This is a genomic window from Frigoribacterium sp. VKM Ac-2859 (genome assembly GCF_013204925.1).
Taxonomy (GTDB): Bacteria; Actinomycetota; Actinomycetes; order Actinomycetales; family Microbacteriaceae; genus Frigoribacterium.
In genome coordinates this window covers 1,509,323-1,617,815 of sequence record NZ_JABMLC010000002.1, presented here as the reverse complement: position 1 = coordinate 1,617,815, position 108,493 = coordinate 1,509,323, and the positions used below count along the sequence as shown (strand labels likewise).

The window sequence follows — 108,493 nt, the reverse complement described above, 5'->3', positions numbered from 1 at the left end:
AAGCCACAAGCAATGCCAGGGTATAATTTGGCATTTGACAATGTGCACGCTGTTGAGTTCTCAAGGACCAAACGCACCAGGGACCCAGCCTTGAAAGACCTTTGCCCTGAGCGGTTCTGTAACCTTATGCACTGACCGACTATGCCGAGACCGTGCCGACGCCCCTTGCGGAACGAGCCGTAACTCTACATCATCTTGATCAGTGTTCGCAACTCACTTGGTCCGAGGCTGTGAAGCAACTCGAGGACTTGGAAGTTGGTCCCACTTGAGGGCCGGGGAAGCTTCGCTCCGCCCGCACCTTTGGGGTGACAAGTGATTACTTTACGCAGCCCGCGACGGGTATGGCCAAACTGCGTGCATCCCGGGCGTGTCGCCCGCCACGTCCCGAGGGGACGCCGCCGCTACCCGAGGGGCAGCACGAGCACGGCGCCCAGGGACACCGAGGCGATGACGATCCACGAGGCCAGGCCCACGAGGAAGGCGCGGCCCCCGGTGCGGACGAGGCGCTCGAGGCGGATGCCCGACCCGAGGCCGACGAGTGCGAGCCCGAGCAGGACCGACTGGACCGTCCCCGCGGTCGCGAGCAGCGCCTCCGGAACCGGGATCACCGTCCGGACGACGACCGCGACGGCGAAGCCGACGACGAACAACGGCACGATCGGCGGCCGGGCGCCGGCGTCGGCACCCCGTCGGCGGACCACGGTCGACGTGATCGCCACGATCGGGGCGAGCATCAGGACCCGCGTGAGCTTGACGATGACCGCGATCGCGAGTGCGGCCACTCCGGCGGTCTGCGCCGTGGCGACGACCTGACCGACGTCGTGCACGCTCGCCCCCACCCAGGCGCCGAACTCGAGGTCGGTCAGACCGACCCACCCTCCGATCAGGGGCAGGACGGCGATCGCGACCGTGCCGAACAACGTGACCAGAGCGACGGGAGTCGCGGCGTCCTTGCCGCGATCGCGGGTCACGGCACTCATCGCGCCGATCGCCGACGCCCCGCAGATCGAGAAGCCGGCCGCGAGCAGGAGGGCTTGGTCACCGGGGAGCCGGGCCCATCGGCCGAGCAGGTAGGTGACCGCGAACGTGAGCCCGAGGATCGCGATCACGACGACGACCGTCGCCCACCCGAGTCCGGCGACGTCGACGAGGCTGAGCTGGAGCCCGAGCAACACGACGCCGATGCGCAACAGTCGCTTCGAGGCGAAGGTCAGTCCGGGCTTGCCGCTGCCGTCGATCACCGGGCGGAGGGGCCGGACCTGGGCGGCCGCGATGCCGAGCAGGACGCACCAGGTCAGGACGGGGACCGCCGGCAACACGAGGTGCAGGCCCCACGCCACCCCGTAGGCGACCCCGGCCAGCAGGAGCCCCGGCACCGGATTCGCGCGCGGCGGCGCGTCGACGGCGGCGGGGCTCACCGGGCGGGCCTAGACCCGGTTCTTGGCGGGGTTGATCAACGAGCCGAGGCCCGAGATCGCGACCTCGACGGTCTGGCCCGACGTGAACGGACCGATGCCGGCGGGCGTGCCGGTCAGGATGACGTCCCCCGGCAGGAGGGTGAAGACGTCGGTGACGTACTCGATCAGCTCGGGGATCTTGTGGATCATCTGCATCGTCGACTCGCGCTGCATGACCTCGCCGTCCACCCGGGTCTCGATGGTGGCGTCCGTCCAGTCGAATTCGTTCTCGATGTAGGGGCCGAGGGGCAGGAAGGTGTCGTAGCCCTTCGCGCGGGTCCACTGGCCGTCGGCGTTCTGCACGTCGCGGGCCGTGACGTCGTTGGCGACGGTGTAGCCGAACACCACGTCCTGGTAGTCCTCGGCCTTCACGCGCTTGGCGATCGACCCGATGACGATGGCGAGTTCGCCTTCGAAGTCGACCCGGCCGACGTCGGGCGGGAGCTGGATCGAGTCGCCGAAACCGATGACCGTCGTGTTGGGCTTGAGGAACAGGATGGGCGCCTCGGGCGCGGACTGGCCGAGCTCGTCGGCGTGGTCCTGGTAGTTCAGGCCGACTCCGACGACCTTGGACCGCGGGATCACCGGCGCGAGCAACTTGGCCTGACGCAGGGAGACCCGCTCGCCCGTCGTCTCGTACCCGCTGTACATGGGATCACCGGCGAGGACGATGAGCTCGCGCTCGTCGACGATGCCGTAGCGGGGGTCTTCTCCGGGCGTGGCGAAACGGGCGATCTTCACGCGTCGAGCCTAGTCATCCAGCCGTGGACATCGGGACGGCGGCCGTACTGGATGTCGGTCAGCTCTTCGCGCAGGGACATGGTCAGTTCTCCACCGGACGCGGCGGGCGACCCGATGTGGATGCCCTCGCCCTTGAGTTCGGCGATGGGGACGACGACGGCGGCCGTGCCGCACGCGAAGACCTCGACGATGTCACCGGACTCGACGCCGTCACGCCACTCGTCGATCGTCACGCGACGACGCTCGACGCGGTGGCCCCGGGCCTCGGCCAACTCGAGGATCGAGTCGCGCGTGATGCCCTCGAGGATCGAGGCGCTGTCGGGGGTGACGAGGGTGCCGTCCTTCTTGACGAGCACCACGTTCATCCCACCGAGCTCTTCGATGTAGTTGCTCTCGGACGAGTCGAGGAACAGCACCTGCTGGCAGCCGTTCTCGTAGGCCTCCTGCTGCGGCAGCAGGGACGACGCGTAGTTGCCGCCGGTCTTGGCCGCACCCGTGCCACCTTTGCCTGCTCGGGCGTAGTTCGTGGTCAGCCAGATCGAGACCGGAGAGACGCCGCCGCTGAAGTAGGCCCCGGCCGGACTCGCGATCACGTGGTACGACACCTCGTGGGCGGCCCGGACCCCCAGGAACGCCTCGGTGGCGATCATGAACGGCCGGAGGTACAGGCTCGTCTCGGGGGCCGACGGCACCCAGTCGAGATCGGCCCGCACGAGTTGGCGGACCGACTCGACGAAGTCGTCGGTGCTGAGCTCGGGCAGCGCGAGTCGGCGGGCCGAGCGCTGCAGGCGGCGACCGTTGGCGTCCGGCCGGAACGACCAGACCGAACCGTCGGCGTGCCGGTAGGCCTTCATGCCCTCGAAGATCTCTTGCGCGTAGTGCAGCACCGACGCCGAGGGGTCGAGTTGCAGCGGGCCGTACGGGTGGACGGACGCCGCGTGCCACCCGTCGGCGAGGGTCCACTCGATGGTCACCATGTGGTCGGTGAAGTGCTTGCCGAAGCCGGGGTCGCTGAGGATCGTCTCGCGTTCGGCGTCGTCGCGTGCCGTCTCGGACGGCGTCAGCTCGAACTGCAGCGGGAAGTCGGCCGAGTCGTCGGTCGGGGCGGAGACGTTGTCGGTGGTGGTCATGATGCCCTTCAGGCGGAGGCAGACGGGGACAGGGTGCGCACGCGGTCGGCGATCGCCGTGCCGATCTCGTCCGTGCGGCGGGCGGGGACGGACGCGTCACGCGAGGCGCGGTCGGCGATGTCGGCGTCGACGGCCCGGGTGACGCGGGCGGCCGCGTCGGGCAGGCCGAGGTGGTCGAGCAGGAGGGCGACGGAGAGGATCGCCGCCGTCGGGTCGGCCTTCTGCTGACCGGCGATGTCGGGGGCGGAGCCGTGCACGGGTTCGAACATGCTCGGGAAAGCGCCGTCGGGGTTGAGGTTGCCCGATGCCGCGAGCCCGATGCCGCCGCTGATGGCGCCGGCCAGGTCGGTGAGGATGTCGCCGAAGAGGTTGTCGGTGACGATGACGTCGAACCGGGAGGGGTCGACCACGAGGTGGATGGTGGCCGCGTCGACGTGCTGGTAGTCGACGGCGACGTCGGGGTACTCGGCGGCCACGGCGTCGACGGTGCGCTGCCAGAGGCTGCCCGAGAACACGAGCACGTTGGTCTTGTGCACGAGGGTCAGGTGCCCACGACGACCGCGGGCCTTCTCGAAGGCGAAACGCACGACGCGCTCGACGCCGTGCGCCGTGTTGACGCTGACCTCGTTCGCGATCTCGTGTGGCGTGCCCTGCCGCAGCGCGCCTCCGTTGCCGACGTAGGGACCCTCGGTGCCCTCGCGGACGACGACGAAGTCGACCTCGCCGGGCGCCGAGAGCGGCGACGGGACGCCGGGATGGACCTTGGTGGGCCGCAGGTTGACGTAGTGGTCGAGGGCGAAGCGCAGCTTCAGCAACAGGCCACGCTCGATGATGCCGCCCGCCAGCCGCGGGTCGCGGGGGTCGCCGCCCACCGCTCCGAGCAGGATCGCGTCATGCGACGCGACGGCCGTCAGGTCGTCGTCGGTCAGGATGTCGCCCGTCTCGAGGTAGCGCGCCGCACCCAGCGAGAAGGTCGTGACCTCGAACGTCGCGTCGTCGCCGGCCGCGACCTCGAGCACCTTGAGGGCCTCCGCGACCACCTCGGGGCCGATGCCGTCTCCGGGGATGGCGGCGAGTCTGACGGTGCGGGGCATGGTTCTCCTGGCGTCTCGGGGGGCTCGCCACACTTTACTAGTGGGCAGGTGGGCCGCGCGGGCCCCGCGGCCGGCTCGGGCCACCCGTGCCGGGGTGGCCCGGACGACCCGGGGCCTCAGTCGGCCGAGGAGGCGCGGCGGAGGGTCGTGAGGGCGACCACCACCGCGGCGACCATCACCAGTGCCCCGACCCCGGCCGTGGCGACGAGACCGTGGTCGAAGGCGGCGGTGGCGGCGTGCAGCAGGGGGCCCGCGAGCGACTCGGGAAGCCCGTCGGAGACCGCCACCGCGCCTCCCAGGGTCTCGCGGGCCGCCTCGCCCGCCTCGGTGGGCACGCCGGCGGGCACGACCAGGGCACCCCGGTAGATGGCGGTCAACATGCTGCCGAGCACGGCGGTTCCGAGGACGGCACCGACCTCGTAGGCGGTCTCGGACACCGCCGAGGCGGCCCCGGCCCGGTTCGCGGGCACGGCCGCGATGATCAGGTCGTTCGAGATCGTCTCGGCCGCGCCGACGCCCAGGCCGACGAAGGCGAAGGCCACGACGAACACGACCACGGGGGCCCCGGCGCCGGTGGCGAAGACCGCCGCGTAGGCGAGGGCGGCCGAGGCGAGGCCGATCGCGACGATGGTGCGCGGGCGGAGCCACCGGACGACCCGCACGACGCCGAGGCCCGCCAGGATCATCACCGCGAGACCGGGCACCAGCGTCAGCGCGGCCTGCAACGGCCGCAGCCCCACGACGAGTTGCAGGTGCTGGGTCGTGAAGAACAGGAAGGCCACGAGCGCCACGACGGCGAGCAGGTTGACCAGGACCGATCCGGCGAACACCGGGTTCGTGAAGAGCCGCACGTCGAGCAGCGGACGCGGGCGGGCGAGCTGACGCCGGACGAACAGCCAGCCCGAGCCCACGCCGACCACCGCCAGGGCGGCGACGGGCCAGACGAAGCCGTCGGTCGCGAGCAGCTTGATCGCCGCGACGACCGGCGCCATGGCCGCGAGCGACAGCAGCACCGAGAACGGGTCGGCGGGCCCCGGCGCTGGATCGCGGCTCTCGGTGAGCAGCAGCGGGCCGGCGATCAGCAGGGGGACGAGCACGGGCACCGCGACGAGGAACACCGAGCCCCAGGCGAAGTGCTCGAGGAGCACGCCGCCGACGATCGGGCCCAGGGCCGATCCGGCGGCGAAGCCCGAGGCCCAGACGGCGATGGCGAGCCGGCGCTGCTCACGGTCGAGGAAGGTGCTGCGCAGCAGCGAGAGGGTCGCCGGCATGATCATCGCGCCGAAGAAGCCCAGCACGGCTCGTGCCGTGATGAGCTGCTCGGCGCTCGTGGAGAACGCGGCGAGCACCGAGACCACGGCGAATCCGCTCGCACCGGTCAGCAGCAGCTTGCGGCGGCCGAACCGGTCGCCCATCGACCCCATGGCCACGAGCAGGCCGGCGAGGACGAGCGAGTAGACGTCGACGATCCAGAGCTGGCCCGCGGCGCTCGGCTGCAGTGCGGTCGAGATCTCGGGCAGGGCGAAGCTCAGCACCGTGTTGTCGACCGAGACGAGCAGCACCGGCAGCATGAGCACGACCAACGCGGCCCACTGTCGTCGGCCGGCACGCGGCGGGACGCCGGTCGGGGTCGTGGCGGTGACGGTGGCGGGGCGGGGCATGGCGTTCTCTCGCGGTCGGTGGAGTGGTGGGTCGATCGGTGCGCGCACCGCCTGGCGTCGGCGGCCCGACGAGGGCAGGAGGCGCGGGTGCCGACCGTCCGGACGGTACAGTTACACCGTCCAGACGGTACAGTAACAGAATGAGCCCTCGACCGTCAGCCCGGGAATCGATGCTCGACACGTTCGAGACGCTCGTCGTCGACGACGGCGAACGCGCCGCGACCTTCGATGCCGTGGCCGCCGCGGCCGGGGTCTCGAAAGGCGGCCTGCTCTACCACTTCCCCACGCGCGAGGCGCTGGTCGACGCCCTCGTCGACCGCCTCACCGCGCTGCTCGACGACGACGTCGCGGCGATGACCAGCGCGCCGGAGGGCGTCGTGGACTACTTCGTCCGCACCTCGTCACCCGCGGCCATCCCGGCCGACGACCCGCTCGACCGCTGCATCACCGCCGTCTCGAACCTCGCGGCGAGCGGACGCCACCCCCGGGCACTCGAGGCCCTCACCGCCATGCAGTCCCGCTGGCACCAGGTCGTCCTCGACGCCGTCGGCGACCCCGCGGTCGCCCGGGTGGTGTCGCTCGTCTCCGACGGGCTCTACTTCACGCCGCGGCCCTTCTCACCGGTGGACTCGGGCGGCGACCCGCGCCACGACACGTCGATCGACGACGTCATCGCCGTGCTGCAGCGGCTCGTGCCGCGACGCTGACCCGCGCCTCCTGCGGTCCGGTCAGACGGCGACGATGCAGGCGGGGCTGCCGAGGGTGAACAGGTCGACGGGGGCCCCGGGCAGACCGGTGGCCTCGTCGACGGGCAGCACCGAGACGGTGTCGGAACCCTGGTTGGCGCAGTAGAGCAGGCCGTCGGCGATGGTGAAATGCCGCGGCCACTCGCCGCCGCACGGCACCTGACCGACCAGGCGGAGCCGCGAGGGCTCGCCGCCGTCGGACCCGCCCTCGGCGTCGACCGAGGTCTCGAGCACGCTGATCGTGTCGCGGCCGCGCGTGGCGACGTAGACCCGCGAGCCGTGGACGGCCAGGTGCGACGGGAGGTCTCCCCGCTCGTTGGGCTCGCCCTCGACGACCGCCACCGAGTACGGGATGACGAGATCGTCTCCCTGCCTCCGGACGACGTACAGACGGGCGTCGAGCTCGCCCACGACGAGCAGGTCGTCGCCGAGGAAGGCGAGGTGCCGCGGGCCCGAGCCCGCGGGCATCGGGTGCACGCCGACGATCGACGGTTCGAGCGTGACGACGTCGACGGCGACCTCGATCAGCCGGTCGGTGCCGAGGTCGCTGACCAGGTGGGTGCCCCACGGGGTCGCGACGATCTGGTGGGCGTGCGGCCCGCCCTGGCGGTCGGCGACCGGGCCGGAACCCGACGGGAGCGCGACGGTCGCCGTCACGCGTGCCGGGTCGGTGGCCTCGGAGCTGAGCACGCCGAAGGTGCCGCCGACGTAGTTCGCGACGAGCAGGGCGTTCGAGGCCGGGTCGTGGGCGATGTGGCAGGGCGAGGCACCGCCGGACGCCGCGACGCCGGCCTCGACCAGGCGGCCCGCGGCGATCGTGTACGACAGCACGCGGCCCTCGTTCGTCTCGGCGACCGCGTGCAGGGCTCCTTCGGTGACGACGAGGAACGACGGGTCGTCGGCCTCGACGACCTGCCCGGCCTGCCAGCGACCGTCGGCCCTCGACCGCTCGAGGACGGTGATGCCGAGGCCGTGGCCACCGCTGACCGCGGTGTACGAACCGACGTAGAGACGCTGGGGACCGGACGGGCCGAGGTCGCTCATGCGCGGCCGGCGGTGGGGTCGTCGCCGGCGGCGATGCGCTCGTGGTGGTGGATCACCTCGGCGACGATGAAGTTCAGGAAGGACTCGGCGAAGGCCGGGTCGAGCCGGGCCTCTTCTGCCAGGCGACGCAGGCGCTGGATCTGCACGCGCTCACGTTCGGGATCGCTCGCCGGCATGCCCGCCGCCGCCTTGAGCAGGCCGACCGACTGCGTGTACTTGAACCGCTCGGCGAGCATGTGGACGAGGGCGGCGTCGATGTTGTCGATGCTCTGGCGGATGCCCGAGAGTTCGTCGATCGCGCCCTGGTCGGCCGAGCTGAGGGGGCTGTCCGCCCCGAGAGGACTGTCGAGTGCCATGCACCGACCCTATCGGCGCGCCCGACGACGGGGCCGCCGACGGACCGCCACGGACGAAGGAGGCGCGTCCCGCTCTCGCAGGACGCGCCTCCTTCACGGCCGGGTCGCCCCGCGCGGGGCGGGCCGGGATCAGTCGACCAGCGTGAGCGTGACCTCGACGTTGCCACGCGTGGCGTTCGAGTACGGGCACACGTGGTGGGCCGCGTCGGCCAGCTCTTGACGACGCTCGGGCTCGACGTTCGGCGTGTAGATGTCGAGCTCGACCGCGAGGCCGAATCCGCCCTCGCCGTTGCCGCCGATGCCGACGCTCGCCGAGACCTCGGCGTCCTTCGTGTCGACGCCGAGCTTCTTGCCGGCGCCGTGCATGGCGCTGAGGAAGCAGGCCGCGAAGCCCGCCGCGAACAGCTGCTCGGGGTTGGTGCCCTCACCGGAACCACCGAGTTCTTTGGGGGGCCGCGTGTCGAAGTCGAGTCGGTCGTCTTCGCTGCGGACGTGGCCGTCACGACCCCCACCGGTGGCGTGGGCGATGGCGGTGTAGGCGATGTCGAGTGTCATGAGGAGAAGACCATACCTAGATTCTGGGAGTTGGCTCGGTGGCGGGTGAGTGTGGTAGCGCGGCTCAGCCGAGCAGGTCGTGCCGCTGCACGATGGCGTCACGGCCCGGGCCCACGCCGATCGCCGAGATGCGGGCGCCACTCATCGCCTCGACGGCGAGCACGTAGTCCTGCGCGGCCTTCGGCAGGTCGTCGAAGTCGCGCGCCCCCGTGATGTCTTCGCTCCACCCCGGGAACTCTTCGTAGATCGGCGTCGCGTGGTGGAAGTCGCTCTGCGAGACGGGGACCTCGTCGTGCCGGACGCCGTCGACGTCGTAGGCCACGCAGACCGGGATCGTCTCGAGGCCGGTGAGCACGTCGAGCTTGGTCAGCACGAAGTCGGTCACGCCGTTGATCCGCGCCGTGTAGCGCGCGATCGGGGCGTCGTACCAGCCGCAGCGGCGAGGACGGCCGGTGGTCGTGCCGAACTCGAAGCCGTTGGCCCGGAGGAACTCGCCCGAGGCGTCGAAGAGCTCGGTCGGGAACGGCCCGGCGCCGACGCGGGTCGTGTACGCCTTGACGATGCCGATGACGCGCTCGATGCGGCCCGGCCCGATGCCCGAGCCGGTCGAGGCGCCTCCTGCGGTGGCGGACGACGAGGTGACGAACGGGTAGGTGCCGTGGTCGACGTCGAGCATGGTCGCCTGGCCCGCCTCGAAGAGGACGGTCTTGTCGGCCTCGAGCGCCTGGTGGATCTCGAGCGCCGTGTCGGCGACCATCGGCTTGAGCCGCTCGGCGTACGACAGCAGCGACTCGACGACCTCGTCGACCTCGATCGCGCGACGGTTGTAGATCTTGACGAGCAGGTGGTTCTTCTGGTCGAGGGCCGCCTCGACCTTCTGGCGCAGGATGCCCTCGTCGAAGATGTCCTGCACGCGGATGCCGACGCGGTTGATCTTGTCGGCGTAGGTCGGGCCGATGCCTCGACCGGTGGTGCCGATCTGGCGCTTGCCGAGGAAGCGCTCCGTCACCTTGTCGAGGGTGCGGTGGTAGTGCGTGATGACGTGCGCGTTGGCGCTGACCCGCAACCGGGAGACGTCGATGCCACGCGCGATCAGCGCGTCGAGCTCGTCGAAGAGCACCTCGATGTCGACGACGACGCCGTTGCCGATGACGGGCGTCACGCCGGGCGAGAGGATGCCGGAGGGCAGCAGGTGCAACGCGTACTTCTGGTCGCCGATCACCACGGTGTGGCCGGCGTTGTTGCCGCCGTTGAACTTGACGACGTAGTCGATGCGGCTCGACAACAGGTCGGTGGCCTTGCCCTTGCCCTCGTCGCCCCACTGGGCTCCGATGATCACCACTGCTGGCATGGGTTTCTCCTCACGTCGGGGGAACGCACCGGGTGAGGTGCACTTGAGTCTACCGACAGGCTCGTCCGGGCCGCCCGGACGGCCCGGGACACGTCGCGGAGGCGCGGCGCGCGACCCGCGGGACACCGCCGGTGGCCATTTGTGGTCACGTACGACAAACTGTGCCCATGAGTCTCGTCGCCGGGGTCGACTCATCGACCCAGAGTTGCAAAGTCGTCGTCCGTGATCTCTCGACGGGCGAACTCGTCCGGCAGGGGTCGGCCGGGCATCCCCAGGGCACCGAGGTGCCCCCGGCGGCCTGGTGGGAGGCGCTGCTCGCGGCGATCGCGGACGCCGGCGGCCTCGACGACGTCGCCGCGCTCTCGGTCGCCGGTCAGCAGCACGGCCTCGTCGCCCTCGACGCCGAGGGACGCGTCGTCCGCGACGCCCTGCTCTGGAACGACACCCGCAGCGCCCCGGCCGCCCGCGATCTGATCGACGAGCTCGGGGCCGAGCAGTGGGCCCGACGCACGGGCTCCGTCCCCGTCGCGTCGTTCACCGCGACCAAGCTGCGCTGGCTGCGCGACGCCGAGCCCGAGAACGCCGCGCGGGTCGCCGCGGTGGCCCTGCCGCACGACTGGCTCACCTGGCGCCTCCTCGGTTTCGGTCCCGCCGACGAGAGCCCACTCGGGCCCGACCTCGACGCCCTCGTCACCGACCGCTCGGACGCCAGCGGCACCTCGTACTGGAGCCCCACCGGGGAGGCGTACGACCTCGAGCTCTTCGAGCACGCCTTCGGTCGCGGGGCACGCGAGGCCACCGGCTCCCCCGCGGGCGATGCCGGGCGCGTCGTGCTGCCGCGGGTGCTGCAGGCCGACCAGGCGGCCGGGACGACGGTCGCGGACGGCCCGATCCCGGCCGGCATCGTGGTCGGCGCCGGCGCGGGCGACAACGCCGGGGCGGCCCTCGGCCTCGACGCCACGGTCGGCGACCTCGTCATCAGCATCGGCACGAGCGGGACGGCCTTCGCCGTCACCGACCGGCCCGTGACCGACCCCGGCGGCACGGTGGCCGGCTTCGCGGACGCCGCGGGTGGCTACCTCCCCCTGGTCGCCACGCTGAACGCGGCCCGGGTGCTGTCGTCGGTCGGCGGACTGCTCGGCGTCGACCACGACGAACTGGCCCGTCTGGCACTCGCGGCCGAGCCCGGCGCCGGCGGGGTCACGCTGGTGCCCTACTTCGAGGGCGAACGCACCCCCGACCTGCCCGACGCCACCGCGACGCTCTCGGGCCTGACCCTGGCGAACTCCACCCGCGAGAACCTGGCCCGTGCCGCCGTCGAGGGCATGCTGTCGGCACTGTCCGACGGTGCCGCCGCCGTCCGCCGACAGGGCGTCCAGGCCACCCGCGTCCTCCTCATCGGCGGGGCCGCGCTGAACCCGGCCGTCCAGGCCGTCGCCCGCCAGGTGTTCGACCTGCCCGTCGTCGTGCCCGAGCCGGGCGAGTACGTCGCCGACGGCGCGGCACGACAGGCGGGCTGGGCCCTCTCGGGGACGCGACCGACCTGGACCCCGGCGACCAGCGCCTCCTTCGAGGCCGACCTGCGACCCGCCGTCGGCGAGCGCTACCGGGCCGCGCAGGGGCTGGGGTCGTTGCCCCGCCCGTGACCCCGGTGCGCCGGGCGCGGACGACCGCAGGAGGCGCGGGTGACGCCGCCTAGGATCGGACCATGCCCAGCGACCCGGCCAGCACGCGCACCACCATGGCCGAGGACTACCTCAAGGTCATCTGGAAGGCCGAGGAGTGGGCCGAGGCAGGAGTCGGCGCCGGCATCTCGACCAACGAGATCGCGGCGACGCTCGGCGTGAGCGCGTCGACCGTGTCGGGCAACCTCCGCAAGCTCGACCGCGACGGCTACCTCGACTACGAGCCCTACCGGCGCATCGCCCTGAGCGACGCGGGCCGTGCGATCGCCGTGTCGATGGTCCGGCGACACCGGCTGATCGAGACGTACCTGGTCGAACGCCTGGGTTACGGCTGGGACGAGGTGCACGACGAGGCCGAGGTGCTCGAGCACGCCGTCAGCGATCGGTTGCTCGACCGGTTCGACGTCGAGCTCGGACACCCCACGGCCGACCCGCACGGCGACCCGATCCCCGCGGCCGACGGCACGGTCGTGCGGCCTGCCGCCCATCCGCTGGGCGACTTCGTCGAGGGCGAGTGCGGCTTCGTCGTGCGCGTCTCGGACGACGAACCCGAGCTGCTGCGCTACCTCAGCTCGCTCGACCTGCGGGTCGGCGCCCACGTGCGCGTCGGCGAGCGTCGCGACTACGCCGGCTCGCTACAGGTCGTGCTGACCGACGCGCACGACCGGGCGGTCGGCAGCGTCGAACTGGCCGGCGTCGCCGCGGCGTCGGTGTGGGCGAACTCCGAGCCGCACACGCACGCCTGACGCGGGGGCGGGCAGCGCCGCGTGCCCGCCTGCCCGCCTGCCCGCCCGCTTGCCCGCTTGCCCGCTTGCCCGCCACGAGGTAAGCAACCCGCCACCCGATTGCGTGGCGGGTTGTTCACTTCGTGGCGGGTCGAACGCCACGAGGACGACGTCAGGAGGCGCGGGTCACGGACGCAGGGTCGGCCAAGACGGCGGCGAAGGCCAGTTCGGCCGCTCCGATCGTCAGCCGGTCCACGCCGAGGGCGGCGCGGGTGATCCGCACGTCGTCGCGGGCGCCGGGCAGGGACTGACCGCGGACCCGCTCGGCCAGACGGCCGGGGTCGGCCGCGTGCAGCGATCCGAGGAAGCCGCCGAGCACGATCAGCGCCGGGTTGAACGAGTTCACGACGCCTCGCAGGGCCACGGCCAGGAAGTCGATCTGACGCCGCACCTCGACGGCCACGGGCGACCCGGGCTCGGCGCCGGCGAGCGCCGCGTCCAGCTGGTCGGCCTGACCACGGTCGAGTCCGGTGACGGTGAGCAACCGGGCCTGACCGACCTCGGTCTCGAGGCACCCCACGGCGCCGCAGTGGCAGAGCTCGCCGACGGAGTTGACGAGGGTGTGCCCGATCTCGCCGGCAAAACCCCCCACGCCGGTCACCGGACTGCCACCGATGAGGACTCCCCCGCCGACACCACTCGCACCGCCGTTCAGGAACACGAGGTCGTCGACGCCCCGCCCGGCCCCGAAGCGGCCCTCGGCGATCGCACCGAGCGACGCGTCGTTGGCCGCGCGGGTCGGCAGGCCGGTCGCGGACGCCACGACGGCCGCGAACGGCTCGTCGATCCACCCGAGGTGCGGGGCGAGCCGCACGACTCCCCCGTCGGACCCGACCAGCCCGGGGACCGCGAGACCCACCCCGAGCACCCGCACGTCGGGAGACAGTGCGCCGGAGCGCAGCCCGGCGATCACCTCGGCGGCGAGCGCCGCGGCCCGGGGCGCGCTGGGCACCCCGTCGGTCTCGCGACGGACTCGATGCTGCACGACGCCGTCGAGCCCGACCACGCCGACCGTGACGGCGTCGATCTCGGGGTTGACCGCGATCGCGACGACACGGGGGTCCGGCGCCACGACCGGGCTGGGCCGCCCGACCCGGTTGGTGCCGACCGGGTCGGTCTCGACGACGAGTCCCCGGTCGACGAGTTCACCCACGAGCGCCGCGATCGTCGACCGGTTGAGCCCGGTCGCCTGGGTGAGGGCCGACCGCGACGCGGCCCCGTCGGTGTGGACGATGCCGAGCACCGTCGCGAGGTTGTCCCGCCGGACCCGGTCGAACCGCGCACCGAGGTCGGGAGCCGCTGCGCCCTCACCGTCGCCCTGCTGAGTCGTCACGCCCGCGCCCCTTCGTCGGTCGAGGCTACCTCGACCTCGCCGGGCGGCGCGTCGAGGACGCCACGCCGCCCGGTGCCTGAGTCGCCCGCCGGCCCCGGCCCCGGCGTCAGACCTCGTCGACCCGCCAGCCGGTGGCGGCGGTGTCGACCGACACCGCGCCTCCTGACCGCGTGACGACGAAGTCGGCGGACTCGCCGGTGGGCGTGGTCACCGTGATCGAGCGGGTGCCGTCACCTCCGGGGAACACCCTCAGCACGAGACCGTCGAGGTAGTCGTGGTCGGGCCGGTCGTCCCGCGCTCCGATCGGGATCACCGCCCCCTCGCGCACGTAGAGCGGCAGGCTCATGACGTCGTGTCGCTCGGTGCGCCACGTCCCGGACCCCGCGTCGACGACCTCGCCGGTGAACCAGTTCGTCCAGCGCCCCGCCGGCAGGTAGACCTCGACGGTGCCGTCGGCCGAGAAGACCGGTGCGACCAGCAGGTCGTCTCCGAGCAGGTACTGCGTATCGACGTGGGCGGCGCCGCGGTCGCCGGGGAAGGCCAGGGCCATCGGACGCATGACCGGCAGTCCCGAGCGCGACGACGCGAGCCCGGCGGCGTAGAGGTAGGGCATGAGGGACAGCTTCAGCTTCGTGAAGCGGCGGGTAACCTCGACGGCCTCGTCGTCGAAGGCCCACGGCACCCGGTACGACGAGCTGCCGTGGAACCGGCTGTGGCTCGACAGCAGGCCGAAGGCCGTCCACCGCTTGTAGACCTCGGCGTCGGGAGTCCCCTCGAAGCCGCCGATGTCGTGGCTCCAGAACGAGAAGCCGCTCATGGCCAGGGACAGTCCGCCGCGGAGGGTCTCGGCCATCGACTCGAAGGTAGACGTCGAGTCGCCACCCCAGTGCACGGGAAGCGCCTGACCGCCCGTCGTCGCCGAGCGGGCGAAGACGACGGCGTCGCCCTCGCCGCGCACCTCCTCGAGCACCTCGAAGACCGCCTGGTTGTAGAGCTGCGTGTACCAGTTGTGCATGCGCTCGGGGTCGGAGCCGTCGTGCCAGACGACGTCGGTGGGGATGCGCTCGCCGAAGTCGGTCTTGAACGCGTCGACGCCCTGGGCCTGCAGACGACGCAGGTGCCCCTGGAACCAGGCCGTCGCCTCGGGGTTCGTGAAGTCGACCAGGCCCATGCCGGCCTGCCAGAGGTCCCACTGCCAGACGCTGCCGTCGGGGTTCCGCACGAGGTAACCGGCCTCGGCCGCCTCCCGGAACAGTGCCGAGCGCTGACCGATGTAGGGGTTGATCCAGACGCAGACGCGCAGGTCGCGCTCGTGCAGCCGGGCGAGCATGCCCTCGGGGTCGGGGAACACGCGGGGGTCCCACTCGAAGTCGCACCACTGGAACTCGCGCATCCAGAAGCAGTCGAAGTGGAACACGCTGATCGGCATGTCGCGGCGGGCCATCTCGTCGACGAAGCCCGTGACCGTCGCCTCGTCGTAGTCGGTCGTGAACGACGTCGACAACCAGAGACCGTACGACCAGGCCGGCACGTGGGCCGGCCGACCGGTCAGGCGCGTGTACCGGTCGAGCACGTCGGCGGGCGTCGGGCCGGCGATCACCAGGTAGCGCAGGGTCTCTCCCGCCACCGAGAACTGCACCCGCTCGACCGACTCGGAGCCGATCTCGTACGAGACGTGACCCGGGTGGTCGACCAGGACGCCGTACCCGCGGTTCGTGACGTAGAACGGGACGTTCTTGTAGGCCTGCTCGCTCGACGTGCCCCCGTCGGCGTTCCACACGTCGACCGTCTGGCCGTTCTTGACCAGCGGGCCGAACCGCTCGCCGAGGCCGTAGACGAGCTCGCCGACGCCCAGCGAGAGTTGCTGCGAGACGTAGCTCGGCGCGAGGACGCGTCCGGTGCCGGCCCGGGCGTTGCCGAGCATCGCCCCGTCGACCTGGGCGTCCGCGGCGACCCGGTGGTAGCCGACCGACTTGTGGCCCGACCGGGTGAGCACGATGTCGCCGTCGCGGAACGTCAGCTCGAACGGCGCTCCGCGACCGACCGTGGCCGTGAGGCGTCCCGAGGTCAGGGTCGCGCCTCCTTCGCTCGTCTCGACGACCCCGACCCCGGCGGGGCCGCCCTCGGAGCCCACCAGGTCGAACCCGATCTCGTCACGACCACCGGCGAAGTGCGTGACGTCGACGGCGATCACGCCCTCCATCGGCGAACTCAGCGCGATCGTGAGCGTCGGGCGGTTGAGGGTGTCGCCCCGCGAGCCGATCACCTTGGTGGGTGCGGTGACCTCGATCGAGCGTCCGTCCGCCCGGGGCTCGACGTCGTGGGCCTCCTGGGCGAAGAGGGACTCGACCCCCGGGCGGATCTGCCAGAAACCGTCGGTGAACTTCATGTGGAGCCTTTCGGGGTGGAACGCGTCACTTGACCGCGCCGGCCGTGATGCCGCGGGTCAGGGTGCGCTGGAAGATCAGGAAGAAGACGAGCGTGGGGATCAACCCGAGCAGGGCCGACGCGCTCGTCGTGGTGACGTCCATCAGCCGGTCGCCCTGCAGGGCGGTGATGGCGACGGGGACCGTCTGGTTGCCGTTGGACACCAGGAAGGTGAGCGGGATGAGGAACTCGTTCCACGTCCAGATGAAGAAGAAGATCGCGAGCACCGACAGGGTCGGCCGACTGATCGGCACGATGACCCGCCAGAGGATCTGCCACCGGCTCGCCCCGTCGAGCGACGCCGCCTCGAGGACCTCTTTCGGGAACGTGCCGTACACGCTCGAGAGCAGGTAGGTGCCGAAGGCGCTCTGGATCACCGTGAAGATGATGATGACCGCCCAGATGTTGTCGTAGAGGCCCACCTGCTTGAACATGAAGTACAGCGGGTAGAGAAGGGCCTCCTGCGGCAGCATGTTCGCGAGCAGGAACAGCACGATGATCCAGGTGCGACCGCGCACCCGGCCGATGCCGAGCGCGTAGGCGTTGAAGACCGAGATGACCACGGCGAACAGGGCCACCAGCCCGGCGATCACGAAGCTGTTCCAGAGCTTGGCCGGGAACTCGACGCGGTTCCAGAAGTCGACGAGACCGTCGACGTACAGCGACGTCGGCAGGCTGAGCGGCCCTCCGGTCGTGTAGTCGGCGGGCGACTTGAACGAGTTGACCAAGATCAACAGGAACGGCAGGGCGATCAGCACGCCGAAGGCGATCGCCGCGGCGAGGATCAGCCAGTCGGTGGCCGTCTTCTTGCGCCCCCGTTGCCTGGCCTTCGGGAGGCGCGGGCTGGGCACCGCGGGACGGATGCGGTCGTCTTTCACCGGCGGCACGACGGTCGTGGCCATCAGCGTTCCCTCTCTGCTCGTTCGACCCGGTTCTGTGCCCGGATGAAGAAGATGGTGATGACGACGATGACGAGCGTCAGCGCCGTCGCGATGGTCGCGCCGTAGCCGACCTGCTGGCTCTGGAAGAACTCGCTGTACGCGTAGTAGCTCGGCACGATCGTCGAGTCGCCGGGGCCGCCGCGGGTCAGGGCGTAGATCGGTCCGAACACCTTCAACGCGGCGATCGTGCAGGTCAGCACGACGACGAAGATCTCGGGGCGGATGATGCTCACCGTGATCGCCCGGAACCGCTGGAACCAGCCGGCGCCGTCGAGTTCGGCGGCCTCGTACAGCTCGGGGTCGACCCGTTGCAGTGCGGCCATGAAGATGACGACGGGATAGCCGAGCTGCACCCAGACCATCACCACCATGATGCTGAGCAGCGCGGTGTCGGGGCTGCCGAGCCAGTTGTGCTGCAGGGCGCCCAGCCCCACCGCGTCGAGGACGGTGTTGAGCGCGCCGTTCTCGGGTCGGAGTATCCAACCGATGACGATCGCGGCGATCGCCACGGGCAGGATCTGCGGCAGGTAGTAGGTCGCCCGCAGGAACGACGCCAGACGGCCGCCGAACTTCCGGCCGATCAGGTCGAACAGCATCGCGGCGAGCAGGAGGCCCAGCACGGTGGGGACCACCACCATGGCGATGATGAGGAAGACGCTGTTGAGGAAGGACGTCCAGAAGCGGTCGTCGCTCATCAGCTCGCGCCAGTTGTCGAGCCCCGCCCAGGTCGGCGGGCGGATGCCCCGGTAGTCGGTGAAGCTGAGGTAGACGTTCCAGATCAGCGGGACCAGGATCACGACCGCGAACAGGACGAAGCCGGGGATCAGGTACAGCCAGAAGCCCGCGCGGCGGGCTCCGGGCAGGAGGCTCTCCTCCGGCGGGAGGGCCGACGACGTGCGTCGGCCCTCGCGACGGGGGCGCGCCTCCCTGGCACCGGGGCGGGTGTCGAGGGAGGTCACGGCTACTTCCCGGTGATGTCGTCGACGCCGCTCTGGTACTGGTCGCCCAGGGTGGTGAGCATCTCGTCCGGCGTGGCGGTGCCGTTGACGAGCTCCTGGGTGCCGGCGACCAGCTGGTCGTAGAAGGTCGGCGTGGGCCAGTCCGGGTAGTACGCCAGGCCGTCGCGGTCGAGCAAGGTGTTGAAGTTCGCAATCAACTCCTGGCTCTTCGGGTCGGTGATGTCGGCCGGGTCGGCCTTCACCGGCACGCCGCCGTTGTTGCCGATGAGGTTCTGGATCTCGGGGCGCATCGTGATGTCGATGAACTCGTACGCGAGGTCCTTGTTGGCCGCGTTCTCGGGGACGACCCAGAGGTTGCCGCCCGACCCGGGTGCCATGTCGCTGCCGGGGAACAGGAACGTGCCCCAGTCGAAGGTCGCCTCGTCGGCGACCCGTCCGGCCCACCAGCTGCCGGAGACCATGATCGGCGCCCCGCCGCTCATGAAGGTCGTGCCCATGTCCTCGGCCTTGATGCCGGTGACGTCCTTCGAGATCCAGCCGTTGTCGACGTACTCCTTCAGCTTGTCGGCGGCGTAGGTCAGCTCGGGGCCCTGCCAGTCGACGTCGCCCTCGTAGAGCTGGTAGTCGTCGACGAACGAACGGTCGGCCTTCGAGAGGGCCAGCTGGTAGAACAACTGCCCGAGCGGGTACTCGCCACCGGCCTCGGCGAGCGGCGTGATGCCGGCGTCGGCGAAGGTCTGCAGGGCCGTCTCGAACTCGTCGTACGTCGTGGGCACCGCGATGCCCTGCTCGGCGAAGGCGTCCTTGTTGTAGAACACCTCGACGTACTCGCCGTAGTTCGGGATGCCGTACCAGCTGCCCGAGCCCATGACGCCCTTCTCGTCGTACTTCGAGGTCGTGGCGATCGACGGGGCGAGGTCGTCGTCCCAGCCGTACTCGTCGACGGCGTCGTCGAGGTTCGCGAGCAGCCCCTGGCTCGCGAGCAGGCCCGCCGTGGCGTTGCCCTTGTTGTACTCGAGGATGTCGGGTGCCTCGTTCGAGTTGAGCACCTGGCTCGCGGTCGAGCGGATCTGCTCGAAGCTCTTCTCCTCGAACTCGACCTTCGCACCGGTCTCTTCCTCGAAGGTGGCGATCGCCTGGTCCCAGGCGATGCCCATGGCGCTGGTCTCGCTCTCGAAGTGCCAGAGCTTCAGCACGTCGGGGTCGGACGACCCCGAGCTGCCTGCCGAGCATCCGGTCAGCAGCGCCGCGGTGGCCGCGAGGGCCGTCCCGACGGCGACGATGCGTCGTTTCTTCATGTGTCTACCTCCTCGTAGAGGCCCCGTGCCGATCGTCGAAGCGTTTCGACGATCGGCGTGGAGCGATGTGATCTGGCCGTCGGATGACGGTGGTGCGATGGTGCGGTGGTGCGGTCGGTGGGGGTTCAGGAGGCGCGGGCCGGCCCGGAGACCGAGCCCTTCGCCAGGTAGGTGGGCGCGATCAACTCGACGCCCGTGTCGAGATGACCGTCGATCCGCTCGAAGGCGGCCCCGACCGCCCGCGAGCACATCTCGTCGATCGGCAGCGGGATGGTGTCGAGGGCCGGCTCGAACTCGTCGGCGGGGTAGCTGGCACAGGCCGCCAGCACCGAGAGGTCGCGGGGGATCTCGAGCCCGAGGCGGCGGACGCGCTGGAGGACGGCCTCGGCGGTGGGCTCGCTGCAGTGCAGTACGAGCGCGGTCATGCCGGGCAGCCTCTCCCGGAGGTCGTCGAACGCCCGGACGGCCGACGCCCGCCCGAGGTCCGCCGCCACGGTCAGCGTCTCGACGCCGCGGCTGTCGGCCCGGCCCGCGAAGGCGTCGTCGAAACGTCGGATGAAGCCGGTGTCGCGCTCGCCGTAGGAGGCCGGGTGACCGATGACGCCGATGGTCCGGTGCCCGGCGTCGGCAAGACGGTCGACGCTCTCGGCGGCTGCGGCCGCGAAGTCGAGGTCGATGCAGGCGAGGTCGTCGACGCCCTGCGGGATGCCGATGAACCCGGCCGGCAGGTCGAGTTCGCGCACGAGGTCGACGCGCTCGTCGACGGTCGCGACGCCGATCGCGACGACGCCGTCGACGAGCGAGCTCGAGGCCACGCGCCGGATGCCGGACACCTCGTCGTCGGTGGCGAGGAGCAACACGTCGTAGTCCCGACGACGGGCCGCCTCGACGACGGCGGTGACGAACCGCATCTGGGTGGGCTGGTGGTTGTCGGGCCGGATCGGCGCGCTGAGCGCCAGGATGTTGGTCCGGGCACCGGCGAGCATGCGGGCTCCGGCATGCGGCCGGTAGCCGAGCCGCTCGACGGCGTCGGTGACCCGCTGCCGGGTCGACGCCGCGATCGACCGCTTGCCGGACAGGGCGTACGAGACCGTCGAGATCGACACACCGGCGGCCTGGGCCACGTCGTGGATCGTCGTCATGATGACCTCGCTGTCGATTGCCGAACGGGTGCGGAAGCGCTTCGACTGCCGCGGGTCGAGACACTACGTCAGCCGCGACGGGGCGCGCAAGTCTTTTGTGGGAGCCCGCGACAAATGGCCCCGACCTCTTCCGTGCCGACGAAAGACGGGATATGTTGAGGCTCACAACATTCGCGTCGGGGCGGGATCGCCCCACGCGACCGACCGCTCGACCCTGGAAGGGACACCGATGTCCACCACCCCCACCCGCGAAGACAAGTTCTCGTTCGGCCTCTGGACGATCGGCTACAACGGCTCGGACCCCTTCGGCGGCCCGACCCGCCCGCAGCTCGACGTCGTCGAGGCCGTCGAGAACCTCGACCGCCTCGGCGCGTACGGCCTGACCTTCCACGACGACGACCTGTTCGCCTTCGGCTCGACCGACGCCGAACGCCAGAAGCAGATCGACCGCCTGAAGGGCGCCCTCGACGCGACCGGGATCGTCGTGCCGATGGTCACCACGAACCTCTTCAGCGCCCCCGTCTTCAAGGACGGCGGCTTCACCTCGAACGACCGCGGCGTGCGACGTTTCGCCCTGCGCAAGGTGCTCCGCAACATCGACCTCGCCGCCGAGCTCGGCGCGAAGACCTTCGTCATGTGGGGTGGTCGCGAGGGCGCCGAGTACGACAGCGCGAAGGACGTGCAGGCCGCCCTCTCGCGCTACAAGGAGGGCGTCGACATGCTCTCGCAGTACGTGCTCGACAAGGGCTACGACCTGCGCTTCGCGATCGAGCCCAAGCCCAACGAGCCCCGCGGCGACATCCTGCTGCCGACCCTCGGTCACGCCATCGCGTTCATCGAGACGCTCGAGCACCCCGAGATGGCCGGCGTGAACCCCGAGGTCGGTCACGAGCAGATGGCCGGACTGAACTTCACGGCCGGCATCGCCCAGGCGCTCTACCAGGGCAAGCTCTTCCACATCGACCTCAACGGTCAGCGCGGCATCAAGTACGACCAGGACCTCGTGTTCGGCCACGGCGACCTCCAGAACGCCTTCTCGCTCGTCGACCTGCTCGAGCACGGCTCGCCCCAGGGCGGACCGACCTACGACGGCCCGCGTCACTTCGACTACAAGCCCTCGCGCACCGAGACGATCGACGGCGTGTGGGAGTCCGCGGCCGCCAACATGCGGATGTACCTGCTCCTCAAGGAGCGCGCGCAGGCCTTCCGCGCCGACCCCGAGGTGCAGGAGGCCCTGGCCGCCAGCCAGGTCGCCGAGCTCTCGGTGAACACCCTCGCCGACGGTGAAGGCTACGAGCAGCTGCTCGCCGACCGCGCCTCCTACGAGGACTTCGACGCCGACGCCCACTTCGGCGGACACGGGTACGGCTTCGTGCGGTTGCAGCAGCTCGCCCTCGAGCACCTGATGGGCGCTCGGGGCTAGAGCCCGGCGCGTCGGCGTTCGCATCGCGAGCGCCGACGCGCCCCGTCCGGTCGGGCGGCCGACCCGGCGGCACCAGCAGGGGGCAGGAATCCGGTATATTACGAGCATTGCTCTGAAGACCGGCCGAACGGATCGACCTCGATGACTGCCCGCCCCTTGCGCCCCCGCCGCTCGGCGACCGATCGACCGTCGGTCGCCGTCATCGGCACCCGCGGCTACCCCAGCTACTACGGCGGGTTCGAGACCGCGGTGCGCCGGATCGCCCCCGCCCTGGTCGACGCCGGCTGGGACGTCACGGTCTACGGTCGCGACGGGTCGACCCGCGACGACGACCCCGCCCGCGACCGTCGGGTCACCTCCCGCCTGACGAAGGGCGTCGAGAGCAAATCGCTCAGCACCCTGAGCTACGGCCTCACCGCCGTGCTGGACGCCCTCGTGCGCCGGCCCGACGCGGCCCTCGTCATGAACGTGGCCAACGGCTTCTGGCTGCCCTTGCTCAGGCTGCGCGGCATCCCCGTGCTGGTCAACGTCGACGGCATCGAGTGGGAGCGTGCCAAGTGGGGACGCGCGGCGAAGACGGTGTTCCGTCTCGGAGCAAAGGCCAGCGCGCGCTTCGCGAACGGGCTGATCTGCGACGCCCGCGAGATCGTCCGGCGCTGGCAGGCCGACTTCGGCGTGGACGGCCTGTTCATCCCCTACGGCGGCGACCCGGTCCGCGACCTGCCGGTCGAGCCGGGCCAGCGACACCGCGGGTACGCCCTGGTCGTCGCGCGCTTCGTGCCCGAGAACACCGTCGTCGAGTTCGTCGAGGCGGCTCGCTCGATCGCCGAGCGGCACGACGTGGTCATCGTCGGCTCGACCGGCTACGGCGGCGAACTCGACGAGCTCGTGCGCGGACTGGCCGAGGCGAACGACCGCGTGACCTGGCTCGGCCACGTCAGCGACGACGACCGTCTGCACGCCCTCTGGCAGCACGCCGGGGCCTACTTCCACGGCCACAGCGTCGGCGGCACGAACCCGGCGCTGGTGCAGGCGATGTTCGCGGGCGCGCCCGTCATCGCGCGCGACACCGTCTACAACCGCGAGGTGCTCGACGGAGCCGGCACCCTCGTGGCGCCCGAGCCCGCCGCCATCGCCGCCGCCGTCACCGCGCTGCTCGACGATCCGGCCGAGCAGGAACGCCTCAGCGCGGCGGCCCTCGCTCGTGCCGCGGACGCCTACACCTGGCAGTCCGTCTGCGACGCCTACGAGGAGGCGCTGCGAGCGACCCTGCCCCGCTCGCGCTGACCGACGATCCCCCCGCACAATAACTTGCACAAAGGTGTGCAAGATCGTACGATCGGGTCATGCCTGCCGCCGATGACCCCGTCCGCGCCACCCGTGCGCCACGCCGCGACGCCACCGCGAACCGCGACGCGCTGATCTCTGCCGCGGCACTGCTGCTCAACCGCGATCCGTCCGTGTCGCTCGAGGCCATCGCGGCCGAGGCGGGCCTGTCCCGACGCTCCGTCTACGGCCACTTCGCCACGCGGGACGACCTCGTCCGCGAGGTCAGCCTGCGCGGTGCCGCCCGCATCGGCGTCGCCGCGCGACCGGCACCGATCGCGGACCCCGTCGTGCAACTCGCCTCCCTGGCCGCCCGACTCTGGGCCGAGGTCGAGCACGTGCGCGTCATGGCGCAGCTGACCGTGCGCGGCCCGATGGCCCACGAGGTCGGCGAGGCGCTCGCCCCGTTGCGGAAGACCGTCCGCGACGTCGTCCGTCGTGGCGTGGAATCCGGACGCATGCGCGACGACATCGCTCCCCACACGCTGGCCCACCTGGTGGAGGGCGCCGCCCTGTCCGTGCTCGACGAGGCCACGACGCAGCGGCTCAGCCGCTCCGAGGGCCACCGACTGGTCATGCTCGCGGTACTCGGCGTCGTCGGCCTCGACTGGCGCACCGCCGGCGACCTCGTCGCGACCGCCCCCGAACTCGCGCTCCCTCCCGAACCGGCGACCGGCGCCTCCTCGATGCCCCCGACCGGAGAACCCGCATGAGACTCGAACTGCACGACGTCGCGATCGGCGACGGTCCCGGCGCGGCACTCCCCCGGCTGAGCGCGGTCGCCGACCGCTGGGTCCCGGGCTTCGTCGCGGTCGAGACCGAGAACGCGCCCACCCTGGCGTCACTCGTCGCGGGGGGCCGCATGCGCCCCGAGACCGGACGGGTGACGATCGACGGTCGGGCGGACGACGCGGCGATCCGCGCCTCCTTCGCCCTCGTCGACACCCCCACCGTCGCCGAACCGTTCGCGGCCCTCACGGTCGTCCAGGTCGCCCGCGAAGAGCTCGCCCTCGCCGGGCTCCGCGCCGACAAGGCCTCGGCTCGTCTGCTGCTCGAGGAGATCGGGCTGGACGAGCACGAGCGGACCCGCCTGAGCGCCCTGCCCACCGAGCTGCGCGTCCGCCTGCTCTGCGAGTCGGCGGTGCTGCGCCCCGAGGTGCGCGGGCTGGTCGTGACCACCCCCGAACGGCACGGAGGCGACGTCGCCGCCTGGCTCTCGGTCGTCCACGACCTCGTCGGCCGCGACTACACCGTGTTGACCATCACCGGGTTCGCGGCCCTCGCGACGATCGAGTCGCTGCCCACGCCCGAGTTCGCCGCGGCCGGGACCGACGCCGTACCCGAGACCGACACCGCGCCTCCTTCCTCCCCCGACGACACCGCGGTCGCCACCACCCCCGACACCTCCGTCGAAAGCGACCAGCCGTGAAGATCTACGCCCTCGTCCGTTCCGAGCTGCAGCGCCTCACCGCCACCCCGCTCGCCCGCCTGGCACTCGTCGCGCTGATGACCGTGCCGCTGCTCTACGGCGGCCTGTACCTCTGGGCCAACCAGGACCCCTACGCCAAGCTCGACCAGATCCCGGCCGCCCTCGTGAACACCGACGCAGGGACCACGGTCGACGGCGAGACGGTGAACTACGGCGACGAGGTCACCGACCAGATCACCGACGGCGGCGACTTCGACTGGCACGTCGTCTCGGCCGCCCAGGCCGCGGCGGGCCTGCGCGACCAGACCTACGACTTCACCTTCACGATCCCGAAGGGCTTCAGCGACGACCTCACCTCGGCGAGCGGCGACGACCCGAAGCGGGCCCAGATCACCCTCGCGACGAGCGACGTCAACAGCTACCTCTCGTCCACGATCGCCGAGCAGGCGGCGAAGACCATCCGGGCCTCGGTCACCGAGAAGGTCGGCAAGGAGGCGGCGGGCCGCCTGTTGGTCGGCCTGGCCGACGTGCGCACGAACCTGGGCAGCGCGGTCGACGGGGCGAACCAGCTCGTCGCCGGCACCGGTTCGGCCGTCGCCGGCGCGAACCAGCTGGCCGACGGTGCGGCCGACGCGGCGACCGGGGCCCACACCCTCGCCGACGGGACGAGCCAGCTCAGCTCGGGGGCGTCCGCGCTAGACACGGGACTGCAGACGCTGAAGACCCAGACGACGGCCCTGCCCGCGCAGACCCAGACCCTGGCGGACGGTGCCGCCCAGGTGGCGGCCGGCAACGATGCCCTGGCCACCGGCGTGGCCGACGCGGCAACGACGAGCGCGACGGCCGCGGCCGGCCTGCCCGCCGCCCAGCAGCAGGCGCAGCAGCAGATCGCCGAAGCCCTGCGCCAGCAGGGTTACACCGACGAGCAGATCCAGCAGATCGCCGCGACCTTCGCCCCCGCGACCGAGTCGCTGACCACCGCCCTCCAGGACGCGAACACCCAGATCCAGGGGCTGAACACCCAGGTGGGGCAGCTCGCCACGGGTGCCGACCAGGTCTCGACCGGTGCCGCGACCCTGGCCGCCGCCACACCGGCCCTGACCCAGGGCATCTCGTCGGCCGCGACCGGCTCGTCGCAACTGGCCACGGGCGCGGCGAGCGCCGCCACGGGCGCCTCGACCCTCGCGACCGGTCTCGACACCCTGAGCAGCGGGTCCACCTCGCTGCGCGACGGCGTCGTCAGCCTCGACACCGGCACCACCCAGCTCCGCGACGGGCTGCAGAGCGGACTCGGCGAGATCCCCGCGAGCACCGACCGGACGCGCGACGACCAGGCGAGCGCCATCAGCGACCCGGTCTCGGTCAAGGACGCCGCCCTCACGAGTGCCGGCACCTACGGCGCGGGACTGGCACCGTTCTTCATCAGCCTCGCGGCCTGGATCGGCATGTACGCGCTGTTCCTGATCGTGAAGCCGATCTCGAAGCGGGCCATCACCGCCGTCAAGGCCCCCGTGCGCATCTCGCTGGCCGGCTGGCTGGCCCCGGTGGTGCTCGGCGTCGTGCAGATGGTCGCGCTCTACGTCATCGTCACCCAGGCGCTCGGCTTCGAGGTCGCCCACCCGCTCGGCATGATCGGACTGATGGCCCTCGCCTCGGCGGCGTTCGCGGCGATCATCATGACGCTCAACGTCTGGCTCGGCAGCGTCGGGCAGTTCCTCGGCCTGGTGCTCATGGTCGTGCAGCTCGTCACGGCCGGCGGGACGTTCCCGTGGCAGACCCTGCCCGCCCCGCTCGCAGCCCTCCACTTCGTGCTGCCGATGAGCTACGCCACCGACGGCCTGCGCCAGGTGATGTACGGCGGCAGCTCGGCCGCGGCCTGGGGCGACGCCGGCGTGCTGGCGGCCTGGCTGCTCGGCGCGCTCGTGCTGACCTGGGTCGCGACCTCCCGCATGACGCGGGCGCGCACGATGCGCGACCTGCGGCCCTCGCTGATCGGCTGAGACCGCCGCTTCCGCCGAGGACGCAGGAGGCGCGGGTCGCGTGACCCGCGCCTCCTGCGTCCTCGCGCGGTCGCGCCGCTAGTCGGTGCGGGTCTCGAGGGTGGGGAGCACGGCGGGGTCGGCGTCGTGCAGGAACGTCGTGAGGCGCTCGACCTCGTCGACCTCGCCGATGGCGGCCGCACCTCGCCGGAGGGCGAAGAGGGACCGCAGCACGCCCCGGTTGGGTTCGTGCGACCACGGCACGGGGCCCTGTCCGCGCCACCCCGCCTTGCGCAGCGCGTCGAGCCCGCGATGGTAGCCGACGCGGGCATAGGCGTAGGCCTCGAGCTCGGCGCCTCGGGCGTCGGCCTCGTCGCTGAGCAGCGCCCAGGCGAGCGACGACGTGGGGTGGGCGACGACGACCTCGGCCGTCGTCAGCGTCTCGAGGTCGGCGACGACGTCGGGTTCGGCGGGCAGGCGGGTCTCGGGCACGCCGAGCAGGTTCGTTGAGGTCATCCCCCCATCATCCCCGACGTCCGTCCCGGGGACCGTCGCGACCCTGGTATAACTCGTTTTGTCGTGCAATACTGAGATATCACACACGGTCATCGGCCGTGTCGGGCGCCACGGTGCCCGCGAGCTCTCGACGAAAGACCACCGTGCCCACGACCCGACCGCGCCGCGCCGCCCTCGACTCCCCCGCCCTCCTGGCGTACCCGATGCACGGCCAGCGCAAGCTGCTCGACGAGGGCTACCGCACCCGGGACGGTCACCTGATCGAATGGCTCGGTCACGACCTCGCGGGCCGTGGCGGGGTCACCGTCGTCTCGAGGCCGGAGCCCCTCGTGACCTCGATCGCCCGCCGCCGCCCGATCGGGGCACCGGCCGCCGGCACCCGGTCGGTCGACCCGATCACGCTCCGGGCTCCCGACCCGCGCGACCGACGGCGCTGGTGGGTCGCGTCCGCTCGCGCCTACCCCGCGTTGCCCCCGTCGGCGGCATCCGTGCCGGCCCTCGTCTGGAACCCCTTCGCCGCCGTCGCCCCGGTCGCGGCCAATCCCTTCGCCGGTCCCCGGCGGGTCGTCCTCGACCTGCTCGACGACTGGAGCCGGCACTACGCCTTCGAGAGCATCCGCGCCGAGGTCGACGAGGCCTACGCGGCCGCCTTCGCCCTCGCTGACGTCGTGACGGCCAACGGCGCGGGCACCGCCGACCTCGCCCGCCGACACGGACGCACCGACGTCGTCCTGCTGCCCAACGGCTGCGACCCCCACCGCTTCGACGGCACGAGCCGGGCGACCGGCCCGACCACCGTCGGGTACGTGGGCAAGATCGGGCGGAGGCTCGACCTCGCCGGCATCCTGGCGACCGTCGCCGCCCTGCCCCACGTGTCGTTCGTGTTCGCCGGCCCGGTGCTGGACGCCGAGTACGGGGTTCTGGCCGACTCGCCCAACGTCACCCTGCTGGGCGACGTGCACTACGACCGCGTGCCGGCCCTGCTGCAGACCTTCGACGTCGGCTGGGTGCCCCACCACGTCGGCGAGCGCGAGGTCGGCGGCGACGTCATCAAGACCTACGAGTACCGCGCGGCGGGTCTCCCCGGCCTCAGCACGGCCGTCTGCGGCATCGAGGCGCGCGGCCTGGACGGCGTGACGGTCGCCGACACCGCCGAGCACGCCTCGGTGCTCGCCGCACTCGCCGCAGGCTCCGACGGGCGGGTGCCCCGGCTCCCGGGTGCCATCCCTCCCGACGCCACGTGGCGGCAGAAGGCCGACGTCGTCCGCGACGCGCTCCGCCTGCCGGCCCGCCGACCGTCCTAGACCCGATCAGCCCCCGATCCGACACCACGCCGTTCAGCAGGGAAGAACTCCATGGAACTCAAGACCTTCATCACCGTCGTCCGGACGCGGTGGGTCCTCATCGTCGTCGTGACCCTGAGCGCCGTGCTGCTCGGGGCGACCGCGTCGCTCGCGACGGCGAAGTCGTACTCGTCGTCGACGCAGCTCTTCGTCTCGGTCTCGTCGATCGGCTCGTCGGACGCCGGCGACCTCGTCCAGGGCAGCAGCGCCGCGCAGGCCAAGGTGCGCTCGTACGTCTCCGTCGTCACGTCGGGTCGGGTGCTCGAACCCGTCATCGCCGATCTCGGGCTCGACACCACCCCCGCCGGGCTCGCCTCGAAGATCTCGGCCTCCAGTCCGGTGAACACGTCGCTGATCGACATCTCGGTCACCGACGGCGACCCCGCGCAGGCCGCACGACTCGCCGACGCCGTGGCCACGAGCTTCGAGAAGGTGGTCGAGGAGCAGCTCGAACAACCCGTGGGCGGCGGCAGCGGGCTGGTCACCGTCGAGTCCATCGACGCTCCCGTCGTGCCGACGAGCCCGGCCAACCCCAAGCCCGTCCTCTGGATCAGCCTGGCCCTCGGCCTGGGCATCCTGTCGGGCACGGCCCTGGCCCTCCTCCGCAACACCCTCGACACGCGCATCCGCAGCAAGGCCGACGTCGAGGGGGTGACGAACGCGCCGCTGCTCGGTGGCATCGGCTTCCACACAGAAGCCTCCTCGGCCCCCCTTGTCGTCAACAACGATCCGCGCAGCCCACTCGCCGAGTCCTACCGCGCCCTCCGCACCAATCTCCAGTTCGTCTCGTTCGAGGGACGCAGCCGGACCTTCATCGTCACGTCGGCCATGCCCGGCGAGGGCAAGTCGACGACGGCGGCGAACCTGGCCGTCTGCCTGGCCGAGACCGGTGCCTCGGTGCTGCTCGTCGACGCCGACCTGCGCCGGCCCCGCGTCGCCGAGGTCATGGGCCTCGAGGGCGCCGTCGGACTGACCGACCTGCTCGTCGGGCGGGCAGAACTCGTCGACGTCGTGCAGCCGTGGGGACGCCTGGGCCTCCACGTGCTGCCCTCGGGCACCGTTCCGCCGAACCCGAGCGAACTGCTCGGCTCGCTCGCCATGGCGAGCCTCGTCTCGACGGTCGAGGTCGACTACGACTTCGTCATCATCGACACCCCGCCCCTGCTGCCGGTGACCGACGCCGCCGTCCTCAGCCGCTGCGTGAGCGGCGTGATCGTCGCGACCGCCGCCCAGCGATCGTCGCGCCACCAGCTGAAGCAGGCCCTCGCCGCCGTCTCCGAGATCGGCAGCCGCACCCTGGGGGTCGTCCTCACGATGGCCCCGACGAAGGGCCTGGGTGCCTACGGGTACGGCGCCTACGGGGGTTACTACGGTTCGGTGACCGAGAACTCGGTCCCTGCCTCGACGGCGGCGGCCCGATGACCATCCCACCCCTCGCGATGGTGTGCACCGGGAACATCTGCCGCTCGCCGCTGGCCGCCGAACTCGTGCGCAGTGCCACGTCGGCAGCCGTCGAGAGCTTCGGGACGTCGGCGGTGGTGGGCGAACCGCCGCCCCGTCCCACCCTGAAGGCCGCCGAGTCCCTCGGGCTCGACCTGTCGACCCATCGTGCCCGTCAGCTGACGGCCGACGTGGTGTGTCGCGCTCCCCTCGTCCTGGCGCTCGCCCGGGAACACCGCCGGGCCGTCGTCTCGCTGGTGCCGAGGGCGAACCGCACGACCTTCACCCTGCGGGAGTTCGCACGCCTGAGTCGTCTCGTCGATCCCCACGAGACGGCACGCGCGATCGCATCGACCCCGGACCCCGCCGAGCGTCTGGACCGGGTCGTCGCCCTCGCGGCGGCGCACCGCGGCTCCGGCGCCCTCGTCACGCCCGACGAGGACGACGTCGTCGACCCCTTCGGGCTCGGAGCCGACGTGTACGCGAAGTCGACCGCCCAGATCGTCGACGCGACGAACGACGTCCTCGCCTACCTCGGGCGAGCCCTGAGAGCCTGACCCCGCCCCAACCGCCTCCGACGGAGCGCCCCGACGACCAGGTCGTCGGGGCGCTTCGTCGTCACCGGGGACGACCGTGCGGCGGGACGGTCCCGCGACGAGGACGGTCCCGCGACGGGGACGGTCCCGCTCGCTCAGCGGGCTGCCGTGAGGGTGCCGCCGACGACGCCGGGCCGGTCCGACGCGTCGCCGAGGACGCGGTCGTCGCGACCCCGGTCGTCGCGACCCCGGTGCGACCCTGACGGGTGCGCCCCGGACGGGTCCAGCGCGGCTCGGTCGTCGCCGGGACGGTCCTGCAAGGCGCAGAAGGCCCACAAGATCGCGGACGTCGAGAACCAGACGAAGTAGTCGAACGAGAAGAGGGTGACGATCATGACGACGAGGACTGCCCGCCCCGTCCGGGAGGCGTGGACGAACCCGACGACGAGCGCCGCCACCAGCGAGACGATCCCGGCGATACCGAACGTGGCGAGCGTGGTCACGAGCTGGTTGTCCACGACCGTGAAGCCCTCCTGGGGCAGGAGGCCACGGGCGTACAACTCGGCCTCGCTTCCGAAGCCGCTGCCGGCCAGTGCCTCGAGCGCGGGCCGCGCGAGGAGTCCGGGGACCGATCGGACCGCCCCCATCCGGTTCTCGTACGAGCCGGATGCCACGAGCGTCCCGACCGCGTCGACGATCTCGGACGCCAGGGCGGCGGCACCCGCGACCGCCCCGAGCACCGTCAGCACGATCTTCGCGGCCCGGGACCGCGCCTCGGAGGTCATCAGGACGTAGGTCACGGCGAGGAGGACGGCGGCGACGACGCTTCGGCTTCCCGACAGCAGGATGCCCGCCGACAGCACGAGGACGGCGAACGGCGGGAACCAGACGGGGAAGGTCCGCCGCGCGACGAGGACGAGGACCAGGCAGACCGCGAGGAACACGGCGTACGGGATGGGGTGGCCGAGGGTGCCCTCGACCCGGACGAGACCACCGGGCAGGATCTTGTTGTCGCTGACGAACGAGCGGCCCGTCGCGAGGACCTTGTACCCGAAGGGGATCGGACGATGGGTGACCGTGAGCTCCACGACTCCGACCACGACCTGCGCGAGGCCGAGGACGACGAGACCGCGGACGAACACGCGGAGGTCGCGGGGCGACGACGTCGACACGAGCCACGAGACCGCGACCCCGATCGCCGCGAGCTCGGCCATGAGGACGATCGTCGACGGGGCGAGCGCCAGCACGCAGACGATCGAGAAGGCGAAGAACGCGGTCGTCGCCAGTGTGGCCCGCGGGCGGCCGACGGACCACGAGCGGGGCGAGACGAGTGCCGCCACCGAGACTCCGGCCACGGCGGCCACGGCGGCGTGGCGGACGATGTCGGGCGCGGAACCCGACGTCGTCGAGATCAGGACGGCGAAGGCGACGACGAGCGCCGCGCCTCGTCGCCGGTCGGCCGGCAGGAGGAGCCCGCCGACGAATGCGACCAGGGCCGCCGCGGCGGCACCGGCGAGGACGACGATCATCGGGCGGCCTCCCCTCGAGCGTGCGGATTCGACGGACCGACCGGCGCGGGCTCGGCGGCGGGCTCGACGGCTGGCACGCACGAGGCGCGGCGCGACCGCGCGAGGACGACGAGCTGGACGACGAGCCCCACGGCCTCGGCCGACACGAGTGCCGACACGGCGCCCAGCGCGCCGTGGTGGGCGCCGAGCACGAGGACTCCCGGAACGCCGACGACCGCCGACGCGACGGACGCCGTCGTCGTCTGGGCGTGGCGCCCTGCACTGACCAGGGCGAGGCCGGCGCCACGAGACGCGCAGATGACGGTGATCAGCACGCCGCCCGCCAGGGCGAGGTCGGGCGACACCGGGACGGTGCCCGTGAAGAGGACGACGGCGACGGCCGGCATGGACAGCGCGAAACCGACGCCGACGACGAGGCCGAGCCCGGCGTTCAGCCCGAGGGAGACCAGGCTGCGACGGTGCGCGAGTTCGGCGGAGGGCACGCCCACCCAGGTCTGCAGGCGGTCGGGAATGGCGGACACGACCTGCAGCCCCATGCGCAACGGTCGGTCCACCGCGGCGAATCCGGCCACGGAACCGGGCGAGACGGTGCCCAGCAGGGCCGCGGGCAGGGATTTGTAAGTCGTCGCCACGCCTCGTCCGACCACGAGGACGAGTTGGGAGCGCACGACGGCCGGGACGGCGCGGAAGTCGCCCGCCCCGGGCAGACGGGCACCGCCGAGACGAGGCGCCACGCCGAAGGTGACGGCGGCCGCGAGGACCATGCCCGCGCCGTAGACCTCGAGCGGCGCACCGGCGGCGATCGCGACGGCCGAGACCAGCGAGGCCAGCACGCGCGGCGACGTCTCGGCGACGAGGACCAACAGCGGGCGCCCGAGGCCGATGAAGTACCAGGTCGGGCTGAGTGCGCCGAGCGCGACCCCTACGGAGACGAGCGCGGCCGCCGGGCGGTGTTCGTCCACGACGGCGAGCGTCACGGCCGCCGCGACCGGCAGCAGGACGGCGGTGGCGACGAGCTTGCTGGCCGATGCGGTGGCGAAGAGGTCACCGGGTGGCCGGGTCGCCCGGGCGACGCGTTGCGGGCCCACGATGCTCCAGCCGAGTTCGGCGACGACCGCCGTGGCGATGCCGACGGACAGGCCGACGGCCACCGCCGCCCAGCCCGACGCCCCGTGGGTCGAGGTGATCGCAGGGATCACGGCCAGCGGGGCGGCCGCACCGAGGGCCGGCACGAGCAGGTGGAGGGCGAGACGGCCGACCTGCCGCCCGAATCCCCTCACGAGTGGACCCGCCGAGGGCCGAGGGTCGACAGATGGTCCGTGAACCGGTCGTACGATCTCTGCACCACCGACTCGAGGCGCTCGGCGACGTCGCGCGGCGACTCCGCCTGGTGGGCGAGCGGGGCCCCCACCAACGCGTCGGCGATCGAGGAGGCGCTGGCCGGCTCGGTCTGGACGAGCAGGCCCCCTGCCGCGCACCGGACGTCGTCGAGGGCGCTCGATCGCTGGGTGACGACGGTCCGACCGCACGCCAGCCCCTGCCAGACCTTGTTCGCCACGACGCCGCGGGCCTTGGCCGAGGAGCCGAAGACCCCCAGGACGACGTCGGCCCGCGCGATGTGGGCGAGGAGTTCGTCTTCGGGCACCGCGTCGACGAAGGTGCACCGGTCACCGAGGCCTGCTCGACGGACCCGGGCCTCGACGGCCCGGCGGGCGGGACCGTCGCCGACGAGGACGACCTCGACCCGGCGACGGGCCCCGATCAGCGTGAGGGCGTCGACGACGAGATCCACGCCGTGGAGGGGGATGTACCCCCCGTAGTACAACACCCGGAGCGCGTCGTGAGGCCGAGCGGGCAGCTGCCGGGTGGCCCAGGTCGGGGCACCGACCGCGAGGGGGACGACCGCCGCCGAGGGGCCGTGGCGCCGGACGATCTCGGCGGCCCGGGGCTCGGTGTCGATCAGGTAGAGATCCGCGCACCTGACGGCCGCGGCGTCGAGCACACGGAACCGGAGGGCAGCGGCCGATGCCGGGGAGACCCGCCGCCAGTCGTCGACCGCCGTCTCGTATTGACCGACGAACCCGTCGACGACGAGAGCGGCACCCTGCAGACGGGCGACGAGCCACGCGAGCGGCGCGTGGCTGAGCCGGAACTCGGAGAGCAGGACGACGTCGGCGCGCCGGGCTCCCCGGACGAGCGAGCGGACGTCCTCGATCGCGCGACGCAGCCGACCCGCGGCACGCGACCGCGGGGCGACGACGACCGACGCGCCGAGCCGTCCTTCGAGGTGGGCCCGCACGCGGACGTTGCGGGGGTAGCCCGTGTCGTGCACCCCGTACTGGAGGACCCGGAGGGGACCCGCCCCAGGGCAAGGCGCTCGGGTCGGGCGACCGGACGGGCCGCTCATCGGGCGGCCGCCGTGATGCCGAGCCGGCACAGCCGGTCGACCACGGCGTCGACCGACGCACCGACGGACAGGAGCGAGGCGTTCGCGGCGACGTGGTCCGAGACCGTCCGGCGCAGCGCGCGGTCGGCGGTCAGGTCGCGGACGGCGGACAGCCACCGGTCGGGTTCGCCCACGGGCAGAACGAGTCGTCGTCGCAGGTCGGGGTCGGTCACGAGGAGGGGTGCGGCACCGTAGCTGTCACCCAGCAGGACGGGCACGCCCGCGGCGGCGGCCTCGACGGCGCTGCGACCGAAGGCCTCTCGTGAGGCCGTCCCGACGAAGAGTCCGGCGTCGTCCCACAGCCTCGCCGGGTCGACCCACCCGGGCATGGTCACGCCGTCGGGCAAGGAGGCGCGGAGCCGGTCCTCGAGCGGACCCTGCCCGTGCAGGCGGCCGGGGACGCCCGCCCGTGCCGCGAGCTCGACGAACGCCGCAGGCCGCTTGTCGACGTCGAACCGGGCCGCCCAGACGAGAGGCGCGGCCGCCTCGCCCCACGAGCTGCGGGCCGAGAGACGGATGCCGGCCGGGACGAGGTGGGGACGGCGCGCCCGTGCCACCTCGTCGGCGAGGACCGGCGTCGTCGCCCAGACGTCGTCGGCCCCGCGCAGGGCGCGACCCTCGACGAGGCGGAGGGCGACCCGACGGAGGCGCGCCTGCTCGCCGGGAGCGGGCCACGGCAGTCCGCGGACCCACGCCACCCAGGGCGTGGACCCGTGACGGCGCAGCCGGGCGAGGGCGACGTCGCTCTGCGTGACGAGCGTGACGACCACGTCGGCGGCATCGGCCTCGGGGGCGCTCGTCACGAGACCGGCGACCTCTTCGACGACCGCGCGACCGTGCGCACGGACCGTCACCTCGCGGACGCCGGGGGTGGTCGCGACCGTGCCGCGAGCCGACGGGCGCAGCCCCACGACGGCTCGCCAGTCGAGCCCCCGGCCCCGCGCTTCGGCGACCAGGTCGTGGGTCGAGCGGTAGACCCCGCTGCGGGCCATCAACGGCGCCGCGACGAGCAGGACCCGGGGCGCCGAGCGGGAGCCGCCAGCGGCGGGGGACGGGGCGGACGACGGCACGGAGCACTCTCGCTTCTGTTCGGGAGACAGGAGGTGATCGACCCTCAGGCCGATCATCAAGAGTATAGGTGTAAAATATGAGTTAGGTCAACGATCACCCGACTCGATGGGTCAGAAGCGGTGACGCACGACCCACGAGTGCATCACCACGGCGGCGGCCGCCGCCGCGTTGATGCTGCGCGTCGAGCCGAACTGCGAGATCTCGAGCACGGCCTCGGCCGCCGCGAGCGCCTCGGGCGACAGGCCCGGCCCCTCCTGCCCGAAGACGAGGACGCAGCGCTCGGGCAGGTCGAACGTCTCGATCGGCACCGACCCCTCGACGTTGTCGACGGCGAGGACGGGGAGGCGCTGCTCACGGGCCCACGCCAGGAACGTCTCGACGTCGGGGTGGTGCAGCACGTGCTGGTACCGGTCGGTGACCATCGCCCCCCGCTTGTTCCACCGGCGGCGACCGATGATGTGCACGGTGTCCGCGGCGAAGGCGTTGGCGCTGCGCACGATCGACCCGATGTTCATGTCGTGCTGCCAGTTCTCGACGGCGACGTGGAAGCCGTGCCGGTGCGCGTCGATGTCGGCCACCACGGCCTCCATCGTCCAGTACCGGTAGCGGTCGACCACGTTGCGTCGGTCACCCTCGCGCAGCAGCTCGGGGTCGAAGTGGTCCCCCTCGGGCCAGGCCTCCTCGCCGCCGGGCCAGGGGCCCACCCCGTGCGTGAGTTCGTCGCTCGGCGGGGTCGGGGACTCGTCCTGGGGCATCCGACCAGGGTAGGCGGTGGGCGGAGGCGACCCGCGCCTCCTCGTCGTCAGGGCACCTCGCTAAGGTGAGCGCCATGGGTGCACGCGAAGACGTCGAATGCTGGCTGACCGACATGGACGGCGTGCTCGTCCACGAGAACCACGCCCTGCCCGGCGCGGCCGAACTGATCCAGCAGTGGCAGGACGAGGGCACGCCCTACCTGGTGCTGACGAACAACTCGATCTTCACCCCGCGCGACCTGGCAGCCCGTCTGCGCGCCTCGGGGCTGCACGTGCCCGAGGAGCGCATCTGGACGAGCGCGCTCGCCACCGCCGACTTCTGCCGGTCGCAGATGCCCGGCGGCTCGGCCTTCGTCATCGGCGAGGCCGGCATGACCACGGCCCTGCACGAGGCGGGGTTCATCATGACCGAGACGAACCCGGACTACGTCGTCGTGGGCGAGACGCGCAACTACTCGTTCGACTCGATCACCAAGGCCGTGCGGCTCATCCTGGGCGGTGCACGCTTCATCGTCACGAACCCCGACGCCACGGGCCCGAGCGCCGACGGCGTGCTGCCCGCGACGGGCGCGATCGCCGCGATGATCTCGAAGGCCACCAACAAGGAGCCCTACGTGGTCGGCAAGCCCAACCCGATGATGTTCCGTTCGGCGATGAACCGCATCGGAGCGCACAGCGAGAACACGGCGATGATCGGCGACCGGATGGACACCGACATCATGGCCGGCATCGAGGCCGGGCTGCACACCATCCTCGTGATGACGGGCATCAGCGACCAGGCCGAGATCGACCGCTACCCGTTCCGGCCGAACGAGATCCTGGCCGGTGTTCACGAACTGGTGCGCAGCGAGCCGATCGAGTCCGACGTGGTGCCGTCCGAGGCCTGAGGCCCCGGGAGGCGCGGGCCGCCTCGACGCGTCAGCCCGCGACGGCGACGAGGCTGGTCGTCAGGGGTTCGCCGCCGCTGCGGTTGACGAAGCACGAGTACGTGCGGTCGCCGGCGGCCCATGCGTCGGCGTCGGCCGGGAAGCTCGCGAGCAACTGCACGTCGGGGTAGGCCGCGGCGGCCTGCCGGTCGAGCGCGTCCGCGCCCGTGCAGAGCAGGTTCATCTGGCTCTGCAGCACGTCGGCACCCGGGTAGGCCGCGGCCGCGTCACCGTCGAGGGTGCCCAGTCGGGTGAGCTGGGCGACGTGCGGCTGCGCACAGTCGGCGACCTCGTAGTCCTGCTGCCAGGCCGATTCGAACGCCGAGAAGCACTCGCCGCCCTGCAGGTCGGCGTACGAGTGCGTGCCTGCCGCGAGCGGCCCGGCCGGGGCGACCTCGGCGGCGGGCTCGACCGGCGCAGCCGTCACGGTCCGGGCCGCGGTCGGTGCCGCGGCGGCGGCCGACGCGTCGCTCGTCAGGTCGTCGGTGGAGGCGAAGAGCGATCGCGAGAGGAAGAAGAGCGCGACCAGCAGCAACAGGATCATGAGCCCGGCGCCCACGGCGGCCAGGCCCTTGTGCGACAGGACCCACTCGGCCAGACCCGCCGTGCGGGGTGTCGTGGCGGGCCTCTCGTCCACCGGACGGGTCTGCGGCACGAACACGCCGGCTCCGCCGACCTCACGGCGGGGCCGCTCACCCGTCAGGGCCGAGGTGGCGCTCATCGAGACGCCGGGCAGCACCTGCGTGGCATCGACCCCGGGGTCGTCGACGTCGGCGCGCTCGTCGAGGGCGGAACGAGGAGGCGCGAACAGCGCGGTCGCGGTCGTCACCTCGGCCCCGTCGTCCAGGCCCTCGTCGTCGGCGTCGGCGTCGGCGTCTGGGTCTCGGTCGGCGCGGGACGGCTGCTCGACGTCGGGCACGGGCCCGACCTCGGACGGCGGCACGTCGCCGGAGCCGGACAGCGACCAGGCGCCGATGGCGTCGTCCGCGTTCGTCGCGTGCTCGGGCTCGTGCTCGCTCTCGGGACGTGCACCCCGCGGCTCGACGGACGCGGTGCCGGCACCTGACGGGACGACGCCGAGGATCTCGGTGAAGGTGGGCTCGCGGTCCCCCCTCGAGCCGGAGTCGGCCCTGGGCTCCGGGGCGGACGACGCCTGGGTCGTGGGGGGCGGCGTCGGCGTCGGCGCCGAGGGGACCGCCGCGGCGCCGGGGACGCCGGGCTCGACCCCGCCACGGGAGGCCGCCGCGGCGGCAGCGGCGGCAGCGGCGGCAGCAGCTGCGGCCGCCTCGGCCAGACGACGTTCGCGCCGCGTCATCTCGTGGTGCTCTTCGACCCACCACGGCGCCTCGACACCGCCCTCGTGGGAATCGACGGCCGGCTCGGGCTTGGGCTCGACATCGGACGCCGGCTCGGGCTCGGGGTCTGCCTGGAACTCCGGCTCGGGCTCGGGCATCGGCTCTGGCTCGGGCGTCTGCTCCGGCTCTGCTTGGAACTCCGGCTCAACGAGGCGCTCGGGCTCGATTTCGGCGTCGGGCGTCGGCTCGGGCTCTGCCGCCGCTCGGAACGTCGGCTCCGCTCGGTGCTCGGGCTCGGGCTCGGGCTCGGGCTCGGGCTCGGGCTCGGGCTCGGGCTCGGGCAGAGCATCCCAGTCGAAGGTCGCTGGTTCGGCGGATTCGGCCCGGGGTGCCGAGATGAGGGCGGTGAAGGGCCCTGGCTCATCGCTCACGCCGGCACGCTCCTCGACGTCGGCGAGATCTGACGCCTGAGCGGCATCACCGGCGTCATCGGCGTCCTCGGCGACCTCGGGGTCGGACGGCGGCGACTCGGGTCGCCTCGACTCGGGCTGAGCGGGAAGGTCGGGAACGGGCACGGACGACGGAGGCGGCGGCGGCACGGACCCCGTCAGCGCTCCGAGGTCGAGTGCCTGGGGGTGGCCGGAGGTCTTCGGCGGAGGCGTCCCGGCCGGGGACTCGGGCACGACGAACGGCAAGGGGGTCGGAGGCGACACCTCGGCCGAGCCCGTGGGCACGGACGCACCACCCGGGTCAGCCGGTCGCTCGGGGTCGTCGTCGTCGTGGGGGACGCCGACCGCGCGCGTGGCCGGCGGCAGGTCGAGCGCCTGCGTGGGGACGTCCTCGGGAAGACGACCCGCGCCTCCTGACGGGGTGTCGGTCGCGTCGTCGTCGTCGGCACCGTCGAACTGGGCGGCGAGCCAGTCGCTGGCGTCGTCGCGCCCGGCGTCGTCGCCGTCGTCGCCCCTGGGCCGGTCGTCGGTCACGGTGTCAACCCGAGGTCTTCCAGCCCGATCGCGGCGAAGTAGGGGTAGCCGGCCGCCTCGATCACCTCGCGGGCCCCGGTGCTGCGGTCGACGACGACGGCGACGGCGGCGATCTCGGCTCCGACGGCCTCGAGGGCCTTGGCGGCGGCGAGGGGCGAACCGCCGGTCGTCGAGGTGTCCTCGAGCACGATGACCCGCTTGCCCTCGAGGTCCGGGCCCTCGACCTGCTTGCCGCGGCCGTGGTCCTTGGGCTCCTTGCGGACGACGAAGGCGTCGTAGTCCTTGCCGAGCGCCACGCCTTGGTGCAGCACGGCGGCGGCGATCGGGTCGGCGCCCATCGTCAGGCCACCGACCGCGAACACGTCGGGCACCTCGTCGATCAGGTCGACCATGACCCGGCCGATCAGGGGCGCGACGCGGTGGTCGAGGCTGACCTTGCGGAGGTCGATGTAGTACGTCGCCTTCTTGCCGCTGGTCAGCGTGAAGTCGCCGTGGAAGACGGCCTCGGAGCCGATGTAGTCGATGAGCTGCGTGCGTGCGTCGGTCACGGTGACCCATGGTAGAGCAGGCGGGCTCCGAACGTCGGGGCGGGCGGCGACGGCTCGACGCCCCGTCGGGCGACGGCGGCCGCCTCGGACCCCGCCGGTGCCGGGCCGGTACCGTGGTCGGCATGCGCGTCGCGACCTACAACGTCAACTCCGTCCGGGCTCGAGTGGGCAGGGTCGTCGACTGGCTCGTCCGAGAGGACGTCGACGTCGCGGGCCTGCAAGAGATCAAGTGCAAGCCCGAGCAGTTCCCCTACGAGGCCTTCCGCGAGGCCGGCTACGAGGTCGAACTGCACGGGCTCAGCCAGTGGAACGGCGTCGCGTTCGTCAGCCGCCTTCCGATGGAGGACGTCGAGATCACCTTCCCGTCGCAGCCGGGCTTCGCCAAGGGCCAGGAAGGCCCCGACCAGCCCAAGGAGGCGCGGGCGATCGGCGTCACGGTCGAGGGCGTCCGCCTGTGGAGCCTCTACGTGCCCAACGGCCGCGAACTGGGCGACCCGCACTACGACTACAAGCTCGACTGGCTCTCGAAGCTCGCCACCGAGACCGAGGCCTGGCTCGCCGAGCGCCCCGACCAGCCGTTGGCCCTGATGGGCGACTGGAACGTCGCACCGCTCGACACCGACGTGTGGGACATGTCGGTCTTCGAGGGCCACACCCACGTCAGCCAGCCCGAGCGCGACGCCTTCTTCCGCTTCGAGGAGGTCGGCCTGACCGACGTCGTCCGCTCGCGCCTGCCCGAGGGCTACACCTACTGGGACTACAAGCAGCTGCGCTTCCCCAAGAACGAGGGCATGCGCATCGACTTCATCCTGGGCTCGAAGGCCTTCGACGGCCTCGTGACGTCCGCGGCCATCCACCGCGACGAACGCAAGGGCGACGCCCCGAGCGACCACGTCCCCGTGGTCGTCGACCTCGACCTCGAGACCGAGCTCGACGACGACCGCCCGATGATCTTCTGACGCCTGCGCGGCCGCACGCGACCCCTCGACGCCAGGAGGCGCGGGTCAGGCGAGCAACGCCGCCACCAGCACCAGCACGGGAACCGAGAGGATGGTCGTCGCCAAGACCGTGTCGCGGGCGACGACGACCCCGGTCTGGTAGCGCTGGGCGTAGTTGAAGACGTTCTGGGCCGACGGCAGACCGGCCAGGACGACCGCCACGAAGAGTTCGTCGCGGTCGAAGTCGAAGACGAACGCCCCGAGCAGCCAGGCCGCGACCGGCATGACGACGAGCTTGAGGACGACGGCCACGACGATGTCGGCGCGCCCTTGCCCGGCCTGGAACGGCTTCGAGCCGTACAACGACATGCCGAACGACAGCAGGACGACCGGCACCGCGGCACCGCCCACCAATTCGAACGGCTCGCGGACGGCCTGGGGGATCTCGAGGCCGGTGACCGCCACGAGCACACCGAGGGCGGACCCGATCAGCAGGGGGTTCGTGAACGGTCGGGCGATGGTGCGCCCGAGGCTGCTGCCGCGGTTCGTCACGGTGTCCATGACGGCGAGCACGATCGGCGTGAGCACGAGCAGCTGGTAGAGCAGGACGGGAGCGACGAAGGTGGCGCTGCCCAGCACGTAGGTGGCCACGGGCAGGCCGATGTTGTTCGCGTTGACGTAGGCGCCACCCATCGTGCCGATGGCCGTCTGCGCGGCACTGCGTCGGAGGACGAACTTCAGGACGACGACCGAGAGGACTGCGGCCAGGAGCGAGGCGAGCGCCGAGACCACCAACAGCCGCGAGAACAGCACGTGGACGTCGGCCTGCGAGATGGTGGAGAACAGCAGGCAGGGCGTGAGGACGAAGAAGACGAGGCGCGAGAGCACCCGGTGGCCGGATTCTCCGAGCAGGTCGATGCGACCGACGACGTAGCCGGTCACGATGATCACGCCGATGATCGCGAACCCGATCAGCACTCCACCCATGGGTCCATCCTGTCGCACGCCCCGGGGGCCGACGGGACGTCCGGGTCAGGCCGCGGGCACGCCGTCCCCCACCGGGGCGCCGATGCGTTCGAGCAGATGCGACGCCTCGTCCTCGGCCTGGGCGTCGACGGCCCAGGTGACGACACCCGCCTCGCACGCGGCGACGGCGAACGCCTCGCCGGTCGGGAGCCCGCTGGTGCGGGCGAGGTCGTCGGCGAAACGCCTCGCCGCCTGAGCGACCGGGCGATCCGACGCGACGACGACCAGGGCACCGCGACGCAGGCCGTCCGCGAGGCTTTCGACCGCACGGTCGAGCTGTACCGCGGTGGGGGTGGCGGCGTCGACGGCCACCACGGCCCAGTCGAAGCCGACGACGTCGTCGATCGGGGTCGCCATCTCGCACGAGAGCACGACGACCTCGGCGTCGAGTGCCGCCGCCCGATCGGCGACGGGACGGATCACCGGGTACGGACCGGCCAGGACGAGCTTCGGGGCATGGGCGAACAGCATGACGGGGCCTCTCGGGGCGGAAGGAGCACCCGGCGGGTTCGACCGGGCGGACATCGAGTCGACGATGCGTCACGTACAACTCTACGTGTGACATTTACATTGCACAAGGCGCCGCGGCCGTTGCCGTTCGGGACGGGCCTCCGACGCCCTCGCTCCCCCGCGCCTCCTGACGCCCCGGAGCCCGGCCGTCGGGCAGAATCGACGGGTGACGCGCCTCCACGATCCCTCGGTCCACACGTTCGCCAGCGACAACTATGCCGGAGCCCACCCCGAGGTGCTGCAGGCGATCGTCGACGCCGCCGGCGGCCACGTGGGCTCGTACGGTGCCGATCCGTACACGCAGCGGCTGGCCGAGGTCGTCGTCGAGACGTTCGGCGAGGGGGCGACCATCGACCCCGTGCTGACCGGCACCGGTGCGAACGTCGCCGCCCTGCAGGCCCTGACCCCGCGCTGGGCCGCCGTGATCTGCGCGACGACCGCCCACGTCTACACCGACGAGGGCGGGGCGCCCGAACGCCTGGGCGGCATCAAGCTGTTGACGGTGCCGACCCCCGACGGCAAGCTCACGCCCGAGCTGATCGACCGGCAGGCCTACGGCTGGGGCGACCAGCAGCGCCCGCAGCCCCTCGCGGTCACGATCACGCAGAGCACCGAGCTCGGCACGGTCTACACGCCCGACGAGATCCGGGCCGTGACCGACCACGCGCACACGCTCGGCATGCGGGTGCACCTCGACGGCGCGCGCCTGGCGAACGCCGCCGCCTCCCTCGGCGTCCCGCTCCGCGCGATCACGCGCGACGCCGGCGTCGACTCGGTCTCGTTCGGCGGCACGAAGAACGGCCTGGTGCTGGGTGAGTCGGTCGTGACCTTCTCCGAGGAGGCGCGGGCCGGTCTGGTCTACCTGCGCAAGATGGACGCACAGTTGGCCTCGAAGATGCGCTTCGTCTCGGCACAGTTCCTGGCCATGCTCGAGGGCGACCTCTGGCTGCGGTCGGCGACGAGGGCCAACGCGATGGCCGCGCGTCTCGCCGCCGGCTTGGCCACCCTGCCGGGCGTCACGGTCACCCAGGCGGTCGACGCCAACGCCGTCTTCGTCGTCCTGCCGCCCGAGGCCGTGGAACCCCTTCGCGCCGCGCACCACTTCTACGACTGGAACCGCGCCACGGGCGAGGTGCGACTCATGTGCTCCTTCGACACCACCGAGGCGCACGTCGACCGGTTCGTCGAGGACGCCCGAACGCTCGTCGGCTGAGGTCGGGTTCGCTCAGGCCGGGTCCGCTCAGGCCGGGTTCGTCCAGGCTCGGGCGGCCTCGACGAACGCACGGATCAGGTCGACGCTCTTCACGCCGCGCGACGACTCGACGCCCGAGCTGACGTCGACCCCGACGGCACCATGGGGGCGGAGTCCGGCCAGCAGCCCGGCGACGTTGTCCGGGGTGAGCCCCCCGGCCAGCAGCCACTCCCGGGCAGGCGGCGCGGACAGCAGCGGCCCGACGTCGAAGGTGGCACCGGCACCGGGGTCGATCGCGTCGAGGAGCAGGGCGTCCTCTCGGAAGGCGACCCGCGCCTCCTCGGGTTCGGCCGCGTAGGCGGCGGCGCTGACGGCACGGATCACCCGGAAGCCCGCGGCATGGGCGGCGGCGACGTCCTCCGGGGTCTCGTCGCCGTGCAGCTGGACGGTCGACACTGAGGAGGCGCGGGCCGACTCGAGCACCGTCTCGATGCCCTGCCCGCGGAACACGCCGACGGTCTCGATGCCCGCCGGCACGCGCGCCGCCAACGCGCGTGCACCCTCGGGGTCGATCGTGCGCGGACTGCCGGCCGCGAAGACGAACCCCACGGCGTCGGCCCCGGCCTCGACGGCCGCGTCGACCGTCTCGGGCGTGGACAGGCCGCAGATCTTCACCCAGGTGCGCATGGTCCCAGTCTGCCGGGCTCAGGCGGGCAGGTCGTCCAGGTCGCCGGGCGTGGGCTCGCCGACGTCGTGCCGCACGACCGTCAGCCCCTCGCCCCCGTCGGCCACGTCGACCCGCACGGTGTCGCCGTCGGCGATCTCGCCCCCGAGCAGCGCCATCGCGAGCTTGTCGTCGATCTGACGCTGCATGAGGCGGCGCAACGGCCGGGCGCCGTAGATCGGGTCGTAGCCGCGGTCGGCGAGCCAGGCCCGCGCGTCGGGGGTGACGGCGAGCGCGAGGCGGCGATCGGTGAGCCGTCGTCCGAGGCGGTCGACGTAGAGCGACACGATCTGGCCGAGGTCGTCGGTGCTGAGGGTCGAGAACACGACGATGTCGTCGAGCCGGTTGACGAACTCGGGCTTGAACGCCTGGCGCACCAGGCCCTGCACCAACTCTTCTTTCTCGGGGTCGCTGAGGCCGGGATCGGTGATGACCTGCGAGCCGAGGTTCGACGTCAGCACCAGGATCGTGTTGCGGAAGTCCACGGTTCGGCCCTGCCCGTCGGTCAGCCGGCCGTCGTCGAGCACCTGCAGCAGGACGTCGAAGACCTCGGGGTGGGCCTTCTCGACCTCGTCCATCAGCACGACGCTGTACGGGCGACGACGCACGGCCTCGGTCAGCTGACCACCGGCTTCGTAGCCCACGTACCCGGGAGGCGCGCCCACGAGGCGGGACACGCTGTGCTTCTCGCCGTACTCGCTCATGTCGATGCGGACGAGCGCCTTCTCGTCGTCGAAGAGGAAGTCGGCGAGGGCCTTGGCGAGCTCGGTCTTGCCCACCCCGGTGGGGCCGAGGAAGAGGAACGAACCGGTCGGGCGGTCGGGGTCGCTGATGCCCGCACGGGTGCGTCGGACCGCCTCGCTGACGGCCTGGACGGCGGCCTTCTGACCGATGAGGCGCCTCCCGAGTTCGCTCTCGAGGTGCAGCAGCTTCTCGGTCTCGCCGCTGAGCAGACGACCGACCGGGATGCCGGTCCAGGCGGCGACGACCTCGGCGATGTCGGCGTCGGTGACCGAGTCGCTGACCAGCCGGTCGCCGGACTTCTCGAACGACTCGGCGTCGGCGAGGCGCTTCTCGATGTCGGGGATGCGCTCGTAGCTGATGCGGGCGGCGTCTTCGTAGCGCCCTTCGCGCAGGGCACGGTCGGCGTCGATGCGGGCCTCGTTGAGGTCGCTGCGCAACGTGCCGACGCCCTGCAGGGCGGCCTTCTCGGCCTGCCAGCGGGCGTCGAGGTCGTCGTAGGCGGCCTGCTGCTGGGCGATGGTCTCGCGCAGGGTGGCGAGACGGGCCTGCGAGGCGTCGTCCGTCTCCTTCTTGAGGGCCAGCTCTTCGATCTGGAGGCGCACCAGGCCCCGGTAGAGCTGGTCCAGCTCGACGGGCGACGAGTCGATCTCCATCTTGAGGCGCGAGCCCGCCTCGTCGACGAGGTCGATCGCCTTGTCGGGCAGCTGGCGGCTGGGGATGTAGCGGTTGGACAAGGAGGCGGCGGCCACCAGGGCGCCGTCGGTGATCGTGACCCCGTGGTGCGCCTCGTACCGCTCTTTGAGCCCGCGGAGGATCGCGACGGTGTCCTCGACGCTGGGCTCGCCGACGTAGACCTGCTGGAAGCGGCGCTCGAGGGCTGCGTCCTTCTCGATGTACTGGCGGTACTCGTCGAGGGTGGTGGCGCCGATGAGGCGCAACTCGCCGCGGGCGAGCATCGGCTTGAGCATGTTCGAGGCGGCGACCGAGCCCTCGCCCCCACCGGCACCCATGAGGGTGTGCAGCTCGTCGATGAAGGTGATGACCTGGCCGTCGCTCTTGGTGATCTCTTTCAGCACGTCCTTCAGGCGCTCTTCGAACTCTCCGCGGTACTTGGCCCCGGCGACGAGGGCGGCGAGGTCGAGGCTGATCAGGCGTTTGTCTTTCAGGCTGTCGGCGACGTCCCCCTCGACGATGCGCTGGGCGAGGCCCTCGACGACGGCGGTCTTGCCGACGCCGGGCTCGCCGATCAGGACGGGGTTGTTCTTGGTGCGGCGGGTGAGCACCTGGCTGATCCGCCGGATCTCGGCGTCGCGGCCGATGACGGGGTCGAGCTTGCCGCTGCGGGCGATGGCGGTGAGGTCGACGCCGTACTTCTCGAGCGCCGACTTCTGCTTCTCGTCGGAAGCCGGAGCGCCCTGCATGTTCGCCATGGATGTGCCTTTCTCGAAACTTGAGTGGAGCTGGCTCAAGTTTACGCCGACACGCCCGGATCGCAAGCCCTTGCACCCGTCATGTTGTGCATGCCTTGTTTTGTGTCTAACATTTCACCATCTGTTCGCCTGGCGATGCATCGCGTTGCCCAGACATGAAAGAACACCTCTCTCACATGAAGAAAACTCTCAAGCGCACCGGCGCGATCGGGCTCGCCGCAGCCACGATCGTCACCGGTCTCAGCTTCGGACCTGCGGCGGCAACGGCGACGAGCCCGGCGGATGCTTCCACCACGGCTCTGCCCGTGCCAGGGTCCTCCGCCAAGGTCGTCTCGCCAGTCGGCAACGGCAAGTACTACGGCGGCCTGCCCTCGTCGCCGACACACATCCAGCAATACGACACGAAAGCCGCCGCTGACGCGGCCTCGGCCGGGCTCCGCATCGACTCCACGGGCGAGGGTTGGTTCCGCGCGGTCGTCAGGGACGGATCAGCCACGGGCGAGTGCCTCAGCATCTTCCCCATGACCGGGGGCGACACGCTTCACACCAAATCCTGCAGCGGCACGAACACGGAATGGAGTCTGGACGCGCAGGGCCGGATGGTGAACCGCCAGAGTGGCCAGTACGTCACGAACACCGTCCGCTATGTCGACGCGTACAAGCGTTCCTACTTCGCCATGGGTGGCAGTGGCCCCGCTGCGGAGTTCGAAGGCGTCGAAGCCGGTCTGTCCGCGAAGGTCGACTCGGTCGACATCCCGAACCGCACCGCCCGCATCTCGGGCTGGGCCGTGCCCGCCGCGTACGTCGTGATCAACGGTGAGGACCAGGTCCAGGCCGGTACCGACGGCACGTGGTCCTACGAACTCATCGACCTCAAGCTCGGGTCGAACCCGGTGACCCTCGAGCAGTACGAGGACACCGTCAAGACCGGCGAGACCACCCTCGACGCCGAGCTGAAGGTCGCCCCCGTGACCGGTGTGGGGTCGTTCCCGGCCGACCTCGGCCAGAACGCCGTGCTCTCCGGCACTGCGCAGCCCGGCGCGACGATCGTGATCCGTGACGTGAACGGCGACGAGATCACCCGCACCGAGGCCCGCCTGGGCTCGGGCACGTGGTCGACCCCGATCAGCGCACCGAACGCCGGCGGCGACTACGACGTCCGCGTCCACCAAGAGATCGACGGCGAGGCCACCGGCGAGATCATCGTCTCCGTCGCCTACGGCGCCGCGGTCCAGATCACCGCTCCTGTCGAGGGCATGGCCCACGACGGCGGCCCCGTCACCATCCGCGGCACCGGCGAGGTCGGCGCCCAGGTCGTCGTCCGCGAAGAGGGCCGCAGCACCGTCCTCGGCACCGCTCAGGTCCTCGCCAACGGCCAGTTCACCATCCGCACCACCAACGTCGACGACCGCAAGCACGTCCTCGAGGCCATGCAGTCCGGCAAGGGCAACAACACCACCACCTCGACGGTGACCCTCAACCCTGAGAACGGCGAACAGCCCCCCGTGATCGTCGCCCCGACTGTCGAGACCCCTGAAGCAGGCTCCACGGTCACGACCAGCCGCCCGGTCTTCTCCGGTCACGGCCAGGACGGCGCCACCGTCACCATCGGCTACGGGCCCAACAGCATCATCGGGACCGGCGCCGTCGTCGACGGCGAGTGGACCATCACCCCGAACCGTGGGCTCAGCCTCGGCACGAGCAACCTCGTCGTCACCCAGACGGCCGGCGACGACGTGCAGCAGATCACCCACACCATCAACCGCGTGGCCGAAGAACGGCCCCTGAGCGTCACGAGCCACGTGAACGACCAGTTCTACGAAGCGGGCGTGACCACCTTCCGCGGCACCGCGCCGATCGGCTCGACCGTGACCGCGAAGAACCAGTGGGGCACCCCCATGGGCGCCGCGATCGCGGCCGACGGCACCTGGGCCTTCAACCGCAACCTCGGCCCCACCACCGCCGGATACCTCATCACCTTCACCGCCACGCCCCAGGTGGGCACCCCCCAGGTCGTGACGCTGAAGCTGAACTACGAGAACGTCGTCGCGTTCCAGGTCACCAGCCCGACGAACAACAGCACCTACACCGAGGGCACCACCACGTTCCGCGGCACCGCGGCACCCAACGCCGCGATCGCCGCCACGAACCAGTGGGGCACCCCCATGGGCACCGCGACCGCGAGCCTCCAGGGCGACTGGGCCTTCGACCGCTACCTCGGCCCCACCTCGGCCGGCTACGACATCACCTTCGTCGCCACCAAGAACGGCAACGTCCAGGAACAGACGATCCACCTCGACTATCGCGAGACGAACGTCCCCGTGGCCGTCACGAGCATCGCCGACGGTGACACCTACCGTCCCGGCTTGAACGTCCTCGAGGGCACCGGCACCCCCGGCGCCACCGTCCGGGCCGTCAACGCCACGAACAACTGGAACGTGCCCATGGGCCAGGCCGAGGTCGACTCCGAGGGCAACTGGGCCCTGCCCGAACGCAACTGGGGCCCGGCGAACGACTACGCCATCAAGGTCACGCAGACGAACCCCGACAAGACGACCACCGAGACCACGGTCAACGTCAAGGCACCCCGGTTCGCCCCGCTCGTCCTGACCAGCCCCGCGGTCGGCGACACCTACGAGAACGGAGTGGCCGCCACGTTCACCGGCACCGCCAGCCCGTTCGCCACCGTCACAATCAGCTCCGCCACGAGCTCGACGGTCTACCGCGAGGTGCAGGCCGACGGCCAGGGCAACTGGTCCTTCAGCCGCGCCTGGGGTCCCAGCCACAACTACACGCTGAACATCACCCAGAAGGCCCTCGACGGCCAGACCGGTGACCCGATCAGCGGCTTCGCCTGGCACCCCAGCGGCAACTAGCACCACACCGCGACACCCGCACCACAGCGACACCGCACCACCCCGCCGGGGAGGCACCGACACGGTGCCTCCCCGGCCCCCTCAGACCATCCGCCGGCCGCATCCCGAGCCGACGCCCCGCACCGTCCCCCTACCTCCTGAAGGGAACCACCATGCGCACCACCACCCTGCGGACAGCCGCCCTCGGCGTCGTGCTCGTCGCCGCCCTCGCCGGCTGCACCTCGAACGCCACCAGCACCGAGGCGGAGGCCGAGACGACGCCCCTCGCCGAGGTCACCCCCGAGCCCGCCGTCACCGAGACCTGCGTCGACGGCAACACCGTCGTCGTCCTCGACGAGGACACCCCCGAGGTCACCTTCACCGAGCCCTGCGACAGCATCAACGTGGTGGGCAGCGACGGCACCGTCACCCTCGCCGACGTGAGCCACCTCGTGGTCGAGGGCCAGGGCGTCACCGTCACGGCCGGTGCCGTGGGTACGGTCGACTTCGCCGGCGACGGCAACGCCGTCAGCCACACCGGGGCCGCTCCGACCGTCAACGAGAACGGCACCACCGACAACACCGTCACCGCACGCTGATGGTCGGCGTCCTCCGCCAGCGCGGGCCGGCCTCCGCCGCCCTGGTCGCGACCACGATGATCCTCTCGCTCGCAGCGTGCTCTTCCGCCGAGACCGACGCGACACCGAGCCCGACCGTCAGCAGCACCGCCTCCTTGGACGCCGCCCCCGTCGGCAGCTGCGACGACGGCTTCATGCTGGTCGACCTCGGGGCCACCGACGACGACGCACCGTCACTCGACACGAGCAGCTGCGACCTCGTCTCGATCGTCGGCTCGACCGGGACCGTCGTGCTCGACGAGGTCGGCACGCTCGTCGTCGAAGGCTCCGACGTGACCGTCTCGGTGCATGACGTCGGCACCGTGCAGCTCGCCGGTGACCGCAACACGGTCCACCACGCCGGCGAGGCCCCGGCCATCGACGACCAGGGCCAGGCCAACTCCGTCACCGCTGCGGCCGAACCCGCCGCGGAGTGACCGGGAGGCGGGTCCAGTCTCTGGCCGGACCCGCCCTGTCGTCCTCTGACGCCCCCGAACCGCACCACCCTCCCTCCATCCCCGCCCCGGAGCACCCCATGACGACGACCTCGACCCTGATCAGCCTCGTGACAGCTGTCGCCCTCGGCTCGGTCCTCGCCGGGTGTACGAGCACCTCCTCGACGATCGACCGGGACCCGTCCGCGACCACGACGTCGCCCTCCCTCACGCCGTCACCGACCAGCCCCTCCCTCGAGGGGAGCGCCTCGACCGCTGCCGGTCCCGCCGACGACACCTGCGTCGACGGCTTCGCCTGGATGCAGTTCGGCGACGACGAACCCCGCACCAAGACCTTGCCCGACGGCTGCGACACCGTCATCGTCAACGGCAGCGACGCCGAGCTGATCCTCGGTCCGACCCGGGTCGTGGTCGTCATGGGCGACCGCAACACCGTCGACGTTCCCCGCGTCGACCAGGTCGATGCGATGGGTGACGACAACACCATCCGGCTCGACGACGACCTCCAACCCGTGCTCAACACCGACGGCACGGGCAACGTCGTCACCACTCGCTGACGCGGCGGTCCGGACCACCCCTCCCCCGCGCGCGCATCCGAGCCCGAGTCCGAGTCGACCCCGAGCCCGAGCCCGAGCCCGAGCGATCGGGCGCGAATCTCTGCGGGTCGGCACCCCGGCGCTCCCTCCCACTTCGACGGTGCATCATGGGCCGATGCTCGACCACGCCCTCGCCCGCCGCCTGCGCGACGCCGGACTGCGCTGGCGGCCCCGGGCCGGAGACCGCTTCGTCATCGAGACCCCGGGATTCGACGGCGACGTCTTCACGCTCAGCGACATGACCATCGAGGTCCACGAGTACCCCACGGGTACGGAGCTCGGCTTCAACGGCACTACCGAGTGGGCCCTGGACTCGGTCGCCGCCGACGACAGCCTGTGGCTGCCCCGCGAGGACCAGTTGCGCGAGCTGCTCGGCCCCGTGTTCCGCGGGCTCGCACGACTCGTCGACACCGGCTCCCGCCCCGGCAGCGACAGCACCACCAACCCAGGCGGCGACCCCGACATCAGCGGTGAACGAGACGGTGGCGGAACCGTCTACGAGGTGACCACCCGCCCGACGGGGGGCGACACGGACCTCCGGCACCGCGCCTCCGTCGCCGAGGACGCCTACGCGCACGCCCTGCTCGCCTACATCGACGCGTCGCTGCGCCTCGACGAGGTCGAGGTCGAGGTCGAGGTCGAGGCCCAAGCCCAGGCCCAGGCCCAGGCCGAGGCCGAGGCCCGCTGACAGGACCCGACCCGGGCCCCGCCCCGGGTCAGCCCCGACGGACCGACCGCGTCACCGTGAACCGCCGGTCGCGGGCGACCTGGGTGGTCGGCCCCACGACTCGTTCGAGCACCGGCCGGTGGCCGAGGGGCGAGTTCCACACGCACCAGAGCTCGCCGCCCGGGCGCAGCAGACGGGCGGCCGCCTCGAACAGCTTGTGGGCGATCGCCGTGTGGACCGTCGCCCCGACGTGGAACGGCGGGTTCAGCAGCACGACGTCGGCGGAGGCCTCGGGCAGCGACGACCCGGCGTCGTCGCGCGACACGACGACCCGATCGGCCACGCCGGTCGCCGTCATGGTGGCCCGCGCCGACTCGACCGCCGCCCACGACTGGTCGGTGGCGACCACCCGGGCGTGCGGTCGGGCGAGGGCGAAGGAGACGGCGAGCACTCCGGTGCCGCACCCCAGGTCGACGACGTCCCGGGCCTCGGGAGCCGCGCGGTCGAGGACGGCGAGCAGCGCTCGGGTGCCGACGTCGATCGAGGTGCCCGCGAACGCCGCACCGTGGGCGACGACGACCACGTCGCCGTGACGCGAGGTGCGCGGCCAGCCGAGCGCGCCTCCTGGGGTCGGGGTCGTCGCGGTCAGCACCCGGGACTTCTGGCGTGACAGGCCGGCGGTCACCTCGCCGAAGTGGCGCGCCAGGACGTCGTTCATCGCGAGGGTCATGTGCTTGACGCGTCCCCCGGCGAGGACGCGGACGTCGGGGTGGGCGTACCGGGCGATCGACCCCGCGATCTCGTCGAGCGCGTCGAGCCCTCGGGGCAGCTGCACCAGCACCGTCCGCGCGCCCGCGAGGAGGGCCTCGTCGAGACCGTGGTGCGTCCACGTCGCGGTGACGCCGAGGCGGCCGGCGTTGGCGTCGAGCGCGCGTTCGCCCGAGAGGGCGTCCTGGTGCACGCGGACGGGGGTGCCGGGCGACAGGGCCGCGACCCCGAGGGTCAGCGCGCCGTAGCGGTCGCCGATGACGGTCACGGCCTCGGGGTGGGCGGTGAGCGCCTCGTCGGCGGTGTCGAGCAGCAGCCGGTCGGTGGCGTCGTGCGCGACGAGTTCGGGGGCCTCGATGTCGGGCCACCGGCGCAGCTGCTCGAAGTCGATCACCCGCCAACGCTAGTCCGCGCGGCCGACCTGTCACGACCTGCCGCCCACCTCCCGGTGCGCACTGGAGGTCGCGCCCTCTCGGGGCCGCGCGTCAGCGCAGCGGCCGCCAGACGACGACCGAGGTCTGCCGCGACGGGCGCGTGCCGTGTCGCAGCGGCACGACGCCGCTCTCGCCCGCGGCGAAGACCCGGGCGCCGGGCCGGTTGACCATCTCGTCGGCCAGGGCCCGTTCGAGCTCGCGCACCCGGGACTGCAACGAGGTGACCTGGTTCTCGAGTTCGAGGATGCGCTTGATGCCCTCGAGCGAGATGCCCTCGCCGCCGAGTCGGGCGATCTCGCGCAGCTGCACGACGTCGCGCATCGAGTAGCGCCTCGACTTGCCCGCGGTGCGCTGCGGGACGACCAGGCCGAGCCGGTCGTACTGCCGCAGGGTCTGCGCGTGCAGGCCCGAGAGCTCGGCGGCGGTCGCGATCGCGAAGAGGGGCGAGTGCTCGTCCATCGGCCACTGGGTGGGGTCCGGTCGGTCCATCTCGTCTCCTGTCTCGTCGCTCGTGGCCTGCCGCCGAGGAGGCGCGGGTCGGGTCGGTCTCGTCAGGCCCGGGCGCGGGCGATGAGGTCGTCGCGCGGGTTCTCGGCCGGCAGCGCGGCGGCCAGGGCCTCGACGGCCTCGCGCGCCTTGTCGTTGAGGTGCGCCGGCACCGCGACCTGGACGGTGGCGAGCAGGTCGCCGGCGCCGTCCTTGGCGTGCACGCCGCGACCCTTGACGCGCAGGACGCGACCCGAAGGCGTGCCCGGCGCGACGCGCAGGCGCACGGGGTCGCCGCCCAGGGTGGGCACCTCGATGGTCGCACCGAGCGTCGCCTCGGCGAAGGTGACCGGCACGTCGAGGCGCAGGTTCTTGCCGTCGAGCTCGAAGACGGGGTGCTTGCGGACGGCGACGGTCAACACCATGTCGCCGGCCTCGCCGCCGTCGGGGCTCTGCTCGCCGCGACCGCGCAGCTTGATCTTTTGGCCGTCGTGCACGCCGGCCGGGATGCGGACCTTCATCGGCTTGCCGTTCGAGGCCTGCAGCGTGATGGTCTCGCCGACGATGGCGGTCTGGAAGTCGAGGGTCGTCGTGGCCGTCATGTCGCGGCCCTTCTGCGGGCCGCCGAAGCCGCGGTAGCCGCCGCTGGTCTGGCCGAATCCACCACCGCCGAACATGCCGCCGAAGATGTCGTCGAAGCCACCGCCACCGCCGCCCTGGCGGAACTGCGTGCGCTGTCCGCCCTGGTTGAACATGCCGCCGAAGACGTCCTCGAAGCCGCCGCCCGCGCCTCCGGGGCCGCCGCTGCCTGCCGCGAAGCGGGCACCGCCGCCCATGGCGCGCACCTGGTCGTACTCGCGACGCTGCTCGGGATCGGAGAGCACCGAGTGGGCCTCGCTGATCTCTTTGAACTTCGCCTCGCTGGCCGCGTCGCCGGGGTTGGAGTCGGGGTGGTACTTGCGCGCGAGCTTGCGGTAGACCTTCTTCAGCTCGGCGGGCGTGACGTCTTTGGAGACACCGAGGACGGCGTAGAAGTCCTTGTCGAACCAGTCCTGACTCGCCATGCGGCACCTCCTTCCTTGACTGGAGGTCGCTGCCTGGCAGCGACCGGAAGAGAACGGGGGAGGCGGTGGGCACCTCGTCGAGGCGCCCACCGCCGGTCGCGACTCGCGTCGCAGGGGTGGTGACGGGCAGCCCGGGGGCCGCCCGTCACCGGGGTGCTACTGGGGGGTGTGCACCGCGACCTTGGCGGCCCGGATGACCCGGTCGCCGATCGTGTAGCCCGGCTCGATCACGTCGGCCACGGTGTTGACCGTGACGTCGGCACTCGGCAGCTGGACGAGGGCGTCGTGCTTGCTGGGATCGAAGACGTCGCCCTTCGCGCCGATCTGCGCCAGGCCGAACTTGTCGAGCCCCCCGCGGATCTTCTGCGCGATGACGGTCATCGGGCCCTCGGCCAGGTCGCCGTGCTGTTCGGCACGGGCCAGGTCGTCGAGCGCCGGGAGCAGCGAACGGACGACCTCGGCCACCACGGCCTCGCGGTTGGCCTCGCGGTCACGCTCGACGCGCCTCCGGAAGTTCACCAGCTCGGCCTGGGCCCGCAGCATGTCCTGTCGCATGTCGGCCACCAGGTCGGCACTGGCCGCGTCGAGGATGGCCTCGTCGTCGGCGCTCAGCGTCTCGGTGCCCTCGGGCGCCTCGGCCATCGACTCGGCGGCGGCCTTGGCCCCGGCCGGGGCCTCGGCGTCGGCCGGGGTCTCGACGTCGGGAGCCTCGGCGTCGACGAGCTCGTCGGGCTCGACCACGTCGGCCGTGCCACCGTCTTCGGACGGAGTCGCGGCACGCGGCTCGTCGTCGGGCGTCTTGTTGTCGTCAGTCATGCCGACCGCCTCTACTTCTTGTCGTTGTCGTCGTCGTCCACGACCTCGGCGTCGACGATGTCCTCGTCGTCGCCCTGGGCCTGGCCGTCGGCGGGAGCACCCTCGGCACCGGCCGCACCGGCAGCGCCGGCCTGGTCGGCCTGGCTCTGCGAGTAGATCGCCTGGCCGAGCTTCTGCTGGCTCTCGTTGAGCTTGTCGAAGGCGGGCTTGATCGCGGACTCGTCGTCGCCGGCGAGGGCGGACTTGAGCGAGTCGACGTCGGCCTGGACCTCGGACTTGACGTCCGCGGGCAGCTTCTCGTCGTTCTCCTTGATCAGCTTCTCGATCGAGTAGACGAGCTGCTCGGCCGAGTTGCGGGTCTCGTTGGCCTCGCGACGCGCCTTGTCTTCGGCGGCGTTCTCCTCGGCCTCGCGCACCATGCGCTCGATGTCGTCCTTCGACAGCGACGAGCCGCCCGAGATGACCATCGACTGCTCCTTGCCGGTGCCCTTGTCCTTCGCGGACACGTGCACGATGCCGTTGGCGTCGATGTCGAACGTGACCTCGATCTGCGGCACGCCACGGGGGGCCGGCGCGATGCCGGTCAGCTCGAAGGTGCCGAGGTTCTTGTTGTCACGCGTGAACTCGCGCTCGCCCTGGAACACCTGGATCGCGACGGACGGCTGGTTGTCGTCGGCCGTCGTGAAGGTCTCGCTGCGCTTGGTCGGGATGGCGGTGTTGCGCTCGATGAGCTTCGTCATCGCGCCACCCTTGGTCTCGATGCCGAGGCTGAGCGGGGTGACGTCGATGAGCAGGACGTCCTTGCGCTCACCCTTCAGCACGCCGGCCTGGAGGGCGGCACCGACGGCCACGACCTCGTCGGGGTTGACGCCCTTGTTGGGCTCCTGACCACCGGTGAGCTGCTTGACGACCTCGGTGACCGCGGGCATGCGGGTCGAGCCACCGACGAGCACGACGTGGGCGATGTCGCCCACCTTCACGCCCGCCTCTTTGATGACGTCGTTGAACGGCTTCTTGGTGCGGTCGAGCAGGTCGCTCGTCCACTGCTCGAACTGCGAGCGCGAGATCGTCTCGTCGAGGTTGAGCGGGCCGTCGGCGGTCAGCGTGAGGTACGGCAGCTGGATGCTGGTCGAGGTGCTCGACGACAGCTCTTTCTTAGCCTGCTCGGCGGCCTCTTTGAGGCGCTGCTTGGCGATCTTGTCGGTCGACAGGTCGACGCCGTGGGCGTCCTTGAACTTCTTGATCAGGTGCTCGACGATCCGGTTGTCCCAGTCGTCGCCGCCGAGGCGGTTGTCACCCGAGGTGCTGCGCACCTGGATGGTGGAGAAGTCTTCGTCCTTGCCGACTTCGAGCAGCGAGACGTCGAACGTTCCGCCACCGAGGTCGAAGACCAGGATGAGCTCGTCTTCCTTGCCCTTGTCGAGGCCGTAGGCGAGCGCCGCGGCGGTCGGCTCGTTGATGATGCGCAGGACGTTCAGGCCCGCGATCTCGCCGGCCTCTTTCGTGGCCTGGCGCTCGGAGTCGTTGAAGTACGCGGGGACGGTCACGACGGCGTCGGTGACCTCTTCGCCCAGGTACTGCTCGGCGTCGCGCTTGAGCTTGCCCAGGATGCGCGCGCTGATCTCTTGCGGGGTGTACTTCTTGTCGTCGATCTCGACCTTCCAGTCGGTGCCGACGTGGCGCTTGACCGACGCGATGGTGCGGTCGACGTTGGTGACGGCCTGGCGCTTCGCGGTCTCGCCGACCAGCACCTCGCCGTCCTTCGTGAAGGCGACGACCGAGGGGGTCGTGCGCAGACCCTCGGCGTTCGCGATGACGGTGGGCTCGCCACCCTCGAGGACGCTGACGACCGAGTTGGTGGTACCGAGGTCGATTCCTACTGCACGTGCCATGTGCTTTTCTCCTTCGTGGTGCGATGTTGCGGAAACCTGGGGGGCCGGCCTTGAGTCGGCCAGGCTCAACTTTACTCGCCCTGCCGACGAGGTCAAGCGGTGAACCTGAAAGTTGAGCCAGAAAGACTCAACTCTAGTGAGAGGGTCGCCGCGCCCACGCCGGACGAGCAGGCGCGACCCCCCTCGGCCACGGACGCCCACTAGGTTGACCCCCATGACCGCAGCGCAGACGCTCGCCGACGCCGACCCGATCCCCCGCCGCCGTGTGCTCTCGTGGGCCCTCTGGGACTGGGGCTCCGCCGCCTTCAACGCCGTGGTCACCTCGTTCGTCTTCAGCACCTACCTGGCGTCCGGCGCCTTCGTCGATCCGGCGATCGTGGCGGCGGCCGGCGACGACGCGCGCAACCCGGCCCTGGTGCTGGCCAAGGCCGAGAACGCGACGGTCATCTCGACCGCCCTGACCATCGCGGGGGTGCTGATCGCACTGCTCGCGCCGGTGCTCGGCCAGCGCAGCGACGGCTCCGGCCGCCGCAAGCTCTGGCTGGCCATCAACACCGGTCTCGTGGTGCTGGCCATGGCCGCGATGGTGCTGGTCGCCCCGGCGCCCGGGTACCTCGTCTTCGGCGCGGCCCTGCTCGCCGTCGGCAACCTCTTCTTCGAGTTCGCGAGCGTCAACTACAACGCCATGCTCGTGCAGGTCTCGACACCGGGGACGATCGGGAAGGTGTCGGGGTTCGGCTGGGGCCTCGGCTACGTCGGCGGCATCGTCCTGCTGCTGTTGCTGCTCGTCGCCTTCTTGCAGAGCTTCGGAGTCGAGGGACGCGGCGGCCTGTTCGGCGTCGCCACGGGAACGGAAGGAGGCGCGTGGGACGTCCGCCTGTCGATCGTCGTCGCCGCGGCGTGGTTCGCGGTCTTCGCGGTGCCGGTCCTGCTGTCGGTGCCCGAGCTGCCCGCCACCGCCGCACGGGCCCGGGTGGGCTTGTGGCGCTCGTACCGCCTCCTGGGGTCGACGATCGCCAAGCTCTGGCGCACCAACCGCCAGGTGCTGCTGTTCCTGCTGGCCAGCGCCGTGTTCCGTGACGGCCTCGCGGCCGTCTTCACCTTCGGCGCGATCATCGCCGCCCAGGTCTTCGGCTTCTCGCCGAGCATGGTGATCTACTTCGCCGTCGGGGCGAACCTCGTCGCGGGCATCGGCACGTTCGTCGGGGGTTGGCTCGACGACCGTCTCGGGGCCAAGACGATCATCGTCGCGTCGTTGGTGGGGCTCGTGATCGCCGCCTTCGCGGTGCTCGCGATCGGGACCGCGACGAACCTCTTCTGGGTGTTCGGCCTCGCCCTGGCGCTCTTCGTGGGGCCGATCCAGTCGGCGAGCCGGTCGTTCCTCGCTCGGGTGACGCCGCCCGGGCGCGAGGGCGAGATCTTCGGGCTCTACGCGACGACCGGGCGAGCCGTGAGCTTCCTCGCCCCCGGGCTGTTCACCCTGTTCGTGAGCGCGACGGGCGACACCCGCTTCGGGATCGTCGGGATCGCGCTCGTCCTGCTCGCCGGGCTCGTGTTGATGCTGCCGGTGAAGGCGTTGCAGCGCTCGATCGACTGAGCCGTGCTCGGAGTCGCCTGACCCGGTCGTGGAATGTAACGTATCTCCCGGCCGCCCCGATCGGTCTTCCCTTTCCCCCATCCGGAAGAAGACATGAGCACGATCAGATCAGGCCTCGCCGCCGTCGGCCTCGCGGCCCTCGCCGTGGGCACCCTCTCCCCCACGGCGGCCCTCGCGGCCCCCGCGCTGACGCCCGGGGCCGACACCTCGACCACGAGCATCCCGGCCGCTGACGCGTCGACGTCGGCCTCGAGCACCGCCTCCCCTCAGGTCCGCAGGATCGAGGCCTACGGCCCCCGCCAGATCACCCTCAACGGATCGGCCCCGGGGGCGCAATTCGTCCACATCGCGATCCCGGGCGCAGCGGGCGATGTCGTCGTCGCCAGGCAGGACCGCTTCTCGACGATCCTGTCGAACGAGCACCTCGGCAAGACCGCCGTCGTCACGGCCCTGGGCTGGAACGACACGTGGTCAGCCCCCGTCGAGGTCGTGCTCGAGCCGTTCCTCGCCGACGGTGAGGCCGACGCCCCCGGCACACCCGTCGTGCACGCCGTGTCTCGCTACGACGGCGACGACCACATCATCGTGGAGGGCACCGTCACGTCCGACCCCCTCATGTTCGAGCGACCCGTCGTGGTGGCTCCGAGCCTCGGTCTCGTGTACGACGCCGCGGACGCCAACGGCGCGTTCGCGCTCCGCGTCCCCGCCGAGCACGCCGGCGAGACGCTTGAGATCCGAGCCACGCGCTCCGGCCTCGAGAGCGAGGCCGTCGCCGTCGAGCTCGTCGAGACCGAGCGCAACACCGCCTCGGACGACCACCCGCTCGAGGTCACATCGCCCACCGCGGGTGACGTGCTGGCGGCCCCCGAGGCGACGTTCGCCGGGTCCGGCATCCCGAACTCGCAGATCGTCGTGACCCGCGACGAGAAGACGAACCGCGCCTCCTCGACGCTCTGCGAGACCCGCGTCACGTCGCTGGGCGACTGGAGCTGCACGTCGCTGGCGCTGCCAGCCGGCAGCTACGACACGACGATCAGCGAGACACCCACGTGGGCCTCGGCCCCGAAGCAGGAACGAGGAGCAGCCTTCACCGTCGCGGAGACCGTCGCGGTTGACACACGGTTCACCCCGACACGTCCGGTCCTGTCATCGCTCACGGAACTGCCCGACGGGGGGCTCGTCGCACGGGTCATCTCGCACAACGCCGCCTCGCTCGCCATGACCGTCGACGGGGATCGCGTCGAGGCCCCGCGCGGGGCGCACGGCCGCTTCACGCTCACCCTGGACGCGGCTCACGCGGGCAAGGCCGTCAGCTTCACGGGGCATCGGGGCGACAAGGAGAGCCCGGTGCTCGAGACGACCCTCGCCCCGGTCGAGGAAGCCGCTCCATCGCCCCTCGCCGCACCCCGCATCCACGCCGTCACCGCGGACACCGACGGCACCCTGGGCCTGCTCGGCACCACGAGCTACTTCCAGGACGAGTTCCACGTGCCCCAGGTCATCGTCCAGAAGGACGGCGCGTTCGTGGGCGGGAGCCAGGTGACCTGGAACGGAGCATTCTCGGTGCGACTCGGCCCGGAGCTCTCCGGAGAAGAAGTCGACGTGCTTACGGTCCGCAACGGTGACGTCTCGGAGGCCACGACCGTCACCGTGTCGCCCTCCGACGAGAACGACGCCCCCGCCGTGTTCCCCCTCGACGTCGTCTCGCCCGCCGAGGATGCGGTCGTCCCCGCGACGACGCAGACCTTCGAGGGCGTCGGCATCCCCGGCTCGACCGTCGAGATCAGCACGGGCGGCGACGCCGCCTCGACCCTCGATGCGGACCTGCTCACGCAGGTCCAGGGTGACGGTTCGTGGCGAGTCGAACTCGACGCTCCGCTCGCCGAGGGCGATCACACCATGTCGGTCACCGAAACCCCGTACTGGGACACCCTCGCCCCGATCACGTCGACCCGGTCCTTCACGGTGTCCGACGGCTCCGACGGCTCCGACGACGAGGACCTGGCCGACCTCACCGTGACCAGCCACACCGACGGTGGCCGCTACACCACCGGCATCGCGACGTTCAGCGGCCGCGGCACGCCCGACGCCCGCCTGACCGCCGCCAACCAGTGGGGCACGCCCATGGGTTCGACCCGCGTGGACGAGGACGGCGACTGGAGCTTCAGCCGCAACCTCGGCCCGACCAGCGCCGGCTACGACATCACCTTCACGATGACGCCCACCACCGGTGCGCCCACACTGGTGACCCTGCACCTCGACTACGAGGCTCCCTCGCGGCCGCTGACCGTCAGCAGTCACGTGGACGGCGACTCCTACCGCGAGGGCATCGCCCGCTTCACCGGCACGGGCACCGTCGGCGCCCAGCTCGTCTCGACCAACCAGTGGGGCACCCAGATGGGCAAGGCGACCATCGGCAGCGACGGCACCTGGGCGTTCTCGCGCAACCTCGGACCGACGAACCCCGGCTACGTCCTGACCTTCGTCGCGACCCACGGCACCGACGTGCAAGAGAAGGTCGTGACGTTGACGCACCAGAAGGACGCCCTGGTCGACGTCACGATGTCCTCGCCGGTCATCCGTGACGGCGGCATCACCGAGGCCCACCGCACCGTGACGTTCCGGGGCACCGCCACGCCCTTCGCCACGGTCGTCGGCAAGAACCAGTGGGGAACGCCGTTCGGCAGCACCACCGCCTCGTCCACCGGCGCGTTCGCGTTCGACCGCTACGTCGGGCCGGCCGGCACGACCTACCAGCTGACCTTCGAGCAGAAGGCCACCGACGGTACGACGAAGACCACCACAGGGATCGACTTCGTCACCGGACGCTGACACCACCACCAGTACCGGCACCATCACCACCAGGGCCGGCTCCGCCCCCGCGGGGCCGGCCCTCCCCCGTCCCCGACGCCGACGCGCCCGGCGGCCACGGCTCCTCCTCGAGACCGACGACAACGTCGGCCGTCCTCCGTAGGCTGACCGGGTGAGCACCCTCGACGACGACTACGACCTCCGCACCTTCGCGGCCGCGCTCGACCCCGAGGCGAGCGACGACTCCCCCCGGGCCGACGTGGCGACCGCCGCCTGGGTCGACGCCGAGTCGATGGGCTTCCACGAACCAGCCGGCGACGACGACTCCCTCGGCCGTGCCGCGCGTCGCCTCGTCGCCGACGGGCGACGTCTCACGGGCGTCTACCGCCGCGAGGCCACCCCCGGCTCGCTCGACGCCGAGGGTCGCCCCGTCGCCACCTTCGCGTCGTTCGACAAGACCCTGCACGTCGGGGGCGGCCGTCTGATCGACGCCGACCTGGTCGCCGGCGTCACCGTGCAACCGACCCACCGCCGCAGGGGCATCCTGCGTCGGATGATCACCGACGACCTCGCCCGCGCCAAGGCGGCCGGCACCCCGGTCGCCGCCCTCACCGCGAGCGAGGCGTCGATCTACCGGCGCTTCGGCTTCGGCGTGGGCGTCCGCGAGCGCACCATCGAGGTCGACGTCCGTCGCGCGGGCGGCCTGCTCAGCGAGCCCGAGGGCAGCACCGAGCTCGTCACCACGGCCTCGCTGGCCGAGGTCGCCCCCGACGTCTTCGCCCGGTTCCACGTCCGCAGTCCCGGTTCGATCGACCGCCACGAAGGCGCCTGGAACCACGCCCTCGGCCGCGAGCGCGCCGACGGCACACCCGACCCCGCCGTCCGGGCCGCGGTGCACCGCGACGCGACCGGCACCGTCGACGGCTACGTCACGTACCGGGTCGAGTCGGCCGGGGGCGGCCCCGGTTCCACCGGCGTCCAGACCCTCGTCGTCGTCGACCTCGTGGCCGCGACCGACGACGCCTACCTCGGCCTCTGGCAGCTGCTGCTCGCGGTCGACCTGGTCCGGGTCGTCCGGTACTCGAACGCCCCTCAGCACGACCCCCTGGCGCACGCGGTCGTCGACGGTCGCGCCCTGACCATCAGCCACGACGAGGACCACGTGTGGTTCCGCGTCCTCGACCCGGTCGCGGCCCTGCAGGCTCGCCCGTGGGCTGCCGACGGCGTCGTCACGATCGCGATCGGTGACGCGCTGGGCCACGCGGCCGGCACGTACCGGGTCACGAGCGAGGCAGGCGAGGCGACGGTGAAGAAGGCGGCCGTCCGCCGGGCCGACCTCGAACTCGACGTCGCCACGCTCGGCTCGCTCTGGCTCGGCGGCTCCGACCCGGTCACGCTGGCCGCGGCCGGCCTGGTGCGCGAGCGACGCAAGGGTGCCGTCCAGAAGTTCCGCGCGATGCTGCTGCCCGAGCGACCCCTGCACGGCATCACGTACTTCTAGGCACGGCATCGGCCCCGGGGCCGAGACGTAGGAGGCGCGGGTCGGGTGACCCGCGCCTCCTGCGTTCGCGTGCGCCCCGCGCCGTCCCGGTCCGGCAGGGCCGGAGGGCGCTACGCCCGCGCCAGCCCGTTCGCGCGCGCGACCTCGCCGTACCAGCGGGCGCTCGGCTTCGGCGTCCGCTCGAAGGTGTCGCGGTCCCACCCGATCAGGCCGAAGGTCGGGCGGAACCCGCTGGCCCACTCGTAGTTGTCGAGGGCGCTCCAGTGCTGGTAGCCGAGCACCTCGATGCCCTCGTCGATGGTGTCGTGGACGTGCTCGAGCGCGCCCTGCGTGTAGGCGATGCGCCGGGTGTCGTCGGCGGTCGCGATGCCGTTCTCGGTGACCATGACCGGCACGTGGCCGGACAGCTCCCACGCGCTGCGGATGCCCTCGGCGGCGGCCGGCGGGTAGAACTCCCACCCGGTCAGCGTCGTCTCGAGCCCCTCGGCGACCGGCCGCGGCCCCTCGGGCCCGACGAAGGTCTGCGTGTAGGCCTGCACGCCGACGAAGTCGTCGCCCGCCGCCATCTCGCTGTACCAGTCGTCACGCACGTAGCCGTACTCGCGCGCCTTCTCGGCGGCACCCGGCTCGTCGACGGCCTTGAACGCCTGGGTGGCGACGGTCCAGCCCGACTTGATCCGAGGCAGCTGCGACAGCACCTCGCGGCTGCGCTTGTGCGAGGCGAGCAGGGCGTCGGCGACCTCGAGGTCGGGGTTCGGCAGTCCGTACGCGACGAGGTTCGACGCGTCCTCCCCGCCGGCGAGCATCGCGGCGATGTTCGGTTCGTTGATGGTGCAGACGTACTCGACGCCCTCGGCGACGACGGGCAGGGCGAGCTCGGTGTACCGGGCGAACAGGTCGGCGGCGTCGGGCGCGCGCCAGAAGCCGTCGCGCTCGAACCAGCGCGGCACGGTGAAGTGCATCAGCGTGACGATCGGCTCGATGCCGAACTCGTGGCAGGTCTCGACCATGCGGCGGTAGTGGGCGATCTGCGCCTTGCTGACGACGCCGCGCTCAGGCTCGATGCGGGCCCACTCGATGCTGAAGCGGTAGCTGTTGAGCCCCAGCTCGGCGAGCAGTCGGATGTCGTCGCGGAACCGGTTGTAGCTGTCGGCCGCGTCACCGCTCGGTTCGACGATGGTCGTGCCCGGCGCGTGCTCGTGCACCCACCAGTTGCTGTTCACGTTGTTGCCCTCGATCTGGTGCGCCGCGGTCGCGGCACCCCACAGGAAGCCGTCGGGGAAGGTGAGCACAGGGGGTCCTTTCGGAGGAGGTCGAGGAGTTCAGGAGGCGCGGTGCGTGCGGCGCGGGTTCGGCACCGCGTCGAGCAGCTTCACCGTGTACGGGTCGGTCGGCCGTTGGAGCACCTCGGCCGTGCGCCCCCGCTCGACCACGGCGCCCTGGTCGAGCACCATGATGTCGTCGGTGATCAGCCGGGCACTGAGCAGGTCGTGGGTGATGTAGAGCATCGAGACGCCCCACTGCTCGCGGAGGTCCTCGAGCAGCGCGAGCACCCCGGCCCGCAGCGAGACGTCGAGCATCGAGACGGGCTCGTCGGCGATGATCACCTGCGGGTCGCTCGCGAGGGCCCGGGCGATCACGACGCGTTGCCGCTGGCCACCCGACAGCTGGTGCGGCAGCTTGGCCGCGAACTGCTCGACCGGCGTCAGACCGACCGTCTCGAGCAGCTCGAGCACCCGGCGCCGCGCCTCCTGACCGGTCAGGCCGGTGTAGTTCACGACGGGACGCGTGAGCGTGTACTCGACCGTGTGCAGCGGGTTCAACGCCGCGTACGGGTCCTGGAAGACCATCTGCACGTCGCTGCGGAAGCTGCGCAGGGCGCGGCCGCGGAGCGCCGTGACGTCGGTGTCGCCGAACGTGACGCTGCCGCTGGTCGGCTTCTCGACGCCCGTGACGAGCTTGGCGATCGTGCTCTTGCCCGAGCCGCTCTGCCCGACGAGGGCGAGCGACTGGCCCGGTTCGAGCGTGAACGACACGTCGCGGACGGCCCGCACGAGGTCGTCGCCCCGACGAGGAGGCGCGTAGGTCTTGGTCACGCCGCTCACGGTGATCGCGTGCTGCGCCGTGCGCTGGCCGCGCGTGGCGACGGTCGGCACCGAGGTCGTCGTGTCGACGCGGCGGTCGCCCCGGGCCCGGCGGACCGAGCGGTCCTCGAAACCGGGCAGCGACACGACCTCGGCACGAGGGTCGGCGTAGTGCGACAGCAGCATCTTCGTGTAGTCGTCCTGCGGGTCGGCGAGCACGTCGGCCGAGCGGCCGTCCTCGACGATGCGACCCTCGTGCATCACGAGCACGCGCTGGGCCGACTCGAGCACGATGCCGAGGTCGTGGCTGATCAGGACGGCGGTGAAGCCCTCGCTCTGCTGCAGCGAGATGATCGTGTCCATCACGGCGTGCTGCACGAGCACGTCGAGCGCCGTGGTCGGCTCGTCGAAGACCATCAGCTGCGGCTCGAGCGACAGGGCGAGGGCGATCGAGACGCGCTGGCGCATGCCGCCCGACAGCTCGCCGGGGAACCGGGCGAGCACGCCCGCATCGAGCTCGACCTTGGCGACCAGCTCGGCGGCGCGGCTGTGCCACCGATCGCGCGGCACGTGGCCGTGGGCCTTGAACACGTCGACGAAGTGGTTGCGGATCGTGCGCACCGGGTTCAACGCGTTCATGCCCGACTGCAGCACCATCGCGAAGCCGCCCTGACGCTGCTGACGCAGGGCCTCGGTGTCGAGGTCGCGGACGTCGGCACCGTCGAACCAGATGCTGCCGCCGTTGGTGCGCGCCGGCGGCTTCTGCAGCCGGGTCAGCGCGTAGCCGAGCGTCGACTTACCCGAGCCGGACTCGCCGACCAGCCCGACGAACTCGCCCCGCTTCAGCCGGAACGACACGTGGTCGACGGCCTGCACGGGCTCGGCGCCGGCGCTCTCGTAGACGACGCTGAGGTCGCGGACGTCGAGCAGCACGTCGTCGGACGACGAGGAGGCGCGGTCTGCGGTGGTGAGGTCCGTGGCGGTCACTTGCGCGCCTCCTTCTTCTGCTTCGCGCCTTCGCGAAGTCGAGGGTTGCCGACGGCGTCGACGCCGAAGTTGATCAGGGTCAGGCTCATCGCCAGCAGGGCGATGCAGAGGCCGGGCGCGAAGAGCAGTATCCACTGGCCGGTGAGCAGGGCGTTCGAGTTCTGAGCCCAGTAGAGGATCGTGCCCCAGCTGACGATCGACGAGTCGCCGAGCCCCAGGAACTCGAGGCCGGCCTCGGCGAGGATCGCGCTGGTCGCGGCACCGAAGAACGAGCCGGTGATCAGCGAGGTCATGTTGGGCAGGATCTCGCGGAACACGATGCGTCCCGCGCTCTCGCCCGAGAACCGTGCCGCCGTGACGAAGTCGCGCGAGCGCAGGGACTGCGTCTGGCTGCGCAGCACGCGGGCGCCCCACGCCCAGCCCGTGATGACGATCACCGCGAGGATCACGGTGATGCCGCCGTTCTGCAGGTAGGCCGCGATGACGATCATCAGGGGCAGACCCGGGATCACGAGGAACAAGTTGACGACGAAGCCGACGACGTCGCCGCCGAAGCCCTTCATGTAGCCCCAGCTGAGCCCGATCGCCACGGCGACCAGGGTCGACAGCACGCCCGCCACGACACCGACGAAGACGCTGATGCGGGCGCCGTAGATCAGTTGGCTGAGGACGTCCTCGCCGGCCGCCGTCGTGCCCATCCAGTGGGCCCAGCTGGCGTCGGCGTTGCGCTCGAAGCCGTTCTCGCTGGCGCCGTAGGGGGCGAGCAGCGGGGCGAAGATCGCGACGAGCACGAACACGCCGAAGATGACGACGCCGATCTTCGCCTTGGGGTTCGACCAGATGGTCGCGGCCATGCGGCCGATGGTGAGCCAGCGACTGGGCGCCTTCTGCTCGGCGGGCCCGGTGAGGGGCGCGCCTTCGGGCAGGTGGACGGACACGGTGGAGGTCATCGGCGGGTCCTTGGGTCGAGCACGCCGTACAAGATGTCGACGAGGAAGTTGGCGACGAGCACGCTGACCGTGATCATCAGGAAGAGGGCCTGCATCAGCGGGTAGTCCTGGCCGATGACGGCGTTGAACAGCAGGTAGCCGATGCCGGGGTAGCCGAACACCTGCTCGACGAGGATCGAGCCGCCGACCACGCCGCCCAGGGCGAGGCCGAAGCCGGTCAGGTTGGGCAGGATCGCGTTGCGGGCGGCGTAGCGCACGGCGACCGTGCGGCCCTTGAGCCCGTTGGCCTCGGCGAAGGTGACGTAGTCGTCGCCCAGCGTCGAGATCATCGCGTTGCGCATGCCGAGGATCCAGCCGCCGAGGCTCGTCAGCAGGATCGTGATCGCCGGGAGCACGGCGTGCTGCAGGGCGTCGCCGACGAAGGCCGGCGTGAACCCGGGCGTCGTCGTCGCGCCGTAGGCCCCCGTGGTGGGGAACCAGTGCAGCACGTAGCCCAGGAAGAACAGCAGCAGCAGGGCGGTCCAGAAGTACGGGAACGTGCTCATGAAGCTGCCCGACAGGGTCGGCAGCGAGTCGAGCCAGGTGCCGCGCTTCCAGGCCGCGGCGACCCCGATCAAGGTGCCGAGCACGAAGGCGATGATCGTGCAGACCCCGACGAGGATCAGCGTGAACGGCAGGGCCTGGCCGACCAGGTGGCCGACCGTCTCGGGGAAGAACGTGTAGCTCGTGCCGAAGTCCAGGCGCACGACCTGACCGAGGTAGCTGACGTACTGCTGGAGCACGTTGCCGCTCGGCACGCCGAGCTGGGCCTCGATGGCGGCGCGCGTCGCCGCGCTGACCGGGCCGTTCTGCGACAGCTTGGCGATCGCGGCATCGGTCGGGCTGCCGGGCATCAACCGCGGCAGGATGAAGTTCAGCGTGACCGCCGCCCACAGGGTGAGCACGAACAGGCCGAGTTTCTGGGCTGCATACTTCACTGGTCGCCCTCTTCCTGGTCGACGCGCTTGAGCTTCGTGAAGATCAGCAGCGGTGCCTGGTCGTAGTTCTGCGGTGCCATGTACGGGTTCTCGGCGGTGGGCCAGCCGGTGAACTTCGAGTCGTTGAACAGACCCCAGAGCCCGCCGTAGTAGAGGCCGATCACGGGCAGCTGGTCGTAGACGACGTTCTGCAACCGGTAGGCGTACTGCTTCTGCTGCTCGGGGTCGGTCGTGGCCTTCCAGTCGTCGAGCAGCTGGTCGACCGCCGGGTCGCTGAACCGCTCGAAGTTGGCCGCCGTGGTCTCGCCGACCGGGGTGGCGAACTGGCTGTTGAGCAGGTTGTTGTAGGCCTGGTAGACGTTGCCGTTGCCCATGCCGCCCATCGCCATGTCGAACTCGCCGTTCGCGATGGCCGACTGGTAGCCGGCCGGCTGGGGAGCCTGGATCTGCACGTCGATGCCGATCGCGCCCAACTGGCTCCGCACCTCCTGCACGGCCCGCAGCCAGTCGGTGTAGCCGTTGGCCGTCAGGATCGTGATCTCGAGCTGCTGGCCGTCGGGGCCGACCAGCTCGTCACCCTGCTGCGTGTAGCCCGACTGGGCGAACGCCGCGAGGGCGCCGTCGACGTCCTGCTCGAGGATGCCGGCGTTCGGGATCGACGGGTCGAGGTCGTCCTGCTGGTTGGGCAGGATGAGCCCGGTCTGACCGGCCGGCTCGAGGTAGCCCTCGGTGGCCGACTCGGCGATGGGGCCGCGGTCGAGCGCCAGGGCGATGCCACGACGCACGTTCACGTCGTCGAAGGGCGCCTTGGTGAAGTTCGGCACGAGCCCGATCACGCCGCCCGGCGGGAACCAGAACTGGTTGTCGGGGCTGGCGGCACCCCAGGTGCCCTCGACGTCGCTGATGAACGAGTACGACCAGTCATAACCGCGCGTGACGGTGTCGAGCTGGTTGTTCGTCGCGGGCAGGATCAGGTGACCGATCTCGATGGTGTCCGCCTGCCAGTAGGTCTCGTTCTTGTCCATCGAGTACTGCTGCGGCGAGTAGTTGCCGAGCGTGAACGGTCCGGTGCCCACCGGGTCGGGGTTGCGGAAGGTCGTGGGGTCGTCGACGTCCTTCCACAGGTGCTCGGGGACGATCGTCGTCTGACCGATGATCTCCATGGCCGGCACGTCGTCGGTCTGCAGGTGGAAGACCACGTGGTCGCCCTGCTGCTCGATCGTGTCGATGTGCTGCCACGCACCCTTGAGGTCGAGCGTGGGGTTCGCCTTGATGAGGTCGAACGTGTAGACCACGTCGGCCGGGGTCATGGGCGTGCCGTCGGACCACTCGACGCCGTCGCGGATCGTCATGTCGATCGTGCGCGCGTCGGGCAGGACGGTCTCGCTCGCGAGCCAGGGCGTGATCTCGCCGTCGAGCGGGTTGATCTCGAGCAGGGGCTCGTAGATCCAGGTCGAGGCCGTGCGCTTGTTCGTGAGGAACGGGTTGAAGTTGCGCTCGAACTGCGGGTTGCCCTTGTCAGCGTTGATCAGCATCGTGTCGGCCCCGATGCTGGGGTCGGGCTGGCTGCGGATCTGGATGCTGCAGCCGGTGGCCACGAGCACGGCGGCCGTGGCCGCTGCCAGGGCCGCGAGCGTGCGGAAGCGTCGGCGTGGGTGTCGCCGAGGGGGTGTCGCGTGCGTCATCGCCACGTTCTCTCATTCGTCGTCGAGGTGAGCTGGGCCCACTGTAAGCGCATACATCGCAGGGGCGCAAGTGGTCGGCCCCGTCGAGAGGCCCCGAGGAGGCGCGAGGTCGTTCGACGCCGAGCCAACCGTCAGGGGATGCCAGGGCCCGCACGCCAGAATCGGCGTCGGGTGCCGGTCACGGCACCCCGGCCGACCGGAGGGACCCGCATGGCCAGCACGACGCAGCTGCGAGCGCTCCGCGCCTCGCTGCCCGTGGTCGCCGAGCGGGCGCACGACATCGCCGACGACTTCTACCGCCGCCTGTTCGCGACGCGACCCGATCTGCTGCGGGACCAGTTCAACCGGGGGGACCTCGCCCAGGGGCGGCAGCAGCGCGAGCTCGCCCGCACGATCGTGGCGCTCGCCCAGGCCGTCCTCGACGCGGCCCCGGGGTCGACGCGTGCCGCCGGTGGCGACCGGCACCGCGCCTCCTCGGGGGGTGGACCGTCCGGCGTCGACGGCGACGCCGACGCCGTCGGCCAGGCCGGGGCGCCGACCCTCGCACCGGCGACGCCCGGCGAGATCGTCTCGCGGTTGGCCCAGCGGCACGCGGCGCTCGGCGTCACCCGCGACGAGTACGACCTGTTCGAGCGGCACCTCGGCGACGCGTTCGCGGCCGCCCTCGGCCCTCGGCTCACGGCCGAGGTCGCCGACGCGTGGTCGGCCGTCTACCGGCAGGCCCGCGACGAGATGGTGACGACGGTCGAGGCGATCTACCGGCAGGCCGACCTCGAGCCGGGCGAGGAATGGCGCGAGGCCCTCGTCACCGAACACCGCGTCGAGGCCGAGGACGTCGTCGCGCTCACCCTCGTCTCGGCCGACAGCGAGACGCTGCCGCGGTACCGTGCCGGCCAGTTCGCGTCGGTGCAGGTGCGACTGCCCGACGGGGCCCGGCAGATCCGGCAGTACAGCCTGCGCGGCGGGCACGACGAGCAGTGGCGCATCAGCGCACGGCTGCTGGTCGGCGAACCGCCCGCCCCCGACGGCGAGGTCTCGTCGCACCTGATGCGCGAGCTGCGGGTGGGCGACGTGGTGAGCGTCTCGCCCCCGATCGGGTCGCTGACGATCGACGACCTCGACGACGCCCCGCTGCTGTTCGTCTCGGCGGGCATCGGCTGCACGCCCGTGCTCGGCATGCTCGACCACCTGGCCCGCACCGAGCCCGACCGCGTCGTGACGGTCCTGCACTTCGAGCGCACCCCCGAGCGGCACGCCCACCGCGTCGAACTCGAGGCGCTGGTCGCGTCGATGCCGAACGCGACGCTGCGGGTCAGCTACACGCAGGGGTCGCTGTCGGCGCTCAGCGCGCTGGCCGAGGCGTCCATCGACGGGCCGGGGGTCTACCTCGACCCGATCGACCTGGCCCGGGTCGACCTCACCGCGTCGCACCGGGTGTTCCTGTGCGGGCCGGTGCCGTTCATGGCGATCGCCCGGGCCGCACTGATCGGCCACGGCGTCGACGCCGACCGCGTGCACTACTTCGTCTTCGGGCCGGACGACGGCAGCGTCACGGGTGCCGACACCGGGCAGCGCGGGCTGGGGTAGGACCGGGCGGAGGCGCCGGCCGGCTCGCTGGCGGGGGCGCGGGCGGGCTCGCGGGCGGAGGCGCGGGCGGGCTCGCGGGCGGGCCACGCTCAGGGCGCGGGGCAGCTCTCGCGGAGCAGCACCTCGACCGGCAGGGTGACCCGCTGCGCGGGTGCTCCCGGGTCGGTCAGTCGCCGGACGACCGTGCGGACGGCGATGCGGCCGAGCTCGCCCATCGGCTGGCGCACCGTGGTGAGCCGGGGCCGGGAGAACCGGCCGGCGTCGATGCCGTCGAACCCCGTCACGAGCACGCGACCGGGCACGTCGACGCCCTGCTCGCCGAAGACGTCGAGGACGCCGAGGGCCGACTGGTCGTTCGCGCAGAGGACGGCTCCGGGCAGGTCGCCGGCCTCGAGCAGGGCCGCCGCCGCGCGACGACCGCCGGCACGGGAGAACTCGCCCGGCTCGACCCGGACCGTGACGCGCGCGCCGGCCGCGCGGTGCACCTCGACGGCCCGGTCGAAACCGGCGTGACGGTCGAGCTCGTCGGGCGAGTCGGACGGTCCGGCGACGTAGGCGACGTCGCGCACCCCCCGCGATCCCAGCACGAAGTCGGTCAGGGCGTGCATGCCGGCGACGTTGTCGACGCCGACGTGGTCGAGGTCGTCGCCCGGGCGCGAGTCGGCCAGCACGACGACCGGGATGCGTCGCGACACGTGCGCCAGCAGGTCGCCCGGCACCGTCTGGGCCAGCACCGCGAGCCCGTCGACCCGCCCCGCGATGTCGTTGACCATCACCTCGCGGCTCGACCCCCGCCCGGCGGCGACCATGAGGGCGAACCCGCGTCGCCAGGCCTCGACCTCGGCGCCGCGCAGCACCTCGTCGAAGTACAGGTTCGCCGGGTTCGACGCGTGGTCGACCCGAGGAGGCGCGGTGAGGGTCGCCGCACCGCGGCCCGGGTCGACGACGGTCGGCGGGTCCGCCCGCTCGCGATCGTCGATCAGCGGGATGCGCGAGGCGTCCGACACCCGGGCCCAGTCGGGTTCGGGGCCGTCGATACCGTCGTGGCCCGGCAGGAAGAGGCCGAGCACACCCGTGCGCCGGCCGGCGAGGCCGCGGGCCGCGCCGCTCGGCACGTAGCCGAGGGCACGCACCGACTCGAGCACCCGGCTGCGGGTCTCGGGGCGCACGTCGTCGGGACGGCGCAGCACCCTCGACACCGTCGCGATCGACACGTCGGCGTGGGCGGCCACGTCGTAGACGGTCGGGGCCTTGGTCACGAGAGGTCCTCCAGGAGGGCGGCGGCGGGTCGCGGACCATCCTAGGTCGGTCGGTGCCCGGGGCCGACCCGCGCCTCCTGCCCCGGCCGGTGCGGGACGGCCGTCGGGTGCCGCCGGCGCGGACGTCGACGCGGGCGCCGTCGAGGGCGCCGTCGACGGCGCCGTCGACGGACGTCGCGGGTGCCGTTTGTCGGAGTCGACGATGCGGGGCATACTCGGTATGCACGGGCGCCACGAGGCGACGCCGCGACTCGACCACAGGAGGCCACGTGACGGCACGACCGGACGGCGAGGCGGCCCCGTGACCGTGCGACTGGGCCTGCTGGCGATCCTCGACCAGGGCCCGGGGTACGGCTACCAGTTGCGCAGCGAGTTCGACCGACGCACCGGGTCCACCTGGCCGCTCAACGTCGGCCAGGTGTACTCCACCCTCGACCGGCTCGACCGCGACGGCCTCGTCGAGCGTGACGAGCCCTCGCCCCGCGACACGTCGCCCGAGGCCGACGGGTCGCCGGGGTCCGACGGATCGCCCGGGTCCGACGGGTCGCCCGCCGCCGAGGCCTCGGTGGCGGGCACCGGGCAGGCCGCCGGAGAACACCAACGACTCTGGCGCATCACGGCCGCCGGACGGGCCGAGGTCGCCCACTGGCTCGGGACGGCCGTCGACACCCCCGACGCCACCCGTGACGAGCTGCCGCTCAAGTTCGCCCTCGCCGCGACCCTGCCGGGGGTGGACGTGGCGACGCTCGTGCAGACGCAGCGCCGCGCCTCCTTGGCGAAGCTGCAGCGACTCACCCGGACCAAGCACGCCGGGGGCGACCCGGAGGCGCCCGGCGAGTTCGCCTGGCGCCTCGTCGTCGACTCGATGATCTTCGCGGCCGAGGCCGAGGTGCGCTGGCTCGACCACGTCGAGTCGAGCCTGCGCCGGGCGTCGCTCGCCGAACGGCAGTGGGCGGTCGAGGCCGTGGCCCCGACGACGAGCGGGCCCGGGTCCCCTGCCCGGACGCCGGGGCCGGCGCGGGCCGCACGAGGTCGGTCGTGACCGAGCGCGCCGAGGTGCTGACCCTGCTCGCGGTGGGGCACGAACACGGAACCGGCGACCTCGCCCGCACCGCCCTCGACGGCGTGAGCCTGACCGTCTTCGAGGGCGAGCTGGTCGCCGTCATGGGCGCGTCCGGCTCGGGCAAGTCGACCTTGCTGGCGATCGCGGGCGGCCTGACGACGCCGACCGCAGGACACGTGCAGGTCGACGGCACCTGGCTCGCCGACCTGAGCGCGGCCGAGGTCGCGCGGGTGCGACGACGGTCGGTCGGCTTCGTGTTCCAGCAGTTCAACCTCGTCTCGACGTTGACCGCGGCCGAGAACGTCGCCCTGCCGCTCGAACTCGACGGCATCGGCACCCGTGCCGCCCGGCGTGCCGCCGACGACGCGCTGGCCACCCTGGGCCTGGCCGCTCGAGGACGGGCCTTCCCCGCCGAGCTCTCGGGCGGCGAGCAGCAGCGCGTCGCGATCGCCCGCGCCCTCGTCGGCAGCCGTCGCCTGGTGCTCGCCGACGAGCCGACCGGCGCGCTCGACAGCAGCACGGGCGACGAGGTCATGGGCCTGTTGCGCGAACGGGTCGACGCGGGTGCCGCGGGCCTGCTCGTCACGCACGACGCCCGCCACGCCGCCTGGGCCGACCGGATCGTGTTCCTCCGCGACGGCCGCCTCGTCGACGAGTCCGCGCCGCGGGGGCCCGAGTCGCTGCTGACCCCGGAGGCGCGGTGACGGCCGGCGGCCTCGTCGCGCGTCGACAGGTGCTCAGGCGCCTGCGCGAGTACGTGATGGTCGTGCTGCTGATCGCGCTGCCCGTGGCCGGCGCCTCGGGGGCGGCGGTGCTCGTCGCGAGCGCGATGCCCACGACCCGGCAGGAGATCACCTCGACGCTGGGCCAGACGGCCGCCCGGGTGCACTGGACCGGCTACGAGACCCGGCAGTCCGTCCGGGGGCTGAACCAGTGGTCGGGCGACGAGGTGACCTACCGCCCGCCGGCCGACGTCGTGCCCGGGGTCGAGCGGACGCTCACCCTGCGCACCCTCTGGACCCGGGTCGGCACGTCCCCTGCCGGCGTCGTGATCGGACCGGTGACCGACCCGGCCTTCGAGGGCCGTTACGTGCTCGAGCGGGGGCGGGCCGCCGAGCGGGGCGACGAGGTGCTCGTCACGCCCGCCCTCGCCCGCGACGACGGGCTCGAGACGGGATCGACCACGACCGTGCACCGCGTCCCCGGCGCCGACGGCCCGCGCGACCTCGAGGTCACGGTCGTCGGCATCATGTCCGAGGTCGGCGGCGGCACGGACGACCGGCAGGTGTTCGCCCGCGACGACCTGGCGGCGGGCCTGCCCGATCCGTCGTCGACGGCCTCGGCGTCGTCGACGTCGTCCGAGCAGTACCTCGTGGGGGACGCCGTCGACTGGGGCGAGGTGCGCGAGTTGGGACGCGCGGGATTCGTCGTCTGGTCGGCGGCGGTCGTCGCCGACCCCCCGCCCGAGGGCACCCCCGGGCTCGAGAGCGAGGCGGGTTACGGCAGCACGGGCACCTACGCCGCCCTCGGCGTGGTCTTCGCCGTGTTCGCCGGCGCCGAGGTCGCCCTGCTCGCGGGGGCGGCCTTCGGGGTCGGGGCCCGTCGGCAACGCCGCACGCTGGCCGTGCTGGCCGCGGTCGGGGCCGACCAGCGCACGCTGACCCGGATCGTGACGCGGCAGGGGGTGTGGGTCGGCGTCGTCGCCGCGGTCACCGGTCTCGCCGTGGGAGTCGACCTCGGCATCGGCGTCGTGGCCCTCGCCCGTCGAGCCGGCGTCGACGTGGGCCCGTTCGCCTTCTGGGGCGTCCACGTCCCCGGCGTCGTGGTCGCGGGCATCGGACTCTTCGCCGTCGCCGTGTCGTGGATCGCGGCCGTGGTGCCCGCGCGCCGTGCCGCCCGGGTCGACGTGATGGACTCGCTGCGCGGCGGGACGGCCTCGGGGGCGGTGGACGCCGCGTCGGACCGCGGCCGCGGCCGACGATCCGCGGTGCTCGCCGGCGTCCTCGTCGTCGGCGGCGTCCTCGCCTGCTTCGGGGCGGGATGGGTCTCGTACGCCACCTCGGTCCCGGTCGGCTCACGCTGGTGGTGGGCGGCGTTCGTCGGCCTCGCGGTCTCCGCCGTGGCCGCCCTCGTCGGCGTCCTGCTGCTCGTGCCGGTGCTCGTCCGTCGGCTCGGGCGCGCGTCCACGCTCGCACCCGTGCCGTTGCGGCTCGCCCTGCGCGACGCCTCCCACGGGGTCGCCCGCACCGCTCCCGCCGTGGCGGCCGTCACCACGGCGGTGTTCGTCGCGGTGTTCGGCGTCTCGATGTCGACCGCGGCCGCACGACAGTCCGAAGACTCCTTCTATCGCCCCTACCCGGCGGGCACCGTGGCGATCTCGTACGACCAGGCGTCCGACCTCCGCGTGCCGGGCGGCTCCCCCGAGGCGGCCTCGCTCGACTCCGCGGCCGTCGCCGCCGTCGCGCGCGACCTCCCGGTGGGCGACCGTGCCGTGTGGCAGACCCCGGTCCCCAGTGGTTACGACTCGAACGGCGCCCCGGTCGCCGTCGACGCGGTCACGCCGTGGGCCGTGCTGACCGTCCCCGACCGTTGCGACTCGTCAACGGGGCGCCTCGAGGGCCTGTCGTCCCGTGAGGCGCAGCGGATCACCGATGCCGACCCTGCCTGCGACTACCCGCTCGGCTTGTTCACGTCACAGGACAACATCATCGTGACCGACGAGGACGGCCTCGCCGTGACCCTGGGGGCCGCTCCGTCCACGGCCGCCCGCGCCGCGTTCGAGTCGGGCGGCGTCATCGCCTTCGACCCGTCGCTCGTCGTCGACGGCGAGGCCACCATCGGTCTCGCCACCCCGGCCGAGGTCGCGGACGGCTTCGACGCCTCGGCCACCCCCTCGACGTCCGTGTCGCTCCCGGCCGTCGTCCAGCGTCCGACGACGCTCAGCACCGGGGCCGTCCTGATGAGCCCCGGCACCGCCGAGCGGCTGGGCTTCGAGCTGACCCAGCGTGCCGTCGTGATGGTCACCGACCGGCAGCCGACCGAGGACGAGGCCGCCGGCCTCCGGGCCGCGGTCACCACCGCCACCGACGGCCGGGCGACGGTCGAGACGAGTCCCGCCGATCGGGGCCTCGACCTGGCCCTCGTCCTGGCTCTCCTCGCGACGACCCTCGTCTGCGCCGCGGCGGCCGCGGTCGCCCTGGGGCTCGCCCGCGCCGAGGGGCTGAGCGACCAGGTGACCATGCAGGCCGTCGGAGGCACGGACGCCCAGCGACGCGCCATGTCGTTCTGGCAGGGCGTGGTGGTCGTGGGCACGGGTGCCGTGCTGGGCACGATCCTGGGGCTGGTGCCGACGGGGGCCATGGTCTGGGCCTCGGACCTGCCGTTCGCCCCACCGTGGTGGGTGCTCGCCGTCGTGGCCGTCGGGCTTCCCCTCGTCGTCGCCGCCGGCAGTGCCCTGACGAGCCGTCGACCGACCTCCCTCGTGCGACGACCCGTGCTAGACTGACGAGCGGGCGGGCGGCCCCTACCGGGGCTCGTCGCCGGGACGACGCCGCCCGACGCCGACGCCGACCACGCCGAACGCGACGATCAACAGGGCGGCGAGGGCCACCGGCCCCGGCTCCGAACCGGTCCACGCGAGAGCGGCCGAGGAGGCGCGGGCCGGGTCGGCGGCGAGCGGGCGCCCCGGGGCACCGGTGGGGACGACGCCCTCGCCCGGCGAGGAGCCCGGCGTGGGCGACGCCGACCCCGGACCGGCCGGTGCGGCCCCGGGCTCGGCCGGGACGCCGGCCTCGTCACCCGGCACGGGAGCCGGGACCGGGTCGACGGCGAAGAGGACGGCGGGACCGGTCGCCGAGACGACGTCGTCCACGGTCCAGGTGACGGCCGAGACCCGCCAGTCACCGGCGGCGAGGCCGGCGAACGTCGCGCGGAACGTGCCGTCTTGCTCGGCACGGACCGTCGAGGACTCGGCAGCGTCGGGAGCGGCCGCCAAGGCCCGGGCCGTCGCGGGCAGGTCCCCGGCGGGCAGGTCTCCGGCGGGCGCATCCCCGGCGGGCGGGTCCCCGGCGGGCGGGCTCGCGGCGGGCTCGACGGTGACGGTGACGCGGGCGGAGTCGATCGAGGTGCCCTCGACGACCACGGTCCGCCCCGAGGGCAGACGGTCGCCGTCGGCCGGTGAGGTGACGACCGGGCCGGCCAGCGCCTCCTGCACCTCGACGTCGACGACCGCGCTCGAGCCCGACGACCCGGCCACGGAGAACGACAGGGGACCCGTCGGGGTGCCGGGCGAGAGCCGGACGGGCAGCTGGACCCGGCCGCGCTGGTCGGCGACGCTCGACGTCGACTCGTCGAACGCGTCGCCCTCGGCCCGGACCGTCTCACCGGGCACGAAGCCGGCGCCCCGCAGGGTGGCCGCCGCGCCCGCCTGCAGCACGCCGTCGGGGGCGACGGCGACCGCCCCGCGTCCCAGGTCTTCGGTCACGGCCGCGAAGGCGTCGACCATGCCGGCCCCGAAGTACTCGGAGGGAGTCTCGCCGCCGGCCTGCCGGGCGAGCAGGTCCCGCAGTTCGGCCGGGGTCGCGCCCGGGTGCACGCTCGCCAGCAGGGCCGCGACCCCGGCGACGTGCGGAGCCGCCATCGAGGTCCCGCTGAGGGCGGCGAACCCGCCACCGGGGACCGTACTGAGCACGGCGGACCCGGGGGCCGTCAGGTCCACGACGCCCGCACCGTAGTTCGAGAACCGGGACTTCTCGATCGAACCGCCTCCGCCCTGCTGGGCCGACGAGACGGTGACGACGCCGTCGACCTCGGCGGGAAGCTGCGAGCACCCCTGCGAGACGTCGCGCCCCGGCTGCGGGGTCGAGTCGTTCGGGCTGAGCGAGTCGGCGGTCTTGTGGGCGAGGTCGACGGCGACGGCGCCGACCGTGGCGTTGCCGGCGGCCGCCACGTCGAGGACGCCTTCGTGCTGGGACCAGGCGACCGCCCGCGCGACCGCGTCGAGGGCCGGGGCCTGGTCGGGGTCGGCCGAGCACCAGGCGGCCCACGGGTCGACGAAGAAGCTCGCGTTCGTCACGTCCATCTGCTGCTGCGCCGCCCACATGTAGCCGCAGATCGCGTACTCGGGGTAGATGAAGCCGTCCGCGTCGACGACCTTGACGCTGGCCAACCGCACGCCCGGGGCGACCCCGACGACACCCCGGCCGTCGTCGGCCGCGGCGATGATGCCCGCCACGTGCGTGCCGTGCTCGCGGGTGCTCGTCGCGGCGTCGGACGACGGCGCCCAGGCGGCGGGGTCGGGGTCGGCGACGCCGTCCACGCTGCAACCCACGGAGGCGGCCGGGTCGACCTGCGAGACGAGGTCGGGGTGCGTCGCGTCGATGCCGCTGTCGAGCACGCCGACCAGCACGGCGGGGGTCCCGGGCTGCACCGCACGCGCCTCGGCGGCGTGGACGGCCTGGTCGTTCCACCGCCGCTCCTCGCCGGGATCGTCGACGTCGGCGACCCGCTCGGCCAGACCGGTCGCCTGCACTCCCGTCGACGGGACGGCAGAGGACTCGGCGTCGCCCCCCGTGTCGGCGTCGGGCGTCGCACGGACGGCGGCCGTCCGGGTCGGACCGGCCGACTCGACGGACGAGGAGGCGCGGACCCGGTCGACGAAACCGGCGGCGGTCGACCGAGCGGTCACCACCCCGATCTCGTCCCACCGGGCGAGGACGGTGCCGCCCGCGCCGACCACCGCGGCCGAGGCCGCCTCGGTCGTGACGGCGCCCGGCACCGCGTTGACGACGTAGTTCATCGCATCGACGGGGGCCGCGGCGGGGGCTGCGGCAGGCACCGCGCTCGAGGCGGGCGCGGACAGCTCGGGCACGTCGGCCGCGAGGGCCGGTGACGAGGAGACGGTCGGGGCCGGTGACGAGGAGGCGCTCGGGACCGGTGACGAGGCGGCGGTCGCCGGGGCGTCCGCGGCGACGGCCGTGACCGGGGCGAACACGAGGACCGCGGCGAGCGCTGCCCCACCCACGGCACGGGTCGATCGACGAGCAGGACGGCGTCGAGGGCTGTGGGTCACCTGGCAACGATAGGCGGCGACCGGTCACGACGGGGTCACGATCCCGCCTCCCGTTCGAGGGACTCGCCGACCCGGCCGCACGTCGGCACGTCGGCTTGTCGGCCCGTTGGCCCGCCGGCCCAGCGGCCCGGCGGCCCGGCGGCCCGGCGGCCCGGCGGCCCGTGCTCGTCCGGGCGTCAGGCGGCCGGGCCGCCCTCGGCCTCGGCCTCGGCCTCGGCCTCGAAGACGAGTTCGCGCAGCACGGGGGCGAGCTTGGCGTCGAACGCCCCCGTGTAGTGGGTGAAGTCCCGCTTGACGGGCACGTCGTCGACGAAGGCGGGGCAGAGCCCGTCGACGCAGAGGAACCGCGACGTGTCGACGAGGGAACCGCCCAGGGCGCTCATCGTCTTCTGCGTCTCGGCGAGGTTGGCGGCGTGATCCGCCGACACGGACGAGATGCAGTCGACGGGCGAGCCGCCCGGGCGGTAGCAGTCGTCGAGCGACCGGTGTGCCGGCGGGGGCGTGACGAACACGGTGCGCGTCGCCGCGCCACCCACCGACTCGAGCTGGCGCTGCAGTGCCTCGGCGTACTCGCGCGGCGTGACGGGTGCGCCGGTGTCGGCGTGTTCGAACGGGACGAAGGAGTTCGTGACGACGAGCAGGTCGGGTGCCGTCTCGACGATCGTCCGGACGGCGTCGGCCTGGTGGGTGGTGCAGCTCTCGGGGTCGGAATTCTGGGCGACCGCGAGATCGACGAACGGGCAACCGAACAGGGGAAGCGCGACCAGACGCCACCCGCTGTCGTCCGATTCGACGATCTCGACCACGGCGTCCAGCTCGGCGGCGGCCGTCGAGTCCCCCACGAGGACGACCGTCTTGTCGCCGGTGCCGAAGGTGCACTCGGCGCGCGGCAGGGGCAGATCGACGCGACCGCAGTCGTTGTTCGCCCCGAACGGCATGGTGTCGCCCGGGTCGGGGGTCAGCGTCGGCCACGAGGTCGCCGCCAGCGCGGCCCGGACGGACTCGGCCATCGCCCCCTCGGCCGGACCGACCGGACCGGAGCCGTCGACGCCGTCGCCGTCGGCACCGCCGTCGGACGCCCCGGCCTCGACGGAGGCCCCGAGGCCGGTGCCCCCTGCGACGGGCGGGAGCACGGGCGGCGCCGCCACGGGCCGGACCGAGACCACCGCGGCCACCACCATCACGACGGCCAGCATGCCGAGGCCCCCGAGGGCGGCCCGACCGGCGGACGGCGCCTGGTCGTCGGCCCAGCGACGCCACAGCCGACGACGGCCCTCGCCCCGTCGCGGGGCGAGCAGGGGCGACGAGATGAAGGGCTTCTCGACGAGGTGATGACCCACCACGGCGAAGCCGAGCGACAGGGGGTAGGCCAGCAGCTCGCCCTCGGGCACGACCGCGCGGATCATGACGACGATCGGGAAGTGCCAGAGGTAGAGCGAGTAGCTGATCGCACCCAGGTAGTCGGTGACCCGGTTCGCCAGGGGCGCCGGTGCGACGGCCCCGGGCACGCCGCCGCCCACGACGACCGCCAGGGTCGCGACCACGGGAAGCGCTGCCCACGGGCCCGGGAACGCGGTCTGCCCGTCGACGACCACGACGCTCGCCAGGATGCCGACGAGACCGAGCCAGCCGAGCGTCGTGCCGATCGCCCGCGGCAACCGCCGGGTCAGCGGAACGGCCAGCGCCGCCAGGGCACCGAGCCCGAGTTCCCAGACCCGGGTCAGCGTCGAGAAGTAGGCGCCCGTCGGGTCGCCCGCCGTGTCGACCACGGCCCAGACGAACGACGCCGCGCAGAGGGCGGTGATCACGGCCGCGAGCACGAGCCGTCGGCCCGACCCCGACCCCGTGCCCGTCTCGCGGGAGACGGCCGCGGGGCGCCCCGGACGCCGCAGGCCGAAGCCGAGGACGACGATCACGAGGAGCGGCCAGAACGCGTAGAACTGCTCTTCGACCGAGAGCGACCAAAGGTGCTGGAAGGCCGAGACGGGTCCGTCGGCGGTGAAGTAGTCGGTGCCCACGGCGGCGAAGTGCCAGTTGGCCACGAAGGCGAGGGAGTAGAGGGCGTCGATCCCGAGCCCGACCACGCGGCGGTCGGGCAGGAGGACCGTCGCGGCGAGCAGGGTCGCGGCGACGACGACGAGCGCCGCCGGCAGGAGGCGTCGGACCCGGCGACGGTAGAAGTCGGCCAGCGAGATGCGGCCCGTCCGAGCGTGCTCACGGAGCAACAACCCGGTGATCAGGAAGCCCGAGATCACGAAGAAGACGTCGACGCCCACGAAGCCGCCGTGCGGCCAGCCCGAGACGTGCTCGAGCACGACCGCGACGACGGCGACGGCGCGCAACCCCTGGACGTCGCGACGGAATCCTGCCGACCCGCCGCCCGTCGAGGAAGCACCACCCCGACGCGACGACGAGGGAGCGGACGGAGGACGGTGGGGGGTCGAGTCGGACATGCTTCTCTCTCGGGTCGGAATCACGTGACATACCAATATCTCACGTCGCATCCTGAACGACAAGAACCGACGGTCTCGCCCGTCGCCGCCACGGTCCCCGCGCGTTACGCAGCGTTGCCCCGCGACGCCCGCCACCGGCGTGCCGCCCGTAGCGTGGGACGCATGGCCACCAGCGACACCATCTCGAACCTGCTCGACGAGCGACGGACCTTCGCCGCGCCTCCTGCGCTCGTCGAGGGGGCCAACGTCACCTCGGCCGAGCACGCCCGCGCGGCCGCCGACCCGGTCGCGTTCTGGGCCGAGGCGTCGCAGCGGCTCGACTGGCACACGCCGTGGACGGTCGCGCACACCTGGAAGCCCGTGACCGAGGGGCCCGACGGGACGCTCACCGTGCCCGAGGCGACCTGGTTCGCCGACGGAACGCTCAACGTCGCCGTCAACTGCGTCGACCGGCACGTCGACGCCGGCCTCGGCGACAAGGTCGCCCTGCACGTCGAGGGCGAGCCCGGCGACCGTCGCGACATCACCTACGCACAACTGCAGCGCGAGGTCGTGAAGGCCGCCAACGGCCTGCGATCGCTCGGCGTCGAGAAGGGCGACCGGGTGGTCGTCTACCTGCCGGTCATCGCCGAGACGATCGTCGTGACGCTCGCCATCGCCCGACTCGGCGCGATCCACTCGCTCGTCTTCGGCGGCTTCTCAAGCGAGGCGTTGAAGTTCCGCGTCGAGGACACCCGGGCCAAGCTGCTGGTCACGACCGACGGGCAGTTCCGCCGAGGGGCCGCGGTGCCGGTGAAGGCGAACGCCGACCACGCCGTCAACGGCGACAACGAGATCGAGCACGTCCTGGTCGTGCGGCGCACCGGCGAGCAGACGCCCGACGTCCCGTGGACCGAGGGGCGCGACCTCTGGTGGCACGACGTCGTCGACGCGCAACCCGACACCGACGAACCCGAGTTCTTCGGCGCCGAGACGCCGCTGTTCATCATGTACACGAGCGGCACCACCGGGAAGCCCAAGGGACTCGTGCACACGAGCGGCGGCTACCTGACGCAGGCCAACTGGACGCACTGGGCCGTCTTCGACGCCAAGCCCGACGACGTGCACTGGTGCACCGCCGACCTCGCCTGGGTGACGGCGCACACCTACGAGATCTACGGCCCGCTGTCGAACGGCCTGACCCAGGTGATCTACGAGGGCACGCCCGACACCCCGCACCCCGCCCGCCACCTCGAGATCATCGAGCGCTACGGCGTCACCACGTACTACACGGCGCCGACGCTGGTGCGGACCCTGTCGTCGTGGTTCCCCGAGGGACTGCCCGACACCTACGACCTGTCGTCGCTGCGCCTGCTCGGCACGGTCGGCGAGTCCATCAACCCCGAGGCGTGGGTCTGGTTCCACGAGCAGTTCGGCCGGGGCGGGTGCCCGATCGTCGACACGTGGTGGCAGTCCGAGACGGGGGCCGCCGTCATGGCCCCGCTGCCCGGCGCCGACACCCTCAAGCCCGGCTCGTCGCTGCGGGCGCTGCCCGGGCTCTCGACCGCCGTGGTCGACGACGCCGGCGAGCGCGTGCCGAACGGCAGCGGCGGCTACCTCGTCGTGCAGCGGACCGGGCCGGCCCTCGCCCGCACGGTCTGGGGCGATCCCGAGCGGTACCGCGACAGCTACTGGGCGACCTACTGGCGGCAGGGCTGGTTCTTCTCGGGCGACGGCGCGAAGTACGACGCGGACGGCGACATCTGGGTGCTCGGCCGGGTCGACGACGTGATCAACGTGTCGGGGCACCGCCTGTCGACCATCGAGCTCGAGTCGTCGCTCGTGTCGCACCCGGCCGTCGCCGAGGCCGCCGTCGTCGGCGTGGCCGACGAACGCACCGGCCAGGCGATCGCGGCGTTCGTGGTGCCGTCGACACGGCCGGAAGGAGGCGCGGTGCGGGACGCCGGCGACGTCGCCGAGCCGTCGGTGTGGGCTCCGCTCGCGGGGTCGATGTCCCCCGCGCTGCGCGCCCACGTGGCCGACCAGATCGGGCCGATCGCCAAGCCCGCGACCGTGTTCGTCGTGCCCGACCTGCCCAAGACGCGCTCGGGCAAGATCATGCGGCGGCTGCTGGCCGACATCGTCGACGGCCGACCCCTCGGCGACACGACGAGCCTGCAGGACGAGACCGTGCCCGGCCGGGTGGCGGCGATCCTCGCGGAGGCGACCCGCGCCTCCTGAGGTCGGGAATCACCGGCCCACACCGAGGGTTACCGTGGTCGGGGCCCGATGACGCGCCTCGCCTCCCCCGTCCCGTTCCGAGAAGAAAGCGTCGTCATGTCGATCTCCGAGACCACCGCCGCCCCGTCCACCCTCCGCACCGCCGAGACGAGCGTGCCGCTCGTGCCGCTGCTCGACGAGCGCTGGAGCCCCCGCTCGTTCGACCCGACCGCCGAGATCTCGGACCGTCAGCTCGACGCCCTGCTCGAGGCCGCCCGCTGGGCGCCGTCGGCCGCGAACACGCAGCCGCGTCGCTTCGTCGTCGGCCGTCGCGGCACGGCCACGTTCGACACGATCGTGAAGGCGCTCATGGGCTTCAACGCCGCCTGGGCGGGCAACGCGTCCGCACTCGTCGTCGCCGTCGCCGAGACCTCGACCGTCGAGGGAGAGGTGCGCCAGTGGGCCGAGTACGACCTCGGCCAGGCCGTCGCCCACCTCACGGTGCAGGCACACGCCGAGGGCTTCCACACGCACCAGATGGCCGGCGTCGAGTGGGACGAGATCGTCGCCGCGTTCGGCCTGACCGACAACCTCAAGCCCGTGACGGTCACGGCCGTCGGCGTCGTCGACGAGGCCGACAAGCTGATCGAGGCCCTCGCCGAGCGCGAGACCGCCCCTCGCGAGCGCCTGCCGCTCAGCGAGCTCGTCCTGCGGCGCGACTAGCAGCTCGGCGAGGCGAGCCCGGGCTGGTGCCTGCCAGCCCGGGCTGGTTGGCTGGGCGCATGTCGATCTCCAGCACGGCCGAGAAGGCCGAACTCCTCCGCTCCCTCCACGTCCCCGGCGACCCGCTGATCGTGACGAACGTCTGGGACAGCATCACCGCGCGCATCGTCGCGGGCGCACCGGGCGTCAAGGCCCTGGCCACCGCCTCCCACTCGATCAGCGAGGCGCACGGCGTCGAGGACGGCGAGGGCCTCGACGTCGACGACATGCTGGCCGCCGCCCGCATCGTGATCCGCTCGGTCGACCTGCCCGTGTCCGTCGACTTCGAGAAGGCGTACGCGACCGACGCCGCCGGCACGCTCGACAACGTCCTCCGCCTGATCGAGGAGGGCGCCGCCGGCCTCAACATCGAGGACAGCATCGGCCAGGCCAAGGCGCCCCTCTACGACATCGACACCCAGGTCTCGAAGATCGCCGCCGCCCGCCGCGCCGGCGACCGCGCCGGGGTGCCGATCGTGATCAACGCCCGGGTCGACGCCCTGGCCGGCGACCCCGACTCGTTCGACGACGCCGTCACCCGCGCCAACGCCTACCTCGACGCCGGCGCCGACTGCGCCTTCGTCCTCGGCCTGGGCACCGAAGACCTCGTGAAGGCCGCCCTCGACCGGATCGACGGCAAGGTCAGCGTCATCTCGAACCCGTCGTCCGTGCCGCTCGCCCGCCTGGCCGAACTCGGCGTCTCGCGCGTCAGCTTCGGGCCCACCACGATGGGCCTGACGCTCTCGCACCTGCGCGACGCCGCCACCACCCTCACCGCGCGGGGCGACTACCCCGCCGAGCTCGGCTTCTCGTTCTGATCGACGGCCGGTGCGGGAGGGGCTCGCCCACCGGCTGACGAACGACGCGACCCGCGCCTCCCGAGCTCGTGAGAGCCGAGGAGGCGCGGGTCTCGTCGTCAGGGGACGTCACCTAGTCGTCGCGGTCGCCTTTCGAACGGTCGCCCTTCGAGTGCCCGTCCCCGGCGCGCTCGTCTTTCTTCCGGTCGGACTCGGACGCCTCGGAGCCGCCCTCGCCGTCCGGCTCGGGCACCTCGTCGCCGTTCCGCTCGATGGTCGCGGCGGCGGCCTGACGCAGTCGCATGCCGGCGAGCTCGTCCTTGGCGAGGGCCGCGGCCTTCTTCTCGCTCTGGGCCGTGTCACGGGGTGGCAGCAGGATGTCGCGCTCGGCCCGGAGGCCGGCCTGCAGCTCTCGACCACGTTCGAGTTCGGCGTCGAACTCGGCTCCGAAGAGCAGGGCGTTGTTCGTGATCCAGAGCCACAGCAGGAACACGATGACCGCACCGAGCGAACCGTACGTCTTGTTGTAGTTCGAGAAGTTCGCGATGTAGAACGCGAACCCCACGGACGCGACCAACCAGATGACCAGGGCCACGAGCGACCCGAGGCTCATCCACTTGAACTTGGGCTGCTTGACGTTCGGGGCCCAGTAGTAGAGCACCGCCACGATCACGACGGCGATGATGGCGAGGATCGGCAGCTTCGCGATGTCCCAGACGAACACCGCGGTGCTGCCCAGTCCGACGAGGTCGCCGACCGTCTCGGCCACGGGACCGCTGATCACCAGGATGAGGGCGGCGACCACGATGAGCACCACCGTGAACGCCGTGACGCCGAGCATGGTCGGGCGGAGCTTCCAGATCGGACGCCCCTCGTCGATGCCGTAGACGCGGTTCATAGCCCGCCCGAAGGCGCCCACGTAGCCGGAGGCCGACCAGAGGGCACCCAGCACACCGACGATCAGGGCGACACCGGCGGCCGACGACTCGGTCAGCTGCTCGACGGGACCCCGCAGGAGAGCAGCGACGTCCTCCGACCCGAACTGTGAGACCAGGTCGAGCAGCGTCTTGGCCGTCGAGTCCGCCTGCCCCACGACGCCGAGCAGCGACACGATCGCCAGCAGCGCCGGGAAGATCGCCAGCACCGCGTAGTACGTGAGTGCGGCGGCGAGGTCGGTGCACTGGTCTCGGGTGAACTCGCGCAGGGTCTTGCCCAGCACGTACCCCCACGAGGGCTTGGAGACGTCCGTCAGTTCTTGCGGCTTGCGCGAGTCGTCGGCGTCGGGTGACTGCTGCTCGCGCTCGGTGCTCTTCTGCGCCATCGGTCAGCGCCTGATCGTCTTGACGATGCCGGCGACGAGCGCGACGACGCCGATGGTGCCGGCCGCTGCGGCCGCCACCACGGGCTTCGGGTCGCGATCGAGGCGCCGTGAGACGCTCGCCTTCAGCCGACGGGCGTGGGCAGGGACGCTCAGCTTGTCCTCGATGGCGTCGAGCGTCGCCGCGAACTCTTCACGGGTACGGGCGAGGTCGAGCTCGATCTCGGGGATGCTCGCGCCGGGGCGTGGCCCGGCCGCGTTCTCGGCGTCCTTGTCGGGAGACGTGCTGCCGTGGGCGTCGTCGCGCTCTTCGGCCGCACGCGCCTCGGCGAGCTCGGCACGGGGGTCGGGCTGGTCGCCCTTCCCGTGCTTCGACCCGCCGTGCTTCTCGTGGTCTCCTGCGTCAGTGCTTCTCGGAGTCATAGCTGCCCTGCCCCTTCAACGCGCTGACGTCGGCCTTCACGCTGGCGACGGCCTTCTCGGGGGTCGGCGGCACGCCCTTCTTGAGGGCTTTGATGCCGAGCAGGGCCAGGACGGCCGTGATCACGAGCAGGACGGCGGCGACGATGAGCGCCGCGAGCCAGGGGGCGACGACCGTCGCCAGCCCCAGGACGCCGGCCGTGATGAGCACGGCGAGCAGGAAGAAGCCGAACAGTGCGGCTCCGACCAACAAGCCGACACCCACCCCGGCCTCTTTGGCCTTCGTGGCGAGCTCGGTCTTGGCCAGCGCGATCTCGCCGCGGATGAGGCGCGAGATCAACTCGGGCAGGCTGCCGATCAGCGAGCCGAGCGAACGTTTGGTGCTCTGTTCGGGTGCCTTCAGGTCACTCACCGACCGTCACCCCCGGCAGCTTGTCGTCGTCGGGGCTGGTGCCCGAGGTCTGCTTCTTGACGTCGTCGGCCTTCTCGTCCACCTTGTCGGCGGCCTTGTGGGCTGCCTCGGTGGCCTTGGCGGCGACCTTGTCGGTGGCGCCCGAGCCCTTGCCCGAGACGGACTTGGCCTTGGAGCCGACCGCGTGGGCGGCGTCGTTCGCGACGTCCTGCGCCTTCTTGGCGACGACCGGAGCGTTCTCCTTCACGAAGCCCTCGGCCTGCTGGACGCCCTTCTGGACGGTCGGGTTCTCCCACAGGCTCTCGGCCTGGTCCTTGATCTTGACGTACGCGCCGCGACCTGCGCGGGCTCCGAGGACGTATCCGACGGCCGCTCCTGCGACGAAGAGGATCTTGCCTTTCATGAGTGCTCCTTGGCTCGTGGTGGCAGGTAGGCCTTCCACGCTGGCACGACCCGGCGTGGACGGCTCAGATTGACCGGGCGACCGGGGACGACGCCGCCCGGCGCCGGCCTGGGGACGAGCCGCCCCCGACACCACGTCAGGAGGCGCGGGCCGCCACGAGCGCGACGCCCACCTCGAGCGCGTCGCTGCGCACCGTGGCGACCGCCAGTCGCACGAGGCGCACCGCGCACCAGCAGAACAGCACCACGAGCAGGCCGTTGCGGGCGCCCAGGACGAGCACGGCGACCGGGTTGAGCTCGATCAGCGGCCGGTAGAGGATCGGGAACACGAGCGTCGTGAGCCCCGAGGCCCAGGCGGTCAACACGGCGGGCGTCCGGAACGCCTCGGGACGCGAGGCGTAGCCCACGGCCACGATCGGCACGATCCAGAGCAGGTACTGCGGCGACCCCACCTTGTTGAAGACCACGAACGCGAGCGTGAGGGTGAGGGCGCCGAGCAGCACCGTGCCGAACTCGTCGCCGCGATCGCGAGCCGGGACGACGGCCGCGGTGCGCCCGGAGCCCGCCGACCCGCGCCTCCCGGGCTCGGCCCACCGGGGCAGCCCGAAGGTCGCCACGGCCAGCACGCCGGCCAGCAGCACGAGGACGGCGAGCATGACCTGCGTGCTGTCGTTGATCATCCAGGTGTCGCCCGGTCCCATGACCTCGCGCGTGGCGAGGGCGACGTTCTGGTAGACCGAGGCGCCGGGGACGCGCAGCATGGCCATCCAGAGCCAGGGCGTCGAGAGGGTCGCCTCGAGCTGCATCGCCCGTCCCGACTGCATCGTCACGAAGCTCGTGATGTCGTCGGCCCCGCGGCCGAGCAACACGCACGACACGACGACCATGGTGACGAGCACGCCCCCGCGCAGCACGACCGCCCGGTGACGCGACCCGACGACGACCGCCGCGATGACGGCGGCGGGCCAGACCTTGATCCAGGTCGCCGCGGCGAGCAGCAGCCCGGCCACCCGCGGACGCGTGGACAGCAGCATGAGGGCGGCGACGACCAGCGGCGCGCTGAACCCCTCGAGCCGGAGGAAGGCCACGGGGCTGAGCACGAGCGTCACGAGCAGCCACCACCAGGCTGCCCGGTTGTCGACCGTACGACGACCGCGGTCGGTCAGCAGCCAGAGCGCGACGGCGTTGAGGGCGGTCAGCAGGGCCAGCCAGACGAACTGGTAGTGCTGTTCGCCGAAGACGTTCGGCAACACGATCGGGACGATCGCCCCGGCCGGGTAGACCCACGAGAAGTCGAGGACCGGCCAGACGCCCTCGCTCAGGGCCCCCGTCGCCCACAAGCGGTAGAGCGGCAGGTCGCCGCTCACCCCGCCGCCGATCATCAGCGGCGTGAGCGCCAGGAACACGGCGGCGTGCACGGCGACGAAGCCGTAGAGCAGCCCGCGCGGATGCGCCTGCACGCGCGACCAGGTCCGGCGGAGGCGCGTGGGGAGGGGCGCAGGCGCGACGGCGCTCGAGGTGGTCACGCCTCGAATGTACGGCCGCGTCCTTGCCGTTGTCTTTCCGGCAGGTGAATCCATCGGAAGATCACTCTCGAGACGGAGGTCCGACCGGTGTACGGTGCCGACCATGGACCGACGACGTTCCGCAGACGCAGGCGAGGTCACCCCGCCGACCGACGACACGCACGCACCCGACGAGCTCGGAAGCGTCGACGACGACCTGGCCGTCGACCGGGGGCGCCCGATCGGCTTCTGGTTGAGGCTCGTCGACGGGCTGATCGACCGGCGCTTCGAGGAGGTCCTCGACGAACACGGGGTCACCCGCCGGCAGTGGCAGCTGCTCAACCTGCTGGAGCGCGGCCCGGCGACCCGCGCAGCACTCGACGGAGCCGTCGCGCCCTTCCTCGACCCGGCCACGGGCGAGTCCAGCTCGGACCACCTCGCCGAGCTGGTCGAGAGCGGCTGGGTGAGCCTCGCGACCGACGGGGTCGGTGACGATCGCTACGCCCTCACCGAGCGCGGGAGCCTCGCGCACCGCAAGCTCGTCGACGTGGTCGAGGGCATCCGCGACGAGACGGTCCGGGGGGCCGAGCCGGGAGCCCACGCGACCACGGTGCGCTTCCTGCGCAGGGCTGCACTCAACCTCGGCTGGCGCCCCTGAGCGCCCGGCCTGCCCGCGGGCCGAGGGCCGAGGGCCGAGGGCCGAGGGGCTAGGGGCTAGGGGCGAGGGCCGACGACCGCAGGAGGCGCGGCGTCAGCCCCGCAGGAACACCCACCAGATCATGAGCATCGTCACGACGAACCCGCTGACGAAGTTGAGCGCCAGGAAGCGTCGCCACCCGCGGTTGACCTCTTCGGCCCGGTCGTCGGTCACGTTCCACCAGGGGGCGCAGCTGATCGCGTAGGGCAGGGTGAGCAGGGCCGCCAGCGGGCCGGGCCACTCGGTGAAGGTCAGCAGCACGCCGGCCAGCAGGTAGGCCACCACCGAGAGGCGGACGGTCGCCCGGGCGCCGATCTCGGTCGCGATCGACGAGATGCCGCCCTCGCGGTCGGCGAGAACGTCCTGCACGGCTCCGAACGCGTGGCTTGCGACGCCCCAGAGGAAGAACGCGCCGAGCAACGCCCACAGCTGGGGCGTGAACGTTGCCCCGGCCAGCACGAGACCGTAGACGGCCGGGCTGACGAAGTGCGTGCTCGAGGTGACCGAGTCGACGAAGGGGCGCTCCTTGAAGCGCAGGCCGGGAGCCGAGTAGGCGATCACGGCGAAGACGCTGACGGCGAGCACGAGCCAGCTGAGCGGGTCGCCGACCGCCACGAGGAACACCAGGAAGGGCACGTTCGTGATCACTGCGGCGCGCAACGTCGTGCGGTGCAGGCTGCGGTCGAGCAGTGCACCCTCGACGCCGCCCTTGCGCGGGTTGTGCAGGTCGCTCTCGTAGTCGAAGACGTCGTTGATGCCGTACATCGCGAGGTTGTAGGGGATCAGGAAGTACAGAGCGCCGACGATCAGCACGAGCCAGTTCACCGGGCCGAGGGCGTTCTCCGCCGCGAAGAAGAGGACGGCCTCCGTGCCGGTCAGCGTCACGTCGACCTGGGACAACGGCTGGTACGACCCCAGGTAGCCGGTCGTCACCGGTGCGAGCAACGAGGTCAGCACGTACGCCGCCGCGAACGGGAACGCCGTGTTGATCCAGCTCAGGGGCCGGGACGAGACGAACAGGGCCTTGATCGTGTTCACGAGCGCGCCTCCTCGACGGTCGTCGACCCGCCGGCCGCCGGCGCCGCGGGGGCGCGGGGCGTCTTCGGGCCGCCGAGCAGCACCCACACCGACGGCAGCAGGACGAGTGCCGCGACCGCGTAGGCGAAGTCCTCGAGCGGGGCGATGCCGACGAAGACCCCGCTGATCCGGGCGGCGTCGTAGCCGACCAGCCCGATCCCGATCATGACGTTGTCGAACACGGCGGTCATCACGAGCAGCACGCCGGTCGCCAGGCCCGCCCCCAGCAGTTGCTCGCGCCGCCGCCGCGACCTCTCGGCCGGGGACGAGGAGGCGCGCGCGGCTCGGCCACGCACGCCTGCGGTCACTAGCGCCAGCACCCCGAGCACCGCGACGATCGACAGGAACACCGCGTTGACGGCCCAGTAGGTCACGACGCCACGCCGTCCACCGATCGACCGGCCTGCGTGGAGCTCGCGTCACGTCGGTCGAGCACGACCGCCGCAGCCATCCGGGCCGCGGCCAGCAGGTTCATCGTCAGGTAGCAGAGCAGCGTCAGGAAGAAGACCTCTTCGAGCGGCAGCTCGGTCGCCACCAGCACGCCGGTCATGAACGAGGTCTCGCCGCGGAAGAAGATGCCGAGGTCGATGCCGACGACGTCCCAGACCAGGAAGAACACGACGCCGACCAGCAGCGTCACCGCCGCCCGGGACACGTCGCGCCAGAAGAACAGGCGGAACCTGCGGTCGAGCATCACCATGCCGAACAACGAGACGAGCAACGCCGCGAGGTAGACGAACCCCATCAGCCGACGGCGGGCTCGGGGAGCGGCTCGGTGCTGGTGTCGCCGCGCAGGTTCTTGAGCAGCACCTCGGCGCTGATCAGGCACATCGGCAGGCCGATGCCCGGACGGACCGACCCGCCGACGTAGAACAGCGAGTCGACGTGCGTCGAGACGTTGCCGGTGCGGAACAGGGCGCTCTGGGCGAGCGTGTGCGCGGGGCCGAGCATGCTGCCGCTCCAGGCGTTGACGTCGTCGACGAAGTCGCGCGGGCCACGGGTGCGCCGCACCACGATCCGCTCGGCGAGGTCGGGCACGTGCGCCCACTCGGCGATCTGGGCGATGACGCCGTCCGCGAGACGCTCGATCATCGGGTCGCCGTCACCGTCGACGTCGCCCGAACCGAGGGCCGGGTCGGCGGGCAGCGGCACCAGGACGAAGAGGTTCGTGTGCCCGGCGGGCGCGGTCGAGGGGTCGACGGTGCTCGGCTTGCAGACGTACAGCGACGGCGGGTCGGGGATGCGCTTGTCGGCGCCGAAGATGCGCTCGAAGTTCTCGTGCCAGTCGCGGGCGAAGAGCAGCGTGTGGTGCTCGAGCTCGGGGATCTCGCCCTCGACGCCCAGGTAGAGCAGCAGGGCGCTCGGCCCGGGGTTCTTCTTCGCCCAGTACGACGAGTCGTAGGTGCGCAGCTCGTGGGGCAGGAGCTGCGTCTCGGTGTGGTGCAGATCGGCCGCGCTCACGACGAGGTCGGCGTCGACGCGGTGCGTCGCTCCCTCGGCGTCGGTCCAGTCGACCCCGGTCGCCTCGGCGGTCGCCTTCGAACCGCGCGGCAGGGCTGCGCCCTCGACCCCGAGCGGCTGCGTCACGATCCGGGTCACGGTCGCGCCGGTCACGACGGTCACCCCGGCCTCGACGGCCACGTCGCGGATGGCCTCGATCACCGAGATGAGGCCGCCCTGCGGGTACAGCACGCCGTCGTCGAGGTCGAGCGTGCTCATGAGGTGGTACATGCTCGGCGTGTCGAACGGCGACGAGCCGAGGAAGACCGCGGGGTACCCCAGGATCTGACGGAGGCGCGGGTCGGTCACCGTGCGGGACGCGTACGAGTCGAGGCTCGTCAGCAGCAGCCGGGCCAGCTTCGGCAGGCGGACCAGCACGTCTCCGCGCAGCAGGGGCGTGAGGCTGCCGAAGCTCGTGTAGAGGAACCGCCGTTTGGCGATCTCGTAGGTGTCGCGGGCGGACCGGAGGTACCGGCGCATGCGCTCACCGCTGCCCGGTTCGACGCGCTCGAACAGCTCGACGTTCTCTTCCAGGCCGCGCGGGACGTCGATCGGCGCACTCGCCGCGGGGTCGTCGGGCGTCGGCTCGAACAGCACGCGGTAGCCCGGGTCGAGTTCGACGAGGTCGAGGCGCTCGGCGGCCGACGTGCCCATCAGGCGGAAGAAGTGGTCGAAGACCTCGGGCATGAGGTACCAGCTCGGGCCGAGGTCGAAGCGGAAGCCCTCGTGGCTCCACGACCCGGCACGACCACCGACCTCGTCGTTCTTCTCGAGCAGGGTGACCTCGTGGCCCTCGCGGGCGAGCAGCGCAGCCGAGGCCAGGCCGCTGATGCCCCCGCCGATCACGACGACGCGGCGGCCGTGACGGGTGACGCTCAGGCCGTGCGACTCGTCGGACGCCCCGGTGCCGGCACCCGTCGCCCCGCGGTCGACCGTGTCGCGGCTCATGCGCGGGCCTCGGGCAGCCGGGTGACGCGACCGGCGGCGGCGCCCGCGGCGATGCGCACCTTGACCGGGTTCGGAACGCGCACGCGCGCCCGGACCAGCGAGGAGGCGGGGGTCGCCTCGAGACGCCGGTTCAGCTCGGCGAACAGGCCGTGGGCCAGTGCCACCGCCCGACGCGAGGACGTCGGCAGCACGGGGATGATCTCGCCGCTCACGCGGAGGTCGTCGTCGATGTCTCGCACCAGTCTCGTCTTGGTCTGCTCGTCGAACGTGGTCACGTCGACTCCGGGGAAATAGCTGCGGCCGAGCTGCTCGAAGTCGGCCGCGAGGTCACGCAGGAAGTTGACCTTCTGGAAGGCCGCACCGAGGCGCCGGGCGCCCTCTTCGAGTTCGGCGACCGTGCTCGGGGGGAAGGGGTGCCCCTGCAGGAACGCCTTGAGGCACATCAGGCCGACGACCTCGGCCGACCCGTACACGTAGGCGTCGAACGACGCCTGGTCGTGCTCGCGGGCACTGAGGTCGGCCCGCATCGACGCGAAGAACGGTGCGGTGAGCTCGGCACCGAACCCGGTGGCGCGGGCGGTGCGGGCGAAGGCGTGCACGACCAGGTTGGGGCTGAAGCCCTCGACCAGGGCCCGCTCGGTCTCGGCCTCGAAGCCGTCGAGCAACCGGCCCGCTGCGTCGGCGCCCAGACCGGCCTCGGTCGCGGGGCCGTCGACGATCTCGTCCGCCACGCGCACGAGCGCGTACACGTTCTCGACGTGCTGCCGCACCTCGCCGCCCAGCAGGCGCGAGGCCAGTCCGAACGACGTCGAGTAACGGCGGATCACGCCTCCCGCGGTCGCGTCGGCCACGGAGTCGTACAACGACAAGCCCGTCATCGCACCCTCTCGAGGACGTCCTGGACGACCGGCGTCAACGCCTCGCGCAACGACTCGGGCACCTCGGCCCGGTCGAGCACGTCGAGCGCACGGCGGGCGTGCTGCTCGACGAGTCCCTCGGCGAAGGAGCGGGCGCCGCAGACCTCGAGGCGACCACGGACGTGTTCGGCCTCGGCCTCGCTGAGGTCGGCCTTGCCGATGAACGGCTGGATCGTGAACCACTCGTCAGTGGTCGCGGCGTGGGCGACGAGCACCGTGCGCTTGCCCTCGCGGAGGTCGCCGCGTGTGGTCTTGCCGGTGGCCTCTTCGGCGCCGAAGACCCCGAGCAGGTCGTCGACCACCTGGTACGCGACCCCGACCTCGCGGCCGAAGTCGCCGACCGCCGTGACGACGGCCTCGCCCGCGCCCGCCAGGACGGCACCCGCCTGCAGCGGTGCCTCGAACGAGTAGACGGCCGTCTTGGCGCGCTCCATGTCGAGGATCTCGTCGACGGTCGGCAGCTCGGCGGACAGGGAGAACTCGACGTCGACCATCTCTCCGCCCGCGCTGACGAAGATCGCCTCGTCGAGCAGGTCGAGCAAGCGCGTGCGGACGTGGTCCTGGCAGCCGATGCCGAGCAGCATGCGGCTGGCCCCGGTCAGCGCGAGGTCGCCGGCGATGACGGCGGCCGACATGCCCCGGTGCTCGGCCGCGGGGGTCGGGATGCCCGCCGTCGTGGCGGTGTCGCGGTAGCTGCCCGAGACGTTGGGGATGCCGCGTCGCGAGAAGTCGCGGTCGATGACGTCGTCGTGGACGATCAGGGCCGTGTGCAGCAGCTCGAAGGCCGCGCCGACCCGGGCCACGGCCTCGTCGTCGGTGCCCCCGAGGGCGTCGTAGGCCGTGAAGACCATGCGGGGCCGGAAGCGCTTGCCCCCGGCGCTGTTGCGCTCGAGCACCGACCAGAGATCGACGTACCGCCAGCCCACGGACTCGGCGCGGCGCTTGGCCAACGCGAAGAAGTCGTCGAGGACGGCGTCGACACGATCGTGTCTCGCCCGCGTGCCTGCGTGCAGGTGATCACCGTCCACCAGGGCAGACTACCTCTCATGACCCGTGAGATCTCGACGCATCCCCAGCCGACGTCCGGTGACCGCCCGGGCGCGCACGACGAGCTCGTGGTGCTCCTCGACGACGAGGGCACGCCCATCGGCACGACCGCGAAGGCGACCGTGCACACCGCCACGACGCCGTTGCACCTGGCGTTCAGCTGTCACGTCACCGACGACCTCGGCCGCGTCCTGGTCACCCGACGAGCCCTGTCGAAGAAGACCTGGCCCGGCGTCTGGACCAACTCGTTCTGCGGCCACCCCGCCCCCGGCGAGACGCCGGCCGAGGCGTTGATGCGGCGCGCCCACCAAGAGCTCGGCATGGAGGTCCGCGACGTCGAGGTGATCCTGCCCGAGTTCCGGTACCTCGCCACGGACGCCTCGGGCGTCGTCGAGAACGAGATCTGCCCGGTCTTCACGGCCCGCGCCGTCGGCCTGCCCGATCCCTCGCCCGACGAGGTCGCCGAGTGGGCGTGGGTCGAGCCCGGAGAGCTTCGCGACGCGGTCGCGGCGGCACCCTTCGCCTTCTCGCCCTGGTTGGGCTGGCAACTGGCCGCCTGGCCCACCTGAGCGAGACGGACGACGAGGGCTCCTCCGGGGACGACGAGGGCTCCTCGGGGGACGACGAAGGCGCGAGCCGGATCGCCTGACCCGGCCCGCGCCTCCTGCGGCCCCTGTGTTCGACGCCGCCTAGCGCGGACGCATCGCGTACGCCGCGGGGCAGTCGAACGGGTCGCGGGCCGAGAGGCCGACGCGGTTGAGGTACCGGATGACGATCGCGTACGACTTGCCGATCGTCGTCTCGGTGTAGGGGATGCCGTGCTCGGCGCAGTGCGCCTTCACCAGGGCGCTGGCCGCGCGCAGGTTCGGACGCGCCATGCTCGGGAACAGGTGGTGCTCGATCTGGTAGTTCAGCCCGCCCATGAAGGCAGTCGAGTGTCGACCCGTGATGTTGCGCGAGGTGAGCACCTGCTTGCTCAGGAAATCGACCTTCGCACCCTCGGGGATGATCGGCATGCCCTTGTGGTTCGGGGCGAAGGACGACCCCATGTAGAGGCCGAAGACGGCCATCTGCACGCCGATGAAGGCGAAGGCCATGCCGAGCGGCAGGAACCAGAAGACGACGCCGAAGTAGGCGACGAGGCGCACGGCGATGAGCGTGATCTCGAGCGCGCGGCCCTCGACCTTGTCACGGCCGAGCAACGTGCGGAACGAGGTCACGTGCAGGTTGACGCCCTCGCCGAGCAGCAGGGGGAAGAAGAAGTAGCCCTGACGGCGGGTGATGAAGCCGAGCACGCCGCGCTGCTTCGCCGCGTCCTCTTCGAGGAACGAGATCGTGTCGAACGCGATGTCGGGGTCTTTGCCCTTGGTGTTCGGGTTGGCGTGGTGGCGGCTGTGCTTGGTCATCCACCACGCGTAGCTGATGCCCACGACGCCGGCCGCGAGGACGCGACCGACCTTGTCGTTGCGCGTGCCCGACTCGAACACCTGGCGGTGCGCGGCCTCGTGCGTGAGGAACGCGAACTGCGTGAGGATGACGCCGAGGGCCGCGGCGATCAACAGCTGGAACCAGCTCGAGCCCAACAGGACGAACCCGGTGGCCGCGCCGCCGAGGCACGCGACGAGGACGACGAAGACCGTGACGTAGAAGCCGGTGCGGCGTTGCAGCAGGCCCGCCTCGCGCACGGACTTGAGCAGGCTCGAGTACGTGCTGGTCGGCTTGCCGACCTGTCCGGCGACGGTGGGGCGGAACCCGGCGGGTGCCGCACCTGCCGGTGCGTGGACGATGCGCGGGTACGCGGTTCGGGGGGTCGTGGGGACGGTGGCGGTCATCGGGCTCCCGCGGCTGGTCGACTTCTCAGCCGGGTGGATGGGCCGGAGGCGGCCCGAAGATGGTGCGAACGTAACGGCGTGGGCTGGGAAGGTGTCGGGAGGTCGCCGTGCAGGAGGGTTGCGGCTTCTCGTATTTCACACGTAACCTATCGTCGATGACAGCGAGTTTCGTCGAGCGGCTTCGCGGGGTGGTGCACGACCTCGAGCAGGTGCCCTACAGGACGGGCGAACGCGACGCCCATCAGGGCCACGGCCTGCGGGACTCCGCCCTCGGGGCGGCGGCGTCGGACGCACCGGCGCACGAGATCGAGATCTCCGGGCTCGAGGTGCTCGTCGGGCTCTGGCCCGACGCGAAGGACGGCCACGGTTCATGGCTCGGAGGCGGCACCGTGGTGGGCATCGGGCCACGGCCCGCCACGGTCGTGGCGGGCTACGCCGACCTGCTCTTCGTGAGCACCGAGGGCGCCCGACGCACCTACTACCGACTGCTCACCGCCGACCACCCCGACCCCGACGTCGCGACGGTGCGCCTCCTCGAGTGCGTGAAGGAGGTCCGGCCCGGCTGGCGGTCCACGTGGGCCGACACGACCACCGCCTACACCCGGGTCAGCCGACTGCCGACCGGCGTGCGGATCGCGGTGGGGCTGGACACGGCCGAGGGGCTGGCCTCCACCCGACGTTCGCTGGACGGTGTGCTCGCGGGGTTGTCGCTCGAGGCCGAGGGGGTGCTGCGGGTGACGCCAGCCCACATGGCACGTCAGCTCGGGACGCTCAGGGGCCGCGGCTGGCCGTTGACGCTCGGCACCGTCCGCCGCTTGGCGTTCAGGAGCGCGCGGTAAACTCGGCGGGTCCCCCACCCGTGAAAGAGGTCTCGTGACGCCTGCGCACCACGACTCCGGCGCGACCGCCCCCGTGGCGTCGCCCGACCCCTCGGGCAGGGGCGTCGACCCGTCGCTCTCCGCGTACTGGCCCGTCCCCGTGCTGCGTGCCGTCCCGGCCCTCTCGGCCGCGGCGGCCATCACCTTCAACCCCGACCACTCGCCCCAGGTCGGCCTGCTGACCTTCGGGGCGGCGGCGGTCGCCGGCGGTGTCGTGCTCGCCGTCGGATCGGCCCTGCGCCTCCACGACCGCTCGAGCCGCACCATCGCCGTCCTGCAGGGCGTCGTCGGTGCCGTGATCGGCGCCCTCTGCCTCGTCTTCTCGCACGGTCAGCTGCCCGTGCTGGTCGCCTTCGTGACGGCCTGGGCCGTGCTGACCGGCGGCCTCGAACTGCTCACCGGCCTGCGACGTCGCCGTCGCTCGCCGCTCGCCCGTGACTGGACGACCGTCGGCGTGCTCACCCTGGTGCTGGCCCTGGTCTTCCTGGTCGTCCCGCCGGACTACAGCCAGCAGCTCGGCGGCATCGAGCAGATCGAGGGCGAATTGACCTCCTCGACCGTGCTCGTCGGCATCCTGGGCGCCTACGGCGCCCTGGTCGGCGTGTTCCTCGTGATCGCCGGCCTCTCGCTCAAATGGCAGACCGGGCACCCGGCCCCTGCCGACACCCCTGACGACAAGGGACGAACGTCATGACCCACCCCACCTGGCGCGACCGGTTCCGCCCCGCCGAGTTCCTCGGACTGTCGGGCGTCTTCGCCGCCTTCGTCGGCCTCGTCGTGCTCATGACGACGCGCGACCTCCAGCTGGCGCTGATCTTCCTCTGCATCGGCTTCATCGTCGCGCTCGTCACGATCGCCATGCTCGCGCTCGCGGCCAAGCCCAACGACGACGAGCGACACGAGATCGACGACGCCGACAAGCCGCGGGGCCACTGACGCGACGCGGATCCACTGCCGCGGCCTTCCGGCCGCTGCCCGTCGCTGCCCGTCGGCCGCCGCTCCGTCGCGGCCCGTCGGCCGCTGAGCCGTCGCGCGGCGCCCTCGGGTGCGCGGGCCGTCCGGACGGGCCGACCCGCGCCTCCCGGGGTCAGGCCAGGCGGTCGACGAGCTGCGCCGCGATGCCCGTGTAGGTCGCCGGGGTCAGGGCCACGAGGCGCTGCTTGGCCTCGTCGGACACGTCCAGGCCCTCGACGAACGCGACCAGTTCGGCCTGGCCGACGCGCTTGCCGCGGGTCAGCTCCTTGAGCATGGCGTAGGGGTCGTCGATCGAGGATCGTCCGGCGACGACCTCGGCACGGATGACCGTCTGGATGGCCTCGGCGAGGACCTCCCAGTTGGAGTCGAGGTCGGACTCGAGGGTCACGGTGCCGACGGCGATCTCGCCGAGGCCGCGACGCAGGTTGTCGAGCGCGAGCATCGAGTGGCCGAACGCGACACCGATGTTGCGCTGGGCCGACGAGTCGGTGAGGTCGCGCTGCTGGCGGCTGGTGACCAGGGTCGAGGCCAGCGAGTCGAAGAGCGCCGACGAGATCTCGAGGTTGGCCTCGGCGTTCTCGAAGCGGATCGGGTTGATCTTGTGGGGCATGGTCGACGAGCCGGTCGCCCCCGCCTGCGGGATCTGCGTGAAGTAGCCCATCGAGATGTACGACCACACGTCGGTGGCGAGGTTGTGCAGCACCCGGTTGGCGTGGGCGACGCGCGAGTAGAGCTCGGCCTGCCAGTCGTGCGACTCGATCTGCGTCGTCAGCGGGTTGAAGGTCAGCCCCAGGGCGTCCTCGACGAAGGAGCGGGCCGTCTCGGGCCAGTCCAGCCCGGGGTCGGCGACGACGTGGGCCGAGAACGTGCCGGTCGCCCCGCTGAACTTGCCGAGGAACTCGGTGCCGACGATCTGCGAGCGCAGACGCTGCAGGCGGTGCGCGAACACGGCGAACTCCTTCCCGACCGTGGTCGGCGTCGCCGGCTGCCCGTGGGTGTGCGCGAGCATCGGCACGTCGCGGGCGTCGGTGGCCCAGGTGGTGAGGGCGGCGAGCACGGCGTCGAAGGCCGGGAGCCAGACGTCGAACAGGGCCGCCTTGACGGTGACCGCGTACGACAGGTTGTTGACGTCCTCGCTGGTGCAGGCGAAGTGGGTGAGTTCGGCGATCCCGTCCAGCCCGAGCTCGGCCAGCCGTGCCCGCACGAAGTACTCGACGGCCTTGACGTCGTGACGGGTCGTCGCCTCGAGGCCGGCGAGCTCGTCGATCGCCGCCTGGCCGAAGTCGGTGACGACGGCCCGCAGCGCCCGCTTCTGTTCGTCGTCGAGCGGCGTCGAGCCGAACGCACGGCGGTCGGTCTGGGCGATCAGCCATTCGACCTCGACGTGCACGCGGGCCCGGTTCAGCCCCGCCTCGCTGAGGTGGTCCCCCAACGTGCCGACCGACGAGCGGTAGCGGCCGTCGAGCGGGCTGAGGGGCTGAGGAGGCAACGTCATGACTGTCCCTTGCGGAGTGCGGGTTCGATCTGGCGGAAGAGGGCCGAGCAGGCGCGCTCGACCATGTCGAGCACCTCGTCGAAGAGTGCTGCGTCGGAGTAGTACGGGTCGGGGACGTCGAGACCGCCACCCGCCGGCGCCGCGTCGGGAGCGAAGGTGAGCAGCAGCTGCACCTTCGAGCGGTCGGCGTCGTCGCCTGCCCAGGCCCGGAGGATGCGTTCTTGGCCGCGATCGAACGCCACCACGAGGTCGTAGCGCGCGAAGTCGTCGGCCTCGAACTGCTTCGCCCGGTGCCGGGAACCATCGTAGCCGCGGCGCTCCAGGGCCTCGACGGTGCGGGGATCGGCCCCCTCGCCGACGTGCCAGTCGCCGGTGCCCGCGCTCGTGACCTCGATCCGGTCGCCGAGGCCCGCGTCGTCGGCGAGCGAGCGCAGCACGGTCTCGGCCATGGGCGAGCGACAGATGTTGCCCGTGCAGACGAAGCAGATGCGGAACCGGTTCACCGCTTCCGGTCACCCCGCCCGACCACGGGGCGGACGACGACGCCGATGGCCCAGGCGAAGACCGCGAGCACGACGGCACCGATCACGCCCCACCAGAAACCGTCGATCGTCAACCCGAAGCCGAAGAGATCCGAGATCCACGCCACGATCAGCAGCAGCAGCCCGTTCACGATCAATGCGATCAGGCCGAGCGTCAGGATGTAGAGGGGGAAGGCCACCACCCGGATCGCCGTGCCGACCACGCCGTTGACGATGCCGAAGACCAGGGCGAGCAGCAGGAAGGTCACGATCGTCTCGAGGGTGCCCCCTGCTCCGTAGGGCGTCACCGTCACCCCCGACACGAGCAGCGTGGTGAGCCACAGGGCCACCGCGTTGATGAGCAGCCTCACGACGAATCGGGTCATCCCCCCATCATGCCGACCTCTCCTCCACGGGCGGTAGTGCCCGACCGGATCCCCCGAGGAGGCGCGGTGCCCTGCCGCGACGCGGCCCCCGCCCCATAGGCTGGCCGCGTGACCACTCCCGTCCGACTCCGTCCCGAGATCGCCGCCCTCCCGCCCTACCGCCAGGGCAAGCAGGCGTCCCCCGACGCCTTCAAACTGTCGTCGAACGAGAACCCGTTCGAGCCCCTCCCCTCGGTCGTCGAGGCCGTCCGTGGCGCCGTCTCGCTGAACCGCTACCCCGACGCCTCGGCGACGGCCCTGCGGACCGCCCTCGCCACCCGGTTCGGCGTCACCGTCGACGAGGTGCACGTCGGCGCGGGGTCGGTCTCGTTGCTGGCCCAGTTCGTGCTCGCCGCGGCCTCGGTCGGCGACGAGGTCGTCTACGCCTGGCGTTCGTTCGAGGCCTACCCGGGGCTCGTCACGGTGGCCGGTGCGACGAGCGTCCAGGTGCCGCTGCGGGCCGACGGGGGCCACGACCTCGAGGCCATGGCCGCGGCCGTCACCGACCGCACCCGCGTCGTCATCGTCTGCTCCCCCAACAACCCGACGGGCACCACGGTGTCGACGGGCGAGTTCGAGTCGTTCATGGCCGCGGTGCCCGACGACGTGCTCGTGCTGCTCGACGAGGCGTACGCCGAGTTCGTCACCGACAGCACGGCCGTCGACGGCGAGACGCTCACCGAGCTGCACCCGAACCTCGTCCTGCTGCGCACCTTCTCGAAGGCGTACGGGCTGGCCGCACTCCGCGTCGGGTACGCGATCGGCGCCTCCTACCTGCTCGACGCCGCGCGGGCCACGGCCATCCCCCTCGCCGTCACCGAGCAGGGCGCGGCCGCGGCCCTCGCCTCGCTCGACCACGCCGACGAGCTGCTCGGGCGGGTCGACCGCATCGTCCTGCTGCGCGACCAGGTGCGACGCGCCCTGATCGACCAGGGGTGGACGGTGCCCGAGGCGCAGGGCAACTTCGTCTGGCTCGCCACGGGCGAGCACACGGCGGCCGCGGCCCAGGTGTTCGCCGACCACGGGGTCGTCGTCCGGCCGTTCGCGGGCGAGGGCGTGCGCGTCACGATCGGCGAGCCGTCGTCGGTCGACAAGCTGCTGCACGCCGCCCAGCAGATCGTCGACCTCACATCCCGGTGACGGCATATGCCGCGGAATAGATTGGACGCCATGTCTTCCTCCGAAGCGACCGACGCGCCGCCGCCCGTCCAGCTCCTGTCGCCGTCGGGCGAGGTGGTCGAGTCGGCTGCGGCCGACGAGTTCCGCCCCTACGTCGACGCCCTGGGCGACGACGGACTCCGCGCCCTGCACCGCGACATGGTGCTGACGCGTCGATTCGACCGCGAGGCCGCGGCCCTGGCGCGCCAGGGGCAGCTCGCCCTCTGGGTGCCGAGCCACGGCCAAGAGGGGGCCCAGGTCGGCCTGGCCCACGCCACCCGCCCGCAGGACCACCTCTTCCCGTCCTACCGCGAGCACGCCGTCGCGCTGTCCCGCGGCATCGACCCGGTCGACATCCTGCGCCTGCTGCGCGGTCACACGCACGGCGGCTGGAACCCCGCCGAGCACCAGAACTTCCACGTCTACACGCTGGTGATCGGCTCGCAGACGCTGCACGCGACCGGCTTCGCCATGGGGCTCGGCCTCGACGGCAAGAGCGGCACGGGCGATCCCGAGGTCGACCAGGCCGTGGTCACGTTCTTCGGCGACGGGGCGACCAGCCAGGGCGACGTCAGCGAGGCCCTGGTCTTCGCCGCGAGCTTCCAGACCCCCGAGCTGTTCTTCCTCCAGAACAACCAGTGGGCGATCAGCGTGCCGGTCGCGCGTCAGTCGCGCACGCCCCTCGTCGCCCGGGCCGGCGGCTTCGGCATCCCCGGCACGCAGGTCGACGGCAACGACGTGCTCGCGAGCTACGCCGTCAGCCGCCGCGACCTCGAGGCCGCCCGCGGCGGCGGCGGGCCCCGCTTCATCGAGGCGCTCACCTACCGCGTCGGCGCGCACACCTCGTCCGACGACCCCACCAAGTACCGCACCGACGACGAGCTGCAGTCCTGGATCGCCCGCGACCCGATCACGCGCTTCGAGGCCTTCCTGCGGAACCGAGGCGAGGGGGACGCGTTCTTCGCCGACCTCAAGACCGAGGGCGACGACCTCGGAGCCGACGTCCGTCGGCGCACGGTCTCGCTGCCGAACCCCGACCGCGGCCTCATCTTCGACCACGTGTACTCCGAGCCGCACCCGCTCATGACCGAGCAGAAGCAGTGGCTGGCGACCTACGAGCAGAGCTTCGGCGGCGCGGGCGAGACCGCGACCACCGACGAGGGGGCAGCATGACCGACACCGTCGAGAACCCGACCGGCACGACCGAGTCGACCCGCGCCTCCGTGCAGTCCATGCCGCTCGGCAAGGCGATCAACGCCGGCCTCCGCAAGGCCATGGCCGACGACCCCCGCGTCCTGCTGATGGGAGAAGACATCGGCACGCTCGGCGGCGTCTTCCGCGTGACCGAGGGGCTGCAGGCCGAGTTCGGCGGCAGACGCGTCATCGACACCCCCCTCGCCGAGTCCGGCATCGTCGGCACCGCCATCGGACTCGCGATGGGTGGCTTCCGCCCGGTCTGCGAGATCCAGTTCGACGGCTTCATCTACCCCGGCTTCGACCAGATCACGTCGCAGCTCGCCAAGCTGACCAACCGGCACGAGGGCACCCTGACGATGCCCGTCGTGATCCGCGTGCCCTACGGCGGGCACATCGGCGCGGTCGAGCACCACCAGGAGAGCCCCGAGGCGTACTTCGCCCACACCGCGGGCCTGCGCGTCGTCAGCCCGAGCACGCCGCACGACGCCTACTGGATGATCCAGGAGGCGATCGCGTCGAACGACCCCGTCATGTTCTTCGAGCCCAAGAGCCGTTACTGGCCCAAGGGCGACGTCGACCTGAGCGACCCGCAGGCACCGCTGCACGCGAGCCGCGTCGTCCGGACGGGCACCGAGGTCACCCTGCTGGGGCACGGAGCGATGGTCAGCGTGCTGCTCCAGGCGGCCGAGATCGCGGCAGCCGAGGGCGTCTCGGCCGAGGTCGTCGACCTGCGCTCGCTCTCGCCGGTCGACTACGGGCCCATCCTCGAGTCGGTCCGCAAGACCGGGCGTCTCGTGGTGGCCCAGGAGGCCCCCGGTTTCGTCTCGGTCGGCTCCGAGATCGCCGCCACCGTGGCCGAGAAGGCGTTCTACTCGCTCGAGGCGCCCGTGCTGCGCGTCAGCGGCTTCGACACCCCCTTCCCTCCTGCCAAGCTCGAGACGCAGTACCTGCCCGACGCCGACCGCGTGCTCGAGGCGGTCGACCGGGCCCTGGCCTACTAGGAGTCACGACATGACCAGCGAATTCACCCTGCCCGACGTCGGCGAGGGCCTGACCGAGGCCGAGATCGTCGAATGGAAGGTCGCCCCCGGCGACAACGTCGAGATCAACCAGGTGCTCGTCGAGATCGAGACCGCGAAGTCGCTCGTCGAGCTGCCGTCGCCCTACGCCGGCGTGGTCGAGAGCATCCTCGTCGAACAGGGCACCACGGTCGACGTCGGCACCCCGATCATCCGGGTCGGCGACTCGACGGCGCCCGCGACCGCGTCGGGTCGTGCCGCCGAGTCCGAGTCCCTCGAGTCGGGCGGACTCGCCCGCACGGCGCAGGTCGTGTCGCAGAACGAACAAGCACTCTCCGCGCAGCGCGCCCGCCAGGCCGAGCCCGCGGCGTCCGCCACCCCGGTGCAGAGCTCCTCCCCCGCCGCCCCGGCCCGCTCGGCCGACGCGGTCAGCGCCGACGGCGACACCGGCTCGGTCGCGCACGCCCCCGAGGCCCCGGCCGACTCCGGTTCGGGTGCCGTGCTCGTGGGCTACGGCGCCGCGGGCGGTCACGGCTCGACCCGCCGCCGTCGCCCGTCGCAGACCGAGGTCGACGCCCGGCAGCTGCGCGTCGCCGAGCAGGCCCGGCGGCGCCCCACCACGTCGGTGCCCGCCGCGCAGGCCCTGCCGATCATCGCGAAGCCGCCCATCCGCAAGCTCGCCAAAGACCTCGAGGTCGACCTCGCCGTCGTCCAGCCGACCGGCCTGGCCGGAGAGGTCACCCGCGACGACGTCATCCGTCACGCCCAGCAGGCCAGCGTCTTCCGCAACATCGAGACGCCCGAGTGGGGCGAGGAACGCGTCGAGCGCATCCCCGTCAAGGGCGTCCGCAAGGCCATCGCCGCGGCCATGACGTCGTCGGCGTTCACCGCCCCGCACGTCAGCCTGTTCGTCGACGTCGACGCCACCCGCACGATGGAGTTCGTCAAGCGGTTGAAGGCGTCGCCGCAGTTCGCCGGCGTCAAGGTCTCGCCGTTGCTGATCATGGCCAAGGCGATCATCTGGGCCGTGCGACGCAACCCGATGGTCAACTCGGCCTGGACCGACCGCGAGATCCTCGTCCGGCACTTCGTCAACCTCGGCATCGCCGCGGCCACCCCACGTGGCCTCATCGTGCCGAACGTCAAGGAGGCCCAGTCGATGAGCCTGCTCGAGTTGGCCCAGGCCCTCGAACAGCTGACGCTGACCGCCCGAGACGGCAAGACGACGCCGGCCGACATGCGGGACGGCACGATCACGATCACCAACATCGGCGTCTTCGGCATGGACACCGGCACGCCGATCCTCAACCCGGGCGAGGTCGCGATCGTGGCCCTCGGCACGATCAAACCCAAGGCCTGGGTGGTCGACGGCGAGGTCCGCTCGCGCATGGTGACGACGATCGGGGCGAGCTTCGACCACCGCGTGGTCGACGGCGACGTCGCCAGCCGGTTCGTGGCCGACGTGGCGAGCGTCCTCGAAGAGCCCGCGCTCCTGCTCGACTGAGCCCGCGCCTCCTCGTCCGTTCCTGGGAACCCCGCGGGCAGCCGGGCCCCGACCTGGCTGGCGACGGACGGCGTGCAGTAACGTCGAGGTCAGGACGACCGGTCATGACCAGATGGGACCACCCTCGGGCGCGACGGACGAGGGGGCCCATGACCGACCGCATCACCGACGGAGCCGTGCCGAAGCACGAGCAGTTGCGCTCCATCGTGCAGCGGCTCGCGGCCGGTCAGCAGCCCGGCTCGGCGATCGCCAGCGAGCGCCAGCTCATGCTCGAGTACGGCGTCAGCCGGATCACCGTCCGCGAGGCCGTGGGGCAGCTCGTGAACGAGGGTTGGCTGACCCGCGTGCGAGGCAAGGGCACCTTCGTGGCCCACCGCGTGGTCCAGTCGACGCTGCACCTCGCCTCGTTCACCGACGAGATGACCAAGCTCGGCCACGTGCCGAGCACGGTGGTGCTGGTCAAGGCCGAGACGACTCCCCCGCCCGAGACGGCCGCGGCCCTCGGACTCGAGGACGGCGCCTCGGCGTTCCACGTCAAGCGCCTGCGCCTGGCCGACGGCGTGCCGGTCAGCATCGACGACGGCTGGTACCCCGCGGACCGACTGCCCGGGCTGCTCGACCACGACCTGAGCCGTTCGCTCTACCGGACCCTCGACGGCGACTACGCGACGCCGATCACCCGCGCGACCCAGACGGTCAGCGCCGAGGGGGCCGACGCCGACGTCGCCACGCTGCTCGGCACGAGCGAGGGCGCCCCGGTGATGTACTTCGACCGGATCTCGTTCGCCGGCGACGTCCCCCTCGAACACGCCAAGAGCTGGTACCGCTCCGACCGCTACCGCCTGCAGATGCAGGTCGAATCGGGCACGACGCCCGACTGACTCACGGCCGCGCCGCGTCGGCCTCAGAGGTCGAAGAGGGGCTCCCCCGAGGCGACGGTTGTGCCGACGGCCTGCTGCGGGACGCTGTCCGGGGCGCTGTCGAGCACGACGACCGGGAT

General features: G+C 72.0%; 95 protein-coding genes (1 of these 95 only partly in view). 39 read left to right on the top strand and 56 right to left on the bottom strand.

The window, feature by feature from the left end:
- Window positions 1-401 precede the first annotated feature (401 nt).
- The 5 genes from HQQ78_RS15550 to HQQ78_RS15530 form a co-directional block, all read right to left on the bottom strand.
- Window positions 402-1,418, bottom strand: coding sequence for a putative sulfate exporter family transporter (locus HQQ78_RS15550; protein ID WP_173154697.1), 1,017 nt, complete (start codon window positions 1,416-1,418; stop codon window positions 402-404).
- Between the two features lie 9 nt (window positions 1,419-1,427).
- The gene (locus HQQ78_RS15545; protein WP_123570867.1) at window positions 1,428-2,198 is read right to left on the bottom strand and encodes a fumarylacetoacetate hydrolase family protein; all 771 of its coding nucleotides are present in this window, start codon (window positions 2,196-2,198) and stop codon (window positions 1,428-1,430) included.
- Window positions 2,195-3,328, bottom strand: coding sequence for a branched-chain amino acid aminotransferase (locus tag HQQ78_RS15540; RefSeq protein ID WP_173154694.1), 1,134 nt, complete (start codon window positions 3,326-3,328; stop codon window positions 2,195-2,197). Before HQQ78_RS15540 ends, HQQ78_RS15545 begins: the two co-directional genes overlap by 4 nt.
- A gap of 8 nt (window positions 3,329-3,336) precedes the next feature.
- A complete protein-coding gene (locus tag HQQ78_RS15535) occupies window positions 3,337-4,422 on the bottom strand; it encodes a 3-isopropylmalate dehydrogenase (RefSeq protein WP_055978277.1) in 1,086 nt (361 codons plus the stop codon).
- Between the two features lie 116 nt (window positions 4,423-4,538).
- On the bottom strand, window positions 4,539-6,083 hold the full coding sequence (locus tag HQQ78_RS15530; protein WP_173154691.1) for an MFS transporter: 1,545 nt from the start codon (window positions 6,081-6,083) through the stop codon (window positions 4,539-4,541).
- 140 nt (window positions 6,084-6,223) lie between these two features.
- On the opposite strand from HQQ78_RS15530, the gene HQQ78_RS15525 reads away from it, so the two are divergent.
- On the top strand, window positions 6,224-6,790 hold the full coding sequence (locus tag HQQ78_RS15525; RefSeq protein ID WP_199736284.1) for a TetR/AcrR family transcriptional regulator: 567 nt from the start codon (window positions 6,224-6,226) through the stop codon (window positions 6,788-6,790).
- A 21-nt stretch (window positions 6,791-6,811) separates the two neighbouring features.
- Here the strand turns inward: HQQ78_RS15525 and HQQ78_RS15520 are convergent, their stop codons facing one another.
- From HQQ78_RS15520 to HQQ78_RS15505, 4 genes are all read right to left on the bottom strand, one after another.
- Entirely contained in the window at window positions 6,812-7,873 is a 1,062-nt protein-coding gene (locus HQQ78_RS15520; protein ID WP_173154688.1) for a beta-propeller fold lactonase family protein, read from the bottom strand.
- Window positions 7,870-8,229: a chorismate mutase gene (locus HQQ78_RS15515; RefSeq protein WP_123570871.1), complete on the bottom strand. Its 360-nt coding sequence runs from the start codon at window positions 8,227-8,229 to the stop codon at window positions 7,870-7,872. Before HQQ78_RS15515 ends, HQQ78_RS15520 begins: the two co-directional genes overlap by 4 nt.
- Window positions 8,230-8,358: 129 nt before the next feature.
- Entirely contained in the window at window positions 8,359-8,784 is a 426-nt protein-coding gene (locus HQQ78_RS15510; protein WP_055978271.1) for an organic hydroperoxide resistance protein, read from the bottom strand.
- A 64-nt stretch (window positions 8,785-8,848) separates the two neighbouring features.
- Complete coding sequence (locus tag HQQ78_RS15505) at window positions 8,849-10,135, bottom strand: adenylosuccinate synthase (RefSeq protein WP_055978268.1); 1,287 nt, start codon at window positions 10,133-10,135, stop codon at window positions 8,849-8,851.
- A gap of 167 nt (window positions 10,136-10,302) precedes the next feature.
- On the opposite strand from HQQ78_RS15505, the gene HQQ78_RS15500 reads away from it, so the two are divergent.
- Window positions 10,303-11,781: a xylulokinase gene (locus tag HQQ78_RS15500; RefSeq protein ID WP_173154686.1), complete on the top strand. Its 1,479-nt coding sequence runs from the start codon at window positions 10,303-10,305 to the stop codon at window positions 11,779-11,781.
- Window positions 11,782-11,843: 62 nt separating this feature from the next.
- Complete coding sequence (locus tag HQQ78_RS15495) at window positions 11,844-12,566, top strand: metal-dependent transcriptional regulator (protein ID WP_055978265.1); 723 nt, start codon at window positions 11,844-11,846, stop codon at window positions 12,564-12,566.
- 151 nt (window positions 12,567-12,717) lie between these two features.
- On the opposite strand, the gene HQQ78_RS15490 is transcribed toward HQQ78_RS15495, so the two are convergent.
- From HQQ78_RS15490 to HQQ78_RS15465, 6 genes are all read right to left on the bottom strand, one after another.
- A complete protein-coding gene (locus tag HQQ78_RS15490; protein WP_173154683.1) occupies window positions 12,718-13,938 on the bottom strand; it encodes an ROK family protein in 1,221 nt (406 codons plus the stop codon).
- Between the two features lie 106 nt (window positions 13,939-14,044).
- Window positions 14,045-16,327, bottom strand: coding sequence for an alpha-xylosidase (gene yicI, locus HQQ78_RS15485; RefSeq protein WP_173154680.1), 2,283 nt, complete (start codon window positions 16,325-16,327; stop codon window positions 14,045-14,047).
- 25 nt (window positions 16,328-16,352) lie between these two features.
- Complete coding sequence (locus HQQ78_RS15480) at window positions 16,353-17,267, bottom strand: carbohydrate ABC transporter permease (RefSeq protein WP_173154677.1); 915 nt, start codon at window positions 17,265-17,267, stop codon at window positions 16,353-16,355.
- Entirely contained in the window at window positions 17,267-18,265 is a 999-nt protein-coding gene (locus HQQ78_RS15475; RefSeq protein WP_082454854.1) for a carbohydrate ABC transporter permease, read from the bottom strand. Before HQQ78_RS15475 ends, HQQ78_RS15480 begins: the two co-directional genes overlap by 1 nt.
- 2 nt (window positions 18,266-18,267) lie before the next feature.
- Complete coding sequence (locus HQQ78_RS15470) at window positions 18,268-19,563, bottom strand: extracellular solute-binding protein (protein ID WP_173154673.1); 1,296 nt, start codon at window positions 19,561-19,563, stop codon at window positions 18,268-18,270.
- 125 nt (window positions 19,564-19,688) lie between these two features.
- Window positions 19,689-20,705 carry a LacI family DNA-binding transcriptional regulator gene (locus tag HQQ78_RS15465; protein WP_056049604.1) on the bottom strand — a complete coding sequence of 339 codons (1,017 nt, stop codon included), beginning with the start codon at window positions 20,703-20,705 and terminating at the stop codon, window positions 19,689-19,691.
- Window positions 20,706-20,934: 229 nt separating this feature from the next.
- Between HQQ78_RS15465 and xylA the strand changes: the two genes are divergently transcribed.
- From xylA to HQQ78_RS15440, 5 genes are all read left to right on the top strand, one after another.
- Window positions 20,935-22,128, top strand: coding sequence for a xylose isomerase (gene xylA / locus HQQ78_RS15460; RefSeq protein WP_055978258.1), 1,194 nt, complete (start codon window positions 20,935-20,937; stop codon window positions 22,126-22,128).
- 141 nt (window positions 22,129-22,269) lie between these two features.
- A complete protein-coding gene (locus tag HQQ78_RS15455) occupies window positions 22,270-23,415 on the top strand; it encodes a glycosyltransferase (RefSeq protein ID WP_173154670.1) in 1,146 nt (381 codons plus the stop codon).
- Between the two features lie 59 nt (window positions 23,416-23,474).
- Window positions 23,475-24,167 carry a TetR/AcrR family transcriptional regulator gene (locus HQQ78_RS15450; protein WP_056049609.1) on the top strand — a complete coding sequence of 231 codons (693 nt, stop codon included), beginning with the start codon at window positions 23,475-23,477 and terminating at the stop codon, window positions 24,165-24,167.
- Window positions 24,164-24,883 carry a hypothetical protein gene (locus HQQ78_RS15445; protein ID WP_173154667.1) on the top strand — a complete coding sequence of 240 codons (720 nt, stop codon included), beginning with the start codon at window positions 24,164-24,166 and terminating at the stop codon, window positions 24,881-24,883. Before HQQ78_RS15450 ends, HQQ78_RS15445 begins: the two co-directional genes overlap by 4 nt.
- On the top strand, window positions 24,880-26,883 hold the full coding sequence (locus HQQ78_RS15440) for a YhgE/Pip family protein (protein WP_056049616.1): 2,004 nt from the start codon (window positions 24,880-24,882) through the stop codon (window positions 26,881-26,883). The genes HQQ78_RS15445 and HQQ78_RS15440 overlap by 4 nt, the downstream gene beginning before the upstream one ends.
- A gap of 78 nt (window positions 26,884-26,961) precedes the next feature.
- On the opposite strand, the gene HQQ78_RS15435 is transcribed toward HQQ78_RS15440, so the two are convergent.
- Window positions 26,962-27,378 (bottom strand): DUF3151 domain-containing protein, encoded by a 417-nt coding sequence (locus HQQ78_RS15435; RefSeq protein WP_173154664.1) that lies wholly within the window; start codon window positions 27,376-27,378, stop codon window positions 26,962-26,964.
- 143 nt (window positions 27,379-27,521) lie between these two features.
- Here HQQ78_RS15435 and HQQ78_RS15430 point away from each other — a divergent pair, with 143 nt between their 5' ends.
- The 3 genes from HQQ78_RS15430 to HQQ78_RS15420 are packed head-to-tail and all read left to right on the top strand — an operon-like array spanning window position 27,522 to window position 30,718.
- Complete coding sequence (locus HQQ78_RS15430; protein ID WP_173154661.1) at window positions 27,522-28,682, top strand: glycosyltransferase; 1,161 nt, start codon at window positions 27,522-27,524, stop codon at window positions 28,680-28,682.
- A 51-nt stretch (window positions 28,683-28,733) separates the two neighbouring features.
- Complete coding sequence (locus HQQ78_RS15425) at window positions 28,734-30,143, top strand: polysaccharide biosynthesis tyrosine autokinase (RefSeq protein ID WP_173154658.1); 1,410 nt, start codon at window positions 28,734-28,736, stop codon at window positions 30,141-30,143.
- A complete protein-coding gene (locus HQQ78_RS15420) occupies window positions 30,140-30,718 on the top strand; it encodes a low molecular weight phosphatase family protein (protein WP_173154655.1) in 579 nt (192 codons plus the stop codon). The genes HQQ78_RS15425 and HQQ78_RS15420 overlap by 4 nt, the downstream gene beginning before the upstream one ends.
- A 134-nt stretch (window positions 30,719-30,852) precedes the next feature.
- Here HQQ78_RS15420 and HQQ78_RS15415 read toward each other — a convergent pair whose 3' ends face one another.
- The 5 genes from HQQ78_RS15415 to HQQ78_RS15395 all read right to left on the bottom strand — a co-directional run bounded on the left by HQQ78_RS15415 (window position 30,853) and on the right by HQQ78_RS15395 (window position 36,498).
- Entirely contained in the window at window positions 30,853-32,226 is a 1,374-nt protein-coding gene (locus HQQ78_RS15415; RefSeq protein ID WP_056049627.1) for an O-antigen ligase, read from the bottom strand.
- A complete protein-coding gene (locus tag HQQ78_RS15410) occupies window positions 32,223-33,506 on the bottom strand; it encodes a hypothetical protein (RefSeq protein WP_173154652.1) in 1,284 nt (427 codons plus the stop codon). The genes HQQ78_RS15415 and HQQ78_RS15410 overlap by 4 nt, the downstream gene beginning before the upstream one ends.
- Window positions 33,503-34,558 carry a glycosyltransferase gene (locus tag HQQ78_RS15405; protein ID WP_173154650.1) on the bottom strand — a complete coding sequence of 352 codons (1,056 nt, stop codon included), beginning with the start codon at window positions 34,556-34,558 and terminating at the stop codon, window positions 33,503-33,505. The genes HQQ78_RS15410 and HQQ78_RS15405 overlap by 4 nt, the downstream gene beginning before the upstream one ends.
- 71 nt (window positions 34,559-34,629) lie before the next feature.
- Window positions 34,630-35,742, bottom strand: a complete 1,113-nt coding sequence (locus HQQ78_RS15400; RefSeq protein ID WP_173154647.1) for a glycosyltransferase — start codon at window positions 35,740-35,742, stop codon at window positions 34,630-34,632.
- 111 nt (window positions 35,743-35,853) lie between these two features.
- A complete protein-coding gene (locus tag HQQ78_RS15395; RefSeq protein WP_056049637.1) occupies window positions 35,854-36,498 on the bottom strand; it encodes a TrmH family RNA methyltransferase in 645 nt (214 codons plus the stop codon).
- Window positions 36,499-36,572: 74 nt separating this feature from the next.
- Here HQQ78_RS15395 and HQQ78_RS15390 point away from each other — a divergent pair, with 74 nt between their 5' ends.
- On the top strand, window positions 36,573-37,385 hold the full coding sequence (locus HQQ78_RS15390; RefSeq protein WP_055978234.1) for an HAD-IIA family hydrolase: 813 nt from the start codon (window positions 36,573-36,575) through the stop codon (window positions 37,383-37,385).
- A 31-nt stretch (window positions 37,386-37,416) separates the two neighbouring features.
- Here HQQ78_RS15390 and HQQ78_RS16550 read toward each other — a convergent pair whose 3' ends face one another.
- Window positions 37,417-39,702, bottom strand: coding sequence for a septum formation family protein (locus HQQ78_RS16550; protein WP_173154644.1), 2,286 nt, complete (start codon window positions 39,700-39,702; stop codon window positions 37,417-37,419).
- The gene (gene pyrE, locus HQQ78_RS15380; RefSeq protein ID WP_055978230.1) at window positions 39,699-40,250 is read right to left on the bottom strand and encodes an orotate phosphoribosyltransferase; all 552 of its coding nucleotides are present in this window, start codon (window positions 40,248-40,250) and stop codon (window positions 39,699-39,701) included. The genes HQQ78_RS16550 and pyrE overlap by 4 nt, the downstream gene beginning before the upstream one ends.
- A 122-nt stretch (window positions 40,251-40,372) precedes the next feature.
- Between pyrE and HQQ78_RS15375 the strand changes: the two genes are divergently transcribed.
- Window positions 40,373-41,209, top strand: a complete 837-nt coding sequence (locus HQQ78_RS15375; protein ID WP_173154641.1) for an exodeoxyribonuclease III — start codon at window positions 40,373-40,375, stop codon at window positions 41,207-41,209.
- 45 nt (window positions 41,210-41,254) lie between these two features.
- Here HQQ78_RS15375 and HQQ78_RS15370 read toward each other — a convergent pair whose 3' ends face one another.
- Together HQQ78_RS15370 and HQQ78_RS15365 are read right to left on the bottom strand one after the other, a co-directional pair.
- The gene (locus tag HQQ78_RS15370; protein ID WP_055978228.1) at window positions 41,255-42,175 is read right to left on the bottom strand and encodes an AEC family transporter; all 921 of its coding nucleotides are present in this window, start codon (window positions 42,173-42,175) and stop codon (window positions 41,255-41,257) included.
- Between the two features lie 45 nt (window positions 42,176-42,220).
- On the bottom strand, window positions 42,221-42,685 hold the full coding sequence (locus HQQ78_RS15365; protein ID WP_173154638.1) for a hypothetical protein: 465 nt from the start codon (window positions 42,683-42,685) through the stop codon (window positions 42,221-42,223).
- A gap of 205 nt (window positions 42,686-42,890) precedes the next feature.
- Here HQQ78_RS15365 and HQQ78_RS15360 point away from each other — a divergent pair, with 205 nt between their 5' ends.
- Complete coding sequence (locus tag HQQ78_RS15360) at window positions 42,891-43,937, top strand: low specificity L-threonine aldolase (RefSeq protein ID WP_371740407.1); 1,047 nt, start codon at window positions 42,891-42,893, stop codon at window positions 43,935-43,937.
- A gap of 27 nt (window positions 43,938-43,964) precedes the next feature.
- Here HQQ78_RS15360 and HQQ78_RS15355 read toward each other — a convergent pair whose 3' ends face one another.
- Together HQQ78_RS15355 and HQQ78_RS15350 are read right to left on the bottom strand one after the other, a co-directional pair.
- A complete protein-coding gene (locus HQQ78_RS15355) occupies window positions 43,965-44,603 on the bottom strand; it encodes a phosphoribosylanthranilate isomerase (RefSeq protein WP_173154635.1) in 639 nt (212 codons plus the stop codon).
- An 18-nt stretch (window positions 44,604-44,621) separates the two neighbouring features.
- On the bottom strand, window positions 44,622-46,814 hold the full coding sequence (locus HQQ78_RS15350; RefSeq protein WP_082454831.1) for an ATP-dependent Clp protease ATP-binding subunit: 2,193 nt from the start codon (window positions 46,812-46,814) through the stop codon (window positions 44,622-44,624).
- A 176-nt stretch (window positions 46,815-46,990) separates the two neighbouring features.
- On the opposite strand from HQQ78_RS15350, the gene HQQ78_RS15345 reads away from it, so the two are divergent.
- The 5 genes from HQQ78_RS15345 (at window position 46,991) to HQQ78_RS16545 (ending at window position 52,025) form a co-directional block, all read left to right on the top strand.
- Entirely contained in the window at window positions 46,991-49,690 is a 2,700-nt protein-coding gene (locus HQQ78_RS15345; protein WP_173154632.1) for an Ig-like domain-containing protein, read from the top strand.
- Between the two features lie 152 nt (window positions 49,691-49,842).
- Window positions 49,843-50,268 (top strand): hypothetical protein, encoded by a 426-nt coding sequence (locus HQQ78_RS15340; protein ID WP_173154629.1) that lies wholly within the window; start codon window positions 49,843-49,845, stop codon window positions 50,266-50,268.
- Window positions 50,268-50,723 (top strand): DUF3060 domain-containing protein, encoded by a 456-nt coding sequence (locus HQQ78_RS15335; protein ID WP_173154626.1) that lies wholly within the window; start codon window positions 50,268-50,270, stop codon window positions 50,721-50,723. Before HQQ78_RS15340 ends, HQQ78_RS15335 begins: the two co-directional genes overlap by 1 nt.
- 98 nt (window positions 50,724-50,821) lie before the next feature.
- On the top strand, window positions 50,822-51,298 hold the full coding sequence (locus HQQ78_RS15330; RefSeq protein WP_173154623.1) for a DUF3060 domain-containing protein: 477 nt from the start codon (window positions 50,822-50,824) through the stop codon (window positions 51,296-51,298).
- Between the two features lie 154 nt (window positions 51,299-51,452).
- Window positions 51,453-52,025, top strand: a complete 573-nt coding sequence (locus HQQ78_RS16545; RefSeq protein ID WP_371740408.1) for a pilus assembly protein CpaE — start codon at window positions 51,453-51,455, stop codon at window positions 52,023-52,025.
- A gap of 28 nt (window positions 52,026-52,053) precedes the next feature.
- On the opposite strand, the gene HQQ78_RS15320 is transcribed toward HQQ78_RS16545, so the two are convergent.
- The 5 genes from HQQ78_RS15320 to dnaK all read right to left on the bottom strand — a co-directional run bounded on the left by HQQ78_RS15320 (window position 52,054) and on the right by dnaK (window position 57,464).
- Complete coding sequence (locus HQQ78_RS15320; RefSeq protein WP_173154620.1) at window positions 52,054-53,166, bottom strand: class I SAM-dependent methyltransferase; 1,113 nt, start codon at window positions 53,164-53,166, stop codon at window positions 52,054-52,056.
- Window positions 53,167-53,257: 91 nt separating this feature from the next.
- On the bottom strand, window positions 53,258-53,665 hold the full coding sequence (locus HQQ78_RS15315) for a heat shock protein transcriptional repressor HspR (protein WP_056049862.1): 408 nt from the start codon (window positions 53,663-53,665) through the stop codon (window positions 53,258-53,260).
- A 92-nt stretch (window positions 53,666-53,757) separates the two neighbouring features.
- On the bottom strand, window positions 53,758-54,756 hold the full coding sequence (locus HQQ78_RS15310) for a DnaJ C-terminal domain-containing protein (protein ID WP_173154617.1): 999 nt from the start codon (window positions 54,754-54,756) through the stop codon (window positions 53,758-53,760).
- A 156-nt stretch (window positions 54,757-54,912) separates the two neighbouring features.
- Complete coding sequence (locus tag HQQ78_RS15305) at window positions 54,913-55,572, bottom strand: nucleotide exchange factor GrpE (protein WP_235452891.1); 660 nt, start codon at window positions 55,570-55,572, stop codon at window positions 54,913-54,915.
- An 11-nt stretch (window positions 55,573-55,583) separates the two neighbouring features.
- Window positions 55,584-57,464: a molecular chaperone DnaK gene (dnaK, locus tag HQQ78_RS15300; protein ID WP_056049689.1), complete on the bottom strand. Its 1,881-nt coding sequence runs from the start codon at window positions 57,462-57,464 to the stop codon at window positions 55,584-55,586.
- Window positions 57,465-57,678: 214 nt separating this feature from the next.
- Here dnaK and HQQ78_RS15295 point away from each other — a divergent pair, with 214 nt between their 5' ends.
- The 3 genes from HQQ78_RS15295 to HQQ78_RS15285 all read left to right on the top strand — a co-directional run bounded on the left by HQQ78_RS15295 (window position 57,679) and on the right by HQQ78_RS15285 (window position 63,373).
- Window positions 57,679-59,061 carry an MFS transporter gene (locus tag HQQ78_RS15295; RefSeq protein WP_173154614.1) on the top strand — a complete coding sequence of 461 codons (1,383 nt, stop codon included), beginning with the start codon at window positions 57,679-57,681 and terminating at the stop codon, window positions 59,059-59,061.
- A 93-nt stretch (window positions 59,062-59,154) separates the two neighbouring features.
- Window positions 59,155-61,893: a hypothetical protein gene (locus HQQ78_RS15290; protein WP_173154611.1), complete on the top strand. Its 2,739-nt coding sequence runs from the start codon at window positions 59,155-59,157 to the stop codon at window positions 61,891-61,893.
- 151 nt (window positions 61,894-62,044) lie between these two features.
- The gene (locus tag HQQ78_RS15285) at window positions 62,045-63,373 is read left to right on the top strand and encodes a GNAT family N-acetyltransferase (RefSeq protein WP_173154608.1); all 1,329 of its coding nucleotides are present in this window, start codon (window positions 62,045-62,047) and stop codon (window positions 63,371-63,373) included.
- Window positions 63,374-63,483: 110 nt separating this feature from the next.
- Here HQQ78_RS15285 and HQQ78_RS15280 read toward each other — a convergent pair whose 3' ends face one another.
- Genes HQQ78_RS15280 through HQQ78_RS15260 form a run of 5 tightly spaced genes read right to left on the bottom strand, consistent with a single transcriptional unit; the run spans window position 63,484 to window position 70,056 of the window.
- Window positions 63,484-64,665 carry a family 1 glycosylhydrolase gene (locus tag HQQ78_RS15280; RefSeq protein ID WP_173154605.1) on the bottom strand — a complete coding sequence of 394 codons (1,182 nt, stop codon included), beginning with the start codon at window positions 64,663-64,665 and terminating at the stop codon, window positions 63,484-63,486.
- A 30-nt stretch (window positions 64,666-64,695) separates the two neighbouring features.
- The gene (locus HQQ78_RS15275; protein WP_173154602.1) at window positions 64,696-66,444 is read right to left on the bottom strand and encodes an ABC transporter ATP-binding protein; all 1,749 of its coding nucleotides are present in this window, start codon (window positions 66,442-66,444) and stop codon (window positions 64,696-64,698) included.
- Window positions 66,441-67,394, bottom strand: a complete 954-nt coding sequence (locus tag HQQ78_RS15270) for an ABC transporter permease (RefSeq protein WP_173154599.1) — start codon at window positions 67,392-67,394, stop codon at window positions 66,441-66,443. The genes HQQ78_RS15275 and HQQ78_RS15270 overlap by 4 nt, the downstream gene beginning before the upstream one ends.
- Window positions 67,391-68,371 carry an ABC transporter permease gene (locus tag HQQ78_RS15265; protein ID WP_056049705.1) on the bottom strand — a complete coding sequence of 327 codons (981 nt, stop codon included), beginning with the start codon at window positions 68,369-68,371 and terminating at the stop codon, window positions 67,391-67,393. The genes HQQ78_RS15270 and HQQ78_RS15265 overlap by 4 nt, the downstream gene beginning before the upstream one ends.
- The gene (locus tag HQQ78_RS15260) at window positions 68,368-70,056 is read right to left on the bottom strand and encodes an ABC transporter substrate-binding protein (protein ID WP_173154596.1); all 1,689 of its coding nucleotides are present in this window, start codon (window positions 70,054-70,056) and stop codon (window positions 68,368-68,370) included. The genes HQQ78_RS15265 and HQQ78_RS15260 overlap by 4 nt, the downstream gene beginning before the upstream one ends.
- Window positions 70,057-70,266: 210 nt before the next feature.
- Between HQQ78_RS15260 and HQQ78_RS15255 the strand changes: the two genes are divergently transcribed.
- The gene (locus tag HQQ78_RS15255) at window positions 70,267-71,643 is read left to right on the top strand and encodes a globin domain-containing protein (protein ID WP_056049708.1); all 1,377 of its coding nucleotides are present in this window, start codon (window positions 70,267-70,269) and stop codon (window positions 71,641-71,643) included.
- A gap of 89 nt (window positions 71,644-71,732) precedes the next feature.
- Here the strand turns inward: HQQ78_RS15255 and HQQ78_RS15250 are convergent, their stop codons facing one another.
- Complete coding sequence (locus tag HQQ78_RS15250; RefSeq protein WP_371740409.1) at window positions 71,733-72,902, bottom strand: LacI family DNA-binding transcriptional regulator; 1,170 nt, start codon at window positions 72,900-72,902, stop codon at window positions 71,733-71,735.
- Window positions 72,903-73,203: 301 nt separating this feature from the next.
- On the opposite strand from HQQ78_RS15250, the gene HQQ78_RS15245 reads away from it, so the two are divergent.
- Genes HQQ78_RS15245 through HQQ78_RS15235 form a run of 3 tightly spaced genes read left to right on the top strand, consistent with a single transcriptional unit; the run spans window position 73,204 to window position 77,470 of the window.
- Window positions 73,204-73,944 (top strand): PadR family transcriptional regulator, encoded by a 741-nt coding sequence (locus HQQ78_RS15245; protein ID WP_159825583.1) that lies wholly within the window; start codon window positions 73,204-73,206, stop codon window positions 73,942-73,944.
- Window positions 73,941-74,669 (top strand): ABC transporter ATP-binding protein, encoded by a 729-nt coding sequence (locus tag HQQ78_RS15240; protein ID WP_173154589.1) that lies wholly within the window; start codon window positions 73,941-73,943, stop codon window positions 74,667-74,669. The genes HQQ78_RS15245 and HQQ78_RS15240 overlap by 4 nt, the downstream gene beginning before the upstream one ends.
- Window positions 74,666-77,470 carry an FtsX-like permease family protein gene (locus HQQ78_RS15235; RefSeq protein WP_173154586.1) on the top strand — a complete coding sequence of 935 codons (2,805 nt, stop codon included), beginning with the start codon at window positions 74,666-74,668 and terminating at the stop codon, window positions 77,468-77,470. The genes HQQ78_RS15240 and HQQ78_RS15235 overlap by 4 nt, the downstream gene beginning before the upstream one ends.
- 18 nt (window positions 77,471-77,488) lie before the next feature.
- Here HQQ78_RS15235 and HQQ78_RS15230 read toward each other — a convergent pair whose 3' ends face one another.
- Both HQQ78_RS15230 and HQQ78_RS15225 read right to left on the bottom strand, forming a co-directional pair.
- Window positions 77,489-80,035 carry a S8 family serine peptidase gene (locus tag HQQ78_RS15230; RefSeq protein WP_371740410.1) on the bottom strand — a complete coding sequence of 849 codons (2,547 nt, stop codon included), beginning with the start codon at window positions 80,033-80,035 and terminating at the stop codon, window positions 77,489-77,491.
- 176 nt (window positions 80,036-80,211) lie between these two features.
- Entirely contained in the window at window positions 80,212-82,488 is a 2,277-nt protein-coding gene (locus HQQ78_RS15225) for an acyltransferase family protein (protein WP_173154583.1), read from the bottom strand.
- Window positions 82,489-82,650: 162 nt separating this feature from the next.
- Here HQQ78_RS15225 and acs point away from each other — a divergent pair, with 162 nt between their 5' ends.
- The 3 genes from acs to HQQ78_RS15210 all read left to right on the top strand — a co-directional run bounded on the left by acs (window position 82,651) and on the right by HQQ78_RS15210 (window position 86,267).
- A complete protein-coding gene (gene acs / locus HQQ78_RS15220; protein ID WP_173154580.1) occupies window positions 82,651-84,708 on the top strand; it encodes an acetate--CoA ligase in 2,058 nt (685 codons plus the stop codon).
- Window positions 84,709-84,804: 96 nt separating this feature from the next.
- A complete protein-coding gene (locus HQQ78_RS15215; RefSeq protein ID WP_123571164.1) occupies window positions 84,805-85,410 on the top strand; it encodes a nitroreductase family protein in 606 nt (201 codons plus the stop codon).
- Between the two features lie 59 nt (window positions 85,411-85,469).
- Window positions 85,470-86,267: an isocitrate lyase/phosphoenolpyruvate mutase family protein gene (locus HQQ78_RS15210; RefSeq protein WP_173154577.1), complete on the top strand. Its 798-nt coding sequence runs from the start codon at window positions 85,470-85,472 to the stop codon at window positions 86,265-86,267.
- Between the two features lie 112 nt (window positions 86,268-86,379).
- Here HQQ78_RS15210 and HQQ78_RS15205 read toward each other — a convergent pair whose 3' ends face one another.
- The 5 genes from HQQ78_RS15205 to HQQ78_RS15185 all read right to left on the bottom strand — a co-directional run bounded on the left by HQQ78_RS15205 (window position 86,380) and on the right by HQQ78_RS15185 (window position 90,324).
- Window positions 86,380-87,567: a YihY/virulence factor BrkB family protein gene (locus HQQ78_RS15205; RefSeq protein WP_216844348.1), complete on the bottom strand. Its 1,188-nt coding sequence runs from the start codon at window positions 87,565-87,567 to the stop codon at window positions 86,380-86,382.
- Between the two features lie 3 nt (window positions 87,568-87,570).
- Complete coding sequence (locus HQQ78_RS15200) at window positions 87,571-87,987, bottom strand: DUF3618 domain-containing protein (protein ID WP_173154574.1); 417 nt, start codon at window positions 87,985-87,987, stop codon at window positions 87,571-87,573.
- Window positions 87,968-88,396 (bottom strand): phage holin family protein, encoded by a 429-nt coding sequence (locus HQQ78_RS15195; protein WP_056049738.1) that lies wholly within the window; start codon window positions 88,394-88,396, stop codon window positions 87,968-87,970. Before HQQ78_RS15195 ends, HQQ78_RS15200 begins: the two co-directional genes overlap by 20 nt.
- Window positions 88,389-88,799, bottom strand: coding sequence for a YtxH domain-containing protein (locus tag HQQ78_RS15190; protein ID WP_123570908.1), 411 nt, complete (start codon window positions 88,797-88,799; stop codon window positions 88,389-88,391). The genes HQQ78_RS15195 and HQQ78_RS15190 overlap by 8 nt, the downstream gene beginning before the upstream one ends.
- Before the next feature lie 136 nt (window positions 88,800-88,935).
- Window positions 88,936-90,324 carry a glycosyltransferase 87 family protein gene (locus tag HQQ78_RS15185; protein ID WP_173154571.1) on the bottom strand — a complete coding sequence of 463 codons (1,389 nt, stop codon included), beginning with the start codon at window positions 90,322-90,324 and terminating at the stop codon, window positions 88,936-88,938.
- Between the two features lie 103 nt (window positions 90,325-90,427).
- Here HQQ78_RS15185 and HQQ78_RS15180 point away from each other — a divergent pair, with 103 nt between their 5' ends.
- Window positions 90,428-90,961 carry a MarR family winged helix-turn-helix transcriptional regulator gene (locus HQQ78_RS15180; RefSeq protein ID WP_236556889.1) on the top strand — a complete coding sequence of 178 codons (534 nt, stop codon included), beginning with the start codon at window positions 90,428-90,430 and terminating at the stop codon, window positions 90,959-90,961.
- Window positions 90,962-91,054: 93 nt separating this feature from the next.
- On the opposite strand, the gene HQQ78_RS15175 is transcribed toward HQQ78_RS15180, so the two are convergent.
- From HQQ78_RS15175 to HQQ78_RS15150, 6 genes are read right to left on the bottom strand one after another with little or no spacing between them, the layout of a single operon-like run.
- A complete protein-coding gene (locus tag HQQ78_RS15175) occupies window positions 91,055-92,038 on the bottom strand; it encodes a prenyltransferase (protein ID WP_371740411.1) in 984 nt (327 codons plus the stop codon).
- Complete coding sequence (locus tag HQQ78_RS15170; protein ID WP_082460645.1) at window positions 92,035-92,451, bottom strand: lycopene cyclase domain-containing protein; 417 nt, start codon at window positions 92,449-92,451, stop codon at window positions 92,035-92,037. The genes HQQ78_RS15175 and HQQ78_RS15170 overlap by 4 nt, the downstream gene beginning before the upstream one ends.
- Window positions 92,448-92,822: a lycopene cyclase domain-containing protein gene (locus tag HQQ78_RS15165; RefSeq protein ID WP_173154568.1), complete on the bottom strand. Its 375-nt coding sequence runs from the start codon at window positions 92,820-92,822 to the stop codon at window positions 92,448-92,450. Before HQQ78_RS15165 ends, HQQ78_RS15170 begins: the two co-directional genes overlap by 4 nt.
- Window positions 92,822-94,525, bottom strand: coding sequence for a phytoene desaturase family protein (gene crtI / locus HQQ78_RS15160; RefSeq protein WP_173154565.1), 1,704 nt, complete (start codon window positions 94,523-94,525; stop codon window positions 92,822-92,824). Before crtI ends, HQQ78_RS15165 begins: the two co-directional genes overlap by 1 nt.
- Window positions 94,522-95,403, bottom strand: a complete 882-nt coding sequence (locus tag HQQ78_RS15155; protein ID WP_173154562.1) for a phytoene/squalene synthase family protein — start codon at window positions 95,401-95,403, stop codon at window positions 94,522-94,524. Before HQQ78_RS15155 ends, crtI begins: the two co-directional genes overlap by 4 nt.
- Window positions 95,400-96,470: a polyprenyl synthetase family protein gene (locus tag HQQ78_RS15150; RefSeq protein WP_307785035.1), complete on the bottom strand. Its 1,071-nt coding sequence runs from the start codon at window positions 96,468-96,470 to the stop codon at window positions 95,400-95,402. Before HQQ78_RS15150 ends, HQQ78_RS15155 begins: the two co-directional genes overlap by 4 nt.
- An 18-nt stretch (window positions 96,471-96,488) precedes the next feature.
- Here HQQ78_RS15150 and idi point away from each other — a divergent pair, with 18 nt between their 5' ends.
- A complete protein-coding gene (gene idi, locus HQQ78_RS15145) occupies window positions 96,489-97,058 on the top strand; it encodes an isopentenyl-diphosphate Delta-isomerase (RefSeq protein ID WP_123570911.1) in 570 nt (189 codons plus the stop codon).
- Between the two features lie 120 nt (window positions 97,059-97,178).
- Here idi and HQQ78_RS15140 read toward each other — a convergent pair whose 3' ends face one another.
- Window positions 97,179-98,321 (bottom strand): acyl-CoA desaturase, encoded by a 1,143-nt coding sequence (locus tag HQQ78_RS15140; RefSeq protein WP_159825601.1) that lies wholly within the window; start codon window positions 98,319-98,321, stop codon window positions 97,179-97,181.
- A gap of 155 nt (window positions 98,322-98,476) precedes the next feature.
- Between HQQ78_RS15140 and HQQ78_RS15135 the strand changes: the two genes are divergently transcribed.
- The 3 genes from HQQ78_RS15135 to HQQ78_RS15125 are packed head-to-tail and all read left to right on the top strand — an operon-like array spanning window position 98,477 to window position 100,135.
- On the top strand, window positions 98,477-99,160 hold the full coding sequence (locus tag HQQ78_RS15135) for a hypothetical protein (protein WP_148053656.1): 684 nt from the start codon (window positions 98,477-98,479) through the stop codon (window positions 99,158-99,160).
- Window positions 99,161-99,194: 34 nt separating this feature from the next.
- Complete coding sequence (locus HQQ78_RS15130) at window positions 99,195-99,893, top strand: DUF308 domain-containing protein (protein ID WP_233568417.1); 699 nt, start codon at window positions 99,195-99,197, stop codon at window positions 99,891-99,893.
- Window positions 99,890-100,135, top strand: a complete 246-nt coding sequence (locus tag HQQ78_RS15125; protein ID WP_043594098.1) for a hypothetical protein — start codon at window positions 99,890-99,892, stop codon at window positions 100,133-100,135. Before HQQ78_RS15130 ends, HQQ78_RS15125 begins: the two co-directional genes overlap by 4 nt.
- A gap of 151 nt (window positions 100,136-100,286) precedes the next feature.
- Here the strand turns inward: HQQ78_RS15125 and purB are convergent, their stop codons facing one another.
- From purB to HQQ78_RS15110, 3 genes are read right to left on the bottom strand one after another with little or no spacing between them, the layout of a single operon-like run.
- Window positions 100,287-101,669, bottom strand: a complete 1,383-nt coding sequence (gene purB, locus HQQ78_RS15120) for an adenylosuccinate lyase (RefSeq protein WP_173154559.1) — start codon at window positions 101,667-101,669, stop codon at window positions 100,287-100,289.
- Window positions 101,666-102,118, bottom strand: coding sequence for a low molecular weight protein-tyrosine-phosphatase (locus HQQ78_RS15115; RefSeq protein ID WP_173155020.1), 453 nt, complete (start codon window positions 102,116-102,118; stop codon window positions 101,666-101,668). Before HQQ78_RS15115 ends, purB begins: the two co-directional genes overlap by 4 nt.
- Before the next feature lie 50 nt (window positions 102,119-102,168).
- The gene (locus HQQ78_RS15110; protein ID WP_056049758.1) at window positions 102,169-102,576 is read right to left on the bottom strand and encodes a phage holin family protein; all 408 of its coding nucleotides are present in this window, start codon (window positions 102,574-102,576) and stop codon (window positions 102,169-102,171) included.
- Between the two features lie 108 nt (window positions 102,577-102,684).
- Between HQQ78_RS15110 and HQQ78_RS15105 the strand changes: the two genes are divergently transcribed.
- The 5 genes from HQQ78_RS15105 to HQQ78_RS15085 all read left to right on the top strand — a co-directional run bounded on the left by HQQ78_RS15105 (window position 102,685) and on the right by HQQ78_RS15085 (window position 108,374).
- Window positions 102,685-103,755, top strand: a complete 1,071-nt coding sequence (locus HQQ78_RS15105) for a histidinol-phosphate transaminase (protein WP_123570916.1) — start codon at window positions 102,685-102,687, stop codon at window positions 103,753-103,755.
- Between the two features lie 30 nt (window positions 103,756-103,785).
- Window positions 103,786-104,946: a thiamine pyrophosphate-dependent dehydrogenase E1 component subunit alpha gene (locus tag HQQ78_RS15100; protein WP_173154556.1), complete on the top strand. Its 1,161-nt coding sequence runs from the start codon at window positions 103,786-103,788 to the stop codon at window positions 104,944-104,946.
- Between the two features lie 59 nt (window positions 104,947-105,005).
- On the top strand, window positions 105,006-105,971 hold the full coding sequence (locus tag HQQ78_RS15095) for an alpha-ketoacid dehydrogenase subunit beta (RefSeq protein WP_371740492.1): 966 nt from the start codon (window positions 105,006-105,008) through the stop codon (window positions 105,969-105,971).
- Between the two features lie 10 nt (window positions 105,972-105,981).
- Window positions 105,982-107,493, top strand: a complete 1,512-nt coding sequence (locus tag HQQ78_RS15090; RefSeq protein WP_173154550.1) for a dihydrolipoamide acetyltransferase family protein — start codon at window positions 105,982-105,984, stop codon at window positions 107,491-107,493.
- Window positions 107,494-107,642: 149 nt separating this feature from the next.
- Complete coding sequence (locus tag HQQ78_RS15085; protein WP_123570919.1) at window positions 107,643-108,374, top strand: GntR family transcriptional regulator; 732 nt, start codon at window positions 107,643-107,645, stop codon at window positions 108,372-108,374.
- Between the two features lie 23 nt (window positions 108,375-108,397).
- Here the strand turns inward: HQQ78_RS15085 and HQQ78_RS15080 are convergent, their stop codons facing one another.
- Window positions 108,398-108,493 carry the final stretch of a PTS glucose transporter subunit IIA gene (locus HQQ78_RS15080; protein ID WP_173154547.1) on the bottom strand. Its footprint extends 363 nt past the window's final position, so only the last 96 of its 459 coding nucleotides appear in the window; its start codon lies beyond the right edge, outside the window; its stop codon occupies window positions 108,398-108,400.

What these genes read in the sequence shown, in the direction of transcription:
- HQQ78_RS15540 (WP_173154694.1), bottom strand. Translation starts at nt 3,328, where the DNA reads ATGACCACCACCGACAACGTCTCCGCCCCGACCGACGACTCGGCCGAC.
- HQQ78_RS15535 (WP_055978277.1), bottom strand. Translation starts at nt 4,422, where the DNA reads ATGCCCCGCACCGTCAGACTCGCCGCCATCCCCGGAGACGGCATCGGC.
- HQQ78_RS15530 (WP_173154691.1), bottom strand. Translation starts at nt 6,083, where the DNA reads ATGCCCCGCCCCGCCACCGTCACCGCCACGACCCCGACCGGCGTCCCG.
- HQQ78_RS15525 (WP_199736284.1), top strand. Translation starts at nt 6,224, where the DNA reads ATGAGCCCTCGACCGTCAGCCCGGGAATCGATGCTCGACACGTTCGAG.
- HQQ78_RS15520 (WP_173154688.1), bottom strand. Translation starts at nt 7,873, where the DNA reads ATGAGCGACCTCGGCCCGTCCGGTCCCCAGCGTCTCTACGTCGGTTCG.
- HQQ78_RS15515 (WP_123570871.1), bottom strand. Translation starts at nt 8,229, where the DNA reads ATGGCACTCGACAGTCCTCTCGGGGCGGACAGCCCCCTCAGCTCGGCC.
- HQQ78_RS15510 (WP_055978271.1), bottom strand. Translation starts at nt 8,784, where the DNA reads ATGACACTCGACATCGCCTACACCGCCATCGCCCACGCCACCGGTGGG.
- HQQ78_RS15505 (WP_055978268.1), bottom strand. Translation starts at nt 10,135, where the DNA reads ATGCCAGCAGTGGTGATCATCGGAGCCCAGTGGGGCGACGAGGGCAAG.
- HQQ78_RS15500 (WP_173154686.1), top strand. Translation starts at nt 10,303, where the DNA reads ATGAGTCTCGTCGCCGGGGTCGACTCATCGACCCAGAGTTGCAAAGTC.
- HQQ78_RS15495 (WP_055978265.1), top strand. Translation starts at nt 11,844, where the DNA reads ATGCCCAGCGACCCGGCCAGCACGCGCACCACCATGGCCGAGGACTAC.
- yicI (WP_173154680.1), bottom strand. Translation starts at nt 16,327, where the DNA reads ATGAAGTTCACCGACGGTTTCTGGCAGATCCGCCCGGGGGTCGAGTCC.
- HQQ78_RS15480 (WP_173154677.1), bottom strand. Translation starts at nt 17,267, where the DNA reads ATGGCCACGACCGTCGTGCCGCCGGTGAAAGACGACCGCATCCGTCCC.
- HQQ78_RS15470 (WP_173154673.1), bottom strand. Translation starts at nt 19,563, where the DNA reads ATGAAGAAACGACGCATCGTCGCCGTCGGGACGGCCCTCGCGGCCACC.
- HQQ78_RS15465 (WP_056049604.1), bottom strand. Translation starts at nt 20,705, where the DNA reads ATGACGACGATCCACGACGTGGCCCAGGCCGCCGGTGTGTCGATCTCG.
- xylA (WP_055978258.1), top strand. Translation starts at nt 20,935, where the DNA reads ATGTCCACCACCCCCACCCGCGAAGACAAGTTCTCGTTCGGCCTCTGG.
- HQQ78_RS15455 (WP_173154670.1), top strand. Translation starts at nt 22,270, where the DNA reads ATGACTGCCCGCCCCTTGCGCCCCCGCCGCTCGGCGACCGATCGACCG.
- HQQ78_RS15450 (WP_056049609.1), top strand. Translation starts at nt 23,475, where the DNA reads ATGCCTGCCGCCGATGACCCCGTCCGCGCCACCCGTGCGCCACGCCGC.
- HQQ78_RS15445 (WP_173154667.1), top strand. Translation starts at nt 24,164, where the DNA reads ATGAGACTCGAACTGCACGACGTCGCGATCGGCGACGGTCCCGGCGCG.
- HQQ78_RS15435 (WP_173154664.1), bottom strand. Translation starts at nt 27,378, where the DNA reads ATGACCTCAACGAACCTGCTCGGCGTGCCCGAGACCCGCCTGCCCGCC.
- HQQ78_RS15425 (WP_173154658.1), top strand. Translation starts at nt 28,734, where the DNA reads ATGGAACTCAAGACCTTCATCACCGTCGTCCGGACGCGGTGGGTCCTC.
- HQQ78_RS15420 (WP_173154655.1), top strand. Translation starts at nt 30,140, where the DNA reads ATGACCATCCCACCCCTCGCGATGGTGTGCACCGGGAACATCTGCCGC.
- HQQ78_RS15415 (WP_056049627.1), bottom strand. Translation starts at nt 32,226, where the DNA reads ATGATCGTCGTCCTCGCCGGTGCCGCCGCGGCGGCCCTGGTCGCATTC.
- HQQ78_RS15395 (WP_056049637.1), bottom strand. Translation starts at nt 36,498, where the DNA reads ATGCCCCAGGACGAGTCCCCGACCCCGCCGAGCGACGAACTCACGCAC.
- HQQ78_RS15390 (WP_055978234.1), top strand. Translation starts at nt 36,573, where the DNA reads ATGGGTGCACGCGAAGACGTCGAATGCTGGCTGACCGACATGGACGGC.
- HQQ78_RS15375 (WP_173154641.1), top strand. Translation starts at nt 40,373, where the DNA reads ATGCGCGTCGCGACCTACAACGTCAACTCCGTCCGGGCTCGAGTGGGC.
- HQQ78_RS15370 (WP_055978228.1), bottom strand. Translation starts at nt 42,175, where the DNA reads ATGGGTGGAGTGCTGATCGGGTTCGCGATCATCGGCGTGATCATCGTG.
- HQQ78_RS15365 (WP_173154638.1), bottom strand. Translation starts at nt 42,685, where the DNA reads ATGCTGTTCGCCCATGCCCCGAAGCTCGTCCTGGCCGGTCCGTACCCG.
- HQQ78_RS15355 (WP_173154635.1), bottom strand. Translation starts at nt 44,603, where the DNA reads ATGCGCACCTGGGTGAAGATCTGCGGCCTGTCCACGCCCGAGACGGTC.
- HQQ78_RS15350 (WP_082454831.1), bottom strand. Translation starts at nt 46,814, where the DNA reads ATGGCGAACATGCAGGGCGCTCCGGCTTCCGACGAGAAGCAGAAGTCG.
- HQQ78_RS15345 (WP_173154632.1), top strand. Translation starts at nt 46,991, where the DNA reads ATGAAGAAAACTCTCAAGCGCACCGGCGCGATCGGGCTCGCCGCAGCC.
- HQQ78_RS15340 (WP_173154629.1), top strand. Translation starts at nt 49,843, where the DNA reads ATGCGCACCACCACCCTGCGGACAGCCGCCCTCGGCGTCGTGCTCGTC.
- HQQ78_RS15335 (WP_173154626.1), top strand. Translation starts at nt 50,268, where the DNA reads ATGGTCGGCGTCCTCCGCCAGCGCGGGCCGGCCTCCGCCGCCCTGGTC.
- HQQ78_RS15330 (WP_173154623.1), top strand. Translation starts at nt 50,822, where the DNA reads ATGACGACGACCTCGACCCTGATCAGCCTCGTGACAGCTGTCGCCCTC.
- HQQ78_RS16545 (WP_371740408.1), top strand. Translation starts at nt 51,453, where the DNA reads ATGCTCGACCACGCCCTCGCCCGCCGCCTGCGCGACGCCGGACTGCGC.
- HQQ78_RS15315 (WP_056049862.1), bottom strand. Translation starts at nt 53,665, where the DNA reads ATGGACGAGCACTCGCCCCTCTTCGCGATCGCGACCGCCGCCGAGCTC.
- HQQ78_RS15310 (WP_173154617.1), bottom strand. Translation starts at nt 54,756, where the DNA reads ATGGCGAGTCAGGACTGGTTCGACAAGGACTTCTACGCCGTCCTCGGT.
- HQQ78_RS15305 (WP_235452891.1), bottom strand. Translation starts at nt 55,572, where the DNA reads ATGACTGACGACAACAAGACGCCCGACGACGAGCCGCGTGCCGCGACT.
- dnaK (WP_056049689.1), bottom strand. Translation starts at nt 57,464, where the DNA reads ATGGCACGTGCAGTAGGAATCGACCTCGGTACCACCAACTCGGTCGTC.
- HQQ78_RS15295 (WP_173154614.1), top strand. Translation starts at nt 57,679, where the DNA reads ATGACCGCAGCGCAGACGCTCGCCGACGCCGACCCGATCCCCCGCCGC.
- HQQ78_RS15290 (WP_173154611.1), top strand. Translation starts at nt 59,155, where the DNA reads ATGAGCACGATCAGATCAGGCCTCGCCGCCGTCGGCCTCGCGGCCCTC.
- HQQ78_RS15270 (WP_173154599.1), bottom strand. Translation starts at nt 67,394, where the DNA reads ATGACCTCCACCGTGTCCGTCCACCTGCCCGAAGGCGCGCCCCTCACC.
- HQQ78_RS15260 (WP_173154596.1), bottom strand. Translation starts at nt 70,056, where the DNA reads ATGACGCACGCGACACCCCCTCGGCGACACCCACGCCGACGCTTCCGC.
- HQQ78_RS15255 (WP_056049708.1), top strand. Translation starts at nt 70,267, where the DNA reads ATGGCCAGCACGACGCAGCTGCGAGCGCTCCGCGCCTCGCTGCCCGTG.
- HQQ78_RS15225 (WP_173154583.1), bottom strand. Translation starts at nt 82,488, where the DNA reads ATGTCCGACTCGACCCCCCACCGTCCTCCGTCCGCTCCCTCGTCGTCG.
- acs (WP_173154580.1), top strand. Translation starts at nt 82,651, where the DNA reads ATGGCCACCAGCGACACCATCTCGAACCTGCTCGACGAGCGACGGACC.
- HQQ78_RS15215 (WP_123571164.1), top strand. Translation starts at nt 84,805, where the DNA reads ATGTCGATCTCCGAGACCACCGCCGCCCCGTCCACCCTCCGCACCGCC.
- HQQ78_RS15210 (WP_173154577.1), top strand. Translation starts at nt 85,470, where the DNA reads ATGTCGATCTCCAGCACGGCCGAGAAGGCCGAACTCCTCCGCTCCCTC.
- HQQ78_RS15205 (WP_216844348.1), bottom strand. Translation starts at nt 87,567, where the DNA reads ATGGCGCAGAAGAGCACCGAGCGCGAGCAGCAGTCACCCGACGCCGAC.
- HQQ78_RS15200 (WP_173154574.1), bottom strand. Translation starts at nt 87,987, where the DNA reads ATGACTCCGAGAAGCACTGACGCAGGAGACCACGAGAAGCACGGCGGG.
- HQQ78_RS15190 (WP_123570908.1), bottom strand. Translation starts at nt 88,799, where the DNA reads ATGAAAGGCAAGATCCTCTTCGTCGCAGGAGCGGCCGTCGGATACGTC.
- HQQ78_RS15180 (WP_236556889.1), top strand. Translation starts at nt 90,428, where the DNA reads ATGGACCGACGACGTTCCGCAGACGCAGGCGAGGTCACCCCGCCGACC.
- HQQ78_RS15165 (WP_173154568.1), bottom strand. Translation starts at nt 92,822, where the DNA reads ATGGGGTTCGTCTACCTCGCGGCGTTGCTCGTCTCGTTGTTCGGCATG.
- crtI (WP_173154565.1), bottom strand. Translation starts at nt 94,525, where the DNA reads ATGAGCCGCGACACGGTCGACCGCGGGGCGACGGGTGCCGGCACCGGG.
- HQQ78_RS15155 (WP_173154562.1), bottom strand. Translation starts at nt 95,403, where the DNA reads ATGACGGGCTTGTCGTTGTACGACTCCGTGGCCGACGCGACCGCGGGA.
- idi (WP_123570911.1), top strand. Translation starts at nt 96,489, where the DNA reads ATGACCCGTGAGATCTCGACGCATCCCCAGCCGACGTCCGGTGACCGC.
- HQQ78_RS15140 (WP_159825601.1), bottom strand. Translation starts at nt 98,321, where the DNA reads ATGACCGCCACCGTCCCCACGACCCCCCGAACCGCGTACCCGCGCATC.
- HQQ78_RS15135 (WP_148053656.1), top strand. Translation starts at nt 98,477, where the DNA reads ATGACAGCGAGTTTCGTCGAGCGGCTTCGCGGGGTGGTGCACGACCTC.
- HQQ78_RS15125 (WP_043594098.1), top strand. Translation starts at nt 99,890, where the DNA reads ATGACCCACCCCACCTGGCGCGACCGGTTCCGCCCCGCCGAGTTCCTC.
- purB (WP_173154559.1), bottom strand. Translation starts at nt 101,669, where the DNA reads ATGACGTTGCCTCCTCAGCCCCTCAGCCCGCTCGACGGCCGCTACCGC.
- HQQ78_RS15115 (WP_173155020.1), bottom strand. Translation starts at nt 102,118, where the DNA reads ATGGCCGAGACCGTGCTGCGCTCGCTCGCCGACGACGCGGGCCTCGGC.
- HQQ78_RS15110 (WP_056049758.1), bottom strand. Translation starts at nt 102,576, where the DNA reads ATGACCCGATTCGTCGTGAGGCTGCTCATCAACGCGGTGGCCCTGTGG.
- HQQ78_RS15100 (WP_173154556.1), top strand. Translation starts at nt 103,786, where the DNA reads ATGTCTTCCTCCGAAGCGACCGACGCGCCGCCGCCCGTCCAGCTCCTG.
- HQQ78_RS15095 (WP_371740492.1), top strand. Translation starts at nt 105,006, where the DNA reads ATGCCGCTCGGCAAGGCGATCAACGCCGGCCTCCGCAAGGCCATGGCC.
- HQQ78_RS15090 (WP_173154550.1), top strand. Translation starts at nt 105,982, where the DNA reads ATGACCAGCGAATTCACCCTGCCCGACGTCGGCGAGGGCCTGACCGAG.
- HQQ78_RS15085 (WP_123570919.1), top strand. Translation starts at nt 107,643, where the DNA reads ATGACCGACCGCATCACCGACGGAGCCGTGCCGAAGCACGAGCAGTTG.